General features: G+C 62.5%; 113 protein-coding genes (1 of these 113 running past the window's edge). 64 read left to right on the top strand and 49 right to left on the bottom strand.

Features of this window, described 5'->3' with window-relative positions:
- Positions 1-197 precede the first annotated feature (197 nt).
- Entirely contained in the window at positions 198-2,270 is a 2,073-nt protein-coding gene (locus NKH19_RS14430) for a lytic transglycosylase domain-containing protein (protein ID WP_352872709.1), read from the bottom strand.
- A 291-nt stretch (positions 2,271-2,561) separates the two neighbouring features.
- Here NKH19_RS14430 and dapA point away from each other — a divergent pair, with 291 nt between their 5' ends.
- From dapA to NKH19_RS14445, 3 genes are read left to right on the top strand one after another with little or no spacing between them, the layout of a single operon-like run.
- Complete coding sequence (gene dapA, locus NKH19_RS14435) at positions 2,562-3,443, top strand: 4-hydroxy-tetrahydrodipicolinate synthase (protein WP_352872707.1); 882 nt, start codon at positions 2,562-2,564, stop codon at positions 3,441-3,443.
- Positions 3,444-3,468: 25 nt separating this feature from the next.
- The gene (smpB, locus tag NKH19_RS14440) at positions 3,469-3,948 is read left to right on the top strand and encodes an SsrA-binding protein SmpB (protein WP_013532594.1); all 480 of its coding nucleotides are present in this window, start codon (positions 3,469-3,471) and stop codon (positions 3,946-3,948) included.
- Between the two features lie 33 nt (positions 3,949-3,981).
- Positions 3,982-4,692, top strand: coding sequence for a glycoside hydrolase family 25 protein (locus tag NKH19_RS14445; protein ID WP_352872705.1), 711 nt, complete (start codon positions 3,982-3,984; stop codon positions 4,690-4,692).
- A gap of 42 nt (positions 4,693-4,734) precedes the next feature.
- Here the strand turns inward: NKH19_RS14445 and NKH19_RS14450 are convergent, their stop codons facing one another.
- Together NKH19_RS14450 and NKH19_RS14455 are read right to left on the bottom strand one after the other, a co-directional pair.
- The gene (locus NKH19_RS14450) at positions 4,735-5,391 is read right to left on the bottom strand and encodes a uracil-DNA glycosylase (RefSeq protein ID WP_352872703.1); all 657 of its coding nucleotides are present in this window, start codon (positions 5,389-5,391) and stop codon (positions 4,735-4,737) included.
- An 11-nt stretch (positions 5,392-5,402) separates the two neighbouring features.
- The gene (locus tag NKH19_RS14455) at positions 5,403-5,984 is read right to left on the bottom strand and encodes a LabA-like NYN domain-containing protein (protein WP_352872701.1); all 582 of its coding nucleotides are present in this window, start codon (positions 5,982-5,984) and stop codon (positions 5,403-5,405) included.
- A gap of 328 nt (positions 5,985-6,312) precedes the next feature.
- On the opposite strand from NKH19_RS14455, the gene rpoZ reads away from it, so the two are divergent.
- The 22 genes from rpoZ to NKH19_RS14565 all read left to right on the top strand — a co-directional run bounded on the left by rpoZ (position 6,313) and on the right by NKH19_RS14565 (position 27,160).
- Positions 6,313-6,714, top strand: a complete 402-nt coding sequence (rpoZ, locus tag NKH19_RS14460) for a DNA-directed RNA polymerase subunit omega (protein WP_023762094.1) — start codon at positions 6,313-6,315, stop codon at positions 6,712-6,714.
- A 213-nt stretch (positions 6,715-6,927) separates the two neighbouring features.
- Positions 6,928-9,156, top strand: coding sequence for a RelA/SpoT family protein (locus NKH19_RS14465; protein WP_352872700.1), 2,229 nt, complete (start codon positions 6,928-6,930; stop codon positions 9,154-9,156).
- A gap of 103 nt (positions 9,157-9,259) precedes the next feature.
- Positions 9,260-9,838: an orotate phosphoribosyltransferase gene (pyrE, locus tag NKH19_RS14470; protein ID WP_352872698.1), complete on the top strand. Its 579-nt coding sequence runs from the start codon at positions 9,260-9,262 to the stop codon at positions 9,836-9,838.
- Between the two features lie 65 nt (positions 9,839-9,903).
- The gene (locus tag NKH19_RS14475; protein ID WP_352872696.1) at positions 9,904-10,284 is read left to right on the top strand and encodes a VOC family protein; all 381 of its coding nucleotides are present in this window, start codon (positions 9,904-9,906) and stop codon (positions 10,282-10,284) included.
- 257 nt (positions 10,285-10,541) lie between these two features.
- Positions 10,542-11,141: a DUF2062 domain-containing protein gene (locus tag NKH19_RS14480; RefSeq protein ID WP_352872694.1), complete on the top strand. Its 600-nt coding sequence runs from the start codon at positions 10,542-10,544 to the stop codon at positions 11,139-11,141.
- Complete coding sequence (acpS, locus tag NKH19_RS14485) at positions 11,138-11,551, top strand: holo-ACP synthase (protein WP_352872693.1); 414 nt, start codon at positions 11,138-11,140, stop codon at positions 11,549-11,551. The genes NKH19_RS14480 and acpS overlap by 4 nt, the downstream gene beginning before the upstream one ends.
- A 77-nt stretch (positions 11,552-11,628) precedes the next feature.
- On the top strand, positions 11,629-12,378 hold the full coding sequence (lepB, locus tag NKH19_RS14490) for a signal peptidase I (protein ID WP_352872710.1): 750 nt from the start codon (positions 11,629-11,631) through the stop codon (positions 12,376-12,378).
- Positions 12,378-13,133, top strand: a complete 756-nt coding sequence (rnc, locus tag NKH19_RS14495) for a ribonuclease III (protein ID WP_352872692.1) — start codon at positions 12,378-12,380, stop codon at positions 13,131-13,133. Before lepB ends, rnc begins: the two co-directional genes overlap by 1 nt.
- Positions 13,130-14,056 (top strand): GTPase Era, encoded by a 927-nt coding sequence (gene era, locus NKH19_RS14500; RefSeq protein ID WP_126068544.1) that lies wholly within the window; start codon positions 13,130-13,132, stop codon positions 14,054-14,056. The genes rnc and era overlap by 4 nt, the downstream gene beginning before the upstream one ends.
- An 86-nt stretch (positions 14,057-14,142) precedes the next feature.
- Positions 14,143-15,036 carry an aminoglycoside phosphotransferase family protein gene (locus tag NKH19_RS14505; RefSeq protein ID WP_352872691.1) on the top strand — a complete coding sequence of 298 codons (894 nt, stop codon included), beginning with the start codon at positions 14,143-14,145 and terminating at the stop codon, positions 15,034-15,036.
- 215 nt (positions 15,037-15,251) lie between these two features.
- Positions 15,252-15,422 carry a hypothetical protein gene (locus NKH19_RS14510; RefSeq protein WP_352872690.1) on the top strand — a complete coding sequence of 57 codons (171 nt, stop codon included), beginning with the start codon at positions 15,252-15,254 and terminating at the stop codon, positions 15,420-15,422.
- A gap of 292 nt (positions 15,423-15,714) precedes the next feature.
- Complete coding sequence (locus tag NKH19_RS14515; protein WP_352872689.1) at positions 15,715-16,809, top strand: porin; 1,095 nt, start codon at positions 15,715-15,717, stop codon at positions 16,807-16,809.
- 137 nt (positions 16,810-16,946) lie between these two features.
- A complete protein-coding gene (gene recO, locus NKH19_RS14520) occupies positions 16,947-17,723 on the top strand; it encodes a DNA repair protein RecO (protein ID WP_352872688.1) in 777 nt (258 codons plus the stop codon).
- On the top strand, positions 17,720-18,238 hold the full coding sequence (locus NKH19_RS14525) for a PaaI family thioesterase (protein ID WP_352872687.1): 519 nt from the start codon (positions 17,720-17,722) through the stop codon (positions 18,236-18,238). The genes recO and NKH19_RS14525 overlap by 4 nt, the downstream gene beginning before the upstream one ends.
- An 82-nt stretch (positions 18,239-18,320) precedes the next feature.
- A complete protein-coding gene (locus NKH19_RS14530) occupies positions 18,321-21,101 on the top strand; it encodes a DUF2339 domain-containing protein (RefSeq protein WP_352872686.1) in 2,781 nt (926 codons plus the stop codon).
- Positions 21,102-21,148: 47 nt separating this feature from the next.
- A complete protein-coding gene (locus NKH19_RS14535; protein ID WP_352872685.1) occupies positions 21,149-21,391 on the top strand; it encodes a type II toxin-antitoxin system VapB family antitoxin in 243 nt (80 codons plus the stop codon).
- A complete protein-coding gene (locus NKH19_RS14540; RefSeq protein ID WP_352872684.1) occupies positions 21,391-21,807 on the top strand; it encodes a type II toxin-antitoxin system VapC family toxin in 417 nt (138 codons plus the stop codon). The genes NKH19_RS14535 and NKH19_RS14540 overlap by 1 nt, the downstream gene beginning before the upstream one ends.
- 161 nt (positions 21,808-21,968) lie before the next feature.
- On the top strand, positions 21,969-22,487 hold the full coding sequence (locus NKH19_RS14545; RefSeq protein WP_352872683.1) for a sigma-70 family RNA polymerase sigma factor: 519 nt from the start codon (positions 21,969-21,971) through the stop codon (positions 22,485-22,487).
- Positions 22,484-23,275, top strand: a complete 792-nt coding sequence (locus tag NKH19_RS14550; protein ID WP_352872682.1) for an anti-sigma factor family protein — start codon at positions 22,484-22,486, stop codon at positions 23,273-23,275. Before NKH19_RS14545 ends, NKH19_RS14550 begins: the two co-directional genes overlap by 4 nt.
- Before the next feature lie 204 nt (positions 23,276-23,479).
- Positions 23,480-24,577: a peptidase C39 family protein gene (locus NKH19_RS14555; protein WP_352872681.1), complete on the top strand. Its 1,098-nt coding sequence runs from the start codon at positions 23,480-23,482 to the stop codon at positions 24,575-24,577.
- Between the two features lie 5 nt (positions 24,578-24,582).
- Positions 24,583-26,046 (top strand): RimK family ATP-grasp domain-containing protein, encoded by a 1,464-nt coding sequence (locus tag NKH19_RS14560; RefSeq protein WP_352872680.1) that lies wholly within the window; start codon positions 24,583-24,585, stop codon positions 26,044-26,046.
- Between the two features lie 223 nt (positions 26,047-26,269).
- Entirely contained in the window at positions 26,270-27,160 is an 891-nt protein-coding gene (locus NKH19_RS14565) for a fatty acid desaturase family protein (protein WP_352872679.1), read from the top strand.
- 12 nt (positions 27,161-27,172) lie between these two features.
- On the opposite strand, the gene NKH19_RS14570 is transcribed toward NKH19_RS14565, so the two are convergent.
- The 3 genes from NKH19_RS14570 to ygfZ form a co-directional block, all read right to left on the bottom strand.
- Positions 27,173-29,314 carry a putative bifunctional diguanylate cyclase/phosphodiesterase gene (locus NKH19_RS14570; protein ID WP_352872678.1) on the bottom strand — a complete coding sequence of 714 codons (2,142 nt, stop codon included), beginning with the start codon at positions 29,312-29,314 and terminating at the stop codon, positions 27,173-27,175.
- A gap of 62 nt (positions 29,315-29,376) precedes the next feature.
- Positions 29,377-30,012: an HD domain-containing protein gene (locus NKH19_RS14575; RefSeq protein WP_352872677.1), complete on the bottom strand. Its 636-nt coding sequence runs from the start codon at positions 30,010-30,012 to the stop codon at positions 29,377-29,379.
- Positions 30,012-30,872 (bottom strand): CAF17-like 4Fe-4S cluster assembly/insertion protein YgfZ, encoded by an 861-nt coding sequence (gene ygfZ, locus NKH19_RS14580; protein WP_352872676.1) that lies wholly within the window; start codon positions 30,870-30,872, stop codon positions 30,012-30,014. Before ygfZ ends, NKH19_RS14575 begins: the two co-directional genes overlap by 1 nt.
- A 75-nt stretch (positions 30,873-30,947) precedes the next feature.
- Here ygfZ and NKH19_RS14585 point away from each other — a divergent pair, with 75 nt between their 5' ends.
- The 3 genes from NKH19_RS14585 to NKH19_RS14595 all read left to right on the top strand — a co-directional run bounded on the left by NKH19_RS14585 (position 30,948) and on the right by NKH19_RS14595 (position 33,358).
- Positions 30,948-32,279, top strand: coding sequence for a dihydroorotase (locus NKH19_RS14585; RefSeq protein ID WP_352872673.1), 1,332 nt, complete (start codon positions 30,948-30,950; stop codon positions 32,277-32,279).
- A 54-nt stretch (positions 32,280-32,333) separates the two neighbouring features.
- The gene (locus NKH19_RS14590; RefSeq protein WP_352872672.1) at positions 32,334-32,561 is read left to right on the top strand and encodes a hypothetical protein; all 228 of its coding nucleotides are present in this window, start codon (positions 32,334-32,336) and stop codon (positions 32,559-32,561) included.
- Between the two features lie 68 nt (positions 32,562-32,629).
- Positions 32,630-33,358, top strand: coding sequence for a nucleotidyl transferase AbiEii/AbiGii toxin family protein (locus tag NKH19_RS14595; RefSeq protein ID WP_352872671.1), 729 nt, complete (start codon positions 32,630-32,632; stop codon positions 33,356-33,358).
- Positions 33,359-33,368: 10 nt separating this feature from the next.
- Here NKH19_RS14595 and NKH19_RS14600 read toward each other — a convergent pair whose 3' ends face one another.
- The 4 genes from NKH19_RS14600 to NKH19_RS14615 form a co-directional block, all read right to left on the bottom strand.
- A complete protein-coding gene (locus NKH19_RS14600; protein WP_352872669.1) occupies positions 33,369-34,157 on the bottom strand; it encodes a hypothetical protein in 789 nt (262 codons plus the stop codon).
- A 70-nt stretch (positions 34,158-34,227) separates the two neighbouring features.
- On the bottom strand, positions 34,228-34,485 hold the full coding sequence (locus tag NKH19_RS14605; protein ID WP_008874920.1) for a hypothetical protein: 258 nt from the start codon (positions 34,483-34,485) through the stop codon (positions 34,228-34,230).
- 361 nt (positions 34,486-34,846) lie between these two features.
- The gene (locus NKH19_RS14610; protein WP_352872668.1) at positions 34,847-35,224 is read right to left on the bottom strand and encodes a TIGR02301 family protein; all 378 of its coding nucleotides are present in this window, start codon (positions 35,222-35,224) and stop codon (positions 34,847-34,849) included.
- 96 nt (positions 35,225-35,320) lie between these two features.
- Complete coding sequence (locus NKH19_RS14615) at positions 35,321-35,755, bottom strand: NUDIX hydrolase (protein ID WP_352872667.1); 435 nt, start codon at positions 35,753-35,755, stop codon at positions 35,321-35,323.
- Positions 35,756-35,894: 139 nt separating this feature from the next.
- On the opposite strand from NKH19_RS14615, the gene NKH19_RS14620 reads away from it, so the two are divergent.
- Positions 35,895-36,656, top strand: coding sequence for an SOS response-associated peptidase (locus NKH19_RS14620; protein ID WP_352872666.1), 762 nt, complete (start codon positions 35,895-35,897; stop codon positions 36,654-36,656).
- A gap of 71 nt (positions 36,657-36,727) precedes the next feature.
- Here the strand turns inward: NKH19_RS14620 and NKH19_RS14625 are convergent, their stop codons facing one another.
- Complete coding sequence (locus tag NKH19_RS14625; protein WP_352872664.1) at positions 36,728-36,883, bottom strand: hypothetical protein; 156 nt, start codon at positions 36,881-36,883, stop codon at positions 36,728-36,730.
- A gap of 394 nt (positions 36,884-37,277) precedes the next feature.
- Here NKH19_RS14625 and cysS point away from each other — a divergent pair, with 394 nt between their 5' ends.
- From cysS to NKH19_RS14670, 9 genes are all read left to right on the top strand, one after another.
- Positions 37,278-38,714 (top strand): cysteine--tRNA ligase, encoded by a 1,437-nt coding sequence (cysS, locus tag NKH19_RS14630; protein WP_352872663.1) that lies wholly within the window; start codon positions 37,278-37,280, stop codon positions 38,712-38,714.
- A gap of 280 nt (positions 38,715-38,994) precedes the next feature.
- The gene (locus NKH19_RS14635; protein ID WP_352868270.1) at positions 38,995-39,402 is read left to right on the top strand and encodes an endonuclease domain-containing protein; all 408 of its coding nucleotides are present in this window, start codon (positions 38,995-38,997) and stop codon (positions 39,400-39,402) included.
- Complete coding sequence (locus NKH19_RS14640; RefSeq protein WP_352868267.1) at positions 39,399-39,785, top strand: VOC family protein; 387 nt, start codon at positions 39,399-39,401, stop codon at positions 39,783-39,785. The genes NKH19_RS14635 and NKH19_RS14640 overlap by 4 nt, the downstream gene beginning before the upstream one ends.
- Positions 39,786-39,791: 6 nt before the next feature.
- A complete protein-coding gene (locus NKH19_RS14645; protein WP_352868264.1) occupies positions 39,792-40,283 on the top strand; it encodes a GFA family protein in 492 nt (163 codons plus the stop codon).
- The gene (locus NKH19_RS14650; RefSeq protein ID WP_352868262.1) at positions 40,280-40,756 is read left to right on the top strand and encodes a GFA family protein; all 477 of its coding nucleotides are present in this window, start codon (positions 40,280-40,282) and stop codon (positions 40,754-40,756) included. The genes NKH19_RS14645 and NKH19_RS14650 overlap by 4 nt, the downstream gene beginning before the upstream one ends.
- A complete protein-coding gene (gene pip / locus NKH19_RS14655) occupies positions 40,753-41,712 on the top strand; it encodes a prolyl aminopeptidase (protein WP_352868260.1) in 960 nt (319 codons plus the stop codon). Before NKH19_RS14650 ends, pip begins: the two co-directional genes overlap by 4 nt.
- A 197-nt stretch (positions 41,713-41,909) precedes the next feature.
- A complete protein-coding gene (gene cimA, locus NKH19_RS14660) occupies positions 41,910-43,526 on the top strand; it encodes a citramalate synthase (RefSeq protein ID WP_352868258.1) in 1,617 nt (538 codons plus the stop codon).
- An 83-nt stretch (positions 43,527-43,609) separates the two neighbouring features.
- Positions 43,610-44,527: an EamA family transporter RarD gene (rarD, locus tag NKH19_RS14665; RefSeq protein WP_352868255.1), complete on the top strand. Its 918-nt coding sequence runs from the start codon at positions 43,610-43,612 to the stop codon at positions 44,525-44,527.
- A 9-nt stretch (positions 44,528-44,536) separates the two neighbouring features.
- Positions 44,537-45,220, top strand: coding sequence for a glutathione S-transferase family protein (locus NKH19_RS14670; RefSeq protein ID WP_352868253.1), 684 nt, complete (start codon positions 44,537-44,539; stop codon positions 45,218-45,220).
- A gap of 4 nt (positions 45,221-45,224) precedes the next feature.
- Here NKH19_RS14670 and NKH19_RS14675 read toward each other — a convergent pair whose 3' ends face one another.
- The gene (locus NKH19_RS14675) at positions 45,225-46,223 is read right to left on the bottom strand and encodes a transporter (RefSeq protein WP_352868250.1); all 999 of its coding nucleotides are present in this window, start codon (positions 46,221-46,223) and stop codon (positions 45,225-45,227) included.
- A 268-nt stretch (positions 46,224-46,491) separates the two neighbouring features.
- On the opposite strand from NKH19_RS14675, the gene NKH19_RS14680 reads away from it, so the two are divergent.
- Complete coding sequence (locus tag NKH19_RS14680) at positions 46,492-46,836, top strand: LysR substrate-binding domain-containing protein (protein WP_352868291.1); 345 nt, start codon at positions 46,492-46,494, stop codon at positions 46,834-46,836.
- A 342-nt stretch (positions 46,837-47,178) separates the two neighbouring features.
- Here NKH19_RS14680 and NKH19_RS14685 read toward each other — a convergent pair whose 3' ends face one another.
- Entirely contained in the window at positions 47,179-47,790 is a 612-nt protein-coding gene (locus NKH19_RS14685) for an LOG family protein (RefSeq protein WP_352868247.1), read from the bottom strand.
- Positions 47,791-47,916: 126 nt separating this feature from the next.
- Between NKH19_RS14685 and NKH19_RS14690 the strand changes: the two genes are divergently transcribed.
- Positions 47,917-49,461 (top strand): LysM peptidoglycan-binding domain-containing protein, encoded by a 1,545-nt coding sequence (locus NKH19_RS14690; protein ID WP_352868244.1) that lies wholly within the window; start codon positions 47,917-47,919, stop codon positions 49,459-49,461.
- A 30-nt stretch (positions 49,462-49,491) separates the two neighbouring features.
- Here NKH19_RS14690 and NKH19_RS14695 read toward each other — a convergent pair whose 3' ends face one another.
- Positions 49,492-50,283, bottom strand: a complete 792-nt coding sequence (locus NKH19_RS14695) for an NAD(P)H-dependent oxidoreductase (RefSeq protein ID WP_352868241.1) — start codon at positions 50,281-50,283, stop codon at positions 49,492-49,494.
- A 94-nt stretch (positions 50,284-50,377) separates the two neighbouring features.
- Here NKH19_RS14695 and NKH19_RS14700 point away from each other — a divergent pair, with 94 nt between their 5' ends.
- The 4 genes from NKH19_RS14700 (at position 50,378) to NKH19_RS14715 (ending at position 54,154) form a co-directional block, all read left to right on the top strand.
- Positions 50,378-51,310: a LysR family transcriptional regulator gene (locus NKH19_RS14700; RefSeq protein WP_352868289.1), complete on the top strand. Its 933-nt coding sequence runs from the start codon at positions 50,378-50,380 to the stop codon at positions 51,308-51,310.
- Positions 51,311-51,377: 67 nt separating this feature from the next.
- Positions 51,378-51,719, top strand: a complete 342-nt coding sequence (locus NKH19_RS14705) for an ArsR/SmtB family transcription factor (RefSeq protein ID WP_352868238.1) — start codon at positions 51,378-51,380, stop codon at positions 51,717-51,719.
- A gap of 77 nt (positions 51,720-51,796) precedes the next feature.
- Positions 51,797-53,677: an ABCB family ABC transporter ATP-binding protein/permease gene (locus NKH19_RS14710; RefSeq protein ID WP_352868236.1), complete on the top strand. Its 1,881-nt coding sequence runs from the start codon at positions 51,797-51,799 to the stop codon at positions 53,675-53,677.
- A 129-nt stretch (positions 53,678-53,806) separates the two neighbouring features.
- Entirely contained in the window at positions 53,807-54,154 is a 348-nt protein-coding gene (locus NKH19_RS14715; RefSeq protein ID WP_352868233.1) for an antibiotic biosynthesis monooxygenase family protein, read from the top strand.
- On the opposite strand, the gene NKH19_RS14720 is transcribed toward NKH19_RS14715, so the two are convergent.
- Complete coding sequence (locus NKH19_RS14720; RefSeq protein ID WP_352868231.1) at positions 54,151-55,023, bottom strand: SMP-30/gluconolactonase/LRE family protein; 873 nt, start codon at positions 55,021-55,023, stop codon at positions 54,151-54,153. The genes NKH19_RS14715 and NKH19_RS14720 overlap by 4 nt on opposite strands.
- Before the next feature lie 221 nt (positions 55,024-55,244).
- Between NKH19_RS14720 and NKH19_RS14725 the strand changes: the two genes are divergently transcribed.
- Positions 55,245-56,516, top strand: a complete 1,272-nt coding sequence (locus tag NKH19_RS14725) for a DMP19 family protein (protein WP_352868229.1) — start codon at positions 55,245-55,247, stop codon at positions 56,514-56,516.
- Between the two features lie 50 nt (positions 56,517-56,566).
- Here NKH19_RS14725 and NKH19_RS14730 read toward each other — a convergent pair whose 3' ends face one another.
- Positions 56,567-57,298: a lysozyme inhibitor LprI family protein gene (locus NKH19_RS14730; protein WP_352868227.1), complete on the bottom strand. Its 732-nt coding sequence runs from the start codon at positions 57,296-57,298 to the stop codon at positions 56,567-56,569.
- Positions 57,299-57,473: 175 nt separating this feature from the next.
- On the opposite strand from NKH19_RS14730, the gene NKH19_RS14735 reads away from it, so the two are divergent.
- Entirely contained in the window at positions 57,474-58,172 is a 699-nt protein-coding gene (locus tag NKH19_RS14735; RefSeq protein ID WP_352868224.1) for a phosphatidylserine decarboxylase, read from the top strand.
- Positions 58,173-58,175: 3 nt separating this feature from the next.
- On the top strand, positions 58,176-58,994 hold the full coding sequence (locus NKH19_RS14740; protein WP_502910935.1) for a CDP-alcohol phosphatidyltransferase family protein: 819 nt from the start codon (positions 58,176-58,178) through the stop codon (positions 58,992-58,994).
- A gap of 27 nt (positions 58,995-59,021) precedes the next feature.
- Here the strand turns inward: NKH19_RS14740 and NKH19_RS14745 are convergent, their stop codons facing one another.
- Both NKH19_RS14745 and NKH19_RS14750 read right to left on the bottom strand, forming a co-directional pair.
- The gene (locus NKH19_RS14745) at positions 59,022-61,244 is read right to left on the bottom strand and encodes an AMP-binding protein (RefSeq protein WP_352868221.1); all 2,223 of its coding nucleotides are present in this window, start codon (positions 61,242-61,244) and stop codon (positions 59,022-59,024) included.
- A gap of 140 nt (positions 61,245-61,384) precedes the next feature.
- Positions 61,385-61,792, bottom strand: a complete 408-nt coding sequence (locus tag NKH19_RS14750) for a tautomerase family protein (protein ID WP_352868218.1) — start codon at positions 61,790-61,792, stop codon at positions 61,385-61,387.
- A 113-nt stretch (positions 61,793-61,905) separates the two neighbouring features.
- Here NKH19_RS14750 and NKH19_RS14755 point away from each other — a divergent pair, with 113 nt between their 5' ends.
- Entirely contained in the window at positions 61,906-62,763 is an 858-nt protein-coding gene (locus NKH19_RS14755) for a LysR substrate-binding domain-containing protein (protein ID WP_352868215.1), read from the top strand.
- Between the two features lie 133 nt (positions 62,764-62,896).
- Here NKH19_RS14755 and NKH19_RS14760 read toward each other — a convergent pair whose 3' ends face one another.
- Positions 62,897-63,805: a DMT family transporter gene (locus NKH19_RS14760; protein WP_352868213.1), complete on the bottom strand. Its 909-nt coding sequence runs from the start codon at positions 63,803-63,805 to the stop codon at positions 62,897-62,899.
- A gap of 190 nt (positions 63,806-63,995) precedes the next feature.
- Positions 63,996-65,513 (bottom strand): S10 family peptidase, encoded by a 1,518-nt coding sequence (locus NKH19_RS14765; RefSeq protein ID WP_352868210.1) that lies wholly within the window; start codon positions 65,511-65,513, stop codon positions 63,996-63,998.
- Between the two features lie 243 nt (positions 65,514-65,756).
- Here NKH19_RS14765 and NKH19_RS14770 point away from each other — a divergent pair, with 243 nt between their 5' ends.
- Positions 65,757-66,263: an OsmC family protein gene (locus NKH19_RS14770; protein ID WP_352868207.1), complete on the top strand. Its 507-nt coding sequence runs from the start codon at positions 65,757-65,759 to the stop codon at positions 66,261-66,263.
- A 216-nt stretch (positions 66,264-66,479) separates the two neighbouring features.
- On the opposite strand, the gene NKH19_RS14775 is transcribed toward NKH19_RS14770, so the two are convergent.
- The 13 genes from NKH19_RS14775 to NKH19_RS14835 all read right to left on the bottom strand — a co-directional run bounded on the left by NKH19_RS14775 (position 66,480) and on the right by NKH19_RS14835 (position 80,535).
- Positions 66,480-66,698 carry a hypothetical protein gene (locus NKH19_RS14775; protein ID WP_023761619.1) on the bottom strand — a complete coding sequence of 73 codons (219 nt, stop codon included), beginning with the start codon at positions 66,696-66,698 and terminating at the stop codon, positions 66,480-66,482.
- 167 nt (positions 66,699-66,865) lie between these two features.
- On the bottom strand, positions 66,866-67,612 hold the full coding sequence (locus NKH19_RS14780; RefSeq protein WP_352868204.1) for an SDR family NAD(P)-dependent oxidoreductase: 747 nt from the start codon (positions 67,610-67,612) through the stop codon (positions 66,866-66,868).
- A gap of 350 nt (positions 67,613-67,962) precedes the next feature.
- Positions 67,963-69,432 (bottom strand): amidophosphoribosyltransferase, encoded by a 1,470-nt coding sequence (gene purF, locus NKH19_RS14785; RefSeq protein WP_183453881.1) that lies wholly within the window; start codon positions 69,430-69,432, stop codon positions 67,963-67,965.
- A gap of 105 nt (positions 69,433-69,537) precedes the next feature.
- Entirely contained in the window at positions 69,538-70,206 is a 669-nt protein-coding gene (locus NKH19_RS14790; RefSeq protein WP_352868202.1) for a CvpA family protein, read from the bottom strand.
- Positions 70,207-70,290: 84 nt separating this feature from the next.
- Positions 70,291-71,694 carry a DNA repair protein RadA gene (radA, locus tag NKH19_RS14795; RefSeq protein WP_352868200.1) on the bottom strand — a complete coding sequence of 468 codons (1,404 nt, stop codon included), beginning with the start codon at positions 71,692-71,694 and terminating at the stop codon, positions 70,291-70,293.
- 69 nt (positions 71,695-71,763) lie between these two features.
- Positions 71,764-73,254, bottom strand: a complete 1,491-nt coding sequence (locus tag NKH19_RS14800) for a replicative DNA helicase (RefSeq protein ID WP_352868197.1) — start codon at positions 73,252-73,254, stop codon at positions 71,764-71,766.
- Between the two features lie 219 nt (positions 73,255-73,473).
- Positions 73,474-74,451 carry a small ribosomal subunit Rsm22 family protein gene (locus tag NKH19_RS14805; RefSeq protein WP_352868195.1) on the bottom strand — a complete coding sequence of 326 codons (978 nt, stop codon included), beginning with the start codon at positions 74,449-74,451 and terminating at the stop codon, positions 73,474-73,476.
- A 1-nt stretch (position 74,452) separates the two neighbouring features.
- Entirely contained in the window at positions 74,453-74,776 is a 324-nt protein-coding gene (locus NKH19_RS14810) for a YnfA family protein (RefSeq protein WP_352868192.1), read from the bottom strand.
- 68 nt (positions 74,777-74,844) lie between these two features.
- A complete protein-coding gene (locus NKH19_RS14815; protein WP_352982318.1) occupies positions 74,845-76,149 on the bottom strand; it encodes a cyclopropane fatty acid synthase in 1,305 nt (434 codons plus the stop codon).
- A 273-nt stretch (positions 76,150-76,422) separates the two neighbouring features.
- Positions 76,423-77,007, bottom strand: a complete 585-nt coding sequence (gene rplI / locus NKH19_RS14820) for a 50S ribosomal protein L9 (RefSeq protein WP_352868186.1) — start codon at positions 77,005-77,007, stop codon at positions 76,423-76,425.
- Between the two features lie 299 nt (positions 77,008-77,306).
- A complete protein-coding gene (gene rpsR / locus NKH19_RS14825; RefSeq protein WP_006203718.1) occupies positions 77,307-77,555 on the bottom strand; it encodes a 30S ribosomal protein S18 in 249 nt (82 codons plus the stop codon).
- Entirely contained in the window at positions 77,555-78,046 is a 492-nt protein-coding gene (gene rpsF, locus NKH19_RS14830) for a 30S ribosomal protein S6 (protein ID WP_352868182.1), read from the bottom strand. The genes rpsR and rpsF overlap by 1 nt, the downstream gene beginning before the upstream one ends.
- Positions 78,047-78,606: 560 nt before the next feature.
- Positions 78,607-80,535 carry an LTA synthase family protein gene (locus tag NKH19_RS14835; RefSeq protein WP_352868179.1) on the bottom strand — a complete coding sequence of 643 codons (1,929 nt, stop codon included), beginning with the start codon at positions 80,533-80,535 and terminating at the stop codon, positions 78,607-78,609.
- Positions 80,536-80,812: 277 nt separating this feature from the next.
- Between NKH19_RS14835 and fabD the strand changes: the two genes are divergently transcribed.
- The 4 genes from fabD to fabG all read left to right on the top strand — a co-directional run bounded on the left by fabD (position 80,813) and on the right by fabG (position 83,088).
- Positions 80,813-81,766, top strand: coding sequence for an ACP S-malonyltransferase (gene fabD / locus NKH19_RS14840; RefSeq protein WP_352868176.1), 954 nt, complete (start codon positions 80,813-80,815; stop codon positions 81,764-81,766).
- Positions 81,767-81,838: 72 nt separating this feature from the next.
- Positions 81,839-82,060: a type II toxin-antitoxin system RelB family antitoxin gene (relB, locus tag NKH19_RS14845; protein ID WP_352868173.1), complete on the top strand. Its 222-nt coding sequence runs from the start codon at positions 81,839-81,841 to the stop codon at positions 82,058-82,060.
- The gene (locus NKH19_RS14850; protein ID WP_352868170.1) at positions 82,044-82,310 is read left to right on the top strand and encodes a type II toxin-antitoxin system RelE family toxin; all 267 of its coding nucleotides are present in this window, start codon (positions 82,044-82,046) and stop codon (positions 82,308-82,310) included. The genes relB and NKH19_RS14850 overlap by 17 nt, the downstream gene beginning before the upstream one ends.
- Before the next feature lie 40 nt (positions 82,311-82,350).
- Entirely contained in the window at positions 82,351-83,088 is a 738-nt protein-coding gene (gene fabG / locus NKH19_RS14855) for a 3-oxoacyl-[acyl-carrier-protein] reductase (RefSeq protein ID WP_352599135.1), read from the top strand.
- 18 nt (positions 83,089-83,106) lie between these two features.
- Here the strand turns inward: fabG and NKH19_RS14860 are convergent, their stop codons facing one another.
- Complete coding sequence (locus tag NKH19_RS14860) at positions 83,107-85,080, bottom strand: putative bifunctional diguanylate cyclase/phosphodiesterase (RefSeq protein WP_352868283.1); 1,974 nt, start codon at positions 85,078-85,080, stop codon at positions 83,107-83,109.
- Positions 85,081-85,102: 22 nt separating this feature from the next.
- Entirely contained in the window at positions 85,103-85,633 is a 531-nt protein-coding gene (locus NKH19_RS14865; RefSeq protein WP_352868167.1) for a putative pterin-binding protein, read from the bottom strand.
- A 498-nt stretch (positions 85,634-86,131) separates the two neighbouring features.
- On the opposite strand from NKH19_RS14865, the gene NKH19_RS14870 reads away from it, so the two are divergent.
- From NKH19_RS14870 to gmk, 5 genes are all read left to right on the top strand, one after another.
- Entirely contained in the window at positions 86,132-86,368 is a 237-nt protein-coding gene (locus NKH19_RS14870; protein WP_006203723.1) for an acyl carrier protein, read from the top strand.
- Between the two features lie 34 nt (positions 86,369-86,402).
- Positions 86,403-87,665 (top strand): beta-ketoacyl-ACP synthase II, encoded by a 1,263-nt coding sequence (fabF, locus tag NKH19_RS14875; RefSeq protein ID WP_352868162.1) that lies wholly within the window; start codon positions 86,403-86,405, stop codon positions 87,663-87,665.
- A gap of 102 nt (positions 87,666-87,767) precedes the next feature.
- Positions 87,768-89,015, top strand: a complete 1,248-nt coding sequence (gene mltG, locus NKH19_RS14880; protein WP_352868159.1) for an endolytic transglycosylase MltG — start codon at positions 87,768-87,770, stop codon at positions 89,013-89,015.
- 157 nt (positions 89,016-89,172) lie between these two features.
- Entirely contained in the window at positions 89,173-90,063 is an 891-nt protein-coding gene (locus NKH19_RS14885) for a YicC/YloC family endoribonuclease (protein WP_352868156.1), read from the top strand.
- A gap of 3 nt (positions 90,064-90,066) precedes the next feature.
- Positions 90,067-90,723: a guanylate kinase gene (gmk, locus tag NKH19_RS14890; RefSeq protein ID WP_013532512.1), complete on the top strand. Its 657-nt coding sequence runs from the start codon at positions 90,067-90,069 to the stop codon at positions 90,721-90,723.
- Positions 90,724-90,729: 6 nt separating this feature from the next.
- Here gmk and NKH19_RS14895 read toward each other — a convergent pair whose 3' ends face one another.
- From NKH19_RS14895 to NKH19_RS14930, 8 genes are all read right to left on the bottom strand, one after another.
- On the bottom strand, positions 90,730-91,023 hold the full coding sequence (locus NKH19_RS14895; protein WP_352868152.1) for a DUF1330 domain-containing protein: 294 nt from the start codon (positions 91,021-91,023) through the stop codon (positions 90,730-90,732).
- Between the two features lie 67 nt (positions 91,024-91,090).
- Positions 91,091-91,930 (bottom strand): 16S rRNA (adenine(1518)-N(6)/adenine(1519)-N(6))-dimethyltransferase RsmA, encoded by an 840-nt coding sequence (gene rsmA / locus NKH19_RS14900; protein WP_352868149.1) that lies wholly within the window; start codon positions 91,928-91,930, stop codon positions 91,091-91,093.
- Positions 91,931-91,940: 10 nt separating this feature from the next.
- Positions 91,941-92,957, bottom strand: coding sequence for a 4-hydroxythreonine-4-phosphate dehydrogenase PdxA (gene pdxA / locus NKH19_RS14905; protein WP_352868146.1), 1,017 nt, complete (start codon positions 92,955-92,957; stop codon positions 91,941-91,943).
- 13 nt (positions 92,958-92,970) lie between these two features.
- The gene (locus tag NKH19_RS14910; RefSeq protein ID WP_352868144.1) at positions 92,971-93,906 is read right to left on the bottom strand and encodes a SurA N-terminal domain-containing protein; all 936 of its coding nucleotides are present in this window, start codon (positions 93,904-93,906) and stop codon (positions 92,971-92,973) included.
- 91 nt (positions 93,907-93,997) lie between these two features.
- On the bottom strand, positions 93,998-96,418 hold the full coding sequence (locus NKH19_RS14915; protein WP_352868141.1) for an LPS-assembly protein LptD: 2,421 nt from the start codon (positions 96,416-96,418) through the stop codon (positions 93,998-94,000).
- Entirely contained in the window at positions 96,418-97,503 is a 1,086-nt protein-coding gene (gene lptG, locus NKH19_RS14920) for an LPS export ABC transporter permease LptG (RefSeq protein ID WP_352868281.1), read from the bottom strand. Before lptG ends, NKH19_RS14915 begins: the two co-directional genes overlap by 1 nt.
- Entirely contained in the window at positions 97,500-98,702 is a 1,203-nt protein-coding gene (gene lptF / locus NKH19_RS14925; protein WP_352868138.1) for an LPS export ABC transporter permease LptF, read from the bottom strand. The genes lptG and lptF overlap by 4 nt, the downstream gene beginning before the upstream one ends.
- Before the next feature lie 113 nt (positions 98,703-98,815).
- Entirely contained in the window at positions 98,816-99,064 is a 249-nt protein-coding gene (locus NKH19_RS14930; protein WP_352982324.1) for a hypothetical protein, read from the bottom strand.
- Between NKH19_RS14930 and NKH19_RS14935 the strand changes: the two genes are divergently transcribed.
- Both NKH19_RS14935 and NKH19_RS14940 read left to right on the top strand, forming a co-directional pair.
- Positions 99,056-100,567 (top strand): leucyl aminopeptidase, encoded by a 1,512-nt coding sequence (locus tag NKH19_RS14935; protein WP_352868278.1) that lies wholly within the window; start codon positions 99,056-99,058, stop codon positions 100,565-100,567. The two genes, NKH19_RS14930 and NKH19_RS14935, sit on opposite strands and share 9 nt — an antisense overlap.
- Positions 100,568-100,595: 28 nt before the next feature.
- The gene (locus tag NKH19_RS14940) at positions 100,596-101,045 is read left to right on the top strand and encodes a DNA polymerase III subunit chi (RefSeq protein ID WP_352868133.1); all 450 of its coding nucleotides are present in this window, start codon (positions 100,596-100,598) and stop codon (positions 101,043-101,045) included.
- Between the two features lie 130 nt (positions 101,046-101,175).
- Here the strand turns inward: NKH19_RS14940 and NKH19_RS14945 are convergent, their stop codons facing one another.
- Positions 101,176-101,694: a DUF995 domain-containing protein gene (locus NKH19_RS14945; protein ID WP_352868131.1), complete on the bottom strand. Its 519-nt coding sequence runs from the start codon at positions 101,692-101,694 to the stop codon at positions 101,176-101,178.
- A 133-nt stretch (positions 101,695-101,827) separates the two neighbouring features.
- Complete coding sequence (locus tag NKH19_RS14950) at positions 101,828-102,751, bottom strand: glycoside hydrolase family 26 protein (RefSeq protein ID WP_352868128.1); 924 nt, start codon at positions 102,749-102,751, stop codon at positions 101,828-101,830.
- Between the two features lie 603 nt (positions 102,752-103,354).
- Here NKH19_RS14950 and NKH19_RS14955 point away from each other — a divergent pair.
- Both NKH19_RS14955 and NKH19_RS14960 read left to right on the top strand, forming a co-directional pair.
- Positions 103,355-105,235 carry a glycosyltransferase family 2 protein gene (locus NKH19_RS14955; RefSeq protein WP_352868125.1) on the top strand — a complete coding sequence of 627 codons (1,881 nt, stop codon included), beginning with the start codon at positions 103,355-103,357 and terminating at the stop codon, positions 105,233-105,235.
- Positions 105,236-105,524: 289 nt separating this feature from the next.
- Complete coding sequence (locus tag NKH19_RS14960) at positions 105,525-105,926, top strand: hypothetical protein (protein WP_352868122.1); 402 nt, start codon at positions 105,525-105,527, stop codon at positions 105,924-105,926.
- 245 nt (positions 105,927-106,171) lie between these two features.
- Here the strand turns inward: NKH19_RS14960 and NKH19_RS14965 are convergent, their stop codons facing one another.
- The 3 genes from NKH19_RS14965 to NKH19_RS14975 all read right to left on the bottom strand — a co-directional run bounded on the left by NKH19_RS14965 (position 106,172) and on the right by NKH19_RS14975 (position 109,964).
- Complete coding sequence (locus tag NKH19_RS14965; protein WP_352868276.1) at positions 106,172-107,173, bottom strand: glycosyltransferase family 2 protein; 1,002 nt, start codon at positions 107,171-107,173, stop codon at positions 106,172-106,174.
- A 44-nt stretch (positions 107,174-107,217) separates the two neighbouring features.
- Positions 107,218-108,144 carry a lysylphosphatidylglycerol synthase domain-containing protein gene (locus NKH19_RS14970; protein ID WP_352868119.1) on the bottom strand — a complete coding sequence of 309 codons (927 nt, stop codon included), beginning with the start codon at positions 108,142-108,144 and terminating at the stop codon, positions 107,218-107,220.
- Between the two features lie 191 nt (positions 108,145-108,335).
- Positions 108,336-109,964, bottom strand: a complete 1,629-nt coding sequence (locus tag NKH19_RS14975) for an ArnT family glycosyltransferase (protein WP_352868117.1) — start codon at positions 109,962-109,964, stop codon at positions 108,336-108,338.
- A 228-nt stretch (positions 109,965-110,192) separates the two neighbouring features.
- On the opposite strand from NKH19_RS14975, the gene NKH19_RS14980 reads away from it, so the two are divergent.
- Both NKH19_RS14980 and NKH19_RS14985 read left to right on the top strand, forming a co-directional pair.
- On the top strand, positions 110,193-110,795 hold the full coding sequence (locus NKH19_RS14980) for a DUF995 domain-containing protein (protein ID WP_352868115.1): 603 nt from the start codon (positions 110,193-110,195) through the stop codon (positions 110,793-110,795).
- Positions 110,796-111,225: 430 nt separating this feature from the next.
- The gene (locus tag NKH19_RS14985; protein ID WP_352868113.1) at positions 111,226-111,645 is read left to right on the top strand and encodes a hypothetical protein; all 420 of its coding nucleotides are present in this window, start codon (positions 111,226-111,228) and stop codon (positions 111,643-111,645) included.
- Position 111,646: 1 nt separating this feature from the next.
- Here NKH19_RS14985 and galE read toward each other — a convergent pair whose 3' ends face one another.
- Positions 111,647-111,971 carry the 3' portion of a UDP-glucose 4-epimerase GalE gene (gene galE, locus NKH19_RS14990; RefSeq protein ID WP_352868111.1) on the bottom strand. The gene runs 707 nt beyond the window's last position, so only the last 325 of its 1,032 coding nucleotides appear in the window; its start codon lies beyond the right edge, outside the window; the stop codon is at positions 111,647-111,649.

The following is a 111,971-nucleotide window of genomic DNA, read 5'->3' on the forward strand; positions in this document are numbered from 1 at the left end:
GAGAGAAGACGGACAAACCCCGTTTTACGGGGCATGCACATGCGGCATTTCGATTCACTCAAAACTTTCCCCGGACAGCCCTGCCCCTTGCGGGGGAGATGCCCGGCAGGGCAGAGGGGGGTGTGAAGGGACGCGATTCAAAGATGTCGAGCGCTGTGCAAATATCGCAGCAAGAAGGCGGCCACATCTATCATGCCTCAACTCCGCCCGTTCACCAGATCGCCCACGATGTCGTATTTGCCCGAAATACGCATCTTGTAGACCTCGTAATTCTCCATCACGCGCTGGACGTAACTTCTTGTTTCCGTGTAGGGAATCCGCTCGATCCAGTCGACGACCGCGTCGATGTCCTTGCCGCGTGGGTCACCGTATCTGGTCACCCACTGGCTGGCCCGGTTGGGGCCGGCATTGTAGCCGGCGAAGGTCAGTACGTAGGAGCCGTTGAAGCGATCGAGCTGTTCGCCGAGGAAGGCGGAACCAAGCGTCGCGTTGTAACCGGCGTCGGTGGTCAGCCGTGTCTGCGAAAACTGCAGCCCTGCCTTCTTCGCCAATTGCTTGGCGGTGCCCGGCATCAGCTGCAGCAGCCCGCGCGCGCCTGCGCTGGACACGGCGCCGATGTTGAACTCGCTTTCCTGGCGGGCGATCGCATAGGCCAGCGCCTTGCCCGAGCCGGAAATGTCGGCCGAATCAGGAATGACGCCGAGCGGATGCGACAGCGCGCCGACATCGATGCCACGCGCGCCGGCGATCTTGCCGATTTTCAGCGCCATGAAATGGTTGCCCTGCTTTTCCGCCAGGACAGCCAGCAGCGCCAGCTCGCCCGGACTGGTCAACTGTCCGGCAAGATCGCGATAAAGCGTCTCGGCATAGCGGTCGTAGCCCGCTTCTTGCAGCCGCTTGATGGCGCTGACGGCCTCGCGGCCGGCAAAATTCTGCCGGTCGGCGGCACTTGGCGAGGGATAGACGATGTTCAGCGCCTGCCGGCCGACCCGCTCGGCGGCAAGCTGGCCATAAAATGTCGTGCCGTAGGCAGCGGCGCGTGCAAAATAGTCTTTCGCGTTGCCCGGGCCGCCGACTTCCGCCGCACGGCCAAGCCAGTAATACGCGCGCGACAGCGTCATCGGCCCTTGGGCAAGGTCGGCGATGCGCGCGAAATGCGTTGCGGCAAGCTTGGGGTCGTTCAGGCCGCGCAGCGCGTACCAGCCGGCATGGAATTCAGCATCTGCGGCATTGGTGGCACTTTCGGCGGCGTGTGTGGCGACGATCCGGTAGGCCGTCTTCATGTCGCCCTGGTCGACCAGTTCGCGCGACAGCACTCGGCGCTCGACCCACCAGGCATCCGGATCGACCAGAGCTTCGCGGTCGGTCGGTACCTGCATCACAATGGCCGCGGCGCCGGTAAAATCCTCTTGCCTGCGCAGATATTCGGCTTGCGCGAAGAAATATCCAGCCGAACGTTGTGCCGCCGGCACCGCTTTCAGCAGCTTGGCGGTGTTCTTGTCGCCTTTGTCGGCCGCTGCCCAGGCGTCCGCAAGCTGCTGGGCACCGGCGAGGCCGGCAACACGCAGCGCGGAATTCGCGCGGTCGGCATAGAACATGTGCTCCATGCGAAAACGGTGGTCGGCGGTGGGGATCAGGCCGCCGAACTCCTTGATCAGCGCCGTCTCGTCCTTGGCCTCCAGGATCGCGGTGCGCCAGAATGGCGACAGCACCGAACGCGCAGCCTTGACGTTGCCCGACGCCACATAGGCGCGGGCAAGCACCGTCACGCCTTCGAATGTCTGCGGCTGGCTGCCGTCGAATGCCGCAACGACGATGTCGGAGGCAGGGTTCTCGCGATAGAGCGCGCGCTCGCTGTTCTTGCGCAGCGCGACCGTGCCCGGCCAGTTGGGCAGCATTTTCGCCGCGGCGGCAATGTCGCCGCTCGGAACCTTGTCGCCGCCATAAAGCGCTATCGCCCAGGCAAGGATATGCTGGTCGAGCGAATGAGCGGGAAGGGCATCGCGCACCGCACGGGCGCCGGGACTATCGCCGGCCGCCAGCGCGTCCAGCCCGCTCTTCAACAGGGCGACGCCGGGTGAGGCATCTTCTTGCGCTTTGTCCCGTAGGCCGGGCATCGGAATGGCCGAGCCCGGCATCGGAATGGCCGAGCCTGGCAACGGAATGGCCGAAGTGACCCGCACATCCACGCTACCGCCGATCGCCATGCCCGGCATCAGCGCGAGCGTGGCGCCAAGCAGCGCGAAGAGGTGAGGCCGACTGCCCGGCATGATCTTTACGTCTTTCCTTGTCCTGGCATATTACCGCAGGCCGAGAAGCTCGAAGCCTAAACTTAGGTCGTGAAGAGCCCGTAAACAAAGAGTTAGCGAGGCCGTTCGAATTGCGCTTGCTGGCACCATGGCAATGCTTGCCGCGCAACAATGTCGAGACTATGGTGCGCCGCTTCGCTTTCGGCTAGAAGGCGCGCAAGACAAAACACCGATGCATGTCGCCCAAAAACTGGATACCGGTTTTGGGACGATGGCCTGCATAAACAAAGAAGTCCCAAGGAGTTGGACGACATGCTGAGAGGCTCGCTTACCGCGCTCGTGACACCGTTCGAAAAGAGCGGGCGTTTCGACGAGAAAGCCTTTCGCGCGTTCGTCGAATGGCAACTCGCGGAGGGCACGACAGGACTGGTTCCCGTGGGCACGACCGGCGAGTCGCCGACGCTGTCGCATGACGAGCATCGCCAAGTGGTCAAGGTGTGCATCGAGGTTGCCAAGGGACGCGTTCCGGTCGTTGCCGGCGCCGGTTCCAACAACACCGAGGAAGCCGTTGGCCTGGTGCAATATGCCGAGAAGGCCGGCGCCGATGCCGCCCTGGTCGTCACGCCCTATTATAACAGGCCGACACAACGCGGCTTGTACGAGCACTTCGCGGCTGTCGCCAGGGCGACCAAGCTGCCGATCATCATCTACAACATCCCGCCGCGCTCGGTGATCGACATGATGCCCGAGACGATGGGCCGGCTCGCGCACGACTTCAAGAACATTGTCGGCGTCAAGGATGCGACCGGCAAGGTCGAACGGGTCTCCGAGCAGCGCGCGACATGCGGCAAGGATTTCATCCAGCTTTCGGGCGAGGATGCTTCGGCGCTTGGTTTCAATGCGCATGGCGGCGTCGGCTGCATCTCGGTGACCTCGAATGTCGCACCACGGCTGTGTGCAGAATTCCAGGAGGCGACCCTGTCCGGCGACAGCACCAAGGCGCTGGACTTGCAGGATCGTCTGCTGCCGCTGCACAAGGCGATCTTCATCGAGCCCGGCGTTTCCGGCGCCAAATATGCGCTGTCGCAACTGGGCAAGGTCGAGAATGTGCTGCGCTCGCCGCTGGTCACGGTCGAACAGTCGACCGCCGAGAAGATCGACGCGGCCATGAAGCACGCCGGCTTGATTAATTAGCGATGAGGCGCCACCTCTCCACATCATGAATCAAGTCAGAAAAGCCGATCCCAACAACAAGACCGTTTCGGAAAACCGCAAGGCGCGGTTTTCCTACGAGGTGCTCGACACGGTCGAGGCCGGTCTGGTGCTGACCGGCACCGAGGTCAAGTCGCTGCGCCAGGGTCAGGCCAACATCCAGGACAGCTATGCCTCGGTCGAGGGCGGCGAGATCTGGCTGATCAATTCCTATCTGCCGGAATATCTGCAGGCCAACCGGTTCAACCACGAGCCGCGCCGGCGCCGCAAGCTGCTGCTCAACAAGCGCGAAATGGCGAAACTGTCGCAAAGCGTCGACCGCGAAGGCATGACGCTGGTGCCGCTAAAAATCTATTTCAACGATCAGGGCCGCGCCAAGCTGCTGCTCGCCGTCGGTCGCGGCAAGAAGCTGCACGACAAGCGCGAATCCGAGAAGCAGCGCGACTGGTCGCGCGAGAAGGGTCGGCTCTTAAAAGAGCGTGGATAGGTAAAACAGCGTAGGTAGGCTGGGGCCATTCGTTTGAAGAACCGGATTGTCCTCTTTGGTTTGGCCAGCCTGGTCTTGGTGTGTTTCGTCGCGGCAGGCGGCTATCTCTATTTCCGCACATTCTCGCCGGACCGCGATAAATATCCGGTCAGGGGCATCGACGTCTCCCATCATCAGGGCTGGATCGATTGGCGGCGTGTTGCCGCCGACGATGTCGCTTTCGCTGTCATCAAGGCAACCGAAGGCGGCGATCATGTCGACGATGCCTTCGCGAGGAATCTGGAAGAGGCCCGCGCGGCCGGTCTCGCCGTCGGCGCCTATCACTTCTTCACCTTCTGCCGGCCAGGTGCCGACCAGGCGAAGAATTTCATCTCGGTGGTACCGCACGATCGGCCCTTGCTGCCGCCGGTTGTCGACATCGAGTTCGGCGGCAACTGTCCGCAGCGGCCAACGCCCGAGCAGCTGAGCGCCGAACTGGCCGCGTTCCTCGCTCCAGTCGAGGCGGCGTTCGGCAAGCCCGCGATTGTCTATCTGACCGATGAGGCAGCGGAAGCTTATGCCGGGCGCATCGCTGCCCGTCCGCTCTGGCTTCGCTCATTGCTCCTGGAGCCGGACCGCGGCGACTGGGTCTACTGGCAGTACCACAACAGGGGCCGCGTCGACGGCATCAACGGCGATGTCGACCTGAATGTGCTGCAGGGCGGGCCGGCGGTGTTGAATGCGCTGTCTGCGCCGCCACGCTGACAAGTCTGCCGACACCCAACTTTGTTCCCGCAGAAACATCCTCTATTTCTGCAAAAACATCGCTATCTCGCTGAATACCCCGACGAACATCGCTTCGGTCAGCACGCCGGTATTGGTGTTGTAGCGTGAGCAGTGATAGCTCGAAAACAGCGTGATGCCCCCGGCCGGCAACTGTCCGCCATGCTTGAACGGGTAGGCGGCGACGCGCCCGCCGAGCGCCCGTACGGTCGACTGGTGCGCGATCGATCCCAGTGCCAGCACGGCGCGCAGGTTGGGAAACCGGGCGATCGTCGGCACCAGGAATGTCCGGCACGTGGCAATCTCGGCGCCTACAGGTTTGTTTTCCGGCGGCACGCAGCGCACCGCGTTGGTGATCGCCGTGCCGATCAGCTCCAGCCCGTCATCTGGCCGCGCCTTGAACTCGCCGCGCGCAAAACCGTGCGAAATCAGCGTCGAGTAGAGCAGGTCGCCGGCAAAGTCGCCGGTGAAGGGACGCCCTGTGCGGTTGGCGCCGCGCAGGCCGGGCGCCAACCCGACGATCAAAAGCTGGACGGCATCGTCGCCCTCCGGCGGCAAAAAAGTCGGCACCGGCGCGTTGAACCAGGATGGTTCGCGTTGCCGCCACTCGGCGATGAAATCATGCAGCCGCGGGCAGAGCGGGCAATCGCGGCCGGGTTCGGAGGCGGAAAGGGCGGTCAAGACGACCGGCCTCAGTAGTCGTCCTCATCGACTTCGGCCGGCTCGGGCCGGCGCACCGGCCGCTCGGACGGATCGCGGCCGACCTCGTTCTTCAGCGTTGTCAGGTCGATGAAATGGTCGGCCTGACGGCGCAGATCGTCGGAGATCATCGGCGGCTGCGAGGCCATGGTCGAGACGATCGACACCTTGCGGCCGCGCCGCTGCAGCGCCTCGACCAGCGTGCGGAAGTCGCCGTCGCCGGAAAAGATGACGTAGTGGTCGACGACATCGGCAAGTTCCAGCGCATCGACCGTGAGCTCGATGTCCATATTGCCCTTGATCTTGCGGCGGCCGGTCGAGTCGGTGAATTCCTTGGCTGGCTTGGTGACCACCTTGTAGCCGTTATAGTCGAGCCAGTCGATCAGCGGACGGATCGAGGAGTATTCCTGATCCTCGACCAGCGCCGTGTAATAATAGGCGCGCAGCAGATAGCCACGCTTCTGGAAGCTCGCCAGAAGCTTGCGGTAGTCGATGTCGAAGCCGAGCGCGCGCGACGTCGCATAGAGATTGGCGCCGTCGATGAATAGGGCGATTTTTTCACGAGGGTCGAACATGGAAAATTATTCCTTCTCGAAATAAACGGCCGTCTAAACGAAATGCGATAGCGACGTTCGGTCAGGCTCATAATAAACCGGCTGACCTCTACGCTATCCGAGATAGCGCCAGTTTCGCGGCAATCCAAGGGCGTGTTGCGGCGTTGCAAGCAATTGTGATCGGGACGCCGAACGCATAAGTACAGACAGGTTTTGCCAAATCGGCTGTTCGAACCAAGGATTGAGCGCCCTGCAGCCCCGCCATTGCCATGATGCTTGTATTTTGGCGACGTTCGGGTTATGGACCGCGCCTGTTTTCCATCAAATCCATCGCATGAAAGGGGCATCCATGGCCCGCGTAACCGTTGAAGATTGCATCGACAAGGTCGACAACCGCTTCGAGCTGGTGCTCTTGGCCGGCCACCGCGCCCGGCAGATCAGCCAGGGCGCGCCGATCACCGTGCCGCGTGACAACGACAAGAACCCGGTCGTGGCGCTGCGCGAGATCGCCGATGAAACGTTGTCGCCCGACGACCTCAAGGAAGATCTGATCCATTCGCTGCAGAAGCATGTCGAGGTCGACGAGCCCGAGGCCGACGGCGAGGCGATTGCCGATCAGACCGGCGCCGCCGTTGCGGCCACCGACGCCGATGACACCGAGGAGAACATCACCTTCGACCGGATGACCGAGGAAGACCTCCTGGCCGGCATCGAGGGTCTGGTGCCGCCGGAAAAGAGCGACGACTACTAAGCGATCTCGGGTCCGGAGGTCGCTGGAACAATCTTCAGCACTTCCGTATCGGCAGTTTCGTGGCTATCTAGTACCAACTGTCACAAATACCAGATGCAGTTTGGGCCGCGCTTGGCATAATGCATGAATCTGGTATTTGCGACAGTTGGTACCGGACATGCGCCGTACAGCCGTGCGGCGCATGATTCATTTCACCGCTGCGAGATTCCGCCCATGATGCGTCAGTATGAGCTTGTCGAGCGCGTCCAGCGCTACAAGCCTGACGTCAACGAGGCGTTGCTCAACAAGGCCTACGTCTATGCCATGCAGAAGCATGGCCACCAGAAACGCGCTTCCGGCGATCCCTATTTCTCGCATCCGCTCGAAGTCGCCGCCATCCTCACCGAAATGCACATGGACGAGGCGACGATCGCGGTCGCCCTGCTGCACGATACGATCGAGGACACCACGGCGACGCGGGCCGAAATCGACGAGTTGTTCGGGCCCGAAATGGGCAAGCTGGTCGAGGGGCTGACCAAGCTGAAGAAGCTCGACCTCGTGTCGAAGAAGGCCGAGCAGGCGGAAAACCTGCGCAAGCTTCTGCTGGCGATTTCGGAAGACGTCCGCGTGCTTCTGGTCAAGCTCGCCGACCGCCTGCACAACATGCGAACCCTCGACCATATGCCGGAGGCCAAGCGCCTGCGCATCGCCGAGGAGACGATGGACATCTATGCGCCGCTGGCCGGGCGCATGGGCATGCAAGGCATGCGCGAAGAGCTGGAGGAGATCGCCTTCCGCTTCATCAATCCGGAGGCCTATCGCGCCGTCACCGCCCGGCTCGCCGAAATCTTCGAGCGCAACAAGGATGTGCTGTCCGAGATCGAGAAGGCGCTGTCGGCGCTGTTCGAGAAGCATGCGATCAATGCCAGCGTGAAAAGCCGCCAGAAGAAGCCGTGGTCGGTATTCCGGAAGATGGAGGCCAAGGCGCTGTCCTTCGAGCAGCTGTCCGACATTTTCGGCTTCCGCGTCGTCGTCGACACCATCGAGGACTGCTACCGGGCGCTTGGCGCCATCCACACCACATGGTCGATGGTTCCGGGTCGCTTCAAGGATTACATCTCGACGCCGAAGCAGAATGACTACCGATCGATCCACACCACGATCGTCGGGCCGTCGCGTCAGCGCGTCGAGCTGCAGATCCGCACCCGAGAGATGAACAAGATTGCCGAATACGGCGTCGCCGCCCATTCGATCTACAAGGATACCGGCGGCAAGACGAACGGTGCCGCCCATGCGATCTCGAAAGAGACCAACGCCTACGCCTGGCTGCGGCGCACCATCGAGCAGCTTGCCGAGGGTGACAATCCCGAGGACTTCCTCGAAAACACCAAGCTGGAGCTGTTCCAGGACCAGGTGTTCTGCTTCACACCCAAAGGCATGCTGATTGCGCTGCCGCGCGGCGCGACGCCGATCGACTTTGCCTATGCGGTGCACACCGATGTGGGCGACACCTGCGTCGGTGCCAAGGTCAACGGCCGCATCATGCCGCTGATGACGGAACTGAAAAACGGCGACGAGGTCGAGATCATCCGCTCCAAGGCACAGGTGCCGCCGGCGGCGTGGGAATCGGTCGTCGTCACCGGCAAGGCGCGCTCGGCGATCCGCCGTGCCACCAAGAACGCCATCCGCAAGCAATATTCGGGTCTCGGCATCCGCATTCTGGAACGCGCCTTCGAACGCGCCGGCAAGACTTTCACCAAGGAGAGCCTGAAGCAGGTGCTGCACCGGCTGGCGCGCAAGGACATCGAGGATGTGCTGGCCTCGGTCGGGCGTGGCGAGCTTGCCTCCGCCGACGTCATGAAGGCGGTATTCCCGGACTACAAGGATGAGCGCGTCACCACGGCCGCACCCAAGCCGCGCGAGGAGGGCTGGTCGAAGATCCGCAATGCCGCCGGCATGCTGTTCCAGATTCCGGGCCGCGCCGCGCGCAAGGACAAGGACCAGCCACGTGATGGCGCCGTGCCGATCCGCGGCGTGCGCGGCGACCTGCCGGTGCGTTTCGCGCCGGAAGGCGCGGTGCCTGGCGACCGCATCGTCGGCATCGTCCAGCCGGGCACCGGCATCACCATCTATCCGATCCAGTCGCCGGCGCTGCAGGCCTTCGACGACCAGCCCGAGCGCTGGATCGACGTGCGCTGGGACATTGACGAGCGCACCAAGGAGCGCTTTCCGGCGCGCGTCTCGGTCACCGCCATCAACGCGCCGGGTTCGCTGGCCGATATCGCCCAGGTGGTTGCGTCGAACGACGCCAACATCCACACGCTGTCGATGGTGCGCACCGCGCCCGACTTCACCGAAATGCTGATCGATCTCGAAGTCTGGGATCTGAAGCACCTCAACCGGCTGCTGTCGCAGCTCAAGGACAATTCGAGCGTCAGCGATGCACGGCGTGTGAACGGGTGAATAGTGAATAGTGAATAGTGAATAGTGAATAGTGAATAGTGAATAGTGAAAGAAGGTGCTCACTGCCACCATTCACCATTCACCATTCACCACGGAGCAAACAATGAACACTGATGAAGTGCTGGGAATTTTCCGCGAGGCCGGTGCTGTTCTGGAAGGGCATTTCATTTTGACCTCGGGCCTGCGCAGTCCGATCTTCCTACAGAAGGCGCGCGTGTTCATGCACGCCGACAAGACCGAGCTTCTGTGCAAGGCGCTGGCCGAGAAGATCCGCGCTGGCGTGCCCGGCAAGATCGACTACGTCGTCGGCCCGGCGATCGGCGGGCTGATCCCGGCATACGAGACGTCGCGCCATCTCGGCGTGCCGGCGATCTGGGTCGAGCGGGAAGGGGGCGAGTTCCGCCTGCGCCGTTTCGAGATCGCCAGAGGTTCGCGTGTCGTCATCGTTGAGGACATCGTCACCACGGGCCTGTCGATCCGCGAGACCATCGAGTGCCTGCGCGAGCTTGGCGCCGAAGTGGTTGCCGCAGCCTGCATCATCGACCGTTCGGCCGGCAAGACGGACGTCGGCGTGCCGCTGATCGCACTCGCCGAATACGAGGTTCCGGCCTATCCGGCCGACCGGCTGCCGCCGGAGCTGGCCGCCATCCCGCCGATCAAGCCCGGCAGCCGCAACATCTGACCATCCATGTCGCCCAGAAGTGTGCAGCGGTTTTGGAGTAACGACATGCATGAAAGCAATTGGATATGATCGCCGGCATCGATCATTTCGTGCTGACGGTGGCTTCGCTTGAAGTGACCTGTGATTTTTATCAGAGCGTACTGGGCTTTGAACGCATCGACACGCCGGGCCGGCCGACGGCGTTGGCTTTTGGCACCCAGAAGATCAATGTGCATGAGGTCGGCCGCACCTTCGAGCCGAAGGCCAAGGCGCCGACGCCGGGCTCGGGGGACTTCTGCCTGATCGCCGACCGGCCGCTGGCCGAAGTCAGCACCCGTCTTGCGGCCAATGGTGTGGTGGTGGAACTCGGTCCGGTCGAACGTGTCGGGGCCCGAGGACCGATGATGTCGGTCTATTTCCGCGACCCGGACGGCAACCTGGTCGAGGTCAGCGAATACCTGCCGTAGCCGCCGGCGACGCTGCGCCTTTCGGAGATCCGACCGCCGGTTCCTTAAATTCGCCGCGATTGTCCAATGTTCGAAGCAAGAACTGCCATCGCGAAGGCGGCAACAAGCGCGCACCGCACGGACGGTGTTTGGTTGTTCTCCCGCCAGCGCGTCGCTATATCAAGGTTGCGATTGCCATAGGGTGATCGTCAAGCGCAATATGTGGCTGTCACGTCCGGCTGAAAGTGCCGGCACGGAAGCTGTGGAACGGGAACAGAGTGCTTTTTCGACGCCGCAAGCCTGATGGCCTTTTCGAGCGGGTGCGCACCTACCTTTGGCCGCGCCGCTCGTTTTCGCGCTCGCTCCAGTATTTTTCCAAACGCATCCTGCGGCTGAAGGCCACACCGCACGCGGTGGCGGCCGGCGTCGCTGCCGGCGTCTTCGCTTCGTTCTTTCCCGTCGGCTTCCATTTCATCATCGCCGCCGTCCTGTGCTGGGTGATTGCCGGCAATCTGGTCGCGGCGGCACTCGGCGCGGTGTTCTTCGGTAATCCGTTGACATTTCCTCTGCTGTGGGGCGCCTCCTGGCAAACAGGCAAGCTCATCCTGCATGACCGCCTGCCGCGGCACGGGCCGCCGGCGCATTTGGGCGAGATGCTGCACAACCTGTCCTTTGCGCAATTGTGGAAACCTATCCTTGAGCCGATGCTGATCGGCGCGGTTCCGCTCGGGCTGGTGTTCGGACTGCTGTTCTATGGCATCACGCGCTGGGGCATGAACGCTTTCCGCGAGCAGCGGCGCAAGCGCCTGGCCGAGCGCGCAAGCCGGCATCAGCAATCGTCTCATCCTAGCGCGAGCATCGGTTCCGCCGCACGATGATCATCGGCATCGGCAGCGACCTGATCGATATCAGACGCATCGAGAAGTCGCTGGAACGTCACGGCCAGCGCTTCATCCAGAGAATCTACACCGAGGTCGAACAGGCCCGCTCCGAGAACCGCCGGGCGCGTGCGGCGTCCTACGCCAAGCGCTTCGCCGCCAAGGAGGCCTGCGCCAAGGCGCTGGGCACCGGTCTGGCGCAGGGGGTCTTCTGGCGCGACATGGGTGTCGTCAACCTGCCCAGCGGCGCACCGACCATGGCGCTGACCGGAGGGGCACAGGCGCGGCTGGCCAAAATCCTGCCAAAGGGCCACCGGGCGGCAATCCACCTCACCATCACGGATGATTTCCCGCTCGCACAAGCCTTTGTGATCATAGAGGCGTTGCCCGTCGAAGAAGCGCCACATTGATTGCATCTGACGACCGGCATGACGTTGCCCAGCGCGCGCCGAGACTCTATACCATCCAACGCACAATCGAGGACGACATGAGCGTGGCTGAAAAAACTGTGAAGAAATCCGGCGGGCTTGGCGAGACCGTCAGCGTCATCGTGCAGGCGCTTTTGCTCGCCCTGGTCATCCGCACGCTGTTGTTCCAACCCTTCTCGATCCCATCGGGATCGATGCGGCCGACGCTTCTGGAAGGCGATTATCTGTTCGTCACCAAATGGTCCTACGGCTATTCGCGCTATTCGCTGCCTTTCGGCCCCGACATCTTTTCGGGCCGCATCTGGGGCTCCGAGCCCGAGCGCGGCGATGTGGTGGTGTTCAAGTTCCCGCCGGATCCGTCCGTCGACTACATCAAGCGCGTCATCGGCCTGCCCGGCGACAAGATCCAGGTCAAGGACGGCCAGCTGTTCATCAACGGCGCAGGCGTGCCGCGCGTGAAAACCGGCCAGATCGACAATCCCGACATCACCGAGGAATCGCGCCCTATCGACGTCTATCGCGAGACCTTGCCCAACGGCGTCAGCTACGACACGCTCGACTTGAATTCGAACTCGATCGGCGACAATACGCGCGAATTCGACGTGCCGCCCGGCCACTATTTCATGATGGGTGACAACAGGGACAATTCCGCCGACAGCCGTTTCACCGTCGGCTACGTTCCCGCGGAAAATCTGGTTGGCCGCGCCAATCTTGTTTTCTTCTCGATCGCCGGCAAGGCGAGCCCGCTCGAAATCTGGAAATGGCCGTCGCTGATGCGTGCTTCGCGCCTGTTCCACTTCGTCAATTGATGGCTTTGAAGCGCCCGACAGGCGAAACACTGGCCGGTTTGGTGAAGGCCAAGACCGGCCACGTCTTCAAGGATATCCGCTTGCTTGAGACCGCCTTGACGCATTCCAGTGCGGTCAAGGCGGCTAGCAACAATCAGCGTCTGGAATTCCTTGGCGATCGCGTGCTTGGACTTGTCGTCGCCGATATGCTTTTCGAAAAGTTCCCTGACGCCCCGGAGGGTGAAATCGCGCCGCGCTTCAACGCGCTGGTCGATGCGAAGACATGCTCCGAGATCGGCATCGAAATGCAGCTCGAGGATCTGGTCCGGGCCGACGCTGCCCTGAAGATGCGGTCGCGCGGCTCGGGCGGAAACTATCTGGCGGATGCGGTCGAAGCTCTGATCGCCGCGGTTTACGTCGACGGCGGCATCGAGGCCGCGCGGCGGTTTGTCCTGCGTTATTGGGAACCGCGCTCGCGGACGGTGGTGACAAAGCCGCTCAACCCGAAATCCGATTTGCAGGAATGGATTGCCAAGACCAGCGATGCACGTCCCGAATATGTGATCGAAAGGCGCGAAGGCCCGGACCATCAACCCATCTTCACGGTGTCCTTGCAGGTCCGCGGCTTTGCGCCGATAAGCGGCACCGGCGGCTCGCGCAGGGCCGCCGAAGAAGCGGCGGCTTCGGCGTTTCTTTTGCGCGAAGGCGTCTGGGCCACCGCATCGGCTCAAAAAACGGAAGGTGCGGGGCACTCTAGAGAAGGGAGCGCGGCATGACCGCTACCGAAGAGCCGGCAACGGAAGCTGCCCCCACGCATTCCGGCTTCGTCGCCCTGATCGGCGCGCCCAATGCGGGCAAGTCGACGCTGGTCAACCAGCTGGTCGGAGCCAAGGTGTCGATCGTCACGCACAAGGTGCAGACGACCCGCGCCATCGTGCGTGGCATCGCCACGCATGACAATGCGCAGATCGTTTTCGTCGACACGCCCGGCATCTTCAAGCCGAAGCGGCGGCTCGATACGGCGATGGTGACCACCGCCTGGGGCGGCGCCAAGGACGCCGATATCGTGCTGCTTTTGATCGACGCCGAGCGCGGTATCCGGGGCGACGCGGACGCCATCTTGGAACGGCTGAAGGATGTGCGCCAGCCGATGGTGCTGATCCTCAACAAGGTCGACCGCGTCAAGCACGAGGCGCTGCTGGCCTTGTCCGCGGCGGCGAACGAAAGGGTGCCGTTCAAGCGCACATTCATGGTTTCGGCGCTGACCGGTTCCGGTTGCAAGGACGTGCTCGATTATCTGGCCGAGGCTCTGCCGGCCGGCCCCTGGTATTATCCGGAAGACCAGATCTCGGATCTGCCGATGCGCCAGCTCGCCGCCGAGATCACCCGCGAAAAACTTTATCTCAGGCTGCATCAGGAACTGCCCTATTCCTCGCATATCGAAACCGAGAAATGGGAAGAGAAGCCGGACGGCTCGGTGCGCATCGACCAGACTATCTATGTCGAGCGCGACAGCCAGAAGAAGATCGTGCTCGGCCACAAGGGCGAGACCATCCGCGCCATCGGCCAGGCGGCGCGCATGGAGATAGCCGGTATCCTCGAACAGAAGGTGCACCTGTTCCTGTTCGTCAAGGTGCGCGAGAACTGGGGCGACGACCCCGAACGCTATCGCGAGATGGGGCTCGAGTTTCCGCGCTAAAGCGATCCCGACCCGAAGGTCCACGCAGCGAAAAGCGGGAACCGGTTTTCGGAAAAGACCATGCTCAACAAATCCGCTTCCGGTCCATGGACAGCAGGCTGAACATCGACACAGCGCTTGTCAGCCGACTGGTCGCCACGCAATTTCCCCGCTGGAAGGATCTTGCCGTCAGGCCGGTTGAATTTGGCGGCTGGGACAACAGGACCTTCCATCTTGGCGACGAGATGACCGTGCGGTTGCCGAGCGCCGCGGCCTATTCCCTGCAAGTGGAAAAGGAGCACCGCTGGCTGCCAAGGCTGGCGCCATTGCTGCCGCTGCCGATCCCCGTGCCGCTGGCGATGGGAGTTCCGGCTGAAAACTATCCCTGGCCTTGGTCCATCTACCGTTGGATCGAAGGCGAGACGGCAAAGCGGGAGCGTATCGCCAGCCTGCCGCAATTCGCGACGGATTTGGCCGGGTTCCTGGTTGCCTTGCAGCGTATCGATCCCACTGGCGGACCGGCGCCTGGACAGCACAACTTCTTTCGCGGCGGAGCGCTGACCGTCTATGACAACGAAGCGCGGCAAGCGATTGCTGCCCTCGACGGCAAGATCGATACCGACGCAGCCAGAGCGGTCTGGGAAGCAGCGCTTGCGGCAACATGGCACGGCGCCCCGGTCTGGTTCCACGGCGACGTCAGTTGGGGAAACCTGCTGGTCAGGCAAGGCCGGTTGAGCGCGGTGATCGACTTCGGAACCTCGGGCGTCGGCGATCCCGCCTGCGATCTGGCGATCGCGTGGACGCTTTTCGAAGGCAAAAGCCGGGAATCGTTTCGCGCCGGCCTTCCGGCCGATGAGGCGATGTGGGCGCGCGGTCGTGGCTGGACGCTGTGGAAGGCGTTGATCACCGCCACCGGGCGGATAGACGTCAACCCGGTCGAGGTTGAAAAATCCCGGCATGTGATCGATGAAGTGCTTGCCGATCACGCTCAGCGGGCCTGAGGCGCCGGGGCGATGCGGCCAAAAACCCCGAGCGGTTTCTGAAAGATTTCCGATATCTCCATAGGGCGGCCGATATTGTTCGGCGGCCTCGCCGTTGCGGGTACGATCTGTTTCCATTGGCGCGCAACCAACTCACGTAGATCGTCTTCAGCGCTTGGCCGCTGTCACAATCGGCGACGCGACAGCGCTTTGGGAGTTTCGATCGCCTCGGCAAAATGCCGGCCGGCCTGGCGGGCACTATCGATGCTTTATCACGACGACAGAGCGCGATCATTCAGATGAATGTCATCGTGATGGAGAGCAGCGGCAAGAATCAGTTCGATTTCCATGAAAACGAGGTAGATATTGCGAATTTTGACCACCATGGCAGAAATGTGATGCGTTGAAAGTATACTTAGCCGCGAAAGAATCCTGGTATATATTGAATATATGACGTTGTGCCGATTGTGCCATTCGAAGTGTGCATAAGTGTTATTTGTGCAACACAGCATTATTCTGTTGGTGGAATCGGAGTTATTTCAAAAATCGTCATTGAAGGTAGAAGATCGATGGGTATGTTCGTCACCGAAACGGGGGAGCGGTGCGAGCCTTTTTCAGTGTGGGGGTGAGGCGGGAAAACATTGCCGCCAACCACAAATCCGAAGCCATTTTAAAAATTATGACTGGAGAGGTCAGAAAATGAACATCAAGAGCCTCCTTCTCGGCTCAGCCGCGGCACTGATCGCGGTGTCCGGCGCGCGCGGCGCGGACGCTGTCGTCGTCGCCGAACCGGAACCCGCCGAATACGTCAAGATCTGCGACGTCTACGGCGCCGGCTACTTCTACATTCCGGGCACCGAGACCTGCCTGCGCATCGGCGGCTACATCCGCTATGACGCCAGCTTCGGCGACGGTAATCGCGTGCTGGACGGCACCAAAGCCATCGATTCCCAGGATGGCGGCATCAACGACACCTGGAACAAGAACGCGCGCTTCACGCTGAAGACCTGGACGGGCCAGGAAACCGAACTCGGCACGTTGAAGACCTACACCGAGACGCGCTTCAACTTCGGTAGCGTTACCACGGCCAAGGGCGCCGATGGTTTCCCGATCGACAGCGAGGCCGGCAACAAGGCCGCCGATCTGCATTTCGCCTGGATCCAGCTTGGCGGGCTGCGCGTCGGTAAGGACGAAACGGCCTATGACTCCTTCATCGGCTATGCCGGCAACGTCGTCCAGGATACGATCATTCCCTACGGCCTCAAGGACACCAACCTGATCAGCTACTACTTCGATGCAGGCAACGGCTTCTCGGCGGTGGCCTCACTCGAAGAAGGTTCGGGCGCCGATACCATCGACAGCTACGTTCCGCATATCGTGGGCGGTGTGAAGTACAAGGGCGACTGGGGTGCGATCACCGCGGTCGGCGCTTACAACAGCAACTGGGAAGAATGGGCCGGCAAGGCTCGCCTCGACATCAAGGCGACCTCGGACCTGACCCTGTTCGCCATGGTGGGCTACGGGACCGACGACAACAAGGCGACGAACTTCTACAAGCCATGGACCGGCAACTTCGCCGTCTGGGGCGGCGGTACCTACACCGTCAACAAGAAGGTCCAGCTCAACGCCCAGGTCTCCTACACGGACTTCCAGGACTTCGCGGTTGCCGCGAACGTCGCCTACACCATCGTCCCCGGCTACACGATCACGGCCGAAGTCGATTACTTCAAGAATTTCGACGACAAGTTCGAGGATGGCGTCGGCGGCATCGTTCGCTTCCAGCGCTCGTTCTAACGCATCGACCGACCTTACCAGACCGCCCGCGGCACATCGCTGCGGGCGGCTTTTTGTATGCTGACGTGAGATATCGACCTGCCGGGCACCAAACCCAACCCTTGATTTCGCCACCCAACCGGTGAAATGCTCCAAGCATGGAATGGCGCGACGAGGGAATCATTCTCGGCACCCGCAAGCATGGCGAAACCAGCGCCATTCTCGAGGTGATGACGCGTGCGCATGGCCGTCATCTAGGCCTCGTTCGTGGCGGCCGTTCGCGCAAGCGGCAGCCTGTGCTCCAGCCGGGCAATCGCGTCGATCTGTTGTGGCGGGCGCGGCTTGACGAGCATCTCGGCACGTTCCAGGCCGAGGCGATCGAGATGAACGCGGCCCGCCTGATGGACAGCGCCGTCGCCGTCTATGGGCTGCAGACCATGGCCGCGCATCTGCGGCTGTTGCCCGAGCGCGACGCGCATGAGGGTCTCTACGAAACGCTTGCCGTGATGATCGTCCATCTCGACGATGCCGATGCCGCCGGCGAACTGGTGGCGCGCTTCGAGCTTCTCGTGCTGGGCGAACTCGGCTTTGGCCTCGATCTCAGTCAATGCGCCGCAACCGGCACGCGGCAGGACCTAGCCTATGTCTCGCCAAAATCGGGTCGCGCGGTATCGCGTGAAGCAGGCGCACCATGGCGCGACAAGATGCTGGTTCTGCCGGCCTTCCTGCAGCGCGGCTCCGGCCTGCGCGCGGATGCGGCGGCGGTCGAGGACGCCTTCCGGCTGACCGGTTTCTTCTTCACCCGCCATGTCTATGAACCGCGCGGCATCGAGCCGCCCGACGCCCGCGCCGGCTTCCTCGCCGCATTGCGCAAGCATCACGCGCGCGACAAGACCATAGCCGGCGAGGATGCGGCCAGAGAAAACATCACATGAGCGAGGTCGAGCTTTATCCGGGCCGGGTCTCGCCGCTCGGCCTCGGCACCGTTCCGCATGCCGACATCCTGAAATATACCGGCTTGGAATTGCTGCAGCGCATCGTCGACGGCAAGTACCCGGCGCCGCCAATCTCCTTCCAGCTCAGCTTCGCACTGACCGAAGTGTCGGAAGGCCGTGCGGTATTCCGCGGCGTGCCCAACGAGCGCCACCTCAACCCGCTGGGCAGCGTGCATGGCGGCTGGGCGGCCACGCTGCTCGATTCGGCACTGGCCTGCGCCGTGCAGACGCTGCTCGAAAAGGGCGAGGCCTATACGACGGCGGAGTTCAAGGTGAATTTGACGCGGCCCATCACGCCGAAGACCGGCGAGGTGGTCTGCGAGGGCAAGGTCGTCCACAAAGGCCGCACGTTGGCCGTGTCGGAAGCGACGCTGAAGGATGCCGGCGGCAAGCTGCTGGCTTTCGGCACCGAAACATGCTCGATCTTTCCGGCCGCCAATCTGGCGGCGCGTTGAGTTTGTGGCCGTTTGGCCGCCGCATTTGAGTGTCAGTGAGACTGAACGTCAGTGAAAACTGGCCTGGTTTGGGGGAACCGCCATGTTTGAAAGCCTGATCGGCCTTGTCGCCATCATCGCCTTGTTCGTCATCATTTCGCGTCAGCAGAGCCGCATTGGCCTTGTCGAGCGCGAGCTTGGCGCGCTGCGCAGCCTGGTCCTTTCCGGCGCCGTGCCGCCCGTGGCCAAGCCGTCCGAACAGGCGGCGCCCGATGGCGCGCCCGCCGATGTGGCTCCGGCCGCGGCAGTCGCGGCCGGCATTCCCTCGCCAGCGATAAGCGAACCGGGCGCCGCACAGGCGCCAGCTACAGAAGCGGAAGCCCCGATAAGTGAGGTCGTGTCCGGGCCATGGGCGCCAAGCGAGGCGGCACCGAAGGCAGCGGAACCTGCGGAGCCAACCGCTCCGGCGAAAGCCGCCCGCCAGTCGGATGTCGAAACGGCACTAGGCACCCGCTGGGCGGTCTGGGTCGGCGGCATCGCGCTGGCGCTGGGCGGCCTGTTCCTGATCCGCTACACCATAGAGGCCGGTATTTTCGGCCCCGGCGTACGGCTGACCATGGCCGCGGTACTCGGCTTGGTGCTGGTCGCCGGCGGCGAATTCATCCGCCGCACCGGCTTCAAAGTGCCGGTGCAAGGCGCTGCCGGCGCCTACATTCCAGCGATCCTGACGGCTGCCGGTGCCTTCATCCTGTTCGGCACCGTCTATGCCGCGCATGGCATTTACGGCTTCATCGGCCCGGCACTCGCCTTCACGCTGCTCGGCGCCATCGGCGTGGCGACGATCGCGGCAGCCCTGGTCCATGGCCAGGCGCTGGCCGGCATCGGCCTCGTCGGCGCCATGGTGACGCCGGTGCTGATCGCCTCGCAGGCGCCCAACCCCTGGGCGCTGTTCGGCTACCTCGCGATCGTGCTCGCCGCCACCGGCGTCATCGCCCGCATGCGTGACTGGAAGGCGCTGATGGCGGCGGCCTTTTTCGGCACCGGTGTCTGGACCATCCTTTACATGACCGATGCGCCGGGGGCGAACCTCTCCGCCATCCTGTTCATCGACGCGGTCACGCTGGCCGTGCTCGCCCTTGTCTGGCTCGCCCGCCGTGGCGATGAAACCGGGCCAGCCACGGTTTTCGACTGGCCGTCCATCGTGCCTGGCCTGCTCGTCGCATTCTCGGCGCTGGGCCTGTCGGTCGACCCCGCCTTTGCCGCCGCCGGCTATGCCTTGCAGGGCGCGGTGGTGATCGCCGCAATGGTGGCCGTCGCGCTCTATCTCCCGCTGGCGTTGCCGCTGCTTTATGCTGCCGGACTGGTCACGGTGCTGATCTATCTCGGCATCATCCCGCCAACATCGATCGTTTCCGACCTTTCGGGCGGAGCGCTGGGCGTCGATGGGCTGCCTGTGGCCACGTCCAATGCGCTGACAGTGCGCATCGGCATCGCACTTGGCCTGGTCTTCATCGGCGCCGGCTTCTGGGCCGCGCGCAGATTCGCCCCCGGGACGCAGATCCGCGCCGCCTCATGGGCGGCATGGGGCGTCATCGTTCCGCTGGTCATCCTGCTGGCGCTCTGGTTCACCTTCGGCAATCTCGACCGCGACTTTGTCTATGCCGCCGTCGCAGCCCTGCTGGTCGTCGTTTTCGCCGCCGGCGGCGAGTGGATCGCACGGGCCGAAGGGCCGCCGCTCACGGGCGGTATCGCGGTGTCGTTTGCCTTGGGCGGCGCGGCCATCGCCGGCCTGCTGCTGCTGCATATGGCTTTCGATTCCGGCTGGACCACCCTCCTGCTCGGTGCGGCGGCCATCGTGCCGGCGCTAGCCACGCGCTGGCGCTCCTATCCGGTGCTAGGCTGGATTTCGGTTGGTGCGGTGATCGCGGTGCTTGGCCGCGTCGCCTTTGACCCGACCATCGTCGGCGCCGAGTTTCTGTCGACGACACCGGTGTTCAATTGGCTGCTGCCGGGCTATGGCGTGCCGGCGCTCGCCTTCGGCTTTGCCGCCTGGCAGCTCGCGCGCACCACCCCCACACTACCAAGGGCTGGCAATGGCCGGCCGCGCCTCGCCATGGAAGCGGCGGCGGCGCTGTTTGCGCTGCTCACGCTCGCCATGCTGGTGCGCCATGCCATGCATGGCGGCGTCATCGACACGGGTGCTATGACGCTGGCCGAACAGGCGATCTACACGCTGATCGCCATCGGCGCTGGCGCCATCCTGGTCGCCATCGACATGCGCTCGCCAAGCTCGGTGCTGCGCTATGGTTCGATGGCCGCCGGTGTGGCCTCGGTCGTTTTCATCGTCATTCAGCACTTCGTGGTGCTGAATCCGTTGTTGTCAGACGAATCGACCGGCCGGATCCCGGTGTTCAACCTGTTGTTCCTCGCCTATCTCTTGCCGGCCATCGCTGCCGGCGGGCTAGCGCTCTATGCCAGGGACAAGCGGCCGAAATGGTATGCGCAGATGCTGGCCGTGGTGGCGGCCGTCCTTGCCCTGGCCTATGCCACACTGTCGGTCAGGCGGCTGTTCAAGGGCGAGTTCATCGGCTTGTGGAGCGGGCTCGGCCAGTTGGAGACCTACACCTATTCGGCGCTCTGGCTGATCATCGGCGTCGCACTGCTCACCGCCGGCGTATGGCTGAAGTCGCAGGTGCTGCGCATTGCCTCCGCCGCGCTGATCGCGATCGCCGTGCTGAAGGTCTTCATCTTCGACATGTCGGAGCTGGAAGGCGTGCTCAGGGCACTGTCCTTCATCGGCCTCGGCGCCGTGCTGATCGGCATCGGTCTGTTCTATCAGCGGCTGCTGACGCGGGCGGCGAAGGAGGGTGTCGAAGCCTCTTGAAAGGATATTCAACATAGGATATCTTGATATCCGCCAGGAGATATCCAATGCCGCTCTATATCCGTGACGACGAAGTGGATGCGCTGGCCGCCAAATTGCAGCGCGAGACGAACGCTCCGAGCAAGACAGAGGCGGTGAGGACCGCACTTGTGCACGAACTCGAGCGCAATCGCGCCAAAGTGCCGCTGCGCGACCGGCTAGCGAGGCTGCAGGCGGAAGCGACGAAGATGGGCCTGCCAAATCCAGATTTCGACATGAAGAAATTCACCGACGAGATGTGGGAGGACTGATGTTTGTCGATGCGTCGGTGATTGTCGCCATTCTCAACCGGGAACCGGGTTGGGAGGAGCTGATCAAGCGGCTTTCTGGTTTTGCCGGCCTGTCCTACGTGTCTCCACTGGTGCGTTTTGAAGCGACACAGGCGCTGGCGCGCGCAGCCGCTGGCTCCCGCAAACCTACGGCTGAAGCCCTCCTTAAGGCTCGCGATCTGGTCGATCAGTTCATTGTGGAAATTGGCGGAGAAAATGTGGTGATCGGCGAAGAGATCGGTTTCCACGCCATCAATGCCAGCGCTCGCTATGGCAAGGCCGTTGGTCATCAAGCCGATCTCAATTTCGGCGACTGTTTCGCCTATGCCTGTGCAAAAAACCTCGATGTTCCGCTGCTCTACAAGGGCAATGATTTCCTGCTGACGGATTTGGGATAATTCGGCTTTCACCTTGATCGGTGGGAATAATTTAGCCGGTCATGTCGTTATCTCATTGCTTGGGTGACCGGGGCGGCGGACCGCTTCGCGCTGGCCGCTTGCGCCGCGCCCGGAAGGCGCGTTCAATCGGATCAACAAGGGCGACCTCGAAACCAGCGGTCATGGACGAAAAGAAGGCAGCAATCCTTGGCGAAATACCGCGCCTGCGCCGCTACGCACGCTCGCTCTTGCGCGACCGCGACGCGGCCGACGATCTCGTCCAGGATTGCCTCGAGCGGGCGCTTGTGCGGCTCGAAAACTGGCAGACAGGAGAAAGCCCCCGGAGGTGGCTGTTTACGATCATGCATCATTTGTTCATCGACCAGATGCGCAAGGTGAACCGCCGCGGCGAGGCTGCGATGCTGCCATTAGAGGCCGCTGAGGCAGTTGCCCAGCCGGCCGAGCAGATGGAGAGCATCGCCTCGCGCGAGATCATCGACGCGTTGCAGGCGATCAGTCCCGACCGCCGTGCAGCCCTCGTCATTGTTGCCATCGAAGGTTTCTCCTATGCCGAAGCCGCCAACATTCTGGGCGTCCCTGCCGGCACGCTGATGTCGCGCATCGCGCGCGGGCGTGAGGAATTGCGCGGACTGCTGGACGACACGGCGCGTCGCCGCGCGATAAGGATTGTCGAGAAATGATCCGCCGCGACTTTTCCGAACGTGACATCCACATGGCGCTCGACGGCGAACTGCCCGCCGACGAGCGCGCCGCCTACGAGGCCTGGCTCGACGCCAATCCAGAGATGAAGGCCAAGAGCGTCCGCTTCACCGCCGATCGGACGGCATTGCAGGCCGCCTTCGCCGGAGTGCTGGACGAACCCGTGCCTGTGCGATTGCGCAAGGTCGTGCTCGGCGAGGCGCCGGTCAAGGCCGCGGTGCCACGCTCGCGCTGGTGGCTTGCCGCTGCCGCTGCCGTGCTTGTGGTCGCCGGCGGGCTTGGCGGCTACCTTGCCGGCATCGATGGCATTGGGCAGGAGAACCCGGCGGAAGACCGGCTGGCCGAGCAGGCAATCGCGGCCCATGTCGTCTTCGCTGCTGAAAAGCAGCATGCGGTCGAAGTGCCGGCCAGCGACAAGGATCATCTGGAGACCTGGCTGTCCAACCGGGTAGGGCTGAAGCTGGTGGCGCCGGACCTGACCGCGAACGGTTTCCAGTTGGTCGGCGGCCGGTTGCTGCCGGCCGGAGAAAGCAAGGCCGCGATGCTGCTCTACGAGGACGACAAGGGCCAGCGCATATCTCTCTTCGTTACGGCGGAATCGGCGGAGAATGCCAAGGGAACTTATGCATCGGCGCAGGACGGTCCCCAGGCCGTCTACTGGCTGGACAAGGGCTATGGCTGCGCCGTCGTCGGCTCGCTTCCGCGCGAGCAATTGGCCATTGTGGCAAAGAGCGCCTATGGTCAGCTTCTGGCCGGCCTGGCCAGTTGAAAGGTGCCGCTTTTGATGGCGACACCGATCTATATCGGTGATCTCGTTCAACGCGTTTTTACATCGCCGAACGTTGCCGAATCTGTCACAATTCGGCCCTATTCGAGGTGCGATAGCGCTTCCTGACCGTCAGTATTTCGACTGATGTCTTGAATGTTTCGAGTAGGGCATTTCCCACCACCAATCGAGGTTCTCTGAAGCCGCATGCCTGCCGAGATCCGCACGGCCCGCGCGTCTGACGTCGATGATCTCGCCGCCATAGAGAAAGCCGTTTTCTCGAGCGACCGTATTTCCCGCCGCTCCTTCCGCCTGTTCATCGAACGTGAAACCGCCGAGACGCTGGTCGCCGAAGTCGATGGCCGCGTGGCCGGCTATGCGATCGTGCTGTTTCGCAAGGGCAGTGGGGTCGCGCGCCTCTACTCGATCGCCACCGGTCCGTTTTTCGGTGGGCTTGGTGTGGGCCGCATGCTGCTCGGATCCGCCGAAGAGGGCGCTTTCGAGCATGGCCGCATGATGCTGCGTCTCGAGGTGCGCGAGGACAACAGCCGCGCGATCCGCATCTACGAACAGGCCGGCTATCGCAAGATCGGCCGCGAACCCGGCTACTATGAGGATGGCGAGACGGCGCTGCGCTACGAAAAGACCTTGCGCGGCGACGTTCCGATCGCCACCAAAGTGCCATTCTATCAGCAGACATGCGAATTCACTTGCGGCCCGTGCTGCCTGATGATGGCCATGGCCAACTTCGATCGCGGCTTCGTGCCGGATCCGGTCATGGAAATTCGCCTGTGGCGCGAGGCGACGACCGTGTTCATGATGTCGGGGCCAGGCGGGTGCGAGCCGTTCGGTCTTGCTGTCTCGGGGTACGAAAGCGGGCTTGCGGCGGAGATCTACGTCTCCTTCTACGGCGCGCTGTTCCTGCAATCGGTGCGCAGCGAGGACAAGCGCCGGGTGATGGAACTGGCCCAGGTTGACTTTCGCCGGCGCGCGGAACTTTACGGCATCCCGGTGAATTACCGTCCGTTCACCATCGACGATATCAGGGCCGCGATCGCTGGGGGAAAACTGGTGCTGGTGCTGATCAGCGGCTTCCTGATGTTCGGCAAGAAGGTGCCGCATTGGGTGCTGGCGATCGGCGATGACGGCGACCATATCCTGATCCACGACCCTTGGGTCGAGGACGAAAGACAGGAGACCATCCTTGATGCCGCCAACATTCCCGTGCCTTACGGCATCTTCATGAACATGGCGCAGTTTGGCCGCGACGGACTGCGTGCCGCCATCACTCTGGGAAAGCGCTGATAACAATGACCTGGGTTATTCTTACAGGCAGGCAGAGCGATCTCGACCAGGTGGCGACACCACACAAGATCATCACCAATCGCGACTATCTCGCGCATCCGTCGCTGTTTCGCGGCCAGCGGCCGAAGGTCATCAACCTCTCGAACAACTACGCCTACCAGAGCCGAGGCTACTATGCCTCGCTGCTGGCCAGCTCGCGCGGCCACAAGGTGATCCCGACCGTCGAGACGATGATCGACCTGTCGGAGCGCAAGCTCTATGAGCACGCGCTGCCGGAACTGGAGCTTGCGCTCAACAAATGCCGCAAGGACCTCGGCGGCGCCTTCCCGCAAAAAGTCTGCATCTTCTTCGGCATCGGCCCGTCGAAAATCTGGGACCGTTTCGCCAAGCTGTTGTTCGACTGGTTCCGCGCGCCGGCGCTCGAGGTCCACATCAAGGACAGCGCCGAATGGGCCTCGATCCGCAAGATCGGCTTCCATCCGCTGGCGCGCATGACCGAGGATGAGGAAAAAAGCTTCATCCAGTGCCTGGAGACCTACACCAACCGCGAGTGGCGCGACACCAAGGGCCGCACGCCGGCACGCTACACCTTCGCCACGCTGGTCGATCCGCATGAGGAATTGCCGCCCTCGGAGATATCGTCGCTGCGCTACTGGGCCAAGATCGCGGAGAAGATGGGCGTCGAAATCGAGCCGATCACCAAGCGGGACCTCGCCAAGCTCGCCAATTACGACGCGCTGTTCATCCGCGAGACGACCTCGATCTCCAACCACACCTATCGTTTCGCCCGCCGCGCTCAGCAGGAAGGCATGCCGGTCATCGACGATCCGCTGTCGATGATCCGCTGCACCAACAAGGTCTATCTCAACGAGCTGATGGCCTACAACAAGGTCCCGGTGCCGCCGACGGTGATGATCGCCGGCACTTCGGATCTCGAACTGGCGGCGCAGACACTGAGCTTTCCGCTGGTGCTGAAGATCCCGGATTCGTCATTCTCGCGCGGCGTCAAGAAATGCGCCAATTTCGAGGAACTGAAGACGCTCGCCACCGAATGGCTGGAGGATTCCGACCTTCTGATCGCGCAGAAATTCATCCCGACCGAATATGACTGGCGCGTCGGCGTGCTCGGCGGCCAGCCATTGTTTGCCGTGCACTACCTGATGGCCAAGAAGCACTGGCAGATCGTCAACCACAAGGCCAACGGCAAACCCGACCAGGGCGGCATCAAGACCTTCACGCTGAAGGAAACGCCAGCGCATGTCGTCGAGACGGCGGTGAAGGCGGCGCGCTGTATCGGTGACGGGCTCTATGGCGTCGACCTCAAGGAAACCAAGGACGGAGTCTTCGTCATCGAGGTCAACGACAACCCGAACCTCGACCATGGCTGGGAGGATTCCGGCGAGAAGGACGAGGTCTGGGTGCGGCTGACGCAGTGGTTCCTGGAGCGGCTGGATCGGCCGGGGCGGTAATTTGATCGGGGAAAAGATGCTGAGGATTTTGCCGGCTGCGATCGCAAGGAGATCTACCGCCGCTTTCGCGACCGGGGCCGCCTGAAGCCGGACGAACTCCGCGTGCACCACATCGCCGCTGACATAAGCCACATAGGGCTACCTTTACCCATTGCAGAAATCCTGGTTTTTGGAGAGGGTTTTGCCAGGATGAGTTATCGAATTCTCAGGCTGAACCGAGACCATGGATCATCGCGACGTAATTTCATCGTTGACGCAGGAAGAGCGCAACCGCCTGACCGCCAAGTCTGATGTCACGGGCCTCGGTCAGCTTGCCGCTCATTGGGGTGCGATCGTGATCATCGGATCGCTGATCGCGGCGAAGGTGCCGTTCTGGCCGCTGCTGATGCTGCCGCAGGGTATCCTGATCGTGTTCCTGTTCACGCTGCTGCACGAGACGGTTCATCGCACGGCTTTCGAAACGCAATGGCTGAACGATGCCGTGGCCCGGGTATGCGGCCTGGCGATCGCGCTGCCGGCGGACTGGTTTCGCTACTTCCACTTCGCCCATCATCGATACACGCAGGACCCGCGGAACGACCCGGAACTGGCCTTCCCCAAACCGGAGACATGGCGGCAGTATCTCGTCCACATATCCGGCATCCCTTTGTGGTGGGGCCATCTCAAGACGCTCTATGCCAACGCGATGGGGCGTGGCCGGGAAAGCTACGTTCCGCCCAAAGGCTATGACAAGGTGCGCATCGAGGCGCGCGCCATGATTGCCTTTTATGCCGTGGTTATTCTGTTGGCCGTCTATTTCCGGCTCTCGGTGCTTCTCTATGTCTGGATCTTGCCCGCGCTGTTGGGACAGCCGTTTCTGCGCCTTTACCTCTTGGCCGAGCACGGCCGTTGTCCGTTCGTCGCCAACATGCTGGAAAACACCAGGACCACGCTGACCAACTGGCTGGTCCGCAAGCTGGCGTGGAACATGCCGTTCCATGCCGAGCATCACGCCTATCCCGGCGTGCCGTTTCATCAACTGCCGCGGTTTCATGCGCTGATCGAGCGGCATTTGAAGGTGATCGAGCCGGGCTATGTCAGCTTCCACGGCAAATACATCGAGACACTGCGTTGATGATGGCCGACCTCAGCCGGTCTGGCTGTGCAAGGCACGAGATTTCAAGAGACGCTGAATATCCGCCGCCTTTGACGGCACGCCGATCAGATAGCCCTGCGCCTCGGTACAGCCAGCGCGGCGCAGGATGTCGAGCTGCGCCTCGGTCTCGACGCCCTCGGCGGTGACGGTGATGCCGAGTTCGGCACCCAGCCCGATGACGGTGCGAACGATCGCCTTGGTATCGCGATTGTCCAGGTCGTGGATGAACGAACGGTCGATCTTGATCTTGTCGACGGGAAAACGCCTGAGGTAACCGAGCGAGGAATAGCCGGTGCCGAAATCGTCCAGTGCGATGCGAATACCCAGTCCGCGCAACTGCCGTAATGTCCTCAGCACGGCTTCACTCTCGTCCATCAGCACGGTTTCGGTGATTTCCAGTTCCAGCTGGCCGGCGGATACGCTGGAAAAGGCGAGAGCCGAGATAACGCTGCGGGCAAAGCCGCCGCTTTTGAGCTGCACGGCCGAGACATTGACCGCGATGCGCAGGCCCGCGGGCCAGCTTGCCGCAGCGGTGCAAGCCTTCCTCAACGCCCACTCGCCTAGCGGCACGATCAGTCCGGTTTCTTCGGCGACCGGAATGAACTTGTCCGGCGCCACCGTGCCCCGCTCCGGCGAATGCCAGCGCATCAAGGCTTCGGCACCGACGATCTCACCGGAGGCGATGTTCATGATGGGCTGGAAATCGAGATCGAATTCCTGACGCGGCAGCGCTGCCTCGAGGTCGGTCTCGAGGGCGCGTCGTGCCAGCACCATGGCGTCCATTCCGGGCTCGAAGAAGCGATACAGGTTGCGCCCTTCGCTCTTCGCTCGGTAGAGCGCCGTATCGGCGTTTTTCAACAGCGTATCGGCGTCGTTGCCATCGTCAGGGAAGACGGCGATGCCCAGGCTGATGCCGACATGCATGTCCCGGTTCTTATAGCGGAACGGTTTTGCGATTGCCTCGACGATCCGCTTTGCCAGTTTCTCGGCATCGGCGATGCGCTTGAGATTGAACTCGATGATGACGAATTCGTCGCCACCGAAACGGGCGACGATGTCTGTGTCATTGCGCAGGCAACGCTGCAGCCTGTCGGCCACGCTCTTCAGCAGCCAGTCGCCGGCCGGATGGCCCCAAGTGTCGTTGATGGCCTTGAAGCGGTCGAGGTCGAGCGAGAAGATTGCCAGCGACGTGGCCGCCGGGTCTTCCAACGCAAGCTCGAGCCGTTCGCGAAACATCTGGCGGTTGGGCAACCCGGTCAGCGTGTCGTGATGCGCAAGATGCGTCATGCGCTCTTCGGCGCGGCGGCGTTCGGTGACGTCGTCGAAAGTCGCAACCCAGCCGCCGCCGCCCATCGGCTGGCGTGTGACCAGAATCGTCCTGCCGTCGGAAAGATGCCGATACGCCGAATGCATTTTTCCCGCCACCAGGCAGGCTTCGGTTTTGGCGACTTCGCTGTCGACATCGATCTTCGTATAGATGCCGAGTTCCAGCAATCGTTCGAGCGCGTCGCGGTGCGTCGTTCCGAGCGGGAAGTCCGCCGCGGTGACGTTGTAGAGCTCGAGGAAACGCCCGTTGCGCACGATCATCTTGCCGTCGGCGTCGTACATCAGCAGGCCTTGCGACATATTGGCTAGCGCGGCGTCGAAGCGGCGGTGCTGCTCCTTGAGCTCTTGTTCGGCGCGCCGCTGTTCGGTGATGTCCTCGTAGATCGAGACCCAGCCTCCCAGAGCCAGCGGGCGATGCGAGATGTTGATGATGCGACCATCCGACAACGTCTCCTCATAGGTCGAGGGTTTCGCCTGGTCGATATAGGGCTTGCGGATGGCGTAGAGCTCATCGGCGCTTTCCGAGGCGATGCCCATGTCGACGCTATGGCGCAGAATGTCGAGAAATCGGATGCCGGGCCGTATCACCTTGGCGTCGAGGCAGAAGATGTTGATATAATTGCCGTTGCAGATGATCATCCGCTCGTCGGCGTCGAACATGCACAGGCCATGCGACATATTTTCGACCGCAGCCAAAAAACGCTCGTTCTGTTCGCGCAGTTCGTCTTCCATATGGCGCGAGCGATCCATGCCTTCGGCCTCCCGTTCAGGGACGGCCGAACCACCCTTGGCATCAGCGACGGGCATGAGGCGCCTGCGGATCGTGATCGAAAGAGCTACTGTGGTCGCCGCCGGTTAATTTAGCGTTTTTAGCCGACCGCGGGCGCCGAAGCCTGATGCCGCGACCTCTCGATCGCGGAAAACCGCTTCAGGAACGCATTCTGCGCCCAGGTCACCGAGCGTGGCGTGAAATCGAAGCGGTCGGCATTGAAGCCGCGCGGACGGCCGAAGAACTCGGTCGCCTCGGCGGTCGAAAAGCCAGCGAGCAGCGTCGCCTCGAAATAGGCGGCGATCTGGTCGGCGCGCTTGATCTCCTTGCGCAGCGCGGCAGCTGGTTCGGGCGGCAGCGAGAAGCGCAGATGGATGGCGCGCTGCAACCGCAACTCACAATCCTTGTAGCTGCCGCCCATCACCGATTTGAACGGCGAGATCATGTCGCCGATGACATATTCGGGGGCGTCGTGCAGCAGCGCCGCCAGCCGGGCGTCGGCCGAAGCCTCAGGCATCAGGTCGCAGAACAGCGCCTCCACCAGCAGCGAGTGCTGGGCAACCGAAAAGGCATGTTCGCCGCTGGTCTGGCCGTTCCAGCGGGCAACGCGAGCGAGCCCATGCGCAATGTCTGAAATCTCTATGTCGAGCGGTGAAGGGTCGAGCAGGTCGAGCCGGCGGCCCGACAGCATGCGCTGCCAGGCGCGTGCCGGCGCGCCGACGCGGTCGGCCGCCATCAGGCCTCCTCCGCGCTGACGGCTTCCTGCGGGAAGGCGAATTTTGCCCAGACCGGGATGGCGAGTGAAACGGTGGCGTCCCCAGCCATGATCGCCTGGCCGGCGTCGAGCGCCGCCTTGACCCGGTCGATGCGGGCAATGGCGAGGCCTGTCGCGCTGACGGTCGAGCCGAGCGTGCCAACCGGCCGTCCCGCGACGGTTAGCTCGGTGCCCGGCGCGGGCAGGGGCCTGTCGGCCGAAACAATCAGCACGCGCCGCCTGGCCGTGCCGCGATGCTGCATGCGCGAGACGACCTCCTGGCCGACATAGCAGCCCTTCTTGAAGCCGATACCGCCGGTTTCGTCGAGCAGCACGTCATGCGGGAAGGCTTCTCCAAGCTGGTAGTCGCTGCCGCTTTCGGCAATGCCGGCGGCGATGCGGAATGCACGCCACGCGGCAAGGTCGCCGCGCTCTTCAGTTTCGCCATAGGAACGAGTGACGGCGCCGTTGCGAAAGCGCGTGTCGACGGCCGCCGTTGAATCAGATTGTGAGGGCGTTGATTCAGGTCCCCACGCGACGGTGACAAGCGCCTGATCGGATTTGGCAATCTCGACCTTGGCGCGCAGTTTGTAGAGCGTCAGCCGGCGCATGAAATCGTCTGAGATATCGGCACGGCATTCGAGCCGGAATGCATTCTCGCCGGCGCGTAAGATGAGGAAATCGAACAGGATCTTGCCTTGCGGCGTCAGCAGCGCGCCAGGCTTGGCTTCGCCGGGAGCCAATATGTCGAGATCGGTGGTCAGGATGTTCTGCAAAAAATGCTCGGCATCCGGGCCTGATACGGAAATGAGGGCACGATCTTTGAGCTGGGCAAAGGGCATGGGCGGAAAAGCAGCCTGATCTTGCAAAATGGTCGGCCTTTACGTAAGCCGCTGGCACTCCCCCCGCAAGAGAGCATGGCCATGATCTACGACCTCATCCTGACAGGCGGCACAGTGGTCAACCATGATGGCGAAGGGGCCCGCGATATCGGCGTGAAGGACGGGCGCATCGCCGCCATCGGCGATCTCCGCCAGGCCTCGGCCGGCGAGACGATCGACTGCCGCGGCCTGCACATCCTGCCGGGTGTCGTCGACAGCCAGGTGCATTTTCGTGAACCTGGACTGGAGCACAAGGAAGATTTGGAGACGGGTTCGCGCGCGGCGGTGCTGGGCGGTGTCACCGCCGTGTTCGAAATGCCCAACACCAATCCACTGACCACCAGCGAGGCGGCTCTTGCCGACAAGGTTCGGCGCGGCAGTGGCCGCATGCATTGCGATTTCGCCTTCTGGGTCGGCGGCACCCGTGAGAACGCGAACGATGTTGGCGAGCTTGAGCGGCTGCCGGGCGCGGCCGGGATCAAGGTTTTCATGGGCTCGTCCACCGGCGACCTGCTGGTCGAGGACGACGAGGGCGTTGCATCGATCCTCAGAAACACGCGCCGACGCGCCGCCTTTCACTCGGAAGACGAATTCCGGTTGCGCGAACGTCTTGGCGAGCGCATCGAGGGCGATCCTTCATCGCACCCGGTCTGGCGCGACGAAATCGCTGCCTTGCGCTGCACCGAACGCCTCGTACGCATCGCGAAAAAAGTTCGCGCCCGCATCCACGTGCTGCATATCTCGACCGCCGAGGAGATCTTGTTCCTCGAACAGCACAAGGATGTCGCGACCTGCGAGGCGACACCGCATCATCTGACCCTGTCGGCGGACGATTACGCGCGGCTTGGCACGCTGATCCAGATGAACCCGCCGGTGCGCGCCGCGCGCCATCGCGATGGCGTCTGGCACGGCATCGCGCAAGGCATCGTCGACGTGCTCGGCTCCGACCACGCGCCGCACACGCTGGCCGAGAAGGCAAAGCCCTATCCGGCCTCGCCCTCGGGGATGACCGGGGTGCAGACGCTGGTGCCGATCATGCTCGACCACGTCAATGCGGGCCGGCTGACGCTGCAGCGCTTTGTCGACCTGTCCAGCCATGGCCCGCAACGCATCTTCGGCATGGCGAGAAAGGGCCGCATCGCCGCCGGCTACGACGCCGACCTCACCATTGTCGACATGAAGCGGCGCGAAACCATCACCAACGCGCAGGCCGGTTCGAAGGCAGGCTGGACACCTTATGATGGCAGGGAAGTGACAGGCTGGCCGGTCGGCACCGTCATCCGCGGCCGCCGCGTCATGTGGGAAGGCGAGATCGTCACGCCAGGGCAGGGCAGGGCTGTGGAGTTTTCCGAGGCTTTGGTGGGTTAGCTGTTTTCGCCCGCGTTGGATTTTTTAAGCGCGATCCACTAAGTTAGGAGGATTATGAACGTAGATATCGCGCCCATGGTTGTCCCCGCTGAGTTTCCGGAACTCCAGGTGCTTGCTTGGAACCGCGATGCTGCACGCCCGATCCCCGCCGAGGAGGCATTTGCGCTATACGAGCGGAATTGGCGTTTTGTTGATCAAAAGCGCCTTACGACGCGTGAAAAGCTGCTTATTCAGAGACTGGCGGACAAGTTCGGTCATGGCATCCTTTTGACCACTGTCTGAAGTTCCTTTCGCTCTCCTGATCCTACTCGCAGCTGGAACATCAACAGGACACACGGCGAGCGGAAACCATGACGAAATTCAAGAAACCTGAACATCGGATCATTGCCGAAGCCCTCGGGTTGATGGACCGGCATTTCCTGACCGCAAACCAGTGTTGGTTCGGCGGCGGAACGGCGATTGTCATGAAATTCGGTGAATTCCGGCGGTCACTGGATGTAGACTTCCTGTGTGCTGATGCCGACGGCTATCGCGAATTGCGGACCTTTGCAGTCGAACGCGGGATCAGGGCATTCTTCCCCAAACCCGTCGAAGCGGCTCGGGATTTCCAGATTGATCAGTATGGTTTGAGGACAGTCGTAAGACTACAGGGACAGCCTATCAAGTTCGAAGTCATTCGCGAAGGCCGCATCAAACTTCAAGGCCATTTCGATAGCGATCTGAATGTGCCCACCCTTGTTTCCGCAGATATGTTCGCCGAGAAGTTGCTGGCCAATGCCGATCGATGCCAGGACCGCGCAACCGCATATCGTGATGCTATCGATCTTGGAATGTTGATTGGCGCCTACGGCGAAATCCCGATCGAAGCGCTCGGTAAGGCGCAAACTGCTTACGGGCCAGACATTCAGCACAAGGTCGCATGGGTGGTGAACAAGCTTCAGGACAAGGACGAGCTACGCAACGCGGCCGACGTCCTGCAGATGGACGCCAGCGTGGCAGCCGATGCCATTTCGCTTCTTCGAAAGGAGGGCGCTCGCATATGGCTGGATGCCGGAATCGACGAGCGACCGCGTCGATAGCGGCCGGAGTTCAATCCCCGGCGACGAAGAAGGTCCATCGTCCCGTGGGCGTGATGCCGACACGGTAGAAGATATAGGCGCCGAACTGCTTCATGTCGTCGAAGTCGCCAGCGGTGACGATCTTGAACAGTTCGACCCGCTGCTTGGCATCCAGCTTGTCCAACGGCAGGGCGAAGAAATACGGCCACACATAGAGCTCTTCCGGCTTGCCGGCATCGAGGTGGACATAACCGGCGTTGAGCACCTCCTCGAGGATGGCCAGGATCTCCTGACCATCCGGATCACCGGAGAGACCCTTGAGGAAGGCGATGGCGTCGCCGTCTATGTCGGTCAGCGATATCTGCGTCATGCTGTCGCCGGTGCCGATCAAGGGCCGCAGCTTTTCGATGTCGCCGCCCTTGCAGGCCTCGACGATCAGATCGTGCATGCGCCGCACCGGTTCCGGCAGCTTGCCGAGATCGTAGACAACCTCGGGCACAGGCGTGTCCGGATCGACGCGCGGCCTGGTCACGCCGCCATCCGCCGGGCTGTCGGGCTCGGATTCGGCCGGAGCAGTCGGCTGGCTGGCCGGAGGCGGCGGCCCAACCGGGTTGGGCATTGGCACGGTGCTTCCTGGCGGCGACATGTCTTCGTCCGACGGCGGCGTGGCTGTTGGAGGGAGCTCTTCGCGCTTGATCTCGCTCAGCGCAAGAGCGGGGCTGCTGGCGAGGCACACAACCAGGGGAAGCTCGACACAGTAAGCGGCGAAGCAGATGCAAAGGACCAAGCCACGCGGCTTGCCTGACATCGAAAAATTCACTGCCCGTTTCTCCCTGCTTCCGGGCATGACGCCCGAGCGGCATTTTGCCGTCAAAGAACCGGACGTCGGTTCAGTGCCGCAGCCGTTCAGGTTCGAAGGCGCCAGCAATCACCTTTTCACGCATACGGTCGAGCAGGGCAAGGGCCGAGGTCTCGCCATTGGCACGCAACATCTCGCCGAAAGCGGTTTCGAGCGCCGCTTCGGCAATGATCTCGGGCTCTATGCCGGCGGAGAGACCTTCCGCCCAGGCCTCGCTGTGGCTTTCCACGGCGGTCAGGCGTTTTTCTTCCCTGACCAGCGCGTCGATGTCGTTGACACCATGTTCCATAAGCGAATGTCCACCCTTTCAAGCAGCGATCCGTCGGTGTGGATCAGGCCTGATCTGTTCATTTCACACGCATGGTCAATTAAGTATTTGTAAATACGACATTTTTTTGATCGTCTTTTACAAAGCCCGATTGCCTTGTGCGAAGCTGCGTTCAGCTCGAGTCAAACTTAGCCGATTGGGGCGGCCTGCGGGGCGAAAACCTTCAGTTTGAGTTAATTCCGCTTTCGCGCGGTAAGGTTTCGTTAATACTGTTGCAGAAGTGCCACATGAGGATTGCACCAAGATATCGCCTGGCACAAGCCGGAGATGTCGGTCGTCACCAGCAATGGTCCGAATAGTTGTTGATGAGCAACCGAAAGGCCTAATTTCCGTAACGCGAGGCGATGTCGCGTGACAGCGTCTCGCCTTCCTTCATATAACGGCTGATGGCTTCGGTCGCCGAAGGGGTGCACTGCGTATAGATGCCGCCGAAGGAACGGTAGCCACGGTTGAAGCTGGCGATGAAGCGGGCGCGCCGCTCGGCGTCCGGATTTTCCGAATCAAGCAGCTTCTGCATCTCGACACGCCACTGGTCGCCTTTTTCGCCGCACAAATTGCGCAGGAAATGCAGCGACCCCAGAACTTCCGCCAGCCGCATTAGCCCGGGCTCGAACGGCGACTCGGCGCTGAGCGCAGGCCGCGTCGAGACAGCCGCGCTGACGACAAGACATATGGCAAGAAGTAGGGATGGACGGTTCATATCATAAGGTTCTCTGCCGAACGGCATAAACCGTTCTGGCTCGCCAAACAGCATAAGCCTTTGTGGCGAAACAATTTGTCGCCCGCAAGTCGATTTTCAGGACTGCGACGCGCCGGTTCCGCCGGGATTCAACAAGTCTTCGGCCACCGCGAATACCGAGCCTGCGAGCGGCAGTGCCGCCACCTCGCTGAGCGTGTAGAAGGCGGCCGTCTCGGCGTCGTCGCTGGCCACCGCCTCGCCGCCGGCATAGGCGGCGCCAAAGACCGTGAGGAGATAATCGACCGGGTGGCTGTCGTCCCTGCCGTCGATGTGGATTTCCCGAAGCGGGCGGTAATCGGTGGCCCGCAGGCCGGTCTCTTCCATCAGTTCGCGGGCGGCAGCCTGCTCCAGCGTCTCAGCGGGTTCGACCTTGCCACCTGGGAAGGCATAGAGCCCTTGCGAAGGTTGCCGGGCTCGCTTGACCAGTAGCACGGTGTCCGCGCGCACGACGGCGACCGAGACTGCCGGGAGTGTCTTGCGCGCTTCGTTCATGGATTCCCGATCAGGCGTATAGGCAGGTCTGTTGTGGACCGCCCAGCATGGGGAAGCTTTAGCGGTTGCGCAACGCCGGTTCCATTGCCACTTTCAAACCGGATCATTCGGCCGAACCATTCGAGGGCACCAATCGACCATGTGCGGACGTTTTGCCTTGACCGCGACGCCGGACCAGACCGCCGCCCTGCTGGGCTTGGCCGAACTGGAGGAGTTCCCGGCGCGCTACAACATCGCGCCGACACAGCCGGTCCTGATGGCGATCGCCGGCGCTCCGCGGGCGCCGGGCTCGAATCTGCCGGGCCGGCAGCCAATGTTGGTGCGCTGGGGGCTGATCCCGACCTGGGTCAAGGACACCAGGGAGTTTCCACTGCTGTTCAACGCGCGCTCCGAAGGAGCCGCCGAAAAGGCCTCGTTCAAAGCGGCCATGCGCCATCGCCGTGCTTTGGTGCCCGCCTCCGGCTTCTACGAATGGCGGCAAACCGGCGGCAAGAAAGGACAACCCTATTGGATCCGGCCGAGGCATGGCGGGTTGGTCGCCTTTGCCGGCCTGATCGAGACCTATGCCGAGCCGGGCGGTTCGGAGATGGACACCGGTGCCATACTGACCGTCAACGCCAATGCCGACATCGCCCATATCCACGACCGCATGCCGGTGGTGATCGATCCCAGGGATTTCGCCCGCTGGCTGGAATGCCGCACGCTCGAGCCACGCGATGTAGCCGACCTGTTGCGGCCGGCACAGCCGGATTTTTTCGAGGCAATTCCGGTCTCCGACCTCGTCAACAAGGTGTCCAACACTGGACCGGAAATTCAGGAGCGGGGCGAGATCGGGCCGGAGCCCGAGAAGGTCAAGCGCCAGAAGCCCGGCGCGGACGACAGTCAGATGACGTTGTTCTAGCTCAGCTGTTCTTCATAGGCGCATGTCAGCGCCCTCATGCCAGGCGCCTTTTGCGCCCGCCGCACACCGCCTCAGGCGGCGCGGGGCGATACGATCGTCTGTGCCGGCTTCTTCTTCTTCGCGGTGTGGAGAAGGGCGGCGACGATCGCGGCCGGACCGATTGCGCGGTAGTGGTTGGCCAGCGCCGGTTGCTTGGCGCGGTTGGATTCCTGCTTGCTGCGAGGCATGTCTCTCTTCCCAGGTAACATTTTCGTGTCCGCGTTTGATGGCCGATTCTGACCAAATCGTGACGCCCGCTGATCTAGCCGACGAATGTTTCATGACTGTGCCGACATGTTTAATAAAATGTTTCAGTGCATCATTACCTGTGATCCAGCGACGTTTTTGCCGAAACTAGCGACTTGACGGCAACACAAGCCAAGGCGATAAAGCCGCCCATGAAAACGTCTTTCGCCATTTGTGGCATTTGCATTATTGGCTAGCCTCGCGCTGGTCCGGACGTTTTCGCCTCATCTTCCCCAGATTGGACAAACGCCCCGGCCAGCAGGCTGGAATCCGATTTGCGCCTCGGCGCAAGACAGGTTCCATCCAAACAAAAAGTTCTGAACCGGGAAGGCACGAATGTCTGACGCATCGCAGGGCCTGCGCCTCTACAACACGCTGACGCGAGCGAAGGAGGATTTCGTCCCGATCGATGGGCGCAATGTGCGCATGTATGTCTGCGGCCCGACCGTCTATGACTTTGCCCATATCGGCAATGCCAGGCCGGTGATCGTCTTCGACGTGCTGTTTCGCATGCTGCGTCATGTCTATGGGCAGACGCACGTCACCTATGTGCGCAACATCACCGACGTCGACGACAAGATCAACGCGCGCGCCTTGCGGGATTTTGGCGGCGAGGTCGCTTCAGGCACGCTTTCGCTCAACGAAGCGATCCGGCGGGTCACCGAAAAGACCGCCGATCAGTTTCACCGCGACGTGGCGGTTCTTGGCTGCCTGGAGCCGACGGTCGAGCCGCGCGCCACCGAATTCGTCGAGCCCCGCGCTGATGGCAAGGTGGACATGATCACCCTGATTCAAAGCCTGATCGAACGCGGCCATGCCTATGTTGCCGCTGGCGAAGTCCTGTTCGACACGGCGTCGATGCCTGACTACGGCCAACTGTCGAAACGCAATCTCGACGAGCAGCAGGCCGGCGCTCGCGTCGCCGTGGACGCGCACAAGAAAAACCCCGGCGATTTTGTCCTCTGGAAGCTGTCGTCACCGGAGGAGCCCGGCTGGAATTCGCCATGGGGCAGGGGCCGGCCCGGCTGGCACATCGAATGCTCGGCGATGTCGGCCGCCTATCTCGGCGAGGTGTTCGACATCCACGGCGGAGGTCTCGACCTGATCTTCCCGCATCATGAGAACGAGATCGCCCAGTCGCGCTGCGCCCACGGCACCGATGTCATGGCCAACATCTGGATGCACAATGGCTTCCTGCAGGTCGAAGGCCAGAAAATGTCGAAGAGCCTCGGCAATTTCTACTCGATCAACGAACTCTTGGAGACCGAGACCTTCGGTGGCCGCAAATGGCCGGGTGAGGTGCTGCGGCTGGCGATGCTGATGACGCACTATCGCGAGCCCATCGACTTTTCCGTGCGCAAGCTGGAAGAGGCCGAGAACACGCTGCGCAAATGGAAGCGGGCGGCCGACCTGGCGCCGGCTGCGGCAGGTCAGTTGCCCGCGGAGGTTATAGATGCCTTGTCGGACGATCTCGCCACCTATGCCGCCTTCCAGCTTTTGACCCAGTTGGCCGGCGAGGCAGCGGACGGCAACGATGCGGCGGCCGCACTGAAGGCGTCGCTGCTGTTCCTCGGCTTCGATGTCGCGTCGGCCAAGGTTGATGAAGACCACGTCGCAAAGGCCATCGCCAAGCGTCTCGCATTCATCGCCGCCAAGAACTGGGTCGAAGCCGACCGCATCCGCGACGAACTGTTGGCACAAGGTATACAGTTGAAGGACGGCAAGGATCCGGTCACGGGCGAACGCATCACCACTTGGGAGGTGAAGCGGTGAGGGTGGCGCGAAACACTTTTGCAAGGTTGGCGGAGACGCTGGCGACAGCCGATCTCCCCCCTTGCGGGGGAGATGTCCGGCAGGACAGAGGGGGGTGTGAAGGAACGCCAGCGTTTCTGTTTGCCCACTCTCGTTTCGACCGTTTTCCGAAAAGGCAGCGGTCTCCAGTTGATAAGCGGGCGGGACAGCACCCCCCTCTGTCCTGCCGGACATCTCCCCCGCAAGGGGGGAGATCGGCCCTAGTCGCCGATTTCGCTAGTTGCCGGCGAAGGGGTGTTTGATGGGACACGATCTTGTTCCGCAACGACACCGCCGGAATGCAAAATCCATGCGTCGCGTTATGACCGATGCGGAGTTGAAACTTTGGAATGAGTTGCGCGCTCATCGGCTGATGGGAATGAGCTTTCGGCGGCAGGTGCCGATTGGACCTTACATCGTCGACTTTGCTTGCTCAGCCTATCATCTCGTTGTCGAGGTCGACGGTAGCCAACATGCGGATAGCGAAAATCTACAACATGACGAGACACGCAGCGCATATTTGAAGAGCAGCGGCTGGACCATCCTGCGCTTCTGGAACGACGACGTCATTCGCGATATCGACAATGTCTGCCAGCACATCGTTATCGAGGCTGGCCTGGCCGGCGCTGAAAAGCCAGTACCCGAACCAGCAAGGGAGTCCGTTTCATGATCGACCATCTCGGCATCACCGTTGCCGATTTCGCCGCTTCGAAGGGTTTCTACGACAAGGCGATGGCGCCCCTTGGTGCCGCGCTGCTGTACATGGTGCCGCTGGAATACACCGGCGGCGCCAAGGTCGGTGGCTATGGCCGCGACCGGCCGGTGTTCTGGCTGAGTACCAGCAAGGACAAACCCAATGACCACCAGCACGTCGCCTTCACCGCGCGCAGCCGCGCCGAGGTCGATGCCTTCCATGCCGCGGCCCTTGCCGCCGGCGGCAAGGACAATGGCGGCCCGGGCCTGCGTCCGCACTATCATCCGAGCTACTACGCCGCTTTCGTCTTCGATCCCGACGGCAACAATGTCGAGGCCGTCTGCCATGCCCCGGAGTGAGCGGCGATGAGCCTCGACAACCGGCCGATCTATACCGGCGGCTGCCAGTGCGGCGCGGTGCGCTTTCGCGTCGAAGGCGCGTTGGGGGACGCGTCGATCTGCCATTGCCGCATGTGCCAGAAGGCGTTCGGCTCGTTCTACGCGCCGCTTGTTTCAGTGCGCGAGGCGAAGCTCGACTGGACGCGTGGCGAGCCGAAATATTTTCGCTCATCCAACCATGTCGATCGTGGTTTTTGTGGCAATTGCGGCACGCCGCTGACCTTCACCGCGCCGGATGGTGTCGGGCTGGCGATCGGTGCGTTCGACAATCCGGCGGAGATCGCGCCGCTGATCCAGTGGGGCACGGAGGCAAAGCTGCCCTATGTCGATACGATCCCGCAATTGCCGGGCGAGGAGACCATGGCCGACATGTCGTCGGCCCCCTACCTGGCCGATCTCGTCTCCTATCAGCATCCAGACCACGACACCGAACAATGGCCGCCAGAGGAAAAGCCATGACCGAGACAGTTAGAACCGGTGGCTGCCAATGCGGCGCCGTGCGTTTCCGCATTCATGGGGCGCTCGGCCGCCCCTCCATCTGCCATTGCCGCATGTGCCAGAAGCAATTCGGCTCGTTTTTCGGTGCGCTGGTGACGGTGCCCAGGGATGGCGTCGAGTGGACCCATGAAGAGCCGAGCTATTTCCAATCGTCGGTCAACATCGATCGTGGTTTCTGCGCCAGATGCGGGACGCCGCTGACCTATCGGCAGCCCGGCGGACTTGAGATCGCCATCGGCGCCTTCGACGACCGTTCCGATCTCGCCCCGCAGATCCAAATCAATTACGCAGCGCGGCTGCCCTGGGTGGAGACGATCTTCGATCAGCCCGTTCATCAGGACCCCGACTACTACGCGAGGCAGGAGCAGATCATCTCCTTCCAGCATCCCGACCATGAAACAGCGGACTGGCCGACCAAAGGTTTGCAACTATGAGCAGTCAATTGCGTACGCTCTACCCCGAGATCGAGGCGTTCGATTCCGGCATGCTCGATGTCGGCGACGGCCATCAGGTCTACTGGGAGCGTTCCGGCACCAAGGGCGCCAAGCCGGCCGTGTTCCTGCATGGCGGGCCAGGTGGCACCATCTCGCCAAAACATCGGCGGCTGTTTGACCCGAAGCTTTACGACGTCATCCTGTTCGACCAGCGCGGCTGCGGAAAATCGACGCCCAACGCCTCGCTCGAAGCCAACACGACATGGCATCTGGTCGCCGATATCGAACGTTTGCGCGAAATGGTCGGCTTCGACAAATGGCTGGTGTTCGGCGGCTCCTGGGGCTCCACGCTTGCGCTCGCCTATGCCGAGACGCACCCCGAACGCGTCAGCGAACTGGTGGTGCGCGGCATCTACACACTGACGCGCGCCGAACTCGAATGGTACTACCAGTTCGGCGTTTCGGAGATGTTCCCGGACAAATGGGAGCGTTTCCTGGCGCCGATCCCCGAGGCCGAGCGCGGCGACATGATGGCCGCCTACCGCAAGCGGCTGGTCGGCAGCGATCGCAAGGCGCGGATCGAAGCCGCCCGCGCCTGGAGTCTGTGGGAAGGCGAAACCATCACGCTGTTGCCGGAGCCCGAAACCAGCGGTCCGTTTGGTGAAGACGACTATGCCGTCGCCTTCGCCCGCATCGAGAACCACTATTTCGTCCATGCCGGCTGGCTGGAGGAAGGTCAGCTGTTGCGCGATACGCACAAACTTGCGGATATTCCCGGCACCATCGTCCATGGCCGCTACGACATGCCGTGCCCGGCGCGCTATGCCTGGGCGCTGCACAAGGCCTGGCCGAAGGCGGATTTCCATCTGATCGAGGGCGCCGGTCATGCGTATTCGGAGCCGGGTATTTTGGATCAACTGATCCGGGCGACGGATCGGTTTGCGGGGAAGACATAGTCGATGCACGGCGATCCTTCACACCCCCCTCTGTCCTGCCGGACATCTCCCCCGCAAGGGGGGAGATTGGATGTCGCCTTCGCTTTCGCCAATCGCCGACATTGCAGGACCAGCACTGTCGTCAAAGCTGCCGATCTCCCCCCTTGCGGGGGAGATGGCCGGCAGGCCAGAGGGGGGTGCTCAAGCACCTTGCTGTCATGAAAAAGGAAAGACTGTTCCTCTTCGACACCACGTTGCGCGATGGCCAGCAGACGCCGGGCATCGACTTTTCCGTCGAGGACAAGATCGCCATCGCCAAACTGCTTGACGCCTTCGGCCTCGACTATGTCGAGGGCGGCTATCCCGGCGCCAACCCGACCGACACGGCCTTCTTCCAGGAGAAGCGCACGGCACGCGCCAAATTCGTCGCCTTCGGCATGACCAAGCGGGCAGGGGTATCGGCGTCCAACGATCCCGGCCTTGCATCACTGGTGCAGTCGAAATCGGACGCCATCTGCTTCGTCGCCAAGAGCTGGGACTACCATGTCCGCGTCGCGCTCGGCTGCACCAATGAGGAGAACCTCGACGCCATCAAGGCCTCCGTCGAGGCGGCGATCGCCGCCGGCAAGGAGACATTGGTCGACTGCGAGCATTTCTTCGACGGCTTCAAGGCCAATCCCGACTATGCACTGGCCTGTGCCAGGACCGCTTATGATGCCGGCGCGCGCTGGGTGGTGCTGTGCGACACCAATGGCGGCACGCAGCCGTCGGAAGTCCGCGCCATTGTCGAGAGCGTCATCGCCTTCGGTATGTCAGGCGATCATCTCGGCATCCATGCCCATGACGACACTGGCCAGGCCGTGGCCAATTCGCTGGCCGCGGTCGAGGCCGGCGTGCGCCAGATACAGGGCACGCTCAACGGTATCGGCGAGCGCTGCGGCAACGCCAACCTGATCTCGATCATGCCGACGCTGGCTCTGAAGCCGGCTTTTGCCGATCGTTTCGAGACGGGCATTTCGACTGAGGCGCTGACCGGTATTTCGCGCCTGTCGCGCGCCTTTGATGAACTCTTGAACCGCGCCCCGGAAGCGCAGGCGCCCTATGTCGGCGCATCAGCCTTCGCGACCAAGGCCGGCATCCATGCTTCGGCGCTGGCCAAGGAGCCGGCGACCTATGAGCATGTGCCTCCGGAAACGGTCGGCAACCGCCGCCGCGTCATGGTTTCGGATCAGGGCGGCAAGGCCAATTTCCTCGCCGAGCTGAAGCGGCGCGGCATCGACGTGCCGAAGGACGATCACCGGCTCGACGCGCTGATATCAGTGGTCAAGGAACGCGAGGCCGAGGGCTATGCCTATGAGGGTGCCGACGCCAGCTTCGAGCTTCTGGCGCGCAAGATGCTGCACGGCCTGCCGGAGTTCTTCAACGTCACCTCGTTCCGCTGCATGGTCGAGCGCCGCTTCGACGCCAACGGCCAGTTGAAGACGGTGTCCGAAGCGATCGTGAAAGTGCTGGTCGACGGCGAGGAGAAGATGTCGGTGGCCGAGGGGCACGGCCCGGTCAACGCACTCGACATCGCGCTGCGCAAGGATCTTGGCAAATTCCAGGGCGAGATCGCCGATATGGAGCTTGCCGACTTCAAGGTGCGTATCCTCAATGGCGGCAGCGAGGCGATCACCCGCGTTCTGATCGAATCGCATGACGGCACCGGCGCGCGCTGGTGGACAGTCGGCGTTTCCGAAAACATCATCGACGCCTCGTTCCAGGCGCTGATGGATTCCATCGTCTACAAGCTGATGAAGAACCGCGAGATGGCCGGCCTTGTGGCGGCCGAATAGGGTTGAACCATCAGCGAAAGTCCATTGATCCATCAGAACTTTGCGATGGTCTTGGCAAGATGGCTGGGCCATAGCGTTGGGCCATGGCCACTGAAGCGATTACCCTGGACGCGGACTCGAAGGCACGGCGCGGCTTTTTGCTGGCGCTTGGCGCCTATCTCTTGTGGGGAATGCTGCCCTTCTACATGAAGGCCGTGGCGCATCTGCCGCTTGCTGAAGTGATAGCCCATCGCATCGTCTGGTCGGTGCCGATCGCCGCCGCCGTCCTGATCTGGGCTGGCCGCACGGCGGACTTCAAGGCGGCGTTGCGTTCGCCGCGCACCATCGCCATGGCCGCGCTGACGGCGGCGCTGATCTCGGTCAACTGGGGCATCTATGTCTGGGCGATCGCCGTCGACCGCACCGTCGAGACCGCGCTCGGCTATTACATCAACCCGCTGGTCAGCGTCGTCGTCGGCGCGCTGTTGCTGGGCGAGCGGCTCGACCGTCTGCAGATTGCGGCCGTGGTGCTGGCGGCCGTCGCCGTCGCCGTGCTGACCATCGAGGGCGGCAAGCTGCCCTGGGTGTCGCTGGCCTTGGCGTTTTCCTTCGCCGCCTACGGCTTCTTCCGCAAGACGCTGCCGATCGGCCCGAGCCAAGGGTTTCTGCTCGAAGTGCTTTTGCTGTCGGTGCCGGCCCTTGGCTACATCGTCTACCTGATCGCGACCGGACAGGACCACATCGTATCCAGTAGCGGTACCGATACGGCGCTGCTGATTGGCTGCGGTCCGGTCACGTCGGTGCCGCTCTTGCTGTTCGCCTTCGGCGCCAAGCTGCTGCGCCTCTCCACCATCGGCATCATGCAATACATCGCGCCGACCATGGTGTTCCTGATCGCCGTGCTGATCTTCGATGAGCCTTTCGGCACCACCCAGGCCGTCGCCTTTGCACTGATCTGGGCGGCACTGGCGGTGTATTCCTGGTCGATGTTGACGACAGCGCGCAAGGCTTCTGCCCGGTAAGGAGTTTCGATGTACTTGCTGCATATCGCCAACAAGAACTATTCCTCATGGTCGTTGCGGCCCTGGGTGTTGATGCGAGAGCTGGATATCCCATTCGAGGAGCGGCTGACGCCATTCCCGACCGGCTCGAGCTGGAGCCTCTATCGGTCGTTCTCGCCCAGCGGCCGGGTGCCGTGCCTGATCGACGACGGTTGGGCGGTCTGGGATTCGCTGGCGATCGCCGAATATCTCGCCGAGCGCCACCATGGTGTGTGGCCTGTCGAGGCCAAGGCACGCGCCTGGGCGCGTTCGGCCGCCGCCGAGATGCATTCGAGTTTCACCGCACTGCGTGGCGCCTGTCCGATGAGCTGCGGCCTGCGCGCGAAACCGTTTCCGATGTCCGATGCGCTGAAGCAGGACCTCTTTCGCCTCGGCGACCTCTGGAACGATGGCCTTGCTCGTTTCGGCGGGCCGTTTCTGGCCGGCGCTCATTTCACCGCCGTCGACGCTTTCTTTGCCCCGGTGGCGTTTCGCGCACAGTCCTATGGGCTCTCTTTCGACGGTGCGGCTACAGCCTATCCGGCGCAGTTGTTTGCCCTGCCGGCGATGCGCGAATGGTATGCGGCTGGCCTTGCCGAGACCTGGCGCGAGCCCGACCACGAAGCGGAAGTCGCCGCCGCCGGCACCATCATCGAGGATTTTCGCGCGGTTTGAGCGCTTACATCCGCCCGAGGCGCCGTACGAATAAATAGGTACCCGCCGCGATAACCATCGACACGCCCGACACCACCCAGAACCCCATCGGCGTGTTGACCAGGGGCAGCCCGCCGACATTCATGCCGAACAGGCCGGAGATGATGGTCATCGGCAACAGCACCGCCGTCATCACCGACAGCACATAAAGCAACTGGTTCGACTGCGTCGTCAGCTTGGCCATCAGCTCGTCCTGCAGCAGCCGGGCGCGCGCCTGCAACTGTTCGCCGTCATAGTGCAGCGTCTGCGCACGGTGCGACAGCCGCGCCGCCATGTCGTTGATTGTGTCAGGCAGGTCGTTGCGGTGCGAATGATCGAGATGGCGAAACAGATTGGTCAGCGTCGCCATTTGCCGGTGGATCACCACCAGGTGCCGCCGAGCATCGACGAGGGATTGCCGCTCATTGTGCCATGCGTCGCAGACGATGCGATCCTCGATGCCGTCGAGACTGTCGCCGATTGCCGCGAGTTCGGCCACCATGCCGTCGAACGATTGGCCGACGACCGCCTCGATCAACTCGGCCGGCGAGCGGAACTTGCGCGATCCGTTCTCGATCGCCTTGCGGATGTTGTCGACCGACTGCAGCGGCTGCTTGCGGGCGCCGATCAGCATGGTGTCGTTGAGGGCGAAGCGGAAATGGCCAAGCCCGCCTGCTTCCGCCGAATAGTCATGTCGCAGGTCCGGCAGGTCGCCGTAGAGCCAGTCATCCTCGAGGTCGATGTGACAGCCATGGGTGGCGGAGAGGAAAGCTTCGCGCACCGGCGCCGGCAAAGCCTGGTCGGCGCCGATCTCGTGGCGGGCGCGCATGTCGGAGAGCTGGTAGCTGCGCCATGTCCAGTGCGCGGCGGCTGCGTCCCTGGTTCGCACGCCCTCCGCGGTGAAGTGAAAGATGAAGAACAACCCGTGCTCGTCGGGCAGGTAAGGCGACAGGTCGGTGCCATCCGGGGCGAGAGCGATATCCATGGGCGCGGTGCCAGATGCAGGTTTCGAACATGGCGCCGCATGGCGGCCGCCTCACCCTTGATGTCTATCACGGGCGAACCCGGTTTCGTGTGACGGTTTCTTGACAGCCGATCACAGTCTGTCGATCACCCACGTCAATCCGGTGGTGACGCCTACGCCGCCATCGGATTGCGCCCTCTCAACGCTTCGGGCCGAACCCAGGGTAAGGGTTAGGCGAGCACGATTGCGGCCATATCCATCATGCCGACCTTGACCAGGGGACGAGCCGCTGGTGCTGGCGATCCCCGAAGATGATACGCTTGTCCAAATATCGGAGATTGGGCCGCATCACCTTGACGGCCGCATTTGGATCACGGTCGCGCGCCAGCCCGACGACACCAACCGCGGCCAATTCCTAGCGGCCTGCGCCAAAGCCGGCTTTCTGCCCGACATCGTCTATGAGACGGCGGACCCGCTGACCTCGCTCGGTCTGGTCAGCGCCGGTCTCGGCCTGGCGACGGTGGAGGCCAGTCTGCGTGCCGGCGCTCCGTCGCGGATAGTGTTTCGCGACCTGCCATGGTTCGAGCGCACGGTTTCCATCTATCTTGCCTGGCGTCGGTCTTTGTTAACCTGAGTGCGGAGCCCTAGCCTACTGCAGCTGCCTGCCGCAAGCCGGCGATCACCGCGCGGCGGTCAGGACGCCTGACGACAGTTCGGCGGTGTCGGCTTTTGTGCCGGTGATAGGAATTTTTTCTTGATTCCGTGACCTCAGCTATGGTACATATTCGTCCATGGTGCTGATTTGCGCCAGTGACCCGCCGCACAGGCGGGTTTTTCGTTTGATGCTCCGTCAGCCAATGCGCAGGCGAAGGCAGCGAAGGAACCCGTTAAGCCGAGTTCGTTGCCCTGGGCAGTAGGCAGTAGGGGTTGCCGTCCCCCGGCATTCACACTGCCTACCGCCCTATTCCCTACTGCCTCACATCTTGTCTATCACCGACTGCACGCCCTCGGTCGGGGCGTCGACGGAGGATCCAGCCACCATGATGGCGGCGACGATCGCTTCGGGGTCGTCGACGACCAGCGGCTTGACCCGTTGCGCGGTGTGGATGAAGCCCTCGGCGGCCATGTGATCGAGCAACGCCAGCATCGGATCCCAGAATCCGCCGACATTGCCGAAGACGATCGGCTTGCGATGATGGCCGAGCTGTGCCCAGGTCATGACCTCGACGATCTCCTCGACCGTGCCGATGCCACCCGGCAGCGCCACAAAGGCGTCGGATTTCTCGAACATCTTGTGCTTGCGCTCATGCATGTTGTCGGTGATCAAGACCTCGTCGAGCCGGCCAAGCGCGGTTTCGGTCGCTTCCTTGTTGATCAGGAAGCGCGGAATGATGCCCGTCACCTTGCCGCCAGCGCGCAAGGCGCCTTCGGCGACGGCGCCCATGATTCCTTTGGTGCCGCCGCCATAGATCAGCCGCAGGCCCGCTTTGGCAATCGAGCGCCCGAGCAGGTGTCCGGCCTTGATATAGATTTCATCGCGGCCCGGAGACGAGCCGCAATAGACGCAGACGGATCGAATCGTGTTCATGCCGATGATTGGTGATTGGGTCTGAAAGCTGGGTCAAGCCCCAAGGGTGAACAAGCCCGGGCTTTTTCTTGTCGGCTTTGGCAAAACAGGTTAGACCGGCGTTAGGTGGCTAAGGGGTAGGGAAATATGGCAATTAATCCATTGAAGGCGTTCCTGTTCGCGGCGGGTGGGACCGTTGCGGTCGCGGGAACCGCCTATGTATCGGGCGCACTCGACCCGTATCTTAATCCGACTCCGCCGGCGCAGGTGGCTGCCTTGACGCCGCCCGCGGCGCCGAAACCGGCTGATCCCGATACGGAAGCGCGGCTGCCTCAAGCTGAGGTCCCAGCCGCTCCCGCCGCGGTGCCCCAGGCCGCGGCACCGGCCGCACCGGCAACGGATGCGGCGGCTCCGGCAGCACCGGCTGCGGCCGGTCCGATCGCACCGTCCTTCGATGTCGTGCGCGTCGAGAGCAATGGCTCCATCGTTATCGCCGGCAATGCGGCGCCCAATTCAAAGGTCGAAATACTCAACGGCACGGCCGTGCTCGGTTCGACGGTCGCCGGCACCGATGGCGCCTTTGTTATTATTCTCGATGATCCGCTGAAGCCCGGCGACTATACGATCGCGCTGCGTGCGACGACCGGCGATGTCGTGACACCCTCGGTGCAGACCGCTGTCGTCTCGGTTCCCAAGGATACGGCCGGCCAGGTGCTTGCCATGGTCGAGGAGCCGGGCAAGCCGGCGGAACTGCTTACCGTTCCCGCGCCCGAGACAAAGCCAGCCGCACCGGCTGCCAGCGACCAGGCTGCCGCTCCTGCAGCCGAAGCGCCCGCAACCGCTGCTCCGGCACCAGCCGCACCGGCGCCAGCCGTGGTTGAAGCAGCACCGGCTCCAGCAGCGCCGGCGACGCCGCCCGCCGCAGCCGTGGCCGAACCCAAGATCGTCGTCGAGGCGGTCGAGATCGACGGCAACAAGATCTTTGTCGCCGGCCTCGCCGATCCGGGCCGCAAGGTGCGCGCCTATGCCAACGATATCCTGCTCGGTGACGCGCAGACATCACCGGACGGCCATTTCCTCGTCGAGGCGATGCGCGACATCCCGGTCGGCAGCTATACCATCCATGTCGACGGTCTCGATGCCGACGGCGTGAAAGTGGTGGCCCGCGCCGCCGTGCCATTCGAGCGCGAGCCGGGTGAATCGATCGCCGCCGTGGCGCCCGCGGAGCCCAAGCCTGCCGACCCGAAGCCGGCCGCGCCCGCTGTTGTCGCGGCTGCTCCGGCGGAGCCGGCACCGGCTCCTGCCGTGCCGGCAACCGAGGCGCCGGCCATTGCCGGGGCACCGGCTGAAACGGCACCGGCCACCGCGCCCGCCACTGAGGCTCCGGCCGTTGTGGCAGCGGCCCCACCGCCAGGCAATGTGCCCGAGACCGTTGCGCCCAAGCTCGAGCATGCCGACGGTGCTGTCATCATCCGCCGCAACGACACGCTGTGGCGGATTTCACGACGCGTCTATGGCCATGGCGTGCGCTTCTCGACCATCTACCTCGCCAACCAGGATCAGATCAGCGATCCTGATCGCATCTGGCCGGGGCAGGTGTTCAAGGTCCCGGAAAAGTCCAAGGAAGGCGAAGCCGCCGACCTCAAGGCGATGGGCGAGCAGGCAACGACAGCGCCGGCCAAGACCAATTAGAGTCCAAGGCCGTCCAAAGGTCGACGTCAGCTAGTTTGTTGAGCCGCTCAGGTGCAGTTTGAATCCGATCAAGTTCGGATCGCTCCGGTCGGGGCGTAGCTTCATGCTCGGAATCAAATAGTCGCCGCCATTCTGCCGGCGATAGGGGATGGGTTGCGTGGTCGCGAACGTCCTCATCCTCTCGCGCAGGCGCTCGGCAGTGGGCTCGAAGTCGGCTTCGCCGAAGCGGTCGACGCTATAGGCTACGAACGGCGGAAGGACGTCGTAGCCCGGGTAGTAGAGAATCCCGTGGTTGATCGGGAACAGCAGATCATCGATTGGTCCGTTGACGCCGCGAGGGGCATAGTGCTCCTCCCAGCCGCCGGCGGTCACGATCAACATTGCGCGCTTGCCCATCAAGGTTCCCTCGCCGTAGCGGTCGCCCCATCGTTTGTCACTATGTTCGCCCACACCGTAAGCGAAGCCGTAGGCAAAGACCCTGTCGACCCAGCCCTTGAGGATCGCCGGCATGGCAAACCACCAGAGCGGAAACTGGAGAATCAGGGCATCCGCCCACAGCAGCTTTGCGATCTCGGCCTTGACGTCCTCTGTCAGCGCGTCGGCCTCGAAAGACTTTTTGGAAGCCGCGGCAGGCATCAGCCGCGCATCAGACGCCAAAACCGGAAAGTCGGCCCGATCAACCGCTGATTTCCAACCTTGGGCATAAAGGTCCGTCACCCGCACTTCGTGGCCTTGTGCCTCAAGTTCTCTAATGGCGACGTCGCGGAGCGCGCCGTTGAGCGAGCGCGATTCGGGATGAGCGAAGACAAGTAGAATTTTCATGCGGGGACTCCTTGGATTGAAAAACTGGTCCCTTAGCTAGGCAATATCGACATAATCCGCTACGCATTCGTAATGCATAAGATTGTGCCGAATAATGGATAAATCAGATATCACCCTCGAACGCATGCGCACCTTCATTCGCGTTGCGGAACGGGGCAGTCTGTCGTTGGTTGCCGGCGAACTGGGCATCGGGCAATCGACGGTTACGCGGCATTTGCAAGAGCTTGAAGAGGCAGTGGGTGTGCCTTTGCTCAGCAGGACCACCCGGCGGGTCACGCTGACCGATGAGGGCAGCCGGTACTATGCTAACAGCGTCCAGATCCTGCGCCTTGTCGAGCAGGCCGGCGACGAAGCGCGGGGCGCACGTGGCGCGCCGGCTGGCACCGTGCGGATATCCTGTACGGCCGCTTTCGGGGTCTTGCACACCAGCCGGCTCATCTTCGCCTTTCAGGACCGATATCCCGACATCGGAATTGACCTCAGCCTCACCGATGAGCGTGTCGATCTCGTCCGGGAAGGCGTCGATATCGCGCTTCGCTTGGGTCCGCTAACGGACAGCTCATTGAGGTTGCGGGCCCTCGGCCTATCACGGCGCCTGCTCGTGGCATCGCCGGATTATCTGGCGGCGCGAGGCAGACCGGCTGTCCCGTCGGACCTGTCTGGACATGAGGGCATCCGGATGTCGAACGTGGCGGGCAGTGAAACTCTTGCTTTGCAGGGTGTCGGGGGCGAGCGCCATATGGTGCCTTTCGCGGGGCGACTGCGTGTCGACCATGGGCTTGCCGCGCGCGAGGCCTTGGTCGCGGGTCGAGGGGTCGCACCGGCCCACCGATGGCTTGTCGACGATCTTTTGGCGGCGGGACTGCTCGAGACGATACTGGATGATTATTCGCTGCCGTCCGCCCCATTGAACATGCTGATTGTCCCGGAGCGCTCGGGCGTTGCAAGGGTCCGCCTGCTGGTCGACTTCCTGGCCGAACGGATTGCCGACATCCCGGGGATCGAGAAGTCCAGCTCACAGCGTTAGCCGCTATCTGGTCTGCCCAGAAGAGTAGCTTGCGGCGGCGCCAGCCATCGTTTATCGCCGATGGACGATGAGCGACAGCCCCTTCGAAATCCATAGACTCCGCTCCACGTCGGAAGCCCCGGACAGCCGCGCCGTGGCCGCCCGGTTGGCAGCGCTTTCGCACCCGGCGCGGATCGAAATCGTAAAATACCTGTCGGCCAGCAGCTCATGTTGCTGCCGCGAAGTCGTCGATCGTTTCGACCTGGCGCAGTCCACCGTGTCACAACACCTGAAGATACTGGTCGAAGCCGGGCTGGTCCGGTTCGAGCCTGATCGCCAGCGTTCGCGCTATGCGATCGATCACGCCGCGCTCGCCGACGTTTCGGCGTCGCTGACCGCCCTCGTCAATTCCTGCTGCTCCGGCCGCTAGAACCATGATCCCGAAAAGTGGAGTCCGGTTTTCGGACGAGATCATGGTCAAAAAGACATAAGAAGAAGGCACAAGAAATGGCCGAAAAAACCGTCTCCGATTCCTCGACCTTCAAGACGCTGCTCAACCTGTGGCCCTACATGTGGCCGGCGGACCGCGCCGATCTCAGGGCGCGGGTCACCTGGGCGACGCTTCTGCTGGTCGTCGCCAAGCTGACGCTGGTCGCCGGTCCCTATTTCTTCAAATGGGCGACCGACGCGCTGGCCGGCGACGCCAAATCGGTGCCGCCGCTGCCGACCTTTCTGCTGGCGCCCGTCATGCTGGTCATCGCCTACAATGTCGTGCGGCTGGTGCAGCTTGGCTTCAATCAGCTGCGCGACGCGCTGTTTGCCCGCGTCGGCCAATATGCCGTGCGCCAGCTCGCCTTCCGCACCTTCGTCCACATGCACCAACTGTCGCTGCGCTTCCACCTGGAGCGGCGCACCGGCGGCCTGTCGCGCATCATCGAGCGCGGCACCAAGGGCATCGAGACGATCGTGCGCTTCATCATGCTCAACACGGCGCCGACCATCCTCGAATTCGCGCTGACCACCGGCATCTTCGCCTATACCTATGGCTGGAAATATGTGGCCGTCGTCGCGGTCACCGTCTGGGTCTATGTCTGGTTCACGGTCCGCGCCAGCGACTGGCGCATCTCGATCCGCCGCGACATGAACGACAGCGACACCGACGCCAACACCAAGGCGATCGACTCGCTGCTCAATTACGAGACGGTCAAGTATTTCAACAATGAAGGCATGGAGGCCGAGCGCTTCGACCGTTCGATGGCGCGCTACGAAATCGCCGCGACGCGCATCTGGACCTCGCTCGGCTGGCTGAACTTCGGCCAGGGCATCATCTTCGGCCTCGGCACCGTCATCGTCATGTGCATGTCGGCGCTGGAAGTGCAGGCCGGCACGCAGACGGTCGGCGATTTCGTCTTCATCAACGCCATGCTGATGCAGCTGTCGGTGCCTCTGAATTTCATCGGCTTCATCTACCGCGAAATCCGCCAGGGGCTGACCGATATCGAGCAGATGTTCGACCTTTTGGATGTGCCGCAGGAGATCGTCGACAAGCCGAACGCGAAACCGCTTACTGTCAGCGCCGGCAAGGTCGAGTTCCGCGACGTGCATTTCTCCTATGACCCGAACCGCAAGATCCTGAAGGGCATCAGCTTCGAGGTGCCGGCCGGCAAGACCGTCGCCATTGTCGGGCCATCGGGCGCCGGCAAATCGACCATCTCGCGCCTTCTGTTCCGCTTCTACGACGTGCAGGACGGCGAGGTGCTGATCGACGGCCAGGATATCAGGGATGTGACGCAGGAAAGCCTGCGCGGAGCGATCGGCATGGTGCCGCAGGACACCGTGCTGTTCAACGACACCATAGCCTACAACATCCGCTACGGCCGCATCGGCGCCAGCGAGGAGGATATGCGCAAGGCCGCCGAACTTGCCCAGATCGGCCCCTTCATCGAGCGGCTGCCCGACGGCTACAAATCGATGGTCGGTGAGCGTGGGCTGAAGCTTTCGGGCGGCGAAAAGCAGCGCGTGGCGATCGCCCGCACCATCCTGAAGGCGCCGCCGATCCTGATGCTGGACGAAGCGACCTCGGCGCTCGACAGCCACACCGAGCAGGAGATCCAGGCGGCGCTCGATCTGGTCAGCCGTGGCCGCACCACCATCGTCATCGCCCACCGGCTGTCGACGGTGATTACGGCCGACGAGATCATCGTACTGCAGGACGGCCAGATCGCCGAGCGCGGCACGCATGCCGAACTGATGCACAAGCGTGGCCTCTACGCATCGATGTGGGATCGCCAGCGCGAGGCAACCGAGGCCGAGGAGCGGCTGCGTATCGCCCGCGAGGGCGACGAACTTGGCATCGTCGTTCGCCGCCGGATGTCCGAGGTGAATTGACGCCGCTATGCTTCTCTCACAAGGGGATACGAGGGGAGGAGGAAAAACCGCTTGACCTCAACTTAAGTTGAGATTGTACGCCGTTTTTGGAGCCCGGAAGCAACATGGTCCAAGAACGGAATTATCGAAATGAGCAAGACAAGTCAGAATGTTAATGGTGGCAGCGTGTTCAGGGTGGACAAGTTCGTCGTCCCCGCCGCCGCCCGCGAGGAGATACTGGCCAAGGTCAGGACAACACATGAATTGCTGCGCCTGCAGCAAGGCTTCGTGCAGGATTTCGTGCTCGAGCAATTCTCGGGGCCGGGCGAATTCAACCTCGTCACCATCGTCGAATGGGAGAACCAGGCGGCTGTCGACCGGGTCGTGCCGATCGTCACGGCCGAGCATGCGCGTGCCGGTTTCAATCGGCAGGAGACGATCGCCCGGCTTGGCGTGCGAGCCGACATCGCCAACTATCAGCGGATCCCCGGGCTCTAGCCTGGCCAGCCGACGCCAGGTGCCGGCGCTTCAACGCTGAGCACCTGGCCGGTGCGGGCATCGCTGACCATATGCTCGAAGCCGCGCCATTCGGCGGCGACGATGAACAAGGTTTGCCGGCCCGCACCTCCCAGCATGCAGGCAAAGCAGCCGCGATCGACGGTGACCGTCTGCAACACCTCACCGCCTTCGCGCACCCGCACGCAATGCTTGTTGGGCACATCCGCGTACCAGGCTGCCCCTTCGGCATCGAGACAGATGCCGTCGGGATAGCCGTCGAAATCGGCCCAGACGCGTCGATTGGACAGGGTGCCGTCGGCTGCGATGTCGAAGGCGGTCAGCCGGTTGGCATGCGATTCGGCGACGATCAGCGTCTTGTTGTCCGGGGTCACCGCCATGCCATTGGCAAAGGCGATGTTTTCCGCCACTTGCCGGACCGCACTGTCAGGCGTGATCAACACGATGGTACCGGGACCGAAATGCTCACCGGGCACCGGCGCCGGTCCGCCGCCATTGACATAGATGTTGCCGCGCCCATCGACGACAATCTCGTTCCACGGACTTTTCGACAGGTCACGCAGATCGCCGTGTGTGACGAGCCGACCATCGGCTTCCTGCCGCAGCAGCAAGCCGTCGCGGCCCGAGACGACGAGCAGGCGGCCATCCGGCAGCCAGTCGATGGAGTAGGGCAGGACGGCTGGCACGGTCAGCACGATCTCCTTGTTGCCATCGGCATCGACGGCGATGACCTCGCCCGCACCCCAGTTGCAGAGCCACAGGCGTCCGTCATGCCAGCGGGGCGATTCCCCGAAGGCGAGGCCGCTGGTTACGACGTTGGCGATGCGCGATGCTGACTTCGACGACTGCATGCTTGGCTCCCGGATTAGTCGCTCCACCGGCCCTTTGCCCAGCGAAGCACTATCCCAAGGACGAATGAAGGGATGACACGCCGACATGGTCATTGGCAATTTTCTCTCGAGGAGCCGGCGACAGATCAAGCTAGGACGCTTTTTATCGCCTTGCATCGATGATATTGCTTCGTCGGCACTAACTCGCACCAGTTCTTGTACGATGCAGGGAAGTATTTTGGATGTTCGGATTCTTTTCGCGCAAGTCCAAGAAAATCTCCGAGAAGCCGGTTGGTGCTTCGCCTCCTGCCACAGGGCACTTATCGAAAACCGGGCTGCTAGTGCCGGTAATCGTGCCTCGCTCAACCGTGGAAGATGCGGTCAAACGGCCCTTTGAGCTCGTCTTCGCTGTCGACAAATTCATCCACGCTATGGTTTCCCAAGGGCTCTACTACTATCCGGAGATCAGTCCGAAGGCCATGCAGGTCTTCCACGCCGATTTGTATTCCGCTGAGGTGAAAAATGGCGGCCATAGTCAGTTCGTCCACAATGCCGGCAGGGAGTTCGATACTATGGTCGCCAACGCCCGTGCTGGTCTCACTGCGGCTGGTGCGAATGGGCAGCTAGCGACTCTGGAAAAGATGTCCGTCTGGGTCACGGAGCATCCCGCCGAAGCCGAAGAACAGACCGGCTTTGAGGGTGGTCGGGACGATTTTCTCGACACGCTTGATGATGCTTTCTACGACACTGACGAGGCGGCGCCGATGCTCGACCTGTTGGCGCGCTGGGTCGCGTCATGGCCCGATCTGCAAATTGTCGACGACGATGACTGCGATGAAGCCATCCGCCAATTGGCAATGGCCAATCCCCGGCGCGAATCCCGGCTTCTCCACCGATCGGTCGCCGAGCTGGTCGGCCAGATGTTTCGCCGGCGCGACGTCGGGGTTGGTCTTGCCTGTGCGGACGCGCTGCCGCCCGAAGTTAAACTATCGCTCGGTATGGCGAGGATGTTGGATGTCGAGGGCGAAAAGCAATTGGCTTTTCAACTGCGCACCAATGCAGGGGAGGTTCGTCTCTGCGTCGCCACAGACACCCATGCGGCGGTCTATGAATCCATTGCTCCGGAGGACCCGCCGATTGCGCGCGCGGGTGAAAATCCATTGGCCGCTGGCGTGCCTCGCGTCGGCCGCAAGCTCGGGCAAGTCGATGCTCAAACAATAGCAAAGGTGATCGAACTGGCTGAGGAACATCACGCGCCGGTCGCCGTCGACCTTCTGCTGCGCAAGGCCGGAATCGATCCAACCAAAGCTATCGTTTCGGCGAACTCGATCGTGCAGCGCGAGGGAGGGCCGGTTGTCAGCTGGGTGGTAATGGCCGGCGGTCACGCATTTCTCTTCCAGTCATCCCGAGATCGCTGTGCACTGTTGCGTGGTGACAATGAGGAAAGTCTGGTGGAGGCTCATCGAACTGAGCTTGAGGAATATTTCGACCTGACCGCAGCCGCCGGCGAATAAGATGTCCGCTCGGACGGAACTGGCGACTAGCGCTGTTCCCGATGGCAGCCCTACTGCTTTTCGCTCAGAAAAAAATAGCCATCGGCGTGGCCGCTGGCGCCGCATGATGGCGGTTCCGAACGGTCATCCGTGCCGGTGCCGCTCTGCTCGACGACGAGCGCATCGCCATCGCGGTGGAAGATGAAGACAAAGCCGGTCGGCTTGTCGTTGTCGTCGGTATCGACCAGCCGCAACTCCTTGCCGGCCCTGACCGTGCCGCCGATGTCGCACTCCGCACCGCCGGAGACAGGGTTGGCGACATCTTCCGACACTTCGAGCTTGCCGGCGCCTGCCGCCTTGATCTCGACCGAGCCGCGGCTGCTGCTCCATGTGCCGATGAGGCCGCTGTCCGCGGGCTTGCGGATGGCGGCGAGGAAGGTCGCGCGGTCGCGCAGAAACTCGCCGAGATCGAAAGTCTGCTGGTCCTTGGGCGTGTTCTCGTTGAAGCCGGCGATCTGGTCGCGATACAAGATGAAATCGCCTTGGTCGCCTCGCAAGGCCTTGCCGGCGCGAGGATCAAACGTCTTCAGCAATGCCGCATAGCTCCTCGCCACATCGGCGTCGGCTTGCGCCAGGGCAGGATCGGCGCAGATGGCCTTTTCCGCCACGCTTGTCGCCTTGGCGCAGTCGAAGGACGGCTTTGCTTGCGCGAATGCGCTGCCGTTCGCTGCCAGCCATGCGACCATAACTGTACCGATGGCGGACCAGGCAATGAGCTGCGCCTTGTCGGGGTTTCGGATCATGGGCGGTCGGCCTTTCCCGCGCCTAAAACCGGTGCTACCCCAAATTCTGTCGACAATGACGCCGACAAGCAAGCACGCCGGTCGCGCCCAATGCGGCGATGCCGATTGTTGCGTTGCGGCGAGGGGGGCTTTCGGCTATTGAGGCCGGACTTGAAACGGAGCCAGTTTATACCCGATGAGCCTTGTCGATACGGTCAAGAACGCGTTCGTACCGATCCATCGCGAAGGCTATCCCTTCATCGCGGCTTTTGGCGCGGCGACGCTTTTCCTCGGCTATTTCTCCTCGATCCTGTTCTGGATCGGCCTTATCCTGACGGCCTGGTGCGTCTATTTCTTCCGTGATCCCGAGCGCGTCACGCCGGTCGACGACCACCTCGTGGTCAGCCCCGCAGACGGCATCATCTCGGCTGTCGGACCGGCCGTGCCGCCGCGCGAGCTTGGCCTAGGCAACGTCGAGATGACCCGCATCTCGGTGTTCATGAACGTCTTCTCCTGCCATGTGAACCGCGCACCGGTGCGCGGCCGTATTGCCAGGATAGAACATCGGCCGGGAAAATTCCTCAATGCCGAACTCGACAAGGCAAGCACCGAGAACGAGCGCAACGGCCTGGTCATCGAGAGCCCCAACGGCACGGTCGCCGCCGTCCAGATCGCCGGCCTGGTCGCGCGGCGCATCGTCTGCTGGGCCGAGGCCGGCGGCTCGATCGCCATCGGCGAGCGCTTCGGCCTGATCCGCTTCGGCTCGCGCGTCGATGTGTTCCTGCCTTTGACCGCCACGCCGCGTGTTGCCGTTGGCCAGACGGCGGTCGGCGGCGAAACCGTGCTGGCTGAATTCGGCGGTGTCGCCGGCACGCCTCTTGTTCGGATTTCCTGACCCGTGGGCACGCAATACAAAAAGTTCGAGGCCCATGCCAGCGGCGGTCCGCGCATCCGCGAAATCCCTATGCGCATGGTGCTGCCCAACCTCGTCACCGTGCTGGCCATCTGCGCCGGCCTGTCCGGCATCCGCTTCGGCTTCGAAGGCCGCTTCGAGCCGGCGGTGGTGATGGTGCTGCTCGCGGCGTTCCTCGACGGCATCGACGGCCGCCTGGCGCGGATGCTGAAGGCGACCTCGAAATTCGGCGCGCAGATGGATTCGCTGGCCGACATCGTCAATTTCGGCGTCGCACCGGCTCTGGTGCTCTATGCCTTCCTGCTCGACCGCGCCGGCTCGCCGGGATGGATCGCCGCACTCCTGTTTGCCATCGCCTGCGGCCTGCGGCTCGCCCGTTTCAACGTGCTTGACGACGAGAAGACCGATCGCCCCATATGGCAGTCCGAATATTTCGTCGGCGTGCCGGCGCCGGCGGGCGCCGTGCTGGTGATGCTGCCGCTCTATCTTTATTTCCTGCGCACAGGGCTGGAGCCCAGTCGTCCAGCCGCCTTCGTCGCCACCGGCTTCACCATCCTGGTCGCCTTCCTGCTGGTCAGCCGGCTGCCGGTCTATTCCGGCAAGAGCCTGAGAATCCCGGGCGACAAGGTGCTGCCGATCATCCTTGGCGTCGTGCTCTACGTGCTCCTGCTGATGACCTATCCCTGGTACACGCTGACGGCTTCGGTCGCCGGCTATCTGATGTTCCTGCCGTTCAGCGTGCGCGCCTATTCGAAGCGCGCCAAGCTGGAGGGTGAGAAGGTGCCACCTTCGGATATAGGTTAGAAGATACGCCGAAGTCCTTGATCTGACTCACGCCGCGACGCCGAGCCCCAGCCTGTCGATCGCCAGCTTGCGGGTCGAGACATAGTCGGTCTTGCCGGAACCCAGCACCGGGATTTCCTCCACCTTGACGATGTCGTTCGGCACCATCAGTTCGGCGGCACCCGCCTGTTTGCCGAATTTGCGCAACTCGTCGGGATTGGCGTCGTCGGCGGTGGTGACCAGCACGATGCGCTCGCCGCGCCGCTTGTCGGGCACCGCCACCGCCGCGTGCCGTTCCTCCGGCCACAGCGATTGCACCAGCATCTCGACCGCACCGAGCGACACCATTTCGCCGGCGATCTTGGCGAAGCGTTTGGCGCGGCCGCGAATGGTGATGAAACCTTCACGGTCGACGGCAACGATGTCGCCGGTGTCGTGCCAGCCGGTCAGCGGCTGTAACTCACCGGGACGCTCCGCGGTCATGTAGCCCATCATCAGGTTCGGTCCGTCGAGCCACAATTGGCCGGCGTCGGAGATGCCCTCGACCGGCTCCAGCTTCATGCGCATGGCCGGCAGCAGCCGGCCGACGGTGCCGTCGCGGCCATGGATGGCGGTGTTGACGGCAACCACGGGTGCTGCCTCGGTCAGTCCGAACCCTTCGATGATCTCCGCCTGGAAGCGCTCGCGATAGACGCGGCGGGTTTCCGGCTTCACCGCCTCGGCGCCGGCGACGACGAAGCGCAGGCTGGAAAAATCGCCGTCCTTGGCGGTGCGCGCATAGTTGGCGAGGAACGTGTCGGTGCCGAACATGATGGTCGGTTTCACCTTGCGTGCGACCTCGGGGATGATCTTGTAGTGGAGAGGCGAGGGGTAGAGGAACAGTTTTACCCCAGTGACCAGCGGCAGGATGGTGCCACCCGTCAGCCCGAACGAGTGGAACACCGGCAGCACGTTGAGAAGGATGTCGGCGGGCGAGATGGTGATGCGTGCCTCGGCCTGCATGGCGTTGGCCAGCAGGTTTTTGTGCGAAAGGATCACCGCCTTGGGCGTGCCTTCCGAACCCGAGGTGAACAGGATCACCGCCGGCTTGGCCGCATCCTGCCGTTGCAGCGGCCAGCGCCACAGCAAGGCGGCGGCAAGCTTGTCCAGCGCCGTGACGCCTTCCCGCACATCCTCCAGCCAAAGCAGCCTGGCACCGCCCTTCTCGACCGCCTCGACGATATCGGCAAGGCTGGCCTTCTCGACGAACGCGCGGGAGGAAATCACGGTCCTTATCACCGCGGTGCGCACGGCGGCGGTGACGCTTGCCGGCCCGGCCGTGTAGTTGATCATCGCCGCCACCCGGCCGGCCGACAGAAGGCCAGTGAGCGACAGCACGACGCCATTGGCGTTCGGCAGCATCAGCCCGACCGCTTCGCCCGGCGCAGTGACCGCCTCGAAGCGCCTGCCCAGGACGCGAGCGCCGATGAACATCTTGCGGTAGCTCAGCGCGCCGGAGATGACGTCCTCGATGATCGTGTGCGAAGCGCCGACTCGGTCGGCGGCATCGCGCATGGCCAGGAACAGGCCGCGATCGAGGTTGGTACCGAAAAGCCGGGCCTCGGCGACACGGTCGAACAACGCATTGGTGTTCGAGGCCTGGTCGGGGTTGCGCGCCACCAGTTCGGCGATGGTCATCGGCTCCAGAACGCTGATCGACAGCCGCGGAAACCAGTGCCGTGGTGCCTTGCCTGCGGGCGTCAACGACACCGGCAGGCTGCGCGCGCCGCTGACGAAGATCGGCACGATGCTGGCCTCGGCCTGCATGGCGATGCGCGTGACGGCACGAAACAGCCGGAACGTCTTGACGTCAGGCTCGACCGCATCCGGCAGATAGACGGCGAGCCGGCCTTTGCCTTTGAGGACGCGCACCAGCCGGCGGCTGACGAAGACATGTTCGGCGTTGAAGGCGATGGTGCGGCCGAGCTCGCGCCACGGTTCGAGCCAAGGCGACCGCGCCGAGACCTCGTCGAGGATATGCAGCGTGTCGTCCGGCAGCAGCGACAGCATCAGAGCCGGTTCGAAACGCGATTGATGCGAGATGACGTAGATGACCGGGGCCCGCGCCTTGCGGGCGATCTTGACCCGGGTGTCGGCGATTCGGTAGGCGAGTTTGAACGGCACATAGAGCAGCGCCTGGGTGAAGCGCAGGCCGAGGCGGAATTTTTCCGCCACGCCGATCAGCAGCCAGGCCAGAACAAGACCCGCAAGCAGCGCCAGTGTCAGGACCATGCCGCGTCTCTCCCAACGATTTTATCATCTCGGCTCTTTTGCGGCCGCTTCGGCCAGAACCTAGACCATGTGGGAGCAACGTCAATGCGGATGAGGGCAAGCTTACCTTCTTGCCCCGAGCCAGAAGGTAAGGTCTGTGTTCACGCCGCCTTCAACCGTCCGCTGATGAAACGGAATTCCTGCGTCTTGCCGCCATAGCCATAGGCTGCTGCCGGCACTTCGTGCACGAAGGCATAGCTTTCCTCGTGCACGCCGCCCAGCAGACCGCCGAAGGCAGCGAATATCGCTTTCAGATAGGCTTCCAGTTCGAGCTTGGTGTTGGTGCCGTCGACCACCTTGATATCCAGCCAGAACGTATTGGTGCCATGCTCGGCCAGCGACTTGCCGCCGGCGAACCAGTGCTGCGGATCGATGTAGGATACGGCGACGGCTGTGATCGTCGGATCCTTGCGCAACTGCGTCGCGGTGATTTCGGTGACCTCCTTTGCGATGCGAGCGGAAAGAGCCGCGTCAGGCCTGCCGGCGACGCTTACGGTGATGATGGGCATTTCTCTTCTCCTCGGTTCGAGCGGCGTCTGATCGCCGTTGAAAGAATCATGCCATCATTATTAAATCAAAAAAATCGAATTGTTTTAAATTTAAGGTTCGATATTATCGAATTATGCAAACGCTCGATCCCGATCTGCTCAGGACCTTTCTTGCCTTCGTCGACAGTGGCTCATTGGCCCAGGCGGCTTCAAGCGTCGGCCGTTCGCCCTCGGCGGTGACCGCCCAGATGCAGCGGCTGGAGGAAATCGTCGGCGAGCCGCTGCTGGCGCCGCAAGGCCGGGGCCGAGGCTTGACCCCTGCAGGCGAGGATCTCGTCGGTCATGCCAGGCGCATCCTTGCTGCTCACCGCGAGGCCTGGCTGGCACTGAAGGGCGCACGGGCTGCCGGGCGCGTCGCCATCGGCACGACCCAGGATTTCGCCGATAGCGGCCTGCCGGACCTGCTGCGTGCCTTCGCCGTAAGTCATCCGCGCGTCAGGATAGAACTGCGGGTCGGCCGCTCCGCCGAACTGGCGCAGGCGCTGCAGTCCGGCGGCCTCGATCTGGCGATCGTCATGCGCCAGGCCGCGGTGCCGGACGAAGTCGGCGTGCTGCGTGAGCCGATGATATGGCTGTGCTCGCAAAGAGGATTGACCTCGCGGCAGGAGGAAGTGCCGCTGGCTCTGCTCGATCCGTATTGCGGTTTTCGCGAGGCGGCACTTGCCGCACTCGATGCTGCCGGTCGCCGCTACCGCATCGCTGCCGGCAGTGCCAGTCTGGCCGGCCTCCGCACGGCGGTGAACGCTGGTGTCGCGTTGACGTTGCGAACGGTCCGCTTTGCCCATTCAGGCATCGTCGAGGCGCCGCGCGAGCTTGGTCTGCCGCAAGTTCCAATGGCTGAGTTCGCGATCCGGCTGCGCGTCGGCGCCGATGGTCCGGCGAGCGACCTCGCGACACTGCTCAGCGGCAACCTTGCCTTGTCGGCTGGCTGAACGCCAAAGAAAAAGCCGACCTTACGGTCGGCTTGAGAGTAGGACGGGCCGAGGGGTTTGGGGGGACTTGGGGATGGCCCGTCACACCAATAATGTCTGACCACGATGATGGTTCCGTGACTGCGTCACTTTTTTAAGAAATATTTGACGCCATGCGTTGCGAGCGGACCATCAGCCAATCCCGCCCCGCATGGGCAAACACCGCACACAGCACGATAGCGCCGCCGATCATGCTGGCGACCGGTGCAATCTCGCCCAGGAACAGGAAGGCAAACAGGATCGCGAACGGCACTTCGGCCGAGCCGAGCAGCCCGGATTCGGCGGGCGGAATGAGCCGTGCGCCCTCCGTCCAAAGGATCGAGGACAGCGCGAAGGACGCGCCGAAAGTGGCGAGCAGAACGGCATCCCTTGGCGAAACCGCTAGCGGATCGGTGACGAACCAGCCGAGCACGAACAGCAGGAACGCTGAAACCGCACCGGCCCATACCACCGGCGTGTCGCGGAAGGCGCGCACCATGATCATGTAGAGGCCGCTGCCGACGGTCATCAGCAATGCCAGCCCGTCGCCGAACAGATTGCCGCTGCCGAAGCCGGACCAGACCATGATCGCCACGCCGCACAGCGATACGGCGGCGGCGACCATCGTCTGCAGTCGAAGCGGCTCGCGCGTCAGAACCCAGGCCAGCAGCGCGGTGACGAAAGGCGCTGTGGCATAGATGACGGCGACATTGGCGACAAAGGTGAACTTGAACGCCGAGATGAAGGCTATGCTGGCCAGCGCGCCTTCCACCGCCAGCAGCCAGCCGCGCCAGCCGAGGCGCGGCGTTTCGCGGTTGCCGGAGCGGCGGCGGCGCCACAGCACGTAGAGGCTGATCAGGATCGCGCCGACAAAGCCGCGCCAGCAGATGATTGTCAGCGGGTCGGCATGGATCGACTTTGTCAGAACACCAGTCAGGCCGAAGACGGCAGCCGACGATGACACCAGGATGATGCCGAGCGTGCGCTCCGCGGCGGTGTCGGCGGTGGCTGCGATGTCAGTCATGCCACAAGCCTACGCCGTTCAGTCCTGACATCGTAGCGTCAGCAGTGATGGTGATCCACATCATAGCCGTTTGCGAAAATGCTCGCCGCCTATGATCAGCAGGCCGGCTGCGATCAAGGCGGCACCCCAGGAAGACTTCGCGGCGCGGCTCGTCCACCCAGTTCCATGGCGATCTGCGCTCTCGCAAAGCTTATTGCGTCGCCTGGTAAAGCTCCGAAGCGGCCTCTTTCAGGGCACGCCGACCATCGGATCTGAAGTACATCATGTGGCCGCCCTCGACGACATCGAGACGGATAGGCTTGGCGTTGGCGAGCGACGAGATCTGGCTCACCAGGTAGCGCGAGGCGAGGTAAGGCGTGACCAGATCGGTGTAGCCGTTGACGATCACGACGCCGAGCGACGGGTTCAGCGAGCGTGCTCGCTGCAGATCGTCCATCACACCGGCATAGCCTTGCCGCGAGGCGCTGGTGCCGTAATCCCAATTCTGGCTGACTTCGCCATTGAGCAGCCGATAGCTGACGTCGGTGCGGAAATTCAGTTCGTCGCTGATATAGCCGACGAAAGCCGACGTCAACGCCGGTACGCTGCGGTCGAGCACTGGATCCGGGCCGGCGATGCGGGCGCTCTCGGGCGCGATGTCGGCCGTGCCGATCATGGCGTCATATGGGCTGAGCACTTTGCCGCTGGCACGGGCGAACTCCCTTGCGAACAGGCCGGTCGGGATACGGGCGGAGTTCCGCTGCACGAGGTCGAGCGGCAGGCCGGTGATGTCAGCCACGCGTTGGCTCGCCAGCCGCCTGCCTTGCTCCAGTCCGCTGGTGAGCGCCGTAAGATAATCGCCCATCGCATAATGTTCGACTTCGGCCAGCTTCTCCCGTAACGCATCGCCGGTGACGCCTTCGGCGCGCAGGCGCACCGCCGCCAGTGAAGGCAGTTCAAGCGCCCAGTGCAGCGGCTCGAATTCGTCGGGTTGCACCAGCGTGAACTCCAGCGCCGGCGAGATCAGCACGATGCCGTTCGGACTGATGCCGATGTCTTCCTGCAATGTCCTGGCGAGCAGCGCCGCGCGGAACCCGCCATAGCTTTCGCCGGCGAGGAACAACGGCGATCCGGTGCGGCCGTTCTGCGCGAGATAGAGCCGGATGAAGGCGCCTATCGAGCTGGCATCCTGATTGACGCCCCAGAAGTCGTGCGTGTCCTGGCCGGGTGCCTCGCGGCTATATCCGGTTCCGACCGGATCGACGAAGACGAGATCGGTCATGTCGAGCCAGCTGTCCGGATTGTCGATAAGTCTTTGCGGTGAGGGCAGGAATTCGCCGTCGGCTCCCGTTGCGATTATACGCGGACCGAGTGCGCCGATATGCAGATAGGCGGACGCTGCTCCAGGGCCGCCGTTGAACACGAAGGTGATCGGCCTCTGCGGGTCTTTGGCCATGCTTGCCGGTGGCTCCAGCGTGTAGGCGACGTAGAAGATCTCCGCCGTGACGTCGCCCTTGCCGGAAAGCAGCGACAGAGTGGCGGCCCTTGCCTGATAATCCAGCTTGCGCCCGGCGAGGGTGATCGAATGGTTGGTGGTCCGCGGCGGAGGCAGCAGGGACAGCACGCCGCCCGAGGGGCCTGGCCGCTCCACCGTTTCAGCCAGGAGGGGCTGCGCCAGGGCGGCAAGCATCGGCAGGATAAGGAAGATCAGTTTCAGCTTGACCGGCATGATGGCTCCGCGAGAACGACTCCCGCATAGGTATGGCCGAGATGATCGAAGTCAAAGGAAATGGCTGTATGGTTGGACAACTGCCGCTGCCGCTCCTTCTCCCTTCTTCCTGCGAGCGGGCTGCTGGCTCCAACCGCGTCTTGGCGGCTCGCCCGTATGCGGTGGCGGTGAACAGCATTGCCTTTCCGTAGTGATCGGCGCAAATCTCGACCGCACGAAATAGCCGACGAAAGGGGAGAGCGGATGGATGCGACCGAACTGAAGGCCATGCAGGCGCCGCTGAAGCAGACCTATCGTGACGATGCTTCGCAGGCCCTGATCACGCTTCGCGCCAAGGGCTCGATCGACGACCAGTCGGTCGCCTGCAAGGTGGAGACGGGCAGGGCGCTCGCCATCGCCGGGCTGCATCCGGCAACAGGTGGCTCGGGCCTTGAGCTCTGCTCGGGCGACATGTTGCTGGAGGCATTGGTGGCCTGCGCCGGGGTGACGCTGAAGGCGGTGGCGACGGCGCTCGAGTTCAAGCTCGGCGCCGCCACGGTGGAAGCGGAAGGCGACCTCGATTTTCGCGGCACGCTCGGTGTGGCAAAAGATGCGCCGGTCGGCTTTCGCGCCATTCGGCTCAATTTCAACCTCGACACCGATGAGCCGCGGGAGCGGGTAGAGTCACTGCTGAAGCTGACCGAGCGCTATTGCGTGGTATTCCAGACCATCAACCAGAAGCCGGAACTGACGGTTTCAGCTCGACGCTGAGGATCTCCCCCTTGAGGGGAGATGTCGCCGAAGGCGACAGAGCGGGTCGGAACGACGGGACGCGACCTTCTTCCGCCGGCAGAGGAGGTTAGCGCTCGACGCGCGGCGACCCCCTCTGGCCTGCCGGCCGTTCGTCGTTCGGAAAGCCAAGCAATTGGCTTTCCGTCCGCTGTGCGGACCACTCCTCAACCCCCTCAAGGGGCGAGATTACGCTCATTACTGCGCTGACGGTTCTTCGGCGTCGCCCTCGTCGGTGAAGGGCGAGGCGCTCGGCACGCATTGCACCGACCAGCCGGCCGGTGTCGGCTGTTTCTGATACTCAGCGATGGCGGCGGTGCACTGTTCGCGCTTGTCGAAGGTGCTGGGCAGGACGACCATGCCGCCTTGCGGGCCGGCGATTACCAGATACCAGACCAACGCTGCGGTCGTTGCCATGGGGATTTCCTCGTTCTGCCAGTTGGGTGGTTGTTGTGGGAGTCGCTGCGATCCTACCAACTCCACGGAAGTGACGAAAGCATGGCCGCCGCGCAGCCTCCAGCCGTCACATCACAGCCGCGTGATGAGGCGGCGGGTTTGTCACGCTGCCGCCCGCGCGAGTGCGGCTATTCCGGCTGCCGATAGGCGACGAAGCGGTTGTGCTTGGCCTGGAAAATCAGCCCGGTCTCCTTCAAGTCGGGGCTCGCCAGCGGCACGATGAGCTTGGCGATCTCCGAGGGGTGCGGCAGCGTCGCCGGATCCTCGCCGGGCACCGCCTGCGCCCGCATGGCGGTGCGGGTGGCGCCGGGATCGGCGGCGTTGACGCGCAGCGGCAGGCTTTGCGTCTCATGTGCCCAGGAACGCATCATGGTCTCGACCGCCGCCTTGGACGCCGCGTAGGGCGCCCAGAACGCGCGGGCCGAGTGCGCCGCGTTGGATGACAGGATGATCGCTCGCCCGGCGTCGGAGAGCCGCAGCAGCGGGTCGACCGAGCGGATCAGCCGCCATGTCGAGGTGACGTTGATGGTCATCACCTTCTCGAAGGTTTTTGCTTCGACATGACCGATCGGCGAGATGACGCCGAGCACGCCGGCATTGGCGACGAGAATGTCAAGCTTGCCCCAGCGCTCATGGATGGCGCCGCCCAGCCGGTCGATGCCTGCCATGTCGGCGAGGTCGAGCGGCACCAGTGTCGCCTGGCCGCCGTCCGCCTTGATCTGATCGTCAAGCTCTTCCAGACCACCGACAGTGCGCGCCACCGCGATGACATGCGCGCCGGCGGCGGCCAATTCCTTGGCGATGAAATAACCGATGCCGCGCGAGGCGCCGGTGACAACCGCAACGCGGCCGGTAAGGTCGAGGGGACGGGTCAACGGGCAACTCCGAGGGCTAGCGTTCTAACTCGGACTTGGCTCTGCCTCGTCAGCCTGCATATTTGGCGAAAGCGGAGGTGGGAGCGCAATCTCCCCCCTTGCGGGGGAGATGTCCGGCGGGACAGAGGGGGGTGTGAAGGATCGCCAATTTTCGAAATGATCCGACCCCGAGAGAGAACCCGGCCAAGCGCGCGGCTGGAATTGATCGACAGGATGGAGGGACAGCACCCCCCTCTGCCCTGCCGGGCATCTCCCCCGCAAGGGGGGAGATCGGCTGCTTCGAGGAGGCCGCAACAAAGTGATCGCGGCGAAATTTGCAAACCGGCGAAATTCACGGTTGCAGCAAGGCCCTACGTCCCGCTCGTCGCCAGCAGCGACAGCGTGCGCACATTGTCGTGGCCTTCGAAGTCGAGCAGGCGGGTCGGGTACTGGCCGGTGAAGCAGGCGTCGCAGAATTGCGGCTGGTCATTGTCGCGGCTGGCCTCGCCGACGGCGCGGTAGAGCCCGTCGATTGTGAGGAAGCCGAGCGAATCGACGCGGATGAATTCGGCCATTTCTTCCACCGACATGCGCGATGCCAGGAGCTTCGACTTCTCCGGCGTGTCGACGCCGTAGAAGCAGGAGGCGCGTGTCGGCGGCGATGCGATGCGCATATGCACTTCCTTGGCACCGGCGTCGCGCACCATCTGCACGATCTTCTGGCTGGTGGTGCCGCGCACGATACTGTCGTCGACCAGCACCACGCGCTTGCCCTCGATCATGCGGCGGTTGGCGTTGTGCTTCAGCTTGACGCCCATATGGCGGATCGAATCGCCCGGCTGGATGAAGGTGCGGCCGACATAATGGTTGCGGATGATGCCGAGCTCGAAGGGAATGCCCGCCGCTTGGCTAAAGCCGATCGCCGCCGGCGTGCCCGAATCCGGCACCGGCACGACGATATCGGCCTCGACCGGGCTTTCGACTGCCAGCTCGGCGCCGATGCGCTTGCGCACCTCATAGACGTTGCGGCCTTCGACCGACGAATCCGGCCGCGCGAAATAGACATATTCGAAGATGCAGAAGCGGGTCTTCTGCGGCTCGAACGGGAACAGGCTTTCAATGCCCTTGGACGTGACGACGACCATCTCGCCGGGCTTCAGGTCGCGCACGAAACGCGCACCGATAATGTCGAGCGCACAGGTTTCGGAGGCCAGGATCCAGGCGCCGTCGAGATCGCCGAGCACCAGCGGCCGGATGCCGAGCGGGTCGCGGCAGCCGATCATCTTCTTGGCCGTCATCGCCACCAGCGAGAAGGCGCCTTCGACCTGCCGCACCGCATCGATGAAACGCGAGTTCAAATCGCGCTCCTTGCTGGTGGCGACGAGGTGCAACAGCGTCTCGGTATCGGAGGTGGAGGAGAAGATCGCGCCCTGCTTCTGCAGCGCCCGCTGCACGGTCATGGCGTTGGTCAGATTGCCGTTGTGGGCAACGGCGAAGCCGCCATCGGCCAACTCGGCGAAGAAAGGCTGGATGTTGCGCATGCCGGCGCCGCCGGTGGTGGCGTAGCGCGTGTGGCCGATGGCGCGGTTGCCTTGCAGACTGTCGATGACGCGCTGCTTGGTGAAGGTGTCGCCGATCAGGCCGACATGGCGTTCGACATGGAACTGGCTGCCGTCATAGGAAACGATGCCGGCCGCTTCCTGGCCGCGATGCTGGAGCGCATGCAGGCCCAATGTGACGATGGCCGCAGCATCTTGCCGGCCGAAAATGCCGAACACACCGCATTCGTCGTGGAAATGGTCGTCGGCCTCGGCGGAAAGCACGTCGTCTGCGTCTGCCATCTTAAGCTCCGCTAAAATCGCCATATAATGCGGGTTCGCGTCGAAAGCAACGCGCGCCGTGCAGCCATTCACACCATCGTCAAGTCCCAGCGCCCATTTCCGGCGTCAGTTTGCCGGTGCAGCCGGTGCTGGATTGGCCGGGGTGTTGTCCGCCGGCGGTGTTGCAGCATCATCATCAGGCGCCGGCGTGTTGGCATCGTCCCCACCCGCCGGAGCATCCGCTGCCGGTGCGTCCGGAGCAGCGGGCGTCTCGGTAGCCGGCTGATTCGGATTGAGCTTCTTCAGGATGGCGTTTTCCGGATCCTCGGGCAGCAGGCTTTCGAGCTTGGCGCCGATCTGCTCGAGCAGCGGCCGCGACTTGGCCTCCGTCACCCAGGCCGGTGCCTTGGCGCCGGCCAGCCAGTTGAAGAACAGCAGTGCAACGGCGACGACCAGAATGCCGCGGGCGGCGCCGTAGAGGAAACCGAGCGTACGGTCGAGCGCGCCGATCCTGGAATCGATGATCCAGTCGGCAAGCTTCATGGTGATGACCGAGACGACGGTCAGCGCGATGACGAAGACAACGCCGGCGGCGGCCGCCATGGCGATCTTTTCATTCTCGATGTAGGGCGCGAGGTAAGGCACAACCGGCTTGTAGAAGAAGAACGCCGCCGCCGCCGCCGCTGCCCAAGAGACGACGGACAGGATTTCGCGCGAGAAGCCGCGAACCATGGCGAGCATCGCCGAGACCAGAGTGAAGCCGACGAGAATTCCGTCAAGCAGCGTAATCGGCATGTCTTTCGCCCCACTCCATGAGCTGCATTATAGCGCGGAGCATCGGATTTTCCCAAACCGGTTCCCGCCTTCGGGTCCGATGCCCTAATCTTCCTCGTCCGCGCGGCTTCGGCGTGAGCCGGCTATGCGCGCGACGAGGTCGGCAAGCTCGGTCGGCTGGAAAGAACCGGCCCCGATCCCCCCGGCCAATTCCCCGCTGCCCGAAGGCAGGACCGCGCTTCCAAAACCCAGCTTTTCGGCTTCCTTGAGGCGCTGTTGCGCATGCGCGACCGGCCTCACTGCGCCCGAAAGACTGATTTCGCCGAAATAGACGCAATCGGCGGGAAGGGCAAGGCCGGTGAGCGAGGAAACCAGGGCCGCCGCCACCGCAAGATCCGCCGCGGGCTCCGAAATGCGATAGCCGCCGGCGACGTTGAGATAGACATCATGGCTGCCGAAGCGCACGCCGCAATGGGCTTCGAGGACCGCCAGGATCATCGACAGCCGGGCGCCGTCCCAGCCGACGACGGCGCGGCGCGGCGTGCCGAGCGAGGAGGACGCCACCAGCGCCTGGATCTCGGCCAGCACCGGCCTTGTCCCCTCCATGCCGGCGAAAACCGCCGCGCCCGGCGATTTGGCATGGCGTTCGCCAAGGAAAAGCTCGGATGGGTTGGCAACCTCGCGCAGGCCCTTGTCCGACATTTCGAAGACGCCGATTTCGTCGGTCGGTCCAAAACGGTTCTTCACCGTGCGCAGGATGCGGTAATGATGGCCGCCTTCGCCTTCGAAGTAGAGCACGGCGTCGACCATATGCTCGACGACGCGCGGCCCGGCGATCTGGCCTTCCTTGGTGACATGGCCGACCAGCACGATCGCCGCCCCTGTGGATTTCGCATAACGGATCATCGCCTGGGCGGCGGCGCGCACCTGGGTGACGGTGCCGGGCGCCGAATCGGCAAGGTCGGTCCACAGCGTCTGGATCGAATCCAGGATGACGAGATCCGGCCGTTTGCCGTCGGCTATTGTGGCGAGGATGTCCTCGACATTGGTCTCGGCGGCAAGTTCCACCGGAGAGGAGGCAACGCCAAGCCGCTGCGCCCGCAGCCTGATCTGCGCGACCGCCTCTTCGCCCGAGACATAGACGATGCGGTGGCCTTTTGACGCCAGAGCGGCCGCCGCTTGGGTGAGCAGCGTCGATTTGCCGATGCCGGGGTCGCCGCCGACCAGAAGCGCCGAACCGCGCACGAAACCACCGCCGGTGGCGCGATCGAGTTCGCCGATGCCCGAAATGATGCGCGGCGCGTCCTCGATGTCGCCGGACAGCGTGGTCAGCACCACCGCGCGGCCCTTGCGGGCGTTGCGTGTATTGGCCGGACCCGAGCCGATGCCGCCGGACGTACCTTCCTCGACCAGCGTGTTCCACTCGCCGCAGGCATCGCATTTGCCGGCCCAGCGCTGATGCACCGATCCGCAACTCTGGCAGATGAATTGTACGCGCGACTTGGCCATCAGATTTATGCCCCCCGATGTCTGGCAGGACAGAGGGGGGCGCGAAGGAACGAGGCCTGTCTCAATAGGTCACTCGAACCTTTCCGGCAGATGATGCTCCTCGGCAAGGTCGGAGAAGCGGGTGAACTCGCCCTGGAAGGCAAGGCTGACGGTGCCGGTCGGTCCGTGGCGCTGCTTGGCGATGATCACTTCGGCCTTGCCCTGGACCTCGATCATCTTCGCCTCCCAGGCGAGGTGCTCGGGCGTGCCTTTCTCCGGTTCCTTGTTCTTGATGTAATATTCCTCGCGGTACACGAACAGCACCACGTCGGCATCCTGCTCGATCGAGCCCGATTCGCGCAGGTCCGACAGCTGCGGATGCTTGTCGTCGCGGCTTTCGACCTGACGCGAGAGCTGCGAGAGGGCGATGATCGGCACGCCAAGCTCCTTGCCGAGCGCTTTCAGTCCGGTGGTGATCTCCGTGATTTCCTGGACGCGGTTCTGCGACGCCTTGGCGGATGAACCCTGCATCAGCTGGATATAGTCGATGACCATCAGATCCAGCCCGCGCTGGCGCTTGAGGCGGCGGGCGCGGGCCGCGAGCTGGGCGATCGAAATACCGCCCGTCTGGTCGATATAAAGCGGCCGCTTGTGGTTCTCTTGAGTGTAGGCGACGAGCTTGCCGAAATCGGCTTCCGTCAAATCGCCGCGCCTGATCTTCGACGACGGGATCTCGGTCTGCTCGGAAATGATGCGGGTGGCCAGCTGCTCGGACGACATTTCGAGCGAGAAGAAGCCGACGACGCCGCCATTGGCCGCCTTGACGGAACCGTCGGCCTGCTGGGCCGGCTCATAAGCGGCAGCGATGTTGTAGGCGATGTTGGTGGCCAGCGACGTCTTGCCCATGCCCGGGCGGCCGGCGATGATGATCAAATCCGATGGCTGCAAGCCGCCCATGCGGTGGTCGAGATCGCGCAGGCCGGTGGCAATGCCGGACAGGTGGCCGTCGCGCATATAGGCCGCGCTGGCCATGTCGACGGCATTCTTCAACGCATCGGAAAAACTTTCGAACCCGCCATCGTAGCGACCGTTTTCGGCCAGCTCGAACAGGCGGCGTTCGGCGTCTTCGATCTGTTCGCCGGGCGCCATGTCGACCGGCGCGTCATAGGCGATGTTGACCATGTCCTCGCCGACGGTGATCAGCGCGCGGCGCGTGGCAAGGTCATAGATGGCGCGGCCATAATCGGTGGCGTTGACGACGGTCACCGCCTCCACCGCCAGCCGCACGACATATTGCGCCATCGTCATGTCGCCGACCTTCTCATCGGCCGGCAGGAAGGTTTTTAGCGTTATCGGCGTCGCGACCTTGCCCATGCGGATGAACTCGGACGCCACCTCATAGATTTTGCGGTGCAGCGGCTCGTAGAAATGGCTGGCCTTGAGGAAGTCCGAGACGCGGTAGAAGGCGTCGTTGTTGACGAGGATGGCGCCGAGCAGCGCCTGCTCGGCCTCGATATTGTTTGGCGCTTCACGATAAAGCGGTGTTTCCGCGACGCCGAATTTTCGCGCTGCCTCTGCCATGATATCCCCGATTTTGATCCCGACCTTCGATATCAGAACGAGACGAGTCGATGCTGACCTTTCTGCATCACTGCGCGACCAAAGAGCCTCGATGCCCGTTGTTCACAGGAACGACCAATCGTCCACAGGAGAGTATGCCCGCGCCCCGATTCCGATTGACTCGACAAGGCGATGATTCGTATCCGACTCGTCAGAACGAAGCAAGAACGATTTCGCCGTTCATGTTGCCGCTTTGTCCAGCCTGTCGCCCCAGCCAAGCCGCCGGGCGAGCTTGAAGTCGGCGCCGTCGCGCTTGGTGAACAAGCGCTCGGCGGCAGTGCCGTCTTCCCTGCAAAGCTTGAGCAGAACCTTGCTGGAGCCGGATTTCGGCGGCGCAAGAACGCGTGCCTGGTGTGAAGTGGGCGCGTCTCGGGAAGCCGCGACATAGATGAACTTCTCGTCTTCCCAAGGCACGTCGGCGTCCTTGGCCAGCCGGTGCAGGCGCGAGCGGGCGACGCGGCGGGAAAAATGGCACCAGTCGGGCTGGGCGAGCGGGCAGGGCGCCTGATGCGGGCAAGGGGCAAGCACATGCGCGCCCGCCTCGATCAGCTGTCGGCGCACGGCAAGTATTCGTTGCCATCCGGCAGGGGTGCCCGGCTCGACGATCAGCAGCGTGTCGGCGGTGAGCTGCCAGAGCCGGTCGATGAGCTTCTGCAGCGAGGCCGGGGCAATTTCATCCAGCACATAGGCGCACGTCACCAGATCCGCTGGCTCGAGGCCGGCAAGATCGATGGTGACGTCGCCGGCCAGCCAACTGGTCTGGGCGAAAATCGCGTCGCCCGCTAGCGCCTCGCCCACCTTGCGCACCGCCGCGCTCGCTTCCAGCAGCACCGCCTGTTCGAGATCGGGCCACTGGTCGGTCGTGGCCCAAAGCACCGTACCAGGGCCGGCGCCGACATCGAGCAGGCTCCTGGGCTGAAAGTCGGGCCTGGCGTCGCTCAGCGCGTCGAGGCTGGCACGGATCGCGGCATAGGTCGCCGGAAGCCGCGTCGCCAGATAGGCCTTCACCGCCAGATCCTCGGCCATATGCAGGCGGCCGTCGCGCAACTCGGCACGGTAGCGGTCGGACAGCATCTTTGCCGCTTGCTTGAGCACCGCCAGCGGAATGTTTTCGAGCAGACGCTCGACACCTTGGCGAAGTTGGGCCGGCAGTTCCATCTCACGCGCCCCGCGGGGCGAGAAGGATCACCGAAGCGCCTGCAATGCAGAGCGCCGCTCCGGCAAAATCCCAGCGGTCGGGGCGCACACCCTCCACCAGCCACAGCCAGCCAAGCGACGCCGCGATGTAGATGCCGCCATAGGCGGCGTAGGCGCGGCCGGCGGCGTTCGTGTCGACCAGCGCCAGCAGGAGGCCGAACAGCGCGAGCGAGGCGAGACCGGGGAGCAGCCAAAGCGGCGACTTTTCCAATCGCCACCAGGCCCAGAACGAAAAGCAGCCGGCGATCTCGGCCAGGGCGGCAGCGGCATAGAGGACATAGGTCATGAAAAAGGTCCCGAGACGATCACGGGACCTTTTTCAGTGCAGGCGCCGACAATGGCAAGCGGCAATGCTTATTCCGGATCCGCAACCTTGCGGCGGCGAGCTGGCTTGGCGGCGGGGCTCTTTTTGACCGGCGCCGTTTCGCGATGCCCCATATCACGCATCTCAAGCGCCTTCTCGCACTTGGCCATGTAATCGCGTGTCATCGGCAGCGTGTCGTTCTTCTTGGTGATCTGGATCTGAAAGATGACCAGATCCTGCCAGCGGAAGGCTGCTTCCGAGGCCGCCAGGTAGAATTCCCACATACGGCAGAAGCGCTCGTCATAAATCGCCTTGGCCTTGTCGCGGTTGGCGGCGAAGCGCTGGCCCCAGTGCTTCAGCGTGTCGGCATAGTGGAGCCGCAGGATTTCGACGTCGCTGACGACCAGGCCCGATTTCTCGATCGCCGGCATGACTTCCGAAAGCGCGGGTATATAGCCGCCCGGGAAGATGTATTTGCGGATGAAGGCGCTGGTTGCCCACGGCACGCCGGAACGGCCGATCGTGTGCAACAGCATGACGCCGTCCGGCTTGAGCAGCGTCGCGCTCTTGTCGAAGAAGGTGCGATAGTGGTTGACGCCGACATGTTCGAACATGCCGACCGAGACGATGCAGTCGAAACGCTCGTTGAGCTCGCGGTAGTCCTTGAGCTCGAAATGTACGCGGCTTTCCAGCCCTTGCGCGTGCGCCCGGTCCGTTGCGACGCCGTGCTGCTCGGTCGACAATGTCACGCCCTGCACGTCGACGTCGAACGCCTTGGCGAGGTAGAGACCGAGCCCGCCCCAACCGGAGCCGATGTCGAGCACCGTCTGGCCGGCTTTCAGCCTGAGCTTGGCGGCGATATGGCGTTTCTTGGCGGCCTGCGCTTCGTCGAGCGTCATGTCCGGTTGTTCGAAATAGGCGCAGGAATACTGCATGTCGTCGTCGAGGAAGAGCCGGTAGAGATCGCCTGACAGATCGTAGTGGCGCTGGACGTTGCGGCGCGAGCGCGAAGCGGTGTTGATCTGCTGCAGGCGGCGGAAGGCGTGGCGCAGGCCTTCTATGGCTTTCGACCAGGTGGCGTCGATGCCGCCGCTGCCCATATTCTGGAAGGCGATGCGCATCACGCCCAGCACGCCACCTTCGAGAATGTCGAGTTCGCCGTCCATGTAGGATTCCGGAACCGCCAGCATCGGATCTAAGGTGATGGCGCGCTCGGCATGCGCGGTCTTGATGTGCATGTGCACCGGTTCGCCGCTGCCGTCGCCGAAAACCACCGTCGCGCCCTTGGCGCCGGTTACCTTGAGATTGCCGGTGCGCACCAGGCGGTCGAGAACGCGCTTCAACAGAATATTCATGACCAAATGTCCCCTCTCGGCCAGACAGGCTGTCTTGGCGCGTAACCGCGAAAATCAGAATCGATTTCGAGGAGCCTTGCGCCGAGCCAAAGTTCACAACGTCACTTGCGCGACCAAAGGACGCGCGACGCTATAGTCTGCAACAATATATAGGGGTTCGAAAAGTTCCATTTGGCACAAAAATGCCCGGGCAAGAGGCCCGGGCATTGGTCCAGTATGGCTGGATGCCGGCAAAGTGATCGGAGCACAGCTCCAAACCTCCGCGACGTATGATCAGGCGTTGTCTTCGCCACCCTCGAATTCGGTGTTCGGGTCGAAGAAGTTTTCCGGCCGGGCATTGTCGTTGATGTCCTCGCCATAGATGGCCTCGGCGGTGGTCAGTGTCTCGCCCTTGGCCTGGCGTTCGGCTTCGTCGGCCGTGCGGGCGATGTTGAGCGTGATCGTGACTTCGACTTCCGGATGCAGCGCGATTGCCACATTGGTGACGCCGATGGTCTTGATCGGCTGGTTGAGCAGGATCTGGTTGCGGTTGATCGAAAAACCTTCCGCCGTCAGCAGGTCGGCGATGTCGCGGGTCGACACTGAACCGTAAAGCTGTCCGGTTTCACCAGCGGAGCGAACGGCGATGAAGCTCTTGCCGTCGAGCTTTTCGGCGACTTGGGCAGCTTCCGACTTGCGCTCGAGGTTGCGGGCTTCGAGCTGGGCGCGCTGGCCTTCGAACTTCTTCTTGTTGCCTTCGTTGGCGCGCAGCGCCTTGCCCTGCGGCAGCAGGAAGTTACGGGCAAAGCCGTCCTTGACCTTGACGGTATCGCCCATCTGGCCGAGGCGGGAAACGCGTTCGAGAAGAATGACTTCCATGGTTTTGTTCCTTTGGTTGGGCGCCAATCGATCGATGAGGTCGACGCCGAATGTCTCTGGAACAGGTCAGGAAGCTTGAGCGCCTGGGGCGCTGGTGTCGCTGTCCTGCCTGTCGCGGCAGTTAGAGGTTTTTGACCTCAACCCGGGATTTGACGTTCAACCCTGCGGCGCCCGTCGCCGTGGGAGAAGAGCGGGCGGCGAACCGCCCGCATGCTAGATCATGATCCCGAAAAGTGGATACCGGTTTTCTCGGACAAACGGAAACCGTTTGTCCAGAGATCATGGTCAAACTAAAAGTCTTAGCGAACCACGTAGGGCAGCAGGCCGAGGAAACGGGCGCGCTTGATCGCCTTGGCGAGTTCGCGCTGCTTCTTCTGGCTGACCGCGGTGATGCGCGACGGCACGATCTTGCCGCGCTCGGAAATGTAGCGCTGCAGGAGACGCACGTCCTTGTAGTCGATCTTGGGCGCGTTGGCGCCGGAGAACGGGCAGGTCTTGCGACGGCGATGGAACGGGCGCCGGGTCGGGATCTGATTGATGTCGACCATTATTCTGCACCCCCTTCAAAGCCTTCGCGCGGACGGCGCGGACCGCGATCGGCACCGGCGTCGCCGAACGAGCGCGGCGGACGGTCGCCACGATCACGGTCGCCGAACGAGCGTGGACCACGATCGCCACGGTCGCGATCGCCGAAACCGCCGCGTTCCGAGCGCTCTTCGCGCTTCTGCATCATGGCCGAAGGGCCTTCCTCATGCGCCTCGACCTTGATGGTCAGGAAACGCAGCACGTCTTCGGACAGGCCCATCTGGCGCTCCATCTCGTTGAGCGCGGCCGGCGGGCAATTCAGGTCCATCAGCGTGTAGTAAGCCTTCCGGTTCTTGTTGACCCGGTAGGTGAGGGACTTCAGTCCCCAGTTCTCGACCCGGCCGACGGACCCGCCATTCGCGGAGATGACACCCTTGTACTGTTCGACAAGCGCATCGACCTGCTGCTGCGAGAGGTCCTGCCGGGCAAGAAACACATGTTCGTAAAGAGCCATTATGTCTTATGCCTTTCTTCGTTTCTCTCCCGGTTCCCGGCGGCAAAAGCCTCTGCAACTTCTCTGACCCGCAAAATCGGGGAAGAAAGGAGCATGACGAGACGGTCGAGAGCGGAGACACGGGAGGCGGAAGCACTTCTGGCATCACACGGAGGTTTTCGAAAAAACCTCCGGCCCTCCGTTCAGCCCCCAGCTAGGACCGGCAGATTGCGGGCGTCTATATAGCAATCCGGCGGCAAAGCAAGGGCAGACGACGTCCTCCGTGTCGCAGGCGGCGAAAAAATCAAGCAGCAACAACGGCAAGGTTTGTGGCGGCAAACCACGGCTTAACCGCACTATCAGGTTGTGCGGAGTTGAGCCCCCGCCGCCAACCGCACGCTTTACAGCGCCTGTGCTTCGGATCCGAGCGACTATTATGCCGTAAACGATCCGACCAAACTGCCGAACGTGTTCCTGGGGTTCGCCAACAAGTTCACGAAGCTGCAATTGACGAACTGAACACCCAACCGAACGGTCGAACCGGGTCCAGATGGACAAGTCTGTTCAACTCGCCAGTCTGTTCAACTCGTATGAGCGACAACCTTGTCGACCGTTTCGGGGAAGAAGTCGGGCGCCGCGTGGCGTTTGCCGAACATCATGTCGTACTGCAACAGGCGGAAATCGCGGATCGCTGGATCGATCTCTTTCTGCCGCGCCCAATCGGGCGTGGCCTCGCCAGCCGGCGTCAGCAACAGGTTGCGGTCGACGACGCGGTAGCGCTCGCTCATCTCGCCCAGGAAGCCGGTGTAGTAGGGATGAGTGATGCCGGCCGTCTTCAGGATATGATAGGGCAGGAAGGCCGGGCTGACGGCGCCCATGTCTTCAGCCGGCCCGGTGCGGTTCGACCAGATGACCAGCGGCGTCTCGTGGTGTTCGAGGGCGGCCTCGGGCGACGCTTCCTTGCGCGGCGCGACATTGTCCTTGAGGAAGCCGGTTTCGACGTAGACCGGCCCTAGCGGCGGCAGATGGTCGCCGAAGAAGGCGATCACGGTCGGGCGAGAGCGTTTCTTTGCCCATTCGACCAGGCGTTCAAGGCCGCGATCGGCGTCGGCCGAGCCCTCGGCGTAGCTGAGCAGCGATTCGCGCGCCCACTGGCTGATCGGCGCCTGCACCGTATGCGTCGGATTGTAGTAGCGGTTCGGCTCGTAGGGGCCGTGGTTTTGCAGGCTGACCGCAAAGAAGAACACCGGCTCGTCGCTGGCGTCGGCCTCGCCGATGATCTCGTCGGTCATCGCCGCGTCCGATGCCAACGGCCCGCGCTTTTGCATCGGCGGCAGCGTCTCTTCCGACTTGAAGTCGTTGAAGCCGAAATCAGCGTAGACCGCGCCACGGTTCCAGAACCAGTTCGTGCCGGGGTGGATGGCGCGCGCCCGGTAACCCTGGCTCTTGAGGAAGGTTGCCAGCGAAGGCGTCGGCGTGCGCACATATTGCTGATAGGGGATGCTGCCGGCCGGCAGGAACGCGTTGGAGAAGCCAGTCAGCGCCTCGAACTCGATGTTGGCGGTCATGCCGCCGAATTCCGGAGAGAACATCGAGCCCGAGCGCAGCGCCCGCACATTGGGGATCGGATCGGGCTTGATGGTGACGCCGGGCAACTTGGTCGGATCCCAGAAGGATTCGCTCATGACGATGATGATGTCGGGCTTCTCGGCCGGCACCGAGGCGGTCACATCAGGCCTGCCGATCGCCGCGATCGCCTTGTCGGAATAGCCCGGCGGGGCCGAGACATGCGCCATCGGCACATTGAGGGCAAAGGCCAGCGCAAAGCCGTTGGAGGCATAGTTCTCTTTCTGGTCCCACATGATCGGGATGATCTGCAGCCTGTCCCTGGTCCAGGAGAAGGTGGCGTAGTCCATGATCGAGACGAAGAAGGCGAGCAGCGGCACTGCCAGCGTCAGCCGGGCAAGGCGTCCCTTGCGGCTGAGCGCCGGCACCTTGCGGCGCCACAGCCGCCAGCCGTAGACGAGCAGCGATAGGCCGGCGACGATGCCTGCGACCATGGCGAGCGCGGTCATCGGCCGGTCGCGCACCAGGAGCGGCAACAGCGCGAAGATCTGGCGGGCATAGAGGAAATCGGTCGGATAGAGCGGATCGCCGAGATAGTGCGACTTCTGGTGACCGACGAAAGCAAGGGAAAGCGTCAGCGGCGCGACGATCATCAGGCTCTGGTGGCTGCGCCCAAGCACCGCATCGAGGCCGATCAGGATCAGCGCAAACACGACAATGGTGGTCCAGCCCGGCTTGAGTGGCTGCAGGAAGAAGGAGATCGTGCCGGCAAAGTCGCCGCGCACGATCAGCTCGATGGCAAACACCAGGATTGCAGCGATCGCCAGGCTGACCAGCCCATAGCGCACGACCGGCCATCTCCTGCCCGGCAGGTAGCCGGTGGAGGGGTCGTCTTCCAGGAACTGCGGCGCGGCCTTACCGGCGCGTTTCGAACTCTTTGCCACTTTTGATTTCCCCACCCAGCGACAAACACGTCACTCGGTTGTCATGGAACTGTCACCCAATGCTAGCGCCTGTGGCCAAAATAAGAAGAGCCAGCAAACGAATCGTGAGCGGTTTTCATCAGGAGTGATCGCCAAAAAGCTTTTCGGAACAGGCACTCGGCGTGTGACACTGCCGTCAGGAAGGGTTGAAGTGGCTTGACTTGGCGGCCCGCCTTGCGTCACAGGCAAGCAAAACTCGTCTACCAGGCAAGCAAAACCAACCCTTGGGAGCCCTCGCATGGCCGTTGCATTCACCTTTCCTGGACAAGGCAGCCAGGCTGTCGGCATGGGCAAGGATCTCGCCGACGCCTTTCCGGAGGCGCGCGGGATTTTCCAGGAAGTCGATGACGCGCTCGGCGAAAACCTGTCGAAGCTGATCTGGGAAGGGCCGGAAGAGACGTTGACGCTGACCGCAAACGCGCAACCGGCGCTGATGGCGGTGTCGCTCGCCGCGATCCGGGCGCTGGAATCGCGTGGTTTGTCGCTGAAAGGCAAGGTCGCCTATGTCGCCGGCCATTCGCTGGGCGAATATTCGGCGTTAGCCGCTGCTGGCTTCGTTTCGATTGCCGATGCCGCCCGGCTCTTGCGCATCCGTGGCAACGCCATGCAGGCGGCGGTGCCGGCCGGCGAGGGCGCGATGGCGGCGATCATCGGACTGGAACAGGCCGATGTCGAAGCTGCCTGCGCCGAGGCCGCCGAAGCGGCCGGGAAGGGCTCTGTCTGCCAGGTGGCGAACGACAATGGCGGTGGCCAACTGGTCATTTCCGGTGCAAGAGCCGCGGTCGAACTGGCGGCGAAACTTTGCACCGAGAAAGGCGCCAAGCGCGCGCTGATGCTGCAAGTGTCCGCGCCCTTCCACTCTGCGCTGATGACGCCCGCGGCCGAGATCATGCGCGAGGCACTGGCCAGCGTGACGAAGGCCGCGCCGGTGGTGCCCATCGTCTCCAACGTCACCGTCACCCCGACCAATGACCCCGACGAGATCGCGCGGCGTCTGGTCGAGCAGGTGGTCGCCCGCGTGCGCTGGCGCGAAACGGTGGAATGGCTCGGCGCAAACGGCGTCACCACGCTTTACGAGATCGGCGCCGGCAAGGTGCTTTCAGGATTGGCGCGGCGCATCAACCGCGACATCGCCACCGCGTCGGTCGGCTCGGCGGCCGAGGTCGACGCGGCGCTGGCAGCGTTGAGTTGACCTACACACACCGGACTTGAAATCCCGACGTCATGACGATACATGAATACATGTATTCACAAGGAGAGCGGTATGCCGACCTCGATCCGACTTGCTCCCGAAATCGAAGAACGCTTGGATTTTCTCGCGACCAAGACCGGCCGGAGCAAAGCTTACTATCTACGTGAGCTTATCGAACGCGGTCTTGAGGACATAGAGGACTATTATCTCGCGGCCGAGGTCCTGGAACGGATCAGACGCGGTGAGGAGGATGTCGTGAAGCCTGAGGACTTCTGGCGTGGCCTGGACGCTTGAATATGCCCGCTCGGCGCGCAAATTCGTCGAAAAGTTGGATCCGCAGACACGCAACCGAATTCGCGACTTCATCGAGAACCGTATCGCCGCTCTCGACAATCCACGGGAGGCTGGCAAACCGCTGAAGGGTCCGCTTGCGACCTTTTGGAGGTATCGGGTTGGGGATTATCGAATTATCTGTGATGTGCAGGACAGCCGGCTCGTAATTCTGGTGGTGACGATAGGCCATCGCGGCGACGTTTACAGATAGCCAATTCGCGGGCTGTCCGATTTGAGAAGAGGATTGAGACATGTTCGAATTGACTGGCCGAAAGGCGCTCGTCACCGGTGCATCGGGCGGCATCGGTGAGGCCATCGCCAGGGTGCTGCATGCGCAAGGCGCGATCGTTGGCCTGCATGGCACCCGCGTCGAGAAATTGGAAGCGCTAGCCACCGAGCTTGGCGACCGGGTCAAGCTCTTCCCGGCCAATCTGTCGAACCGCGACGAGGTCAAGGCGCTCGGCCAGAAGGCGGAGGCCGATCTCGAAGGCGTCGACATCCTGGTCAACAACGCCGGCATCACCAAGGACGGGCTGTTCGTGCGCATGTCGGATGCCGACTGGGACACCGTGCTCGAGGTCAACCTGACCGCCGTGTTCCGGCTGACCCGCGAACTCACTCATCCGATGATGCGCCGCCGCCACGGCCGCATCATCAACATAACCTCGGTCGTCGGCGTCACCGGCAATCCCGGCCAGACCAACTACTGCGCCTCCAAGGCCGGCATGATCGGCTTTTCCAAATCGCTGGCGCAGGAGATCGCCACCCGCAACATCACCGTCAACTGCGTCGCCCCGGGCTTCATCGAATCGGCGATGACCGGCAAGCTCAACGACAAGCAGAAAGAGGCGATCATGGCGGCGATCCCGACGCGCCGCATGGGCACCAGCGTTGAAGTCGCGTCCGCCGTCGCCTATCTCGCCTCCAACGAAGCCGCCTACGTCACCGGCCAGACCATCCATGTAAATGGCGGCATGGCGATGATCTGACCGGACGTGGCACGATGACTAGGCGGAGAGGTTCAGCTTGAATTTTCCCGCGCTGCTCGTCCTGCCTCGCCGGGCAATCATATGATTTGTCAGCAAGGTTTCTTCGATGGGCTTCGACATAAAGAACCCTTGAGCGCGGTGACATTGTTCAGCGATCAGAAAATCTAGCTGCGCTTCGTTTTCCACCCCTTCCGCCACGACTGTCAGACTGAGCGAATTGGCCAGCGCTATGATCCCTCGCACGACATTCTGCTTTTTCGGGGACGATGCCAAATCGCTCAAGAAGGATCGGTCGATCTTCAATTGATCCAGGTTGAAATCGGCGAGATAGCCGAAACTCGCATAGCCAGATCCAAAATCGTCGAGTGCCAAACTGACTCCGATGTTTCGAATTTCGGTCAGGATATCCAAAGCGCTTCGGCTGTTCTGGACAAACACCCCTTCAGTGATTTCCAGCTGCAGACGTGACGTCGGCAGTCCCGTTTGTCGCAACACTTCAACCAGGTGGGTGAAGTACACGTCGTTCTGAAGACTCTTGCCTGAGACATTTACCGAGCAGACAAAGTCCTCCGAGCAAATGGGCAGCCACTGTGCTGCCTGCCGGCAAGCCTTGCTCAAGACCAACTTGTCGAGTTCCAATATCAGGTCACTTCGTTCGGCTGTTGGAATAAACGACATCGGCGGCCGAATCGCCCCTGAGATCGGGTCGCGCCAGCGCACCAAGGCCTCGGCGCCGGTCATGCGGCCGGTTGCCAACTCAAATTGTGGTTGCCAGACCAGGAAGAATTCGTCGCAATTAAGCGCTCGCTTGATTGCGGCCTCTTCGCCAAGCTGCACATCGATTTGACTGAGGATTGCAGGCGAAAACGTCACCAGGCCGGCCCGCCCCTGGGCCTTTGCGGCATAGAGAGCGCTATCCGCGTTGCGCATCAAGGTTGAAATGTCCGCACCATGCTGCGGAAAACTGGCCATGCCGATGCTTGCGCCAACTCGAACTTGATGGCCTTCCAACTCGGCAAACCCATTCAATCGCTCCCGAAGACGATTGCCGAGACCTTTTTCGGCCGAATGCGTCACTCCAATCTCGATGACCGCGAACTCGTCTCCGCCCAATCGAACCGCAAACACATCGTCGGGGCGTTCGATCAACTGCAGGATTTCGGCGACGGCTTTCAGTAGGAGATCACCAACGTGATGGCCGAACGTATCGTTCACGTTCTTGAAATGATCGAGGTCGATCAGGTAAAGATGGAGTTGCCTGCCAGCTAGCTTTGCGCGATCCAGCAAATCGTCTCTATTGGCTGACATCCAGGCACGGTTCTTCAAACCAGTGGTCGCGTCACGCCAAGCCAGAAATTCCAGTTTTTTTATGGTCTCACGACGGCCAATAAGCAATACGGCGGTTCCGATTGCAAGTAGCGACAAAATCGCCAGCGCGAAGGCTATCTGATAATTAAATCTATTCAGGCTGATTTCCGAGGCGTAGAGATCGGCGTTTACCTGTTCGCCGAATTTATAATACTCATCATTCATTCGGGCTACGATCTGATCAAGTTCCAGCCCCATTTCCTTCAATCTGATTCCATCGAGAGGTAGCCCGGCCGCGATCAGCGCATCAATCCGCGTCACCGAGTCGTTGACGCGCGGCACGATCCCCGCATAGGCCGGAATTTCGCGACTCGTTCCACTGCCGTCGACCCGCTCGAAGCGGACATAAACCAGATCATTTGCCGCCAGTAACTGATCGAGGCTTGCTGCGGACGTGGGAGCAGCTTGAGCGAGCGAAATCATATCCCGCAAATGCGTTACGTCGCGTATGGCGATGTGGAATTCGCGGATGGCGAAAAACCCGAACCGGGGCAGCGAGGACTCTATCTTGCTGATGCTGAGAAACAACATCGTGATCAAGATGCCCGAACAGGCCACGGCCGCGGCTATGGCTGTCCCGTATGTAACCGGAACTCGCCAGCCCCTCTTTCCAAGCCTTGCCATCAAGGTCACGCGGAAGCTCAAACTAGCTGCCGGATTCAATCGCCTTGATCAGCCAGACCCATCGTGGTTTGCGAATCGGCGTATCGAAACCAGGATAGTCGTTGAGGGGGTATACGAGCCGGGTAGGACCCTGGGTGCGTCGGGTCAGTAACTTTCCGTCCTGTCGCGTGGCGAGCAGGAGAGGACCGTCGGTCCAGTCCTCTCTCGGAATTATCTGCACATAGTCGTCGACGGCTCGCAGAACCACAGAATCCTTGCCCTCCAATCCAACCAGCTTGAGCACATCGCTGAACAGGACACCTTCAAATGTAAGCTGGCCGCTTTCGAAAGGGCTTGGGGTAGTGATCCTATAGAGGCCGAGCTTCTCCAGTTGCCTCAACGTGATCGGAGTCGATTCACCGTTCTTCTGGATATTGAAAGCAACCGTGTCCGGCGGTTCTGGGAGCTTTATGGATTCCAATGCCCGCGCAGGCAGAATGCCAAGTGCGAAAACCGCCAGGAAGATTAGGCAGCGCTTGATCGTCAGGCGTCTTTTATTGAGCAAGGATGACATGCGTCCACTCCTTTTCTTATTATCGCAAGACAGCGCCACCGTCGCCGAGGCACCATTTCTTGACGGAATCATTAACGCTATCATGGCCGAGTAACTTTTCAGTTAGCGGCCTATCTCCAATGTCGATTTTCATCTGGCTGTCGTCGGCACGCGCAGGAAGCCCGTTTCGGACCGGTTCGCGTCTGGAACAATGACCCTAATCGACCCGCGTCGGTCGTCCTGCTGGACCATTCTCGCGGAATTTCCTTTGCGGGACGCCAGGCACGCACGCGACGGAGGGGATGGAGCGGGGTCGCGACAGAACCCGCTCAAAGTCATCGGAGAAGGCCCATTTCGGCTTGGACCTCAGCCGATTTTCGTGTAATGCGGCCCGCAACCCGGCGGTTCGGGCAAAAACCGGTCGTAGCCGTTGCGTTTCCGGCAGGACCATCTTTCAGCTTGATTAGCGGCATTCTGCCCGCTAACGAAGACAGACAAACAAAAGACGAGGATGCCCAAATGAGTGACACCGCAGAGCGCGTCAAGAAGATCGTCATCGAGCACCTTGGCGTCGATGCCGACAAAGTGACGGAGCAGGCGAGCTTCATCGATGATCTGGGCGCCGACAGCCTCGACACGGTCGAACTCGTCATGGCGTTCGAAGAAGAATTCGGCGTCGAGATTCCCGACGACGCGGCCGAGACGATCCTGACCGTCGGCGATGCGGTGAAATACATCGACAAGGCTTCGGCCTGATATTTTCCGCAGTCATCACCGGGGAGGACCTGCGATGAGGCGTGTCGTCGTCACGGGCCTTGGGCTGCTGTCACCGTTCGGCATGGGCTTCGAGCACAGCTGGAAGGAATTGCTGACCGGCCGCAGCGCTGCCAAGCGCGTCACCGAGTTCGAGGTGGAAGATCTTGCCTGCAAGATCGCCCACGTTATTCCGCGTGGCGACGGCAGCAATGCCACCTTCAATCCCGAGGCCGTGCTCGAGCCGAAGGAATTGCGCAAGGTCGGCGACTTCATCCTGTACGGGATTGCCGCCGCCGACGAAGCGCTGAAGGATTCCGGCTGGGAGCCGAAGACGCACGCCGAGCAATGCGCCACCGGCGTCCTGATCGGCTCCGGCATTGGCGGCATCGAGGGCATCGCCGAGAACGCGATGATCCTCAAGGAACGCGGCCCCCGCCGCATCAGCCCTTTCTTCATCCCGGGCCAGATCATCAATCTTGTCTCCGGGCAGGTTTCGATCCGGCACGGGCTGAAGGGCCCGAACCATGCCGTCGTCACGGCCTGCTCGACCGGCGCCCACGCCATTGGCGATGCCGCCCGGTTGATCATGTGGGGCGATGCCGACGTGATGCTCGCAGGCGGCGCCGAAGCGCCGGTGACGCGGCTGTCGATCGCCGGCTTCGCCGCGTGCCGGGCACTGTCGACAGAGCGCAATGATTCGCCGCAAACGGCGTCGCGCCCCTATGATCGGGACCGTGACGGCTTCGTTATGGGCGAGGGTGCCGGCGTTGTCGTGCTCGAGGAACTCGAGCATGCCAAGGCGCGCGGCTCCAAGATCTATGCCGAGGTGACGGGTTATGGTCTCACCGGCGACGCGCATCACATCACCGCGCCCGCCGAGGATGGCGATGGTGCCTTCCGTTGCATGATGGCGGCACTGAACCGTGCCAAGCTGACTCCTGCCGATGTCGACTACATCAACGCCCACGGCACCTCGACCATGGCCGACACGATTGAGCTCGGCGCCGTCGAGCGGCTTGTCGGCAATGCCGCGTCGAAGATTTCGATGTCGTCGACCAAGTCTTCGATCGGCCATCTGCTTGGGGCGGCGGGTGCCGCAGAAGCGATCTTTTCGATCCTTGCCATCAGAGACAATGTCGCGCCGCCGACCATCAACCTCGACAACCCGGAGCGAGAAACCGCGATCGACCTGGTTCCGAACAAGCCGCGTGCCCGCCAGATCGACGTGGCGCTGTCCAATTCCTTCGGCTTTGGCGGTACCAACGCGTCGCTGGTCTTCCAGCGCTACAATGGCTGATCGTCCGGCTGCCGGACGAAGCCTTGGCGTGCCGTCAATTTTGCCATATTCGCCTCTACTCTGCCGCTGGGGATTCGTTGGGCGATCAAACGGTAGGGCGAAATGAACACAAATCCGGCAGGCAACGGAGAATTCGGGCAGCGGCCGGCGACGTCCGGACCGATCGTGCCGAAAACGGCCAGCGAGGCGTTGCGGCCGGAGGCCGGCACGCCGCCGCCGAAGCGCTCGCGTGCGTCACGCAGCCAGGTCGTCGTGTTCATGAACTTCGTCATCTCCTCGGTGATGCTGATGGTTCTGGCGGCCGGCGTCGCCGTCTATTTCGGCAAGCAGGAATTCACCGAACCCGGCCCCTCGGCCAATGGCGACACCTTCCTGGTCAAGCCGAACACCGGTGTCCAGGATATCGCCGACCAACTCGAACGCCGCGGACTGGTCAGCGACGCTCGGATCTTCCGCCTTGGCGTGCGCGCCTTCGGCAATGATTCCGCGCTGAAGGCCGGAGAGTACGAGATCAAGCCCAGGGCTTCCATGCGCGACATCATGGAGCTTTTGAAGAGTGGCAAGTCGGTGATGTATTCGCTGACCGTTCCAGAGGGGCTGACGGTCGAGCAGGCGTTGCAGCGCATCGCCGGCGAGACTGCCTTGAGTGGCGATATGCCGGCGACCATTCCTCCGGAGGGCAGCCTCGCCACCGACACGCTGCGATTCACGCGCGGCGCGACGCGCCAGCAGATGGTCGACAAGCTGCTGGCAGATCAAAAGAAGCTGGTTGACGATGTCTGGCAGCGGCGCGCGCCGGACCTGCCGCTGGCCAACGTCGAGGAGTTCGTTACGCTGGCCTCGATCGTCGAGAAGGAAACGGGCAAGGGTGACGAGCGTTCACGGGTTGCCGCCGTCTTCTTGAACCGGCTTGCCAAGGGCATGCGGCTGCAGTCCGATCCAACCATCATCTACGGTCTGTTCGGCGGCAAGGGCAAGCCGGCGGACCGGCCGATCTACCAGTCGGACATCCAGAAGCAGACGCCCTACAACACCTATTTGATCAACGGCTTGCCGCCGACGCCGATCGCCAACCCGGGTCGTGCGGCGCTGGAGGCGGTAGCCAATCCGTCGAAGACCGACGACCTCTATTTCGTCGCCGATGGCACAGGCGGCCACATCTTTGCCGCGACTCTGGAAGAGCACAACGAGAATGTCGCCCGCTATCGCGCCTTGCAGAAGAAGCAGGCCGATGACGCCGCCAAGGCCGCCAACACCACCGGCGCCGTCGACAGCAATATCGACAAGCCCGCTGACGGTGGCCCCGCTGACAGTGCCGACGATAGCGGCGACGCGGGCGCTGCCCAGTAGAATAAAGAAAGGCGTTGCTCACCGGGCGACGCCCCGACATTTGCAAGAGCGCCGCGCGTCCGATTTCGACGTGTCCGCGGCGCAGTCATTTTCAAGCAGCACTGCTCCTCTCCGGAAAGCCGGTCTCGGGGTGATGCGCCGGGGACTTGTGGACGATATGAATTTGCAGAGCATGACCGGTTTTGCGCGTGCCGTCGCCGAGCATGAAGGCACCTCGATCGCCTGGGAGGTCAAGTCCGTCAACGGCAAGAGCGTCGAAGTCCGGCTGCGACTGCCGCAAGGCTTCGAGCGGCTGGAACCGGCCGTCAGGCAGACACTTCAGAAGCGTTTTGCACGCGGCAATTTCCAGGCGACGCTGACTATCGGCCGTGCCGCCGGCGCGCAGGCGCAGCCGGTTGTCAACGAAGCCTTCCTGAAGGACCTAGCCGGCCTCGCCAAGCGGCTGCAGGAGCAATTCGGCGTTGCTCCCGCGACATCGGACGGATTGCTTTCGCTGCGCGGCGTGCTCGATATTCCCGAAACTGTCGAAACCGAAGAGGCGAGGGCCGCGCTCGATGCCGTGATCATGGTCGCGCTCGAGATCGCCCTGGCTGGGCTCGAACAGGCACGACAAAGCGAGGGCGCCGCGCTGGCTTTGCTGCTGTCGGGCCATATCGACACAATCGAGGCGCTGACGCTGCGGGCAGAGGCTGACCCGTCGCGCGAGACGGCGGCGATCCGCGAACGCATCGCCGAGCAGGTCAGGCTGCTGATGGATGCTTCCGCCAACCTGGACGCCACCCGGCTGCACATGGAGGCGGCGTTCCTCGCCACCAAAGCCGATATTCGCGAAGAGATCGACCGGCTGAAGACGCATGTCGTATCAGGTCGGGCACTGCTTGAAGGCGGCGGCGCGGTCGGCCGCAAGCTCGATTTTCTGGCACAGGAATTTAACCGCGAATCGAATACGTTGTGTTCGAAGTCGAACGCCGCCGCCGTCACCGCGATCGGGCTGGAGCTGAAGGCAGTGGTCGACCAGTTTCGTGAACAGATCCAGAATCTGGAGTAGCCGATGGTTGCCAAGGATTTGGGGTCCCGCATTCGCCGCCGGGGCCTGATGCTCGTCCTGTCGTCGCCGTCCGGCGCCGGCAAGTCGACGATCGCGCGCAACCTTCTGGAAAGCGATTCCAGCCTGGAACTGTCGGTCTCGGTCACCACCAGGCCGCGCCGCGGCAGCGAGATCGAGGGCGTCCACTATCATTTCCGGACGATGCGCGAGTTCGAGCGGCTGCGCGATTCCGACGCGCTGCTGGAATGGGCCGAGGTGCACGGCAATTGCTACGCGACACCGCGCGAGCCAGCCGAACTGGCGCTGTCTGAAGGGCGCGACATGCTGTTCGACATCGACTGGCAAGGTGCCCAGCAGCTCAAGGAGAAGATGCGCGCCGACATTGTCTCGATCTTCATCCTGCCACCGTCGATGAAGGAATTGAAGGCGCGGCTGAAGCGCCGCGCCGAAGACCAGGAGGCTGTGATCGAAACGCGGCTGAAAAACGCCCGCAACGAGATCGAGCACTGGAAGGAATATGATTTCGTCATCGTCAATGACGACCTCGACCGCGCCTTCGCCGAAGTGCGCGGCATCGTCGTCGCCGAGCGGCTAAGACGCGATCGCCGGCCAGGCCTGTTCGATTTCGTCTCGGGACTGTTGGACGAGAAGACGGGCTGACCGGCTTTAGGGCGCTATGCCATCGACCAGGATCAGATTGCGGCTGAGCGCTGCATCGCGCACGTCCAGTGCCGCCGCGTACTCGGCGGAGGCGTACCAACGCCTGGCCCGTTCCATGTCTGGAAATTCGACGATGATCAGCGGTTCGGGATGCCACATGCCTTCCAGCGTCTCTACCCGCCCGCCACGCACCAGATAGCGCCCGCCATGCTGGGCGATGGAGGCTGCGGCGCGGGATCGGTAGGTCTCGATCGCCTCTTCGTCGCGGATCGTGACATCGGAAATGACATAGGCGGGCATTTTGATCCTCCGGCATGTTGGCCAGATTATCTATGCCTCGACCAAAGCGCTTCCAGACCCGCCGGCACTACACCGCGTTGGTCAGCCGCACGAATTCCTCGACGCTGAGCGTCTCTGCCCGGCGTGTCGGATCGATGCCTGCACGGGTGAGCAGCGCCTCGCCCCCCAAGCTTTTCACGCTTTGCCGCAGCATCTTGCGGCGTTGGCCGAAGGCGGCTTCGGTGACGCGGCCGAGTTTTTTCACCTCGGCGGCCAGCGGAGCCACGCGCGGCACCAGATGCACCACCGAGGACGTGACCTTCGGCGGCGGCGTGAATGCCTGTGGCGGCACGTCGAAGGCGATCCTCGCCTCCGTTCGCCAGCCGGCAAGAACGCCGAGCCGGCCATAGCTGTCGCTGCCGGCGGGCGCGACGATGCGCTCGGCCACCTCGCGCTGGAACATCAAGGTCATCGAGGTGTAGAATGGCGGCCAATCGCTGACCGTCAACCAGCGCACCAGCAGCTCCGTGCCGATATTGTAGGGCAGGTTGGCCACGATCTTTACCGGGCTGCCGCTCCCGGCCGCTCGACTGGCAAGCGCCGCGAAATCCGTCTTCAGCGCATCGCCGGACACAATCTCGAGCCGGCCGGGATAATGATCGGACACTTCGGCAAGGGCTGCCAGGCAGCGTTCGTCACGCTCGATGGCGATCACGTGGCGCGCTCCATTGGAGAGCAAGGCGCGGGTCAGCCCGCCGGGACCGGGACCAACCTCGATCACGGTTGCATCGGACAAGTCGCCGGCGGTGCGGGCGATCTTGCCGGTGAGGTTGAGGTCGAGCAGGAAATTCTGGCCGAGCGCCTTCTTGGCTTGTAACCCATGACGTTCGATCACCTCGCGCAGCGGCGGCAGCCCGTCGATGCTCATCCCTGCGGTCTCATGCGGCAACCGGCCTCGTGTTCGTGTCGGCCAATTGCCGGGCAAGCTTCAATGCCGCCATCAGGCTGTCGGGCCGCGCCACGCCCTTGCCGGCGATGTCGAAGGCGGTGCCGTGGTCGGGCGAGGTGCGGATGAAGGGCAGGCCGAGCGTGACATTGACCGCTTCGTCGAAGGCCAGCGCCTTGGCCGGGATCAGCGCCTGGTCGTGATACATGCAAAGGGCGACGTCATAGCCTGCCCGTGCCCGGGCGTGGAACAACGTGTCGGCCGGCAGCGGGCCGAAAGCGTCGATACCTTCGGCTCGAAGGATATCGACCGCCGGACGCACGATCCGCTCGTCCTCGAGGCCCATGGCGCCGCCTTCACCGGCATGCGGATTGAGCCCGGCAATGGCGAGCCTCGGCCTTGCGATGCCGAAGCGGCTGGCGAGGTCGGCGGCGGTGATGCGCGCGGTGGCGACGATCAACCCGGTGGTCAGTGCCTTGGGCACTTTCGCCAGCGCGATGTGGATGGTGACGGGAACGGTGCGCAGGTCGGGGCCTGCCAGCATCATCACCGGCATCGCCTCGACGCCGCTGTGCCGGGCTGCCAGATGCGCCAGATATTCGGTATGGCCGGGAAAGCGGAAGCCGGCATCGTAGAGCGGCTTCTTGGCGATGGGGCAGGTGACGACAGCCAAGGCTTCGCCGGCAAGGCAGTCGGCGACGGCACGGTCGATGGCCTCGATGGTGGCGGCCGCATTGGCCGGGTCCGGCCGGCCGGGGCTGTCGATGCCGCGGGCAGTCAGCGGTACGATCGGCAGGGCGCGGGCAAAGACTTGCGCAGCTTGTGCTGGTGTCGTTTCGACCATTGGCAGCGAAATGCCGAGGAGGCGCGCCCGGGAGGCGATCAGCGCCGGATCGGCGAGCAGATAGAAGGGGGGCAGGGCGGCAGCCTCGCGCGCCATGAAGGCGGCGATGGCGATCTCCGGTCCGATGCCGGACGGATCGCCGGCGCTCAACGCGAGCGCAACCATTGTGCTGCTCACGTCAGCGCTTGACGATGCGGGCTTTCGCCTTCAGCTCGTCGACATATTTCTTGCTGAGCTCGTCGGCGTTCTTGTCGCCGGAGCCTTCGTTCTGGAACACCATCTGGGCGACCTTGTCGTCGGACACTTCGCGCGAAGAGCAGATGCCGATGAATTCGACACCGCGTTCGGTCGCGCGCGTGACGGTGGCGCCGCCGACCTTGGTGGCCTTGATCTGTTCGGCCCAGTCCGGCGGCAGTTGCGGCGCCAGCACCCGGCCCAGATCGCGAACGGTGACATCGATCAGACCCTTGGCGAATTCGCGCGTCGTGTCGCAGCCGCTGAAGCGGGCACGCATGGCGTCGGCCTCGCGCTTGCGCTTGGCCAGCGTAGCGCTGCGTTCGGCCGCCGGCACCACGAAGATGACCTGCTGCAGCATGTACTCGGTAGCGCTCGGCTTGGCGCCGCCCTTTTCGAGCATCTTCCTGACAAGGTCTTGTTCGCTGACGGCACCGGTGCCATCGCCGGAACGGTAGCGCGCGCTCAAGGCCTGGTTCCAGGCCATCTGGGCGCGGATGAATTCCTTGAAGTGGCTCTTGCCGACGCCTGACTTCTCCATGACGCCGTCGAGTTGGCTGAGCTGCATCTTGTTGCTCGAAGCAAAGCGTTGATATGCCGCTTCGACCTGTGCGTCGCTGATGCGGATGCCAAGCCGCTTGGCCTCGGCCATGCGCAGCGTCTGGTCGATCATTTCCTGGCCGGCATCGCCCTTCTTGCGCTGCAGCTTCAGGAAGGCGGCGCGATGGGCGATGTCGCCGGTGGTGACCGGAATGTCGTTGACGACGTATTTGATCTCGCTGGCGAAAGCCGGTGGCGTCATCATGGTGATCGATACGGATGTCGCCGCCACAAGCAACGCGAAACCCGCTGAAAAGAGGTATTTCCTCATCGTTGGCATCCCAATTCTATCCCGGTTCCGCCCAATTTTATCGTTTCCCAGGTGCGCGAATCCGTGCCAGCCCTATGCGGCGAAACGATGTCGCCGATTGTTACTGGATCGTGTCGATGGCACTGGTCGACGTGCCGAAGTCGCCGAGGGTGCGGAACGACAGATTGAAGCCGATGCTCTGCGACACCGCCTTGGTATTTATGTCGCGCGACTGCGAGTAGGTCATCAGATAGGTGAAGCAGGAATCGTTGTAGGCGAAGCCGACGCCGTCCTTGACCAGCACGCTTTCCTGCAGGTCGTAGGTTCCGGTGCCGAAGACGCGCCAGTTCTCGGCGAGATGCGTCGAGGCACCGAGCGTGACCTCGTGGCGGTCGGTCGTGAACCCGTATAGCGGCTGGGCCTGGATGAAAGCGTATTTGGCGCTCAGCGACACCGGCAGGCCGGAATAGGCGGCCTTCACCTCGGTGCGACGGTTCTCGAAGGTCTGTTCGTCGAAACGGCCGCTGATCGAGGCAGCGAATCCGTTGGGACTGCTGATGCCGAACAGACCGACATAGTCGGACTTGGTCGTGTCGAGGCCGGAATTGGCGCCGACATTGACCAGATCCGGCGCGGCGAAGGAGTTCTCGCCGCCGATCTGGTAGGATTGGCCGAAAATCGCATTGGTACCCCAGCCATTGTTGTATGAGCCGGAATAGCGGAAGCCGACATTGGCGCGCGAACCGCCTTCGACGCGGTCATAACCGGAGAACTTGTCGCGTTCGAACAAGGTGGTCGCGTCGAAGACCATGCTTTGGGCGTCTTCGTTGGGAACGGCGAGACCGCCTACATACTGTTCGTTCGGGCGCATGAAGACCTGCGCCATCGGCTCGATCACGTGATTGGATCCGCTGGCCATGGAAAACAGCACCGGCCAACGCATCTCGAGGCCTGCGGTTGCCATGAAGCGGGCAAACGACGAGCGCATGTCGTCCTGCTGGCCCAAATTTGTTGCCATCTGATTGATGGCGTCGAGCGAAGCCGACGACGCGTTGAGGTAGTCCACGTCGCCCTGCAGCGCGAGCAACGGCGTCAGCACCAGTCCGTCATCGGTGACGAAGCTCCGCTTCCACTCGGCCTCGGCTGTGAGGCGTCCGGATTCGCCTTCGATGCCAGGAACACGCTGCGTGGGGATGTAGAAGGTCTTGTCGAGATCGTCGCGGCTGATGACGCGGGCGTTGACATTGAGCGACAGCTGGCCGCCGGCCACCGACACGTCGGGAATATAGGCGTAGTCGAGCGACGGCAGCACCCATGGCTGCTGGCCGCTTCGCGCAGAGATGTTGTCGTTGGGTGTATCTTCCTGCACGTCGAAGTGCATGGCGCGCACGTCGAAATAGTTGCGGCCGTTGAGACCCGTCAGATAGACCGTCGACTGATGGACGGAGGCACTATACTTGTCGATGTTGTAGGTGTTCGCGAAGTTCTTGTCGGTCTGCAGCAACACGTCCCAGCCAAAATTCCAGCGCGGATTGATGGCGAACTGGCCCTGCGTGCCCATCATGCCACGGAATTTATTGGGATCGCCCGCTGAGCCCGAATCGACATTGTGGCCAGCGGTGCTGGGGAAAGCAGTCGTGTCGAGGAAGGCATCGGGATCCTGCTGGTGGATTCCGGCGATCTTCAAACTGTACTGGCCATTGTTGAAACGCTGGCGCCACTCGGCCTCACCGAGGAAGCCCTGCTTGGTATAGCCGGTGCCGGTGACGGTCAGGTCATAGGTCGGTGACAAGGCGAAGTAATAGGGAATTTTTACGCCGACGCCGAGATCGCTCTTGTAGACGATGCTGGGGATCAGGAAGCCGCTCTTGCGCTTCACCGTCGGGTCGGCAATCTCGAATGCAGGCAGATAGGCGAGCGGAAAACCGAAGAACTCGAAATTCGCATTCTCGAAGCGAACCGTCTTCTTCTCGCCGTTCCAGATGATCTTCCTGGCCTTGACGCGCCAGGTCGGCGCTTTGTCGGGCTTGTCCTCGCACGGTTCGCAGGCGGTGTAGACGCCATTGTGGAACGTGGTCAGCACGCCGCCCATGCGCTCGGCGCTTTCGGCGGCGAAATAGGCCTTGTCGATGGTTTCGACGCGCAACGCGTTGACGAAGCCGTCGGCGAAGTCATCGGTGATGTCGATATGTTCCGAATTGATCTTGGTGCCGTCGCTGTTGATGACTTCGACATTGCCGCTCGCGACCATTCGCTTGGTGTTGCGGTTGTATTCGACCCGCTGGGCGACAAGGCGATTGCCACCATAGTCTATCTGCACGCCACCGACGGCGGTCACCGTCTGGTTGTCGTTGTTGTAGACCAGCGTATCGGCCGCCAGCAGCATCTGTGAGCCGGACGGAACCGATGTTGCCATGTCGCCGACATCCTGCGCGAACGCCGGCATCGGGACGGCGCTGGCAAACAGGCACGCCAAGGCGGTCGCCGCATAGAGGCGCGCCAAACGGGCCTGCCTGTTGCTGGGCAAAAACGCTTCCCTCACTAGCCGTCTTCCTTGTATAGCAGGAAAGTCACCCCGAAGAACATAGCCACCACGACCGGCACCCATGCGGCTACGACAGTCGGCACGAATCCCGCCACGCCGAATGCCTTCACCAGCACCGAAACGACATAAAGCAGAAAGCCGGCGATGATGCCACCCAGAATCATCGTCGCCGATTGCCCCATCCTAGCAAATCGCATTGAAACCGTTGCCGCAATCAGCGTCATGGCGACGAGAAGGAACGGCAACGCCACCAGCGAATCAAACTGCATGGCAAAGGCATTTGCCTTGAGGCCGAAGGAGCGGGCAACCTCGATCTTTCCGGGCAGTTCATAGAACGGGATGGTTTCGGGCCGCGCCAGCCGCTCTTGCACGAATTCGGGCCTCAGATCGGTCGGCACGCGATCGCTTGCCGATGCCTGGATCGTGCCGCTCTTGAGCGTCTTGACGTCCTGCAAGTCCCAATAGCCGTCGCGCAGGAAGGCGCGCGCGGCGTCCTTGCGCTCGACGATATTGCCTTGCGGGTCGAGAATGAAAAAGACGACATCGGCCATCTCCATGCCCTGGTTGAGGATGGCCCGCGCACCGATGATGGTGTCCCCCGAACCGGTTTTCTGCCGGATCCAGGGTGCGGCATCGGCCGAAACCGTGTTCGATTTGCCGGAACGCAGCTGGGTTTCGATCTGCTCGGACCAGGAGAATGCGTGTGCGGCGAGCGGATTGATGACGCCCACCGACAGGACGCCGAACAGCAAGGCTCCGATGCAGCATGGCAAGAGGAATTGCCAGGCGGAAACGCCGGCGGAACGCGCGATGACCAGTTCGTAGCGCCGGTTGAGCGACACCAGCGTCGCCATCGCCGAGAAGAGACCGACAAACGGCACTGTCTGCAGCATGATCATCGGCATGCGGAGGCCTGAGATGGCCACTGCCGTCCCGTAGGTGAAGCCGGGCAGGCCGGTGGTGCGGCCGGAGAGCTCGGTGAAATCGATCAGGAACACCAGCGCCAAGAGGCCGATGAAGAACCAGATGGTGATCGTCACATAGCGTAAGAAGAAATAGCGGCCCAGCGTCCAGCCCATCAGCCGACCCCTTGCCCTGAAGTGCGGCGCCTGGACAAACGCAGCTTGAGAGCGTTCCAGCTGTCACCGATGTGGGTGGCGAAGTTTGTCATCCAGTCCGCCCACGCCACCGGCAGTTCCATGGTCCGGTTGGAGACGATGAACCAGATCGCCACCGCGGAAGCCACGATCGGCACGCCATAGACCATATAGGCATATTGCGGGATGTCATCGGCCTTGCTGGCGGCAAAAAAGCCCAGCCAGCGCACGAACAGTGATATCCCTATGGCCGTGATGAGCGGATTGACACGCGCCTCGCGGTGCGAGCGGGCGTCTCCGGCGACCGCGAGCGCGATGAGCGCGAAGACCATGGAATACGTCCATTCCGAAAACCGCTGGTTGACCTCGGCCAGGTATTCGTAGGGGTTCTGCTGATAGCTCTTGTCGTTGGCACTTGGGTTGAGCAGATACTGGGTCGTCTGGTCCTTCGGCAGGAGCGTCACCGCCGAAGCCGCCGCCATGAAGGCCGACATATCGAAGGCATAAGAGGTGAACCGGATAACGGAGAGATCCCCGGTCAGCGTTTTGCGATGGATGACGCCGTCATTCATCATCAGCACCTTTTCGCCGCCGCGTTCGACGATGCTGCCGGTCTTGGCGTAATAGACGAGGTTGACGCCTTCTTCGCGTGAATCGGCGACGAAGATGCCGCCCAGCCGATTGTCGGGAAGCCGCTCGCCGACCTGCAGGAACAACCCGTCCTCGATCTTGCGGAAGGTGCCTTCCTGGATGATCAGCGACAACAGATCCGCGCGTGATGACGCCACCAGGGCGCGGTTTTTCTGCCGTGCATAGGGGTCGATGCCGTTGTCGACGGCAAAGGAAAAGACGGCGGCCGCGAGCGCCAAAAGCATGATTGGTCGCACGATCGTCCAGCGCGAGGCGCCCGCGGCGTTGACGACGGCGAGCTCGGAATCCGAATTCATGACACTGAGTGTCTGTGCGACCGCCACCACCAGCGCAAAAGGCACCACGATCGGGATGATGGACGGAAGAATGAGGGCGGCGACCTCGAAGAAGGTCAGCGCCGATTGGCCGCTGTCGGTAACCAGGTCGATCTTTGCCAGCACCTGCGTCGTCCAGACGATGGCCAGCGTCCAGACAAGCGCGGCCATGAAGACCACGAAAGCGCGGCGCATGATGTAGCGTTCAACGACCTTCATGAAGGCTTTTCTCGATTTTCTCGAACGGCATCATGCCACCGCACAAGGGTAGCTGTCCGGCGGCGCCCGCACAACTGGCTCCAACAGAGGCTCGACCCGGTTCCCGTCCCAAGTCAGCCGCCCCGGCGGGCCGGAGTGTCGGCGGGAATGGATAAGAAAGGGAGAACATCGATGGTTAACAACAGGTTGCGGCAAAAAGCGGGGCCGTGCCGCGAAGAATCATTATCGATTCCGTAGGTCATATGGGATGCGAATTCGGCAAAGTCTTGCCAAATGCCGGAAAACGACCAAATGTCGCGCATCGTCTCGAACCGCTTCCCCAAAAGCCGCGCATTCCCCGAAAGCAGGACATGATGAGCCAAAGACCGTCGATCGCCTTCGCCAAATTCTCCGCACCCCAGACCGCGTCGAACAAGAAGGGCACGGTCTTCGTGCTCTCGGCGGATGAGGGCAGCCTGAGCGACGCGGCCAAGGCTTGCGATCCCGGCAAGACACTGGAGCGGGCCTTTCCGGTGGCCGAGTTCACTGGCAAGTTCGCCAGCGTGGTGGAAGTTCTGGCGCCGCAGGGGGCGTCCATCGACAGGCTGGTGGCGGTAGGCGCCGGCAAGGTGTCGGGACTCGACGACTATGCGTGGCTGAAGCTTGGTGGCACCATTGCCGCGTCGCTGCGCAAGGCGACCGACGTGGCCGTGGTGCTCGACCTCGCCGGCGCGTCGCCAAGTGGCAAGGATGCGGCAAGCCTTGCGGCGGGCATTCTCCTGCGCAGCTATTCCTTCGACAAATACAAGACCAGGAAGGACAAGGACGACGGCAAGGCCGAGCCAAAAAAGCCGGTCAAGGTGACCATCCACACCGCCGATCCGGCCGCGGCGAAAAAGGCTTTCACCGATGCCGAGGCGGTGATCGAAGGGGTGCTTCTGGCGCGCGACCTCGTCAACGAACCGGCAAACGTGCTCGGGCCGGTCGAGTTCGCCGCCCGCGCCAAGGAACTCGAGGCGCTCGGCGTCAAGGTCGAGATCCTGGGCGAGAAGGAGATGAAGAAGCTCGGCATGGGCTCGCTGCTCGGTGTCGCGCAGGGCTCGCCGCGCGGCGCCCGCATGGCGATCATGCAGTGGAACGGCGGCAAGCCAAAGGACAGTCCGGTTGCCTTCGTCGGCAAGGGCGTCACCTTCGACACCGGCGGCAATTCAATGAAGCCGGCGTCCGGCATGGAGGACATGAAGGGCGACATGGGCGGTGCCGCCGCTGTCACCGGCCTGATGCATGCGCTGGCCACGCGCAAGGCGAAGGCCAATGTCGTTGGCGTCATCGGTCTGGTCGAAAACGCCGTCGACGGCCATGCCCAGCGTCCCGGCGACATCGTCACCTCGATGTCGGGCCAGACCATCGAGGTGCTCAACACCGACGCGGAAGGCCGCCTCGTGTTGGCCGATGCGCTGTGGTACTGCAACGACCGCTTCCAGCCGAAATTCATGGTCAATCTGGCGACGCTGACCGGCGCCGTCATGGTCGCGCTCGGCCAGCACCATGCCGGCCTGTTTTCCAACAATGACGAACTGGCCGAAAGGCTGACGGCGGCGGGGCAGGCTACACAAGAGCGGCTGTGGCGCATGCCGCTCGGCGCCGAATACGACAAGCTGATCGATTCCAAGAACGCCGACATGAAGAACATCGGCGGCCGCTATGGCGGCGCCATCATCGCCGCGCAATTCCTGCAGCGCTTCGTCAAGGATACGCCGTGGGCGCATCTCGACATTGCCGGCACGGCAATGGGCTCGCCGTCCAACGAGATCAACCAGTCCTGGGCGTCGGGGTTCGGCGTCAGGCTGCTCGACCGGCTGGTGCGCGACAATTATGAGCAGTGAGCGGATTCAATCACTATAGAACGAAGCGATGGCCGACGTCCTGTTCTACCACCTGACCGAATCGACGCTGGAGGATGCGCTGCCAGGCCTCCTGGAGCGCAGCATCGATCGTGGCTGGCGCGCCGTGGTGCAGACCGGCACCGAGGAACGCCGTGATGCGCTCGACCAGCATCTTTGGACCTTCCGTGACGATTCGTTCCTCGCCCACGCAACCGATCGGGAGGCCCATCCCGGCGAACAGCCGATCCTGCTGACCACCGGCGACGGCAATCCCAACCAGGCCAAAATAAGGTTCCTCGTTGACGGCGCGGTGCCGCCCGACCTTGGCGGCTACGAGCGCGCGGTGTTTCTGTTCGACGGCCACGATGCCGCCCAGGTCGAAGCGGCTCGGGGAAACTGGAAGATGATGAAGGACGCCGGCCATGCCGTCACCTACTGGCAGCAGACGCCAGACCGCCGCTGGGAGCGCAAGGCCTGATACATGTCGCCCAAAAATGGCCTCGGTTTTGGGAGAACGGCTGCATAAAAACAAAGATCTAAAGTAAAGCAGGTCGCCTGAACCGTTCAGTCGGCCCGCTTTACCAGTGGCTTGTCGCGGAAGACAGTATCTACTGCTTTGCCTTGATCCGGTCCATTTCCCTGGTGACGTAGTCGCCGTATTTCAATTTCATCGCCTCGTCCGACCGGTTGTGATGCGAACTCCTGAAAACATACCACTCGCCACCAGGTGATTTACGCTTGTAGATCACGTTGCCTGCCTGGCGATGCTCGAAGCAGGTCATCGAGCCCTTCACACCCCACGAGCCGTGCCATTGCGCGCGGTAGCACAACTTGCCGCCGCCGGGAATGAACCACATGCCATCGCCATAGCCCGACTTGCCTTTGTCGTGGGTCCAGGCGTCGAACTGCCGCTGTTTGACGGCAAAGAACCCGGCGCCCTTCTTGGCCCACAGCCACGAATGGTTCTGATAGATCTGGTAGACGCCTTCGTCGGGAACCGCGGTGGCTTTTTGCGCCTGCTCGGCGATTTTCGTCGCCGTTTTGGCTGTCGCGGGGATCTGGAAGGCAAGAACAAGAACGGAGCAGGCGAAGACCGCTCCGAGACGATTTCCTAGTATTCGTTTCACGAAACCCCCTCCACGGACTGATTTATGCCATGCCTCAACCATCTTCCCGAACCGCTGGTTCGGGAAGGATCACGATCAAACAAGGAGATGGAGACCCATCCCGATCACGTCGGGATGGGTAGGCACGATGCGTCTACGGCAGGACGTGCTGGGTCACCCGCCAGTCGGGCAGACCGTAGCCATCCAGCCACGGCCACACTTCCTTCTGGTTGAAGTAGACGACCGAGGTCAACGCTGGGAACTCCGCATAGGATTTACGGGTATCTTCCTGCCACTTCGAGACATAGTCCTGCTTTCCGACATAGCCGAGTTCCGCCACCACGATCGGCTTGTTGAACCCTGCCACGCGGTCATAGCCGGGCTTCAGCATCTCGGCGAACGTACGATCATGACCGGCCTCGTTATTGTCCTTTTTCTGCAGACCGAACACCGACAGGCCGATGACATCGACGTAATCGTCGCCAGGGTAGTATTTTTCCAAGCCCTCTTCGCCTTTGGGTGACCACATGTACTTGGCGGCCGGCGCGGCTTTGCGGCAAAGATCGACTTCGCGCTTGTAGGCGGAAATCCAGTCCTTGGGCGCCCAGTTGGCCCAGGTGAAGCGGCCGTTCTTGTCTTCCATCTCCTGCGCCCAGCGAATGGTCACCGGGCTCTTCATCTGTCCCACCAGGTCGCAGATCGCCTGCATGTTGGCGTCATATTTGCCGCCCAGTATGCCGTCGCGCAATTCGGGCGGGGTGATGCGCCAGTCCTTCGACCAGGTCCACGGCTCAATCGTGATCAGCAGCGAACGGCCGCGTTGCAGCGCATAGGCGTCGGCCTGTGGCAGTGTCGCCAGATCGACGTCCTCCCAGGGTAGGAACAACTCCTCGATGCTGGCACTCTTGTCGGTGCTGAAGTCCCCATAGGGATCATAGGATCCGAATGCGGAGGCGGCACTGCTCGTCTGAACGGGGTCCGTCCCTGCGACGGAGCCGGCGCCTCCTGCGGTGGGGAACGCGGCGCTCCCGCCCAATACCAGCGCGATTGCAAGTGCATTTGCTGCAGAGCGTTTCATGTCTGACCTCCCATGGCTTCAACTTCCCGCGGAAGTAAAGCTTCGCCCGTACGCATCGATGTTTGATCGACACGACTATCCAAAACCAATAAGCCCTAATGGCGCAATCTGCGGGATTTCGGAGCGACCATCGGCGGGTGTGCGAGCCTTCGCACAGAGCCCACCCAAATTATCTCTCACGGCACCAACACCGAGGAGCTACTGAGAGAAGTTCGCCGCGATACTCACAAATTCGCGTCAATATCCCGATATATCATCACTAGCTAATTTAAGAGCCGGTCAGGGCCAAGAGTCAAGTGCAATTAACGGTTGCTTAACCTTAACACGCGCGACATGGTTAACGCTGCTAGCGGACCGGTTCCCTCCGAGCAGCCTCGCCCCCGTCAGCCGGCACTGAAAAATTTGCCGGCTTGTCCCGACAGGGCTGGTCGGTTGCGATTGCTCCGCCCCGATTCAAAGGCGTCAGGTAACCAAGCCTCAGGGATTGTAGTTAACGAATACTTAATTTAGTTGACTCTAAGCAAGGGCGGGCTGATTCTGCCTCCCGGGTTTGAGAGCTTTCAGCCTTCTGTCGGCGGAAGCCCAAGTGGCGGCGAGTAAGTTATGAGTGCTTCCGTACAGGCACGCATCATCGGCCATACGAGCAGACGGGCGCATCGATCCGAAGCGGCTCTGGCCGTCACTGCGCGGAAGGGGCCCTTTCTGGTTCCCGTTCTGTCGGCCACTCAGCAATGGATATTGAGACTCGCGCTGGCTTTCTGGTTCGTCACACTCGGGTTTTTCTGGATCTGGTGGCTGAAGCCCGAGCATGTCGAGCGTGTCGGGCCATACACATTCGCGACGCTCATTCTGCTCTGGCTCACGCTCATGCCGCTGTACTTCCTCTTGAATGTGCATGCGTCGAAGAAACCGTCCAAGCTTCACACGATCCCGAAGCGTTCTCGGGTCGCGATGGTGGTCACCAAGGCCCCGTCCGAACCGTTTGCCGTGGTTGCGCGCACGCTCGAAGCGATGCTGGCGCAGGATTACCCACATGACACCTGGCTGGCGGACGAGGACCCTTCCGAGGAGACGGTTCGCTGGTGCGAGGCTCACGGCGTGCTTATTTCGACGCGGCGCGGCAGGGAAGACTATCACCGCACGACATGGCCGCGCCGCACCCGCTGCAAGGAAGGCAACCTGGCGTTCTTCTACGACCACTATGGCTATGAGCGTTACGATTTCGTTGCTCAGATGGATGCGGATCACGTACCGACGCCGACTTATCTCAGGGAAATCCTTTATCCCTTCGCCGATCCCTTGGTTGGCTATGTCTCGGCGCCGAGCATTTGCGACAACAATGCCGCCGAGAGCTGGTCGGCGCGCGGCAGGCTGTTTCCGGAAGGGATGTTTCACGGCCCCCTGCAGTCCGGCCATACGGGCGGTGGAGCTCCGCTCTGCATCGGCTCGCATTATGCCGTGCGGACCAAGGCGCTGAAGCAGGCGGGCGGTCTCGGTCCGGAACTGGCGGAGGATCACTCCACCTCCATGCTGATCAACGCGGCCGGATGGCGTGGGGTGCACGCGCTCGACGCCATCGCCCATGGCGACGGCCCACAGACCTTTGCCGATCTCGTGACCCAGGAATTCCAGTGGTCGCGAAGCCTGGTGACGATCCTGCTCGAATATTCTCCCACATATTTTCCCAAGCTTCCGCCGCGGCTGAAGTTCCAGTTCCTGTTCTGCCAGCTCTGGTATCCGCTGTTCGCCGTCTTTGCGCTGCTGATGTACGTCACGCCGATGTATGCGCTGTTCACCGGGCGTAACTTCGCCAATGTCATGTACGCCGACTTCCTCGTCCACTATGTGCCCAACGCCGTCGCCCTGGTTGGCTTGGTTATGATGCTGAAGGCTTTCGGCCTCTCGCGCCCGATGACGGCCAAGACGATCAGCTGGGAAGGCACGCTGTTCCTCTTCTTCGCGCGCTGGCCCTGGGTGCTCGCCGGCACGCTGTCGTCGATCCGCGACTATCTGACCAAATCGTTCGTCGATTTCCGGGTCACGCCAAAGGGCAGCGGCCCAAAGAACCTGCTGCCGGCCCGCGCCCTCGCTCCCTATGTGGCGCTGGCGATCGGCGCGGCGCTGCCCGTGCTGCTCGTGGATCACCCCTTCGACGCCACCGGCTTCTACTGGTTCGCCGCCTTCAACGCCTTCCTCTACGGGCTTCTGGTGGTGGTCATCGTCGTAAGGCACGTCATCGAGAACAGGATCCCGTTGCGTGCCAATGCCGCGAAAGTCGCCTTACAGGCGTCGCTTGCCACGCTGGCGCTCGCCGTTCCGGCCGCGAGCTTCTACGATCGCGGCATGGAAGGCGTCTATGGCCTGCAGCAGGGCGCCGGCGGCCTCCGCATTGTCAGGATCGCCTATGTGGTTTCCGGCGCCGGCCAGGGCGACATCGGTGCCCGCAATTTCTACTTCGATCCAGCTTGGGGATCGCCCCGCTGACGCCGTGAGGCGTACGCGCGCAAGCAGCTTCCTGAATTGCATTTGGCTTGATGGCTGCCGGCGACCGCGGCAGTGGCGGGCGCGAGCTCAAAAGATCAAATTTTAATAATATCCGATCGAGCGCTGAAAGACCGCGCTCATCATGTCGCTTGCACGAATTTTAATAAGCTTCCTCTAATATTTGGCCACGATGTGAGCGGCGATGGGCTGCTCACGTGGCGCGGAAAAGCAAATAAGAGAGAATAGATCTCCGCGCTCCAGCAACTTGTATTCGTGGCAGGGGAAGGCGATGAAAAAATTTATGGAAAGCGGGGCAAGGATCGGCAAGAAATATGCCTGTGCATTTGCCGCTGTTGCATTGATCTCGATGGTGTCCGGTTGCCAGGGCATGGATGCGACCAGCTCGATCGGCACCAAGCCCGTGGTTCATACGCTCGGCAAGAAGGTGCACTACATCAAGAACAAGCGGCTGCATCTGATCAACCGCAAACCGCTCACACAAATGACCACCGTGACGCGCACGAGGCAGGAGGCCTATGCGGCCTTCGTGCGGCCGCAGCGGGTCGGCAGGCCGGCGCCGGTGAAGGTTTCCTATAGGCCGGGCAATGGCGGCCCGTTCCTGGGTCATTCGCCCTGGATTTGCGGGCCGAGCGGTTTCGGCCAGCGCGCCAGCTGCCGTTCGCGTTACTAGAATCAAACCCAAAAGTGGCGGCGCGATTTGACTGAAGAGTCGGCCGCTCTGGTCTTCGCCGGGGGGCGAAAGTCGAGGGCGGGAGGTTGGCGCATGCGTTGCGCCTTGCCTCTTGCCCTCGACCGCCATTCTTGGCGACACCAGTCGACGAACCTTGCCAGCCCTTCCTCGGTCGGCACCTTCCTGGCAGCCGGCTGAGCCGGTCATCACAATCGGCATGGAACCTCCAGGGTGTTCCGATCAGGTCACGATGGCCGGCTAGGGCGTTGCCAGCCGTCATTGTCACCGGAAGCCGGCTGCGGCCGCGCGACATAGGCCGATGCTCCATTCGCCTCGTGATAGACACGTGCCAGCATTTCCGCCAGGACGCCCGACGTCACCATCTGCACCCCGGCGATGAGCAGGAAGAAGCCGGTGAACAGCATCGGGCGTGTTCCGATGTCCTCCGCGAAAAGCAACTTGAGGCAAAGCAGGTAGGCGAGGATGAGCGAACCCAGCGCGCCAAGCACAATGCCGATGCCGCCGAAGAAATGCCCGGGCCGTGTGCGATAGCGCATGAAGAAATACATGAACACCAGATCGAGCACGACCCTGAAGGTGCGCGAAATGCCGTATTTGGACTGGCCGTGGATGCGGGCATGATGCGTCACCACCTCCTGCGCGATGCGTCTGGGGGTCGTCACCGTGGCCAGCCAGGCCGGGATGAAGCGGTGCATCTCACCATAGAGCTTGACGCTGCGGATCACGTTGCCGCGATAGACCTTGAGGCTGCAGCCATAGTCCTTGAGGCGCACGCCGGTGACACGCGCGATCAGTGCGTTGGCGATGCGCGAGGGCAGTCTGCGCATGAAAAAACCTTCCTGGCGGTCCTTGCGCCAGCCGACCACCAGGTCGAGATCCTCGCTCAGCAGGCGGTAGACCATGCGCGGGATGTCGAAGGGATCATTTTGCAGGTCGCCGTCGATCGTGGCGATGACGTCGCCGCGCGCCGCGTCGATGCCGGCCTGCATCGCGGCGGTCTGCTTGTAGTTGCGCACCAACTCGACCGCATGCACATGCGGGCCGTAATGCATTGCCAGGCGCCTGATCTCGCTCACCGTCGCGTCGGTGCTGCCGTCATCGACCAGCACGACCTCCCACGGCTGGTCGTAGCGCTCCATCGCCTGGTGAATCCGTGCCAGCAACGGCTCGACGTTGTCGGCCTCGTTGTACATGGGTACGACGATGGACAGCGTATGGTCCGGCATTACCGCGCCGTCAGGCAGTCCCGAAGCTGGGATGGGCAATACGTTCATTGGGATGGCTTCCTTGCAGGTCCGACAGCCGGGTTCCCCGGCAGCGTCGATTTCGAGGGAAACAGCCAGGCGATCGCGCCCGTAGCGATAGCCGAGCAGAAGATGAACAGGTGCAGCGCCAGGGCCGCCTGCAGGCCGCTCTTCATCGCGATTCCGGATGTGAGCAGCGCCGCCGCCGCACCCGCTTCATAGGTGCCGAAGCCGGCGACGCCTTGCACTGGCAATATGGCGGCGCCTTCGGCTCCGACGACGCCGGGAAAGGCGGTGGTGAAAGATGTCCCCAATATCAGCGCCAGCAGCCATCCCTGCACGGTGAGCTTCAGCGACCAGTTGGCGATCGTCCACCACCAGCCGTAGCGGGAGCGCCCGGTCGCCTCGGTGAAGGTGTCGCGAAGCAGGCCGAGCTTGGCCACGATCCTGCCGCGCCCGGCCCAGTCATGCGGCGCGCGCGCCCAGCGCGGCAGGTACCAGGCCGCGGCGATCAAGGCGGCCACGCCAGCAATCCTTATCGCCGGATGCAGGCCGGGCCACACCGCCAGGGCCAGCACGCCGACGACGAAGGCATCCTGCAGCCTGAACCACAGCAGCGAGGCGCTGGCACGCATGATCGGTACGCCGAAGACCTGGCGCAGGAGGAGCGGAAAGGCTGTCTCGCCGCCACGGAAAGGGACGACGTTGATCATCGCATTGTGGATCAGGATAATGCGCAGGCAGGCGCCGAAGCGGCCATGCACTTCGTCGCGGAACTCGTCGCAGACGCGCAGCGCACGCAAGACATAGGTGACGAAAAACGCGATCGTCGCCACCGCGAACGTGCCGGGCGTGATGCGGTCGAAGGCGTCGCCGACCATGCGCCAGCGCGAGTCGCTGGCCAGCCAGGCCAGCAGGGCCAACGTCACGACTATCGAGATTGCCCGTTTCAACCAATTCTCCGCCGGTTTTCACCGCCGAGTTCCAGCGGCGGCATCGCGTGGCGCCCGAATATCCCTGGCGTCATCGGGGATCGGTTTGCCTGGCCCACCGCCTTGCCCGCCTTCCGCGGGCGAATGCGGGGCCGCTGACACGTCGGGACCATATCCTGTCCGAGGCCCGCGGCCCCAGACTGTCGCGGCTCTCATGGACGGGTGATCCTATAGACCAGCAAATCATCCGAATCCACAAGCTTGGTTGCGGTCTTGTCCAGATAGTCGATGACCCCGTCATGATGCTCGACGAACAACCGGTCCTGTTTGTCGGCTGCGTTCTTGGCCGTGCCGAACAGGTCCGCGCCTTGCGCGCGCAACTCCTCGAGCTGCGCGATCGCGGTAGCGTCGTCGGCGACGAATTTCGACCATTCGACATCGCCTCCGCCAGGCGGGAACACCCAGCCGCGCGCCCTGCTGTAGTAGACGGCGACGGGATCGCCGGCCTCGGGCGCGATAGCGACGACGAGGTCGCCCGGGCGCGCCAACCGCGCCAATTCCTCGCCAAGCAGCTTGCCTTTCATGGCGATCGGCGTCTTCATTGTCCTGACGAGGGGAAAGGTCGACCACACGAGTGCGATGGCCGCGATGCAGATCGAGCGCAGTACGACCGCCGGCGACAGAACGGTTCCCGATGCAAGCGCTGCCAGGAGAAGCGCGCCGCGGCCGCAGAACATCGCGAACGGCACATGGAAAATGTGGTAGTTCCAGGGATTGCTGGTGATCTCGCGCGCCGCCGCCAGGTAGACGGCCATGGCCGCGGCCAGCCAAACATAGGGAATGGCCGAAAGGGTGCGTCGCCTCGGGTCTTCGGCGGGTCTGGGCGGCATCCAGAAGCCGATCGCGATCAGCACCATGAACGGATAGCCGTAGAACCACCAGACCGACGTGTTCCATACGGATTTGAAGTAGAAGCTGTTCCTGAAGAATGTCCAGAAGCCGGAATCCCAGATATAGCCGCTGCCGGCGACATGAAACGGCGGATAGCTGCGGCCGAGATAGATCGCCCAGCTGAAATAGGCGCCGATGATGGCCAGGCTCAAAAGCCCCGACAGGAAGACCCTGGTCGCCTGCTTCCACTTCTTCTCCAGCATCCAGCAGACCATCAGGTAGAAGATGACGGCGCCGGCGGCGAGGCCTGGCGGCTTCGACAGCACGCCGAGCGAGAAGCTGGCCGTGGCGAGCGGCAACAGCCAGCCGCTGCCGCCGGCCCAGTATTTCGCGAAAAGCCAGACGCCGAGCGTCACCAGGGCCAGCATCGCGGGGTCGGGAAGAAACGAACTGTCGATCATGATCGCCGCCGGCATCAGCGCGTAGGCAAGTGCCGCGGCGTGGGCGTGCGTCTCGCCCCAGAACAGCGCCGTTAGTCTGTGTAGCGAAAACACCGTCACCAGACCGAAGAAGGCCGCAACCATGCGGCCGAACCAGTCGTGCCAGCCGAAGAGTTGGTAGAGCAGGGCGGTCAGATAGCTGACGATCTGGAACTCGCGGCCCTGATAACTCGGCCCGGGCCCGGTCCAGCTGACCTCGGGGAAGAAGATGTTCCAGCTGTGCTGCTGGAAATTGTCGGCCATCATTGCCGTGCTCGTCTCGCGCCAGCTGAAGGCGTCGACCAGCGGCAAGGTTATGTTGTGGAACCTGAACACGACCGCAATGAACAGGATCCCCAGCAAGATCGCCGTGTTGGGGCTCAGGTAGTCGCGAGCAGCCGTATCCGAGCCGGCCGACTGCCGCAGGTATTGCTGAACTTCGGCCTGATCCAATTCCGGGTCGTCCGTCATTTGAAACCGCGTCCTCTCTGATGTCCGCGGATTTTGTTTTTGCGCGCGATTGTCAAAGGTGCGGCAGTATACGACGCAATCCCTAATTTTGACGACAGCGGCTATGCGTGTCTCGAATAGTTGTTGTCGTCGGCTTCGCGAACGTTGACATCGCGGTTCTCGCGGCTGTTAAATAGTTCGCATGGCTGTCGCGCCGATAGCGCCGCCGTGGGTCAAGCAGACATGCGAATGCCAATTGTGCAGATAGCTCCGACCAGATCGCCGCCGCCTTGTGTCGACCGTCGGCGACACAAGGAACGTCGTCGGTTCGCAAGTTGCGCGCAGCTACTGTTTCTCCTGGCCCTCTTCGGCCAGACGGCCCTTTCGGGAACGGCGCACGCGGCTGCCGCCAAGGACAGCGCACCCGCGCAAGCGAATAGCGCAACTGTTCCGACAGCCTACGAACTGCAGCTTCTATATGCCGACCGCACATGGGTATGGAAGAACGGAGCGGCCTATTTCGCGCAGGGCGATCGGCACCTCAAGGCCTGGACATCCGGGCAGGACACGGCATCTGTCGCGGAGGGCAGATGGCTGGTGACCAGCGGCGGCAAGATGTGCATGGAGCTCGCCTGGCGGTCGAAGGGCTACACCGGCAAGCAGCATCGCACCTGCTACAGCCACCGGATCCAGGGCGGGAACATCGAGAAACGCAAGGATCCGGATGGGGAATGGTACAGTTTTAGGCGATCGCCCGAGGGTCTTTCCGACGAAGACCGGAAGTTCGAAACAGGCGACACGAAGGGCGCGCGGTTCGAAGAGGCGCGCAAGCTGGTCGATTCCAAGAATTAGGCCGTGTCCAGCCGCGCTGAGACACGGCCGGACCCGCCCCGGAGGCTCCCCCAGTCTTGATCCCTGGTGGTACCGTTCAGCATGGCCGGCAAGAGCCATGACGCCAATGACTCTCGCAACCCGCTTCCGACCCATCCAGACGGCTCATGCCGGAGTGCCTGTCAAGGAACTGGCGAATCGCTTATGGTGAAGCATCACGCGGTTCGGCGGGTGCGGTCGGCACGCCGACCGCCGCTTGATATCATTCAAATCGTATATGACAGAACGACAAGATGGTGGGGCCTACCATACGGTTTTGATGAAATTTAATAATTAGTGATGTCTAATGTTCAGGTGTGATGTGCGAAGGGTCACTCATACGGCGTGAAAGCGGCGAAGGCATAGGTATGTCGCGACGCGCTCTTGGATTACACTTGATAGCAAGGGACAAATGATGAACAATTCGGCAATGGGCGCGTTTCGCCCAAGCAAAAATATCGTATCTATTGTTACGGCTGCAGTGATGAGCTTTATGGTTGCGGGTTGCCAGGGGATGGATGCGACCGAAACCAATTCGGTTCTCATCAAGCCTGTGGTCCATGCGGTCCGCAGCGAGCCCGCGGTCCAGCCGGTCCAAGCTGGATACTTCGTACGTTCGCTCAGAGCCGAGCCTCAGATCCTGATGACCAGCACAGTTCGAACGACCGAAAGAGATTACGCCTTTGCATCGCCGATCAAAGTCCGCACGCCGGCGCCGGTGAAGGTCTCTTTCAATCCGGGCAGTGGCGGCAGGTTCCTGAGCGGTTCGCCTTATATCTGCAGCCCTAGCGGGTTTGGCCAACGCGCGAGCTGCCGCCCCCGCTATCTCTGATCTATCGAGCCGCGGCCGAAGCTGCCGCCTTGATCGGCGGCAGCTTCATCGGCTTTGTCTCCAGCCCAAAAAATGGGGCAGCCGTTCTGACGATCGTGTCGATGTCGGAGAGCTCCGGCACGAAGCCGAGATGTTCGCGTGCGCTTCCCGGATCGGCGTAAAGCTCCGCCGGATCTCCCGGGCGCCGGTTCCTGAAGACGGCCGGGACGGATCTTGACGTCATACGGCCGACCGCCTGGACAATCTCCTTGATGGATACGCCCCGCCCTGTGCCGAGGTTGACCGCCAGGCTTTGTCCGCCGCCCTCAAGATAAATAAGGGCCTTC

The sequence above is a fragment of the Mesorhizobium sp. M1338 genome (assembly GCF_040318045.1).
Taxonomy (GTDB): domain Bacteria; phylum Pseudomonadota; class Alphaproteobacteria; order Rhizobiales; family Rhizobiaceae; genus Mesorhizobium.

What these genes read in the sequence shown, in the direction of transcription:
- NKH19_RS14430 (WP_352872709.1), bottom strand. Translation starts at nt 2,270, where the DNA reads ATGCCGGGCAGTCGGCCTCACCTCTTCGCGCTGCTTGGCGCCACGCTC.
- dapA (WP_352872707.1), top strand. Translation starts at nt 2,562, where the DNA reads ATGCTGAGAGGCTCGCTTACCGCGCTCGTGACACCGTTCGAAAAGAGC.
- smpB (WP_013532594.1), top strand. Translation starts at nt 3,469, where the DNA reads ATGAATCAAGTCAGAAAAGCCGATCCCAACAACAAGACCGTTTCGGAA.
- NKH19_RS14455 (WP_352872701.1), bottom strand. Translation starts at nt 5,984, where the DNA reads ATGTTCGACCCTCGTGAAAAAATCGCCCTATTCATCGACGGCGCCAAT.
- rpoZ (WP_023762094.1), top strand. Translation starts at nt 6,313, where the DNA reads ATGGCCCGCGTAACCGTTGAAGATTGCATCGACAAGGTCGACAACCGC.
- NKH19_RS14465 (WP_352872700.1), top strand. Translation starts at nt 6,928, where the DNA reads ATGATGCGTCAGTATGAGCTTGTCGAGCGCGTCCAGCGCTACAAGCCT.
- pyrE (WP_352872698.1), top strand. Translation starts at nt 9,260, where the DNA reads ATGAACACTGATGAAGTGCTGGGAATTTTCCGCGAGGCCGGTGCTGTT.
- NKH19_RS14475 (WP_352872696.1), top strand. Translation starts at nt 9,904, where the DNA reads ATGATCGCCGGCATCGATCATTTCGTGCTGACGGTGGCTTCGCTTGAA.
- acpS (WP_352872693.1), top strand. Translation starts at nt 11,138, where the DNA reads ATGATCATCGGCATCGGCAGCGACCTGATCGATATCAGACGCATCGAG.
- lepB (WP_352872710.1), top strand. Translation starts at nt 11,629, where the DNA reads ATGAGCGTGGCTGAAAAAACTGTGAAGAAATCCGGCGGGCTTGGCGAG.
- rnc (WP_352872692.1), top strand. Translation starts at nt 12,378, where the DNA reads ATGGCTTTGAAGCGCCCGACAGGCGAAACACTGGCCGGTTTGGTGAAG.
- era (WP_126068544.1), top strand. Translation starts at nt 13,130, where the DNA reads ATGACCGCTACCGAAGAGCCGGCAACGGAAGCTGCCCCCACGCATTCC.
- NKH19_RS14505 (WP_352872691.1), top strand. Translation starts at nt 14,143, where the DNA reads ATGGACAGCAGGCTGAACATCGACACAGCGCTTGTCAGCCGACTGGTC.
- NKH19_RS14510 (WP_352872690.1), top strand. Translation starts at nt 15,252, where the DNA reads ATGCCGGCCGGCCTGGCGGGCACTATCGATGCTTTATCACGACGACAG.
- NKH19_RS14515 (WP_352872689.1), top strand. Translation starts at nt 15,715, where the DNA reads ATGAACATCAAGAGCCTCCTTCTCGGCTCAGCCGCGGCACTGATCGCG.
- recO (WP_352872688.1), top strand. Translation starts at nt 16,947, where the DNA reads ATGGAATGGCGCGACGAGGGAATCATTCTCGGCACCCGCAAGCATGGC.
- NKH19_RS14525 (WP_352872687.1), top strand. Translation starts at nt 17,720, where the DNA reads ATGAGCGAGGTCGAGCTTTATCCGGGCCGGGTCTCGCCGCTCGGCCTC.
- NKH19_RS14530 (WP_352872686.1), top strand. Translation starts at nt 18,321, where the DNA reads ATGTTTGAAAGCCTGATCGGCCTTGTCGCCATCATCGCCTTGTTCGTC.
- NKH19_RS14535 (WP_352872685.1), top strand. Translation starts at nt 21,149, where the DNA reads ATGCCGCTCTATATCCGTGACGACGAAGTGGATGCGCTGGCCGCCAAA.
- NKH19_RS14540 (WP_352872684.1), top strand. Translation starts at nt 21,391, where the DNA reads ATGTTTGTCGATGCGTCGGTGATTGTCGCCATTCTCAACCGGGAACCG.
- NKH19_RS14545 (WP_352872683.1), top strand. Translation starts at nt 21,969, where the DNA reads ATGGACGAAAAGAAGGCAGCAATCCTTGGCGAAATACCGCGCCTGCGC.
- NKH19_RS14550 (WP_352872682.1), top strand. Translation starts at nt 22,484, where the DNA reads ATGATCCGCCGCGACTTTTCCGAACGTGACATCCACATGGCGCTCGAC.
- NKH19_RS14555 (WP_352872681.1), top strand. Translation starts at nt 23,480, where the DNA reads ATGCCTGCCGAGATCCGCACGGCCCGCGCGTCTGACGTCGATGATCTC.
- NKH19_RS14560 (WP_352872680.1), top strand. Translation starts at nt 24,583, where the DNA reads ATGACCTGGGTTATTCTTACAGGCAGGCAGAGCGATCTCGACCAGGTG.
- NKH19_RS14565 (WP_352872679.1), top strand. Translation starts at nt 26,270, where the DNA reads ATGGATCATCGCGACGTAATTTCATCGTTGACGCAGGAAGAGCGCAAC.
- NKH19_RS14570 (WP_352872678.1), bottom strand. Translation starts at nt 29,314, where the DNA reads ATGCCCGTCGCTGATGCCAAGGGTGGTTCGGCCGTCCCTGAACGGGAG.
- NKH19_RS14575 (WP_352872677.1), bottom strand. Translation starts at nt 30,012, where the DNA reads ATGGCGGCCGACCGCGTCGGCGCGCCGGCACGCGCCTGGCAGCGCATG.
- ygfZ (WP_352872676.1), bottom strand. Translation starts at nt 30,872, where the DNA reads ATGCCCTTTGCCCAGCTCAAAGATCGTGCCCTCATTTCCGTATCAGGC.
- NKH19_RS14585 (WP_352872673.1), top strand. Translation starts at nt 30,948, where the DNA reads ATGGCCATGATCTACGACCTCATCCTGACAGGCGGCACAGTGGTCAAC.
- NKH19_RS14590 (WP_352872672.1), top strand. Translation starts at nt 32,334, where the DNA reads ATGAACGTAGATATCGCGCCCATGGTTGTCCCCGCTGAGTTTCCGGAA.
- NKH19_RS14595 (WP_352872671.1), top strand. Translation starts at nt 32,630, where the DNA reads ATGACGAAATTCAAGAAACCTGAACATCGGATCATTGCCGAAGCCCTC.
- NKH19_RS14605 (WP_008874920.1), bottom strand. Translation starts at nt 34,485, where the DNA reads ATGGAACATGGTGTCAACGACATCGACGCGCTGGTCAGGGAAGAAAAA.
- NKH19_RS14610 (WP_352872668.1), bottom strand. Translation starts at nt 35,224, where the DNA reads ATGAACCGTCCATCCCTACTTCTTGCCATATGTCTTGTCGTCAGCGCG.
- NKH19_RS14615 (WP_352872667.1), bottom strand. Translation starts at nt 35,755, where the DNA reads ATGAACGAAGCGCGCAAGACACTCCCGGCAGTCTCGGTCGCCGTCGTG.
- NKH19_RS14620 (WP_352872666.1), top strand. Translation starts at nt 35,895, where the DNA reads ATGTGCGGACGTTTTGCCTTGACCGCGACGCCGGACCAGACCGCCGCC.
- NKH19_RS14625 (WP_352872664.1), bottom strand. Translation starts at nt 36,883, where the DNA reads ATGCCTCGCAGCAAGCAGGAATCCAACCGCGCCAAGCAACCGGCGCTG.
- cysS (WP_352872663.1), top strand. Translation starts at nt 37,278, where the DNA reads ATGTCTGACGCATCGCAGGGCCTGCGCCTCTACAACACGCTGACGCGA.
- NKH19_RS14635 (WP_352868270.1), top strand. Translation starts at nt 38,995, where the DNA reads ATGGGACACGATCTTGTTCCGCAACGACACCGCCGGAATGCAAAATCC.
- NKH19_RS14640 (WP_352868267.1), top strand. Translation starts at nt 39,399, where the DNA reads ATGATCGACCATCTCGGCATCACCGTTGCCGATTTCGCCGCTTCGAAG.
- NKH19_RS14645 (WP_352868264.1), top strand. Translation starts at nt 39,792, where the DNA reads ATGAGCCTCGACAACCGGCCGATCTATACCGGCGGCTGCCAGTGCGGC.
- NKH19_RS14650 (WP_352868262.1), top strand. Translation starts at nt 40,280, where the DNA reads ATGACCGAGACAGTTAGAACCGGTGGCTGCCAATGCGGCGCCGTGCGT.
- pip (WP_352868260.1), top strand. Translation starts at nt 40,753, where the DNA reads ATGAGCAGTCAATTGCGTACGCTCTACCCCGAGATCGAGGCGTTCGAT.
- cimA (WP_352868258.1), top strand. Translation starts at nt 41,910, where the DNA reads ATGAAAAAGGAAAGACTGTTCCTCTTCGACACCACGTTGCGCGATGGC.
- rarD (WP_352868255.1), top strand. Translation starts at nt 43,610, where the DNA reads ATGGCCACTGAAGCGATTACCCTGGACGCGGACTCGAAGGCACGGCGC.
- NKH19_RS14670 (WP_352868253.1), top strand. Translation starts at nt 44,537, where the DNA reads ATGTACTTGCTGCATATCGCCAACAAGAACTATTCCTCATGGTCGTTG.
- NKH19_RS14675 (WP_352868250.1), bottom strand. Translation starts at nt 46,223, where the DNA reads ATGGATATCGCTCTCGCCCCGGATGGCACCGACCTGTCGCCTTACCTG.
- NKH19_RS14685 (WP_352868247.1), bottom strand. Translation starts at nt 47,790, where the DNA reads ATGAACACGATTCGATCCGTCTGCGTCTATTGCGGCTCGTCTCCGGGC.
- NKH19_RS14690 (WP_352868244.1), top strand. Translation starts at nt 47,917, where the DNA reads ATGGCAATTAATCCATTGAAGGCGTTCCTGTTCGCGGCGGGTGGGACC.
- NKH19_RS14695 (WP_352868241.1), bottom strand. Translation starts at nt 50,283, where the DNA reads ATGAAAATTCTACTTGTCTTCGCTCATCCCGAATCGCGCTCGCTCAAC.
- NKH19_RS14700 (WP_352868289.1), top strand. Translation starts at nt 50,378, where the DNA reads ATGGATAAATCAGATATCACCCTCGAACGCATGCGCACCTTCATTCGC.
- NKH19_RS14705 (WP_352868238.1), top strand. Translation starts at nt 51,378, where the DNA reads ATGAGCGACAGCCCCTTCGAAATCCATAGACTCCGCTCCACGTCGGAA.
- NKH19_RS14710 (WP_352868236.1), top strand. Translation starts at nt 51,797, where the DNA reads ATGGCCGAAAAAACCGTCTCCGATTCCTCGACCTTCAAGACGCTGCTC.
- NKH19_RS14715 (WP_352868233.1), top strand. Translation starts at nt 53,807, where the DNA reads ATGAGCAAGACAAGTCAGAATGTTAATGGTGGCAGCGTGTTCAGGGTG.
- NKH19_RS14720 (WP_352868231.1), bottom strand. Translation starts at nt 55,023, where the DNA reads ATGCAGTCGTCGAAGTCAGCATCGCGCATCGCCAACGTCGTAACCAGC.
- NKH19_RS14725 (WP_352868229.1), top strand. Translation starts at nt 55,245, where the DNA reads ATGTTCGGATTCTTTTCGCGCAAGTCCAAGAAAATCTCCGAGAAGCCG.
- NKH19_RS14730 (WP_352868227.1), bottom strand. Translation starts at nt 57,298, where the DNA reads ATGATCCGAAACCCCGACAAGGCGCAGCTCATTGCCTGGTCCGCCATC.
- NKH19_RS14735 (WP_352868224.1), top strand. Translation starts at nt 57,474, where the DNA reads ATGAGCCTTGTCGATACGGTCAAGAACGCGTTCGTACCGATCCATCGC.
- NKH19_RS14745 (WP_352868221.1), bottom strand. Translation starts at nt 61,244, where the DNA reads ATGGTCCTGACACTGGCGCTGCTTGCGGGTCTTGTTCTGGCCTGGCTG.
- NKH19_RS14750 (WP_352868218.1), bottom strand. Translation starts at nt 61,792, where the DNA reads ATGCCCATCATCACCGTAAGCGTCGCCGGCAGGCCTGACGCGGCTCTT.
- NKH19_RS14755 (WP_352868215.1), top strand. Translation starts at nt 61,906, where the DNA reads ATGCAAACGCTCGATCCCGATCTGCTCAGGACCTTTCTTGCCTTCGTC.
- NKH19_RS14760 (WP_352868213.1), bottom strand. Translation starts at nt 63,805, where the DNA reads ATGACTGACATCGCAGCCACCGCCGACACCGCCGCGGAGCGCACGCTC.
- NKH19_RS14765 (WP_352868210.1), bottom strand. Translation starts at nt 65,513, where the DNA reads ATGCCGGTCAAGCTGAAACTGATCTTCCTTATCCTGCCGATGCTTGCC.
- NKH19_RS14770 (WP_352868207.1), top strand. Translation starts at nt 65,757, where the DNA reads ATGGATGCGACCGAACTGAAGGCCATGCAGGCGCCGCTGAAGCAGACC.
- NKH19_RS14775 (WP_023761619.1), bottom strand. Translation starts at nt 66,698, where the DNA reads ATGGCAACGACCGCAGCGTTGGTCTGGTATCTGGTAATCGCCGGCCCG.
- purF (WP_183453881.1), bottom strand. Translation starts at nt 69,432, where the DNA reads ATGGCAGACGCAGACGACGTGCTTTCCGCCGAGGCCGACGACCATTTC.
- NKH19_RS14790 (WP_352868202.1), bottom strand. Translation starts at nt 70,206, where the DNA reads ATGCCGATTACGCTGCTTGACGGAATTCTCGTCGGCTTCACTCTGGTC.
- radA (WP_352868200.1), bottom strand. Translation starts at nt 71,694, where the DNA reads ATGGCCAAGTCGCGCGTACAATTCATCTGCCAGAGTTGCGGATCGGTG.
- NKH19_RS14800 (WP_352868197.1), bottom strand. Translation starts at nt 73,254, where the DNA reads ATGGCAGAGGCAGCGCGAAAATTCGGCGTCGCGGAAACACCGCTTTAT.
- NKH19_RS14805 (WP_352868195.1), bottom strand. Translation starts at nt 74,451, where the DNA reads ATGGAACTGCCGGCCCAACTTCGCCAAGGTGTCGAGCGTCTGCTCGAA.
- NKH19_RS14810 (WP_352868192.1), bottom strand. Translation starts at nt 74,776, where the DNA reads ATGACCTATGTCCTCTATGCCGCTGCCGCCCTGGCCGAGATCGCCGGC.
- NKH19_RS14815 (WP_352982318.1), bottom strand. Translation starts at nt 76,149, where the DNA reads ATGAATATTCTGTTGAAGCGCGTTCTCGACCGCCTGGTGCGCACCGGC.
- rplI (WP_352868186.1), bottom strand. Translation starts at nt 77,007, where the DNA reads ATGGAAGTCATTCTTCTCGAACGCGTTTCCCGCCTCGGCCAGATGGGC.
- rpsR (WP_006203718.1), bottom strand. Translation starts at nt 77,555, where the DNA reads ATGGTCGACATCAATCAGATCCCGACCCGGCGCCCGTTCCATCGCCGT.
- rpsF (WP_352868182.1), bottom strand. Translation starts at nt 78,046, where the DNA reads ATGGCTCTTTACGAACATGTGTTTCTTGCCCGGCAGGACCTCTCGCAG.
- fabD (WP_352868176.1), top strand. Translation starts at nt 80,813, where the DNA reads ATGGCCGTTGCATTCACCTTTCCTGGACAAGGCAGCCAGGCTGTCGGC.
- relB (WP_352868173.1), top strand. Translation starts at nt 81,839, where the DNA reads ATGCCGACCTCGATCCGACTTGCTCCCGAAATCGAAGAACGCTTGGAT.
- fabG (WP_352599135.1), top strand. Translation starts at nt 82,351, where the DNA reads ATGTTCGAATTGACTGGCCGAAAGGCGCTCGTCACCGGTGCATCGGGC.
- NKH19_RS14860 (WP_352868283.1), bottom strand. Translation starts at nt 85,080, where the DNA reads ATGGCAAGGCTTGGAAAGAGGGGCTGGCGAGTTCCGGTTACATACGGG.
- NKH19_RS14865 (WP_352868167.1), bottom strand. Translation starts at nt 85,633, where the DNA reads ATGTCATCCTTGCTCAATAAAAGACGCCTGACGATCAAGCGCTGCCTA.
- NKH19_RS14870 (WP_006203723.1), top strand. Translation starts at nt 86,132, where the DNA reads ATGAGTGACACCGCAGAGCGCGTCAAGAAGATCGTCATCGAGCACCTT.
- fabF (WP_352868162.1), top strand. Translation starts at nt 86,403, where the DNA reads ATGAGGCGTGTCGTCGTCACGGGCCTTGGGCTGCTGTCACCGTTCGGC.
- mltG (WP_352868159.1), top strand. Translation starts at nt 87,768, where the DNA reads ATGAACACAAATCCGGCAGGCAACGGAGAATTCGGGCAGCGGCCGGCG.
- NKH19_RS14885 (WP_352868156.1), top strand. Translation starts at nt 89,173, where the DNA reads ATGAATTTGCAGAGCATGACCGGTTTTGCGCGTGCCGTCGCCGAGCAT.
- gmk (WP_013532512.1), top strand. Translation starts at nt 90,067, where the DNA reads ATGGTTGCCAAGGATTTGGGGTCCCGCATTCGCCGCCGGGGCCTGATG.
- NKH19_RS14895 (WP_352868152.1), bottom strand. Translation starts at nt 91,023, where the DNA reads ATGCCCGCCTATGTCATTTCCGATGTCACGATCCGCGACGAAGAGGCG.
- rsmA (WP_352868149.1), bottom strand. Translation starts at nt 91,930, where the DNA reads ATGAGCATCGACGGGCTGCCGCCGCTGCGCGAGGTGATCGAACGTCAT.
- pdxA (WP_352868146.1), bottom strand. Translation starts at nt 92,957, where the DNA reads ATGGTTGCGCTCGCGTTGAGCGCCGGCGATCCGTCCGGCATCGGACCG.
- NKH19_RS14910 (WP_352868144.1), bottom strand. Translation starts at nt 93,906, where the DNA reads ATGCCAACGATGAGGAAATACCTCTTTTCAGCGGGTTTCGCGTTGCTT.
- lptF (WP_352868138.1), bottom strand. Translation starts at nt 98,702, where the DNA reads ATGAAGGTCGTTGAACGCTACATCATGCGCCGCGCTTTCGTGGTCTTC.
- NKH19_RS14935 (WP_352868278.1), top strand. Translation starts at nt 99,056, where the DNA reads ATGAGCCAAAGACCGTCGATCGCCTTCGCCAAATTCTCCGCACCCCAG.
- NKH19_RS14940 (WP_352868133.1), top strand. Translation starts at nt 100,596, where the DNA reads ATGGCCGACGTCCTGTTCTACCACCTGACCGAATCGACGCTGGAGGAT.
- NKH19_RS14950 (WP_352868128.1), bottom strand. Translation starts at nt 102,751, where the DNA reads ATGAAACGCTCTGCAGCAAATGCACTTGCAATCGCGCTGGTATTGGGC.
- NKH19_RS14955 (WP_352868125.1), top strand. Translation starts at nt 103,355, where the DNA reads ATGAGTGCTTCCGTACAGGCACGCATCATCGGCCATACGAGCAGACGG.
- NKH19_RS14960 (WP_352868122.1), top strand. Translation starts at nt 105,525, where the DNA reads ATGAAAAAATTTATGGAAAGCGGGGCAAGGATCGGCAAGAAATATGCC.
- NKH19_RS14965 (WP_352868276.1), bottom strand. Translation starts at nt 107,173, where the DNA reads ATGCCGGACCATACGCTGTCCATCGTCGTACCCATGTACAACGAGGCC.
- NKH19_RS14975 (WP_352868117.1), bottom strand. Translation starts at nt 109,964, where the DNA reads ATGACGGACGACCCGGAATTGGATCAGGCCGAAGTTCAGCAATACCTG.
- NKH19_RS14980 (WP_352868115.1), top strand. Translation starts at nt 110,193, where the DNA reads ATGCCAATTGTGCAGATAGCTCCGACCAGATCGCCGCCGCCTTGTGTC.
- NKH19_RS14985 (WP_352868113.1), top strand. Translation starts at nt 111,226, where the DNA reads ATGATGAACAATTCGGCAATGGGCGCGTTTCGCCCAAGCAAAAATATC.